The organism is Variovorax sp. GW821-FHT06D12, assembly GCF_059419205.1.
Genome location: NZ_JBWKRI010000011.1, coordinates 55,133 through 168,331 on the forward strand (window position 1 = coordinate 55,133; position 113,199 = coordinate 168,331).

Sequence of the window (113,199 nt, forward strand, 5' to 3'; positions counted from 1 at the left end):
TACACGCAGTAGCTCAAGTACATGGTCTGGCCGGTGTCGTTCTGGCACGCGAAGCCGACCGTGGCGGTGGTGTCCGTCGCCGCCGACGCCGTCACGGTGCCGAAGGCGAAGCTCGGCTGGCTGGCGACCCAGCAGCTCGGGTCGGCATGCGCCGCGCCCATGCCCAGCAGCCACGAGAGCGCCAGCGCCAGTTTCACGAATCTCAACGTCCACATGTCAACCGCTCTTTCTGCAAACCACCGCCCTCGGGACGCCGCCAGTCGAACTGCGCCCGGCACACCGCGCCGTCGGGCGTGCGCACGGCCAGCGTGTTGCGCACGTCCAGCGTGTCCAGGTACACCCAGCCGTCGTAGCCCACCACCGCACCACCGCCGTCCTGGCCGTTCACCTGCACGCGGCTGCCCAGCGGCAACGGCTGGCCCTGCGCGTCCATCAATGCCACGTGGGCGGCCCGCACGGGCGTGATGCCGAAATGCGCCCGTGCGCCCGACCGGCCGGCCGGGGTGATGAGGCTCTCGGCGCGCTCGATGCGCACGTCGGCGGGCAGGTCCATCGGGTCGATCGCCAGCTTGTTGTTCTGGTAGGCGTTCACCGGCACGACCAGCAGCAGCCCGCGCGAGTTGGTCTGCCCCACCGGGCGATTCTCGAGCTTCACGGGCACGCCGGCCACGCCGTCGGTGTCCACCACCGCAAAGGCGTCGTCGATGCGCCGCGCGGCCAGCATCCCGCCGCCCATCAGCACCAGCGCACCGCTGGCGCCCGCATAGGCGTAGCGGCTGGCGCGGCCGCCGCCCATCTCGCTCACGCCGGCCTGCACGCGGCCGTAGGGGCCCAGGTAGTTGATTTCGGCCTGCCCGCCGGTCGTGCCACCGCCCGTGCGCGCGGTGGCGCGCCAGCCCCAGCCACCGTCGCCGAGGGGGGAGTGCTGCGCGCTGACGGTGCCCACGGTGCCCTGGTCGCCGCTGCGCTGCACGCCAGCGCTCACGCTGGTCTGCGCGTCCCACGACCAGCTCAGGCCGACGAAGATGCCGCGGTCGCTGCGCTTGTCCAGGTTCTGGTTCATGCCCACCGAGACCGAGGTCGTGCGCCCGATCGAACGGAACCAGTTCACGCTGGCGTAGCGCGACGCGTTCTGCCCGACCGGGCGCAGGTAGAGGTAGCTGACGCTGACGTTGCCCAGGCCGCCCATGTCGTAGCCCACGCTCGCGCTGGCGCTGCCCTTGGCCGGGGCCGCGCCGTAGGCCGTGGCCACGTCGCGGTAGTCGCCCTGGGTCCGCGAGCCGTTCAGGCCCACCGACAGGCGCTCCTGCCGCCACAGGTAACCCAGGCTGGTCTGCGTGCCGCTGCGGCTGCCGCCGGGGGTGTCGGCGTCGTGCCGGCTGCCTGCGAGCGCCGCCGACAGCGTGCCCGCGGCGCCCAGTTGCCACACGCCCCCGGCGCCGGCCAACGCCAGGCCGCGCGTCACTTCGCCATGCGCTTCCACCGTGAAGCTGTCGCTGAGGCCGCGGCGCCAGGTGCCGGTCAGCACCGGCTGCTTGCCGTAGTCGAAGGAGCGCAGGCCGTAGTTGCGACGCACCACGCCCAGGTCCACCGTCCAGTCGCTCAACCCGGGCGCCAGCAGGCGGCTGCTGTCGAAGAGCGAAAAGCTCAGCGTGGCGGCGCGGCCCAGCGCGTCGGTCACCACCACCTGCGCCGTGCCCGTGCTGTTGATGCGCGGCAGCGCGTTGAGCTGGAAGGGCCCCGCCGGCACCTGGCCGCTGTACTGGCGGATGCCGTCGATGAACAGTTCCACGTCCGAGGGCATCGTGGCCGAACCGATGAAGCTGGGCAGCGGCGCGGTCTGCCGGTAAGGCTGCAGGCCGAAGTCGCGCGACAGCTGGATGCCGCCGATGCGCGTGGCGCGCGACCAGGGCACGGCGCCGGTGAGCGTGTCGCCCACGCGCAGGGTGAGCATCCTGTCGGGGAAAGCCATGCTCCAGGTGCTGTCCATGCGCACGGACTGGTCCTTCCAGCCCTGGGTGTCGTGCGTGCGCTGCATCAGCCAGGTGGTGCTGAGCACGCTGGCGCCACGGAAGGCGCGCAGCTCGCCGAAGGCGCTCAGGCTGGCGCTGCCGCCCCTGCCCTGGGTGCCGTAGAGGTCGTAGTTCAGCAGCAGGCCGGTGGACGTGCTCAGGGGCTGCGCGGTGACTGCCGCCTGCCCCACCGTGGCCGTGGGCAGCTGCAGCATCGCCAGCGGTGCGGTCAGGCTCAGTTGCTGGCGCGCAGCGTCGTAGTCGGCCACCAGCCCGGGCAGGTCGCGCAGGGGCAGCCATTCGGCGCCGTTGTCGGGCAGGGAGAAACTCAGTTCGCGCAGCACCGCGCGGGAGGCCGACAAGGCCCCGGCCTGCAGGCGAAACGGGTGCAGCCCGCGCGCCATGCCGTTGAGGCTGACCTCCAGGTACAGCGTCATGGCCCCCGGCACGGACTGCGCGGCGGGCGCTGCGTGGGCGGGGAGCGTGGTCAGGGCCAGTGCAAACGGAGCCAGCAAGGCCCTCGCAGCGAACCCGGCCCGCTCAGCGCGCCAGCGGCGCGAGGTTGGCGTCCGTCGTTCTGCCATCGATCATGACCTGCCAGCGACCCGCGCCAGCCAGGGCGGCGGGCGACGTCTTCAGCGGCCAGCGCATGGTGGCGCCGGGCAGCACGTAGCCCAGCAAGCCGGTGTAGGCGGCGACGGCGCGGCCGTCCGCGCCGGTGAACACGAGGTCCGCCAGCTGGGCATGCACCCCGCCGCTGTTGCTGACTTCCAGCACGGCCTTGCCGTCCTCGCGCCGCAGGCTCCAGCGCAACTGCGCGGGGGCCGGCTCCGCCCCCGCCGGGGACACGAAGATGGGCAGCGAGTGCCGCATCACGAAGTTCAGGTTGCTCTTCTTGCCGTCCGCCGCAGTGCCCGCCGCCTGGGGCACGGGCAGCTCATCCACCAGCACGCGGTAGGCCTCTTCCGCCGGGCCCGCGGGCGGCGGGCCGTTGCGGATCACGCGCACCAGTTGCCGCCCGTCGGTGGGCAGCTGCAGCATGGGCGGGCTGACGACCAGTCCGTCCGCCGGCTCCATGCGGTCCTGCCCGTCGACCTGTGTCCAGCGGAAGACGCGGATCTGCGCGTCCAGCGGCGCCGTCCCCGTGTTGCTCAGCCAGAGCCCATCGCCCTGCCGGGTCGGCGCCAGGGTCAGGGTGACCGGCGAGACCTGCAGGCCGGCCGCCTGGACCGCACCGCCGCCAAGCAGGCATGCGCCCCACAGTCCGAGGATGGCAAGTGCACGTCTCACGATTCAGCTCTGGCTCGGTGATTCAGCTCTGGCTCAGTACGTGACCGTCACCGTGACGGTGTCGGCGTAGCTGTCCGGGGTGAAGTTGGCGTTGGTGTTCTTGGCGTAGACCGTGTGCGTGATCGCCGCACCGGTGCCCGTGCCGCCGACGACATTGGCGCCGGTGCCGGTGGTGTTGCCCCACACGGTGCTGTTGCCCGCGTTGGAGTACAGCGCGTAGGGCACCTTGTCGGTGTTGGTGGCCGAGTTGGCGACGGACGACATGGCACCCGTGCCGTCGGTGGTGCCGCCGTTGGTGGACGAAGGCAGCAGGCCGACGGTGTAGGGCGTGGTCTTGGAGCAGGTGACCGAGATGGTGTTGTTGCCCGTCTGGTTGGTGGCGGTGGGCTGCACGGTGGTGCCCAGGCTGATGTCGGAGGCGCTGCCGGCGGTCACCGAGCAGCTGCGCACGATGGTCATCTTGACCTGAAAGCTGGCACCGGCGGTGTCAGCCAGGGCCGAACCGGATGCGAAAACGAGGGTGGCGGTGGCCGCCGCGGCGACTGCGAGCTTGAGCATGAAAGCACTCCAAATGTAATCAATAAGACCTGACAGGTCGGTATTTTGTAATCATTTTGCATACGTTTTGACTACAAAGTGGCGCAAGGATGCCCCACAACCGGCTCGTTTGCCCTCGGATTCACGGCGCCTCGGCTCAAGTTTCGTGATCTAGTTCTCGTAACAATTGGAAAACTGTTTGCATTGTTTACATTTCCACCACAGTCAAAGCGCCCCCTGCCTCCGCGAAGTGGAGGCCTTGGTGCGGTCGATAGCGGGTGGGGAAGTGGTCGCAACAAGCGCAGGGCTTGGTGGCGCCCGAGGCTGCCCAGCCTCAGGAAGTCGATGCGGGCCGGCTCAAAGCGTTGCCCGGACCCGCCCGGGCGCAGGCGGCAGGGAGTCGCCCTGCCCCCTCGTCAGCCTCAGGCCTTGGCCAACCGCCGCCGCGCCTTCACCGCCGACGCCAGCCCCTCGAGCACCGGCACCGTCTGCGCAAAGCCGATGCAGGCATCGGTGATCGACACGCCGTGCTTCAGCGGCACGCCGGGCTTCAGGTCCTGGCGGCCTTCCTCGAGATGGCTCTCGATCATGATCCCGGTGATGCGCCGCTCGCCGGCCGCGATCTGCGCGGCCACGTCCTCGGCCACCACGATCTGGCGCTGGTGCTGCTTGCTGCTGTTGCCGTGCGAGACGTCGATCATCACTTGCGGGCGCAGGCCGTTGGCCAGCAGCGCCTCGCAGCTGGACGCGACATCCGCCGCCGAATAGTTGGGCGCCTTGCCGCCGCGCAGGATCACGTGGCAGTCGTCGTTGCCGCGCGTCTCGAAGATCGCGGCCATGCCCATCTTGGTCATGCCCATGAAGGCATGCGGCGCACGCGCCGCGAGGATGGCGTCGGCCGCCACCTTCACGCTGCCGTCGGTGCCGTTCTTGAAACCGACCGGGCAGCTCAGGCCCGAGGCCAGCTGCCGATGGCTCTGGCTCTCGGTGGTGCGCGCGCCGATGGCGCCCCAGGCGATCAGGTCGGCAATGAACTGCGGGCTCAAGAGGTCGAGGAACTCGGTGCCGGTCGGCAGGCCCAGCGTGGTCAGCTCCAGCAGCAGGCGCCGCGCGCGCTCCAGGCCTTCGTTGATGGCAAAGCTGCCGTCCAGGTGCGGGTCGTTGATGTAGCCCTTCCAGCCGACGGTGGTGCGCGGCTTCTCGAAGTAGGCGCGCATCACGATGAGCAGGTCGTCCTGCAGCGAATCGGCCACCTTCTTCAGGCGCTGCGCGTACTCGATGGCCTGGTCGTGGTCGTGGATGGAACACGGGCCGACCACCACGACCAGCCGGTCGTCGCGGCCGTGCAGCACGTCGGCGATGGCCGCGCGGCTGCCTTCGACCAGCGCCAGCGTGTTGTCGCGCACGGGCACGCGCTCCTGCAGCAGCGCGGGGGTCATGAGGGGACGCACGGCGCCGATGCGCACGTCGTCGATGCGGGTGGTGTCGAGGGTGCTGTCGCGGGAGCCGACTTCGGCGTCGTGGCGGGGGTCGTCGAGGCGGGACATGATCGTGGAATGCTGTGATGTCGAGGGGGTTGCTTCGATTGTCCCCCAGCGCGCCCTCCTCCCCGGCTCAGGCCGCCTTCAGGAACACGTCGGGGTCCGTCGCGGCCTGCAACGGCCGCTGGCCTCACAGGACAAAAGCCAGGCGATCACGCCGACGAACGCGACAGCGTCGCCAACTTCTTCCTCGCGCTCTGCAAGAGGCCGACCTTCTCGACGGGCAGCGGCGCCTTCGTATCCCCGGGCTTGATGATCTCGAGCGCCGCGGGTTTCGGCATGAGCGCATCGCGCGGCGTGAGGCCGTTGAACTTCGCGTTCGAGATGACGTGCACCTTCAGGTGACGGTGGATGTTCTTCGAGAGCTTCCGACAGGCGGCCGCCAGGGTGGCTTCGTCGGGCATCGACTGGCCATGCACGACGAGCAGCTCCAGGGTGCCGTCTTCGTCCTCCGCGAGCACGAAGGCGCGCACGACCGAGGCCTTGAACTTGCCGCGCAACATCGCGCGAACCGGCTCGGCCGCGGCAAACGACTTGAGCGCGATGTTGCGCAGTTCGTCGTGGAAGATGAACGCGCGGTCGATCGAGAAGGTCTCGGCCTCCTCGGCCTTCGGCTTTTGCTTCTTCAGGATGCCGCTGCCGACGAGGTGCGCCAAGGTGCGCTCCGCATCGGCCGTGTCGAGCTTCGAGCGATGGGCCAGCTCGCTGGAAGACAAGGGTTGTTGGGGCGCCGCGTAGGCGACCATCAAGAGCTTTTGCACCTCGGGGGCGAAAAGAAAATCTGCTGCACTCATTTCGCGGTTCTCTAGTTCTCTGCTTCTGTGGGGTTCTCTACAAGCGGGTTGCATTATCGAGAGCGCCCCGCTTCCCGTGCGATGCGGCTTTCTCCACGGCGTTTTCGCGGCGGATTCCGTCACCGCGCATGGCGCCGGCCTACAGCGGAGCCCGGCGCTCACCGGTAAGAACGGCTGAACACGACAAGGAGCTTCAGCCATGGACCTGAAACAGACGATCGACAAGATCAAGCAGGTGGATGCGGCGCGCGCCGACTACCCCGGCGAACACCTCGTCGTGCTCGGCGCCGGCGTGCTGCTGTTGCTGGCCGCGGGCCGCAGCCGGTCGTTCCTGATGCGAGTCGTCGCGGGCGCCGCCGGCGGCGCGCTGATCGGCCGGGCGGCGAGCGGCACCGGCGGCATCGCGAAGCTGGCCGGCGTGTTGCAGAACGGAGGCCTGGCATGGCCGCGGCGCTGACCCCGCGGGCCGGCGACCCCCGGCGGTACTGGGCCCCGTGCCTGGGCGTGGCGCTGGTGGCGATGTCGCTCTTCTATGTGACCTTGAAAGACCTGGTGCACGAGAGCGCGGCGCGTGCTGCGCTCCTGACCACGGCAGTCGTTCCGGTCGAGGCCGAGCCCGACAGATCGGCCGCCCGCGAAACGCTCCCGGATGCGGTGACCCGCGCATCCAAGGAACCTGCCACGCTGAAGAACACGCACTTCGAGCCCCCAGTGATCGCTCCCGCAGCCAAGTCCGTGCCTGCCGTCGTCGAGGTGCACAAGTGCGTCACGCCCGAGGGCGATGCGGCCTACTCCGACGGGCCGTGCCCCGAGGGCGCACGCGCGAGCACGCTGCGGTTGCCGCGCGACCTGCACGCCTCGGCGAGTTCCTGAGCTCTTGAACGGCTCACCCCGCCTTCAAGAACACATCGTGGTCCGGCGCAAAGTTGGCGTGCAGCGGCAGCATCGCGCCGCCGAGCGCGCAGGCCTGCGCCCCCGCCCTGCCCCCATGCAGCTGCGGCGCCCACAGGCCTTCCCAGTTGCACTGCGCGAGCGCCGCGCGGGTCTGCACCAGCAGCGCGTCGAGCAGCGCGCGCGACATCGAGCCGTCCATCACCACGTCGGCCAGGTCGAGCACGGCCGTGCTGCTGACGATGGCATGCGCCAGCGCCCGCGACGCGCTGCCGAGCCAGGCCTGCGTGGCCGCGGCGAACGGCGCTTCGAGCGCGCGGTCGTCGTAGGCCGCCGTGGCGTCGAGGCCTTCGGCGCGCAGGCGCTGCTCCAGCTCCCACAGCGACGCCTCGGCCACCACCTGCGTCGACAGGCCTTCGGAGGGCTTCTCGGTGCGCATCGGGATCGACGCGAGCGCGCCCGCATTGCCGTGCGCGCCGGTGTGCAGGTGCGAGTTGATGACCAGCCCGCCGCCCACGAAGGTGTCGACGAAGATGTAAAGAAAGCTCTTGAGGTCGTGCCCGCGCCCGGTCACCAGCTCGGCCACGCAGGCCGCCACGGTGTCGCGGGCGAAGCCCACGGGCACGTCGGTGCGCGCGCGCACCTCGGCCAGCAGGTCCATCTGGTTCCACTCGTCCGACTGCGCCTTCGACAGCCCCAGCGTGCGGTGCCAGCCGCCGAGCTGGAACGGCGCCGCCAGCCCCGCGCCCACGTTGCGCGCGGCCAGCGGCCCGAGCCCGTCGCGCAGCCGGTGGATGTGCTCGGCGATCACGGGCAGCAGCGCCGCGGCGTCCGGAAATTCGTAGCGGATCGCGTGGTGCTCGCGCACCCGCGCCGCGAAATCGATCAGCAGCCACTCGGCGCCGCGCCGCCCGAGCTTGACGCCGATGGCAAAGGCGCCGTCGGGGTTCAGTGCCAGCGGCACCGAGGGCTGGCCGATGCGCCCGCGCACGCGGCTTTGCTTGACGATGAGGCCGTCGTCCTCGAGCCGCGCGGTGATGAGGCCGATGGTCTGCGCGCTCAGGCCCGTGAGCCGCGCGAGATCGGCCTTGGGCAGGCTGGTGTGCACGCGCAGCGCCTGCAGCACCACGCGCTCGTTGAACTGGCGCATGCCCACCTGGTTGGAGCCGCGCGGACGCAGCAGCGCCGAAGGGCGTTCAACGATGTCGATGTCGGTATCAGGCATGCGCCTCCGCAGGCAACTGGTCGGCGGTCATGGCACCGGTCATCACGGCCACGGTGTCGCTCATGCTGATCTTCTTCGGATTGAGCACGGCCGCGCGCCTGCCCAGGCGCGCCACGTGGATGCGGTCGGCCACCTCGAACACGTGCGGCATGTTGTGGCTGATGAGCACCACGGGCAGGCCGCGCTCGCGCACGCGGCGGATCAGCTCGAGCACCATGTTGCCCTCCTTCACGCCGAGCGCGGCGGTGGGCTCGTCCATGATGACCACGTGCCGCGCGAAGGCCGCGCTGCGCGCCACGGCCACGCACTGGCGCTGGCCGCCCGAGAGCGTTTCGACGGCCTGCGTCATCGACTGGATGCCGACCTTCAGGTCGGCCATGCGCGCCGTGCTTTCGAGCAGCATCTTCTTCTTGTCGAGCATGCGCAGCACGTTGCCCAGGAAGCCGGGGCGGCGCAGTTCGCGGCCGAGAAAGAGGTTCTCGTAGATGGTCATCGCGGGCGCGACGGCGAGGTCCTGGTAGACCGTCTCGATGCCGGCGCGGCGTGCATCGAGCGGGTTGCGGAAATGCACCGGCGCGCCGTCGAGCAGGATCTGGCCTTCGTCGGGCACGATGGCGCCCGACAGCGCCTTGATGAGCGACGACTTGCCCGCGCCGTTGTCGCCGATCACCGCGAGGATCTCGCCTTCGCGCAGCTCGAAGTCGACGCCGTCGAGCGCCGTGACCTGGCCGTAGCGCTTCACCAGGCCCTTGGCCTGCATCACGATCTTGGGATTGGCCACGGTGTTCATCAGCGGGCTCCCTTGCGCGAGAGCTGATCGGCCGCCACCGCCAGGATCACGAGCACGCCCGTCACCAGCACCTGGTAGATCGACGACACGCCCATCAGCGTGAGTCCGTTGCGGAACACGCCCACGATGAGCACGCCGATGAGCGAACCCAGCACGATGCCACGCCCGCCGAAGAGGCTGGTGCCGCCGAGCACCACGGCGGTGATGGCGTCGAGGTTTTCGGTCTGGCCCGCGTTCGGGTCGCCCACGCCGGTGCGCGCCACCGACAGCAGCGAGGCGATGCCGTAGAACACGCCCGCCGCCACGTACACCGCGAGCAGCACGCGCTGTGTCGGAATGCCCACCAGCCGCGTGGCCTCGGCGTTGTTGCCGATCGCGTAGACATGCCGGCCGGCCGCCGTCTCGCGCAGCACGAACCACGCGAGCGCATAGAGCGCCAGCATGAGCACCGACCCCCACGCCACCTCGGCGCTGCCGATGGTGAAGGTGGTGCCCAGGCCCGTGAGGCCGGCGGGCAGGTCGGTGATGGTCTGCGAGGACGAGTACAGCTGCGTGATCGCGAACGCGATGTTCAGCGTGCCCAGCGTCACGATGAAGGGCGGCAGCTTGATGCGCGTGACCAGCAGGCCGTTGAGCAGGCCGAACAGCGTCGTCACGCCGATGCCGCACAGGATGGCCACCGGCACCGGCAGGCCGAGCTCGGTGGCGAACTTCGTCATGATGATCCCGCCCAGCGCCATCACCATGCCGCACGACAGGTCGATGCCGGCCGTGAGGATGATCAGCGTCTGGCCGATGGCGATCACGCCCACCACCATCACCTGCTGCAGGATCAGCGACAGGTTGCCGCCCGTGAGAAAACGCTCGGACTGCGTCGCAAAGAAGATGCAGGCGCCGAGCAGGGCCAGCCACGGCCCGAGGGCGCCCCACGGGATGTGGTGCGTCGGAGATTTCGCCATCGGTGTGCCTCCCTATAGACCGGGGCCGTTTACTTCTTGCCCCAGCACAGCTCGGTGCCGGTCTTGGTGTCCTTGCTGTCGACGCCGGCCACGCTCTTGCCGGCGATGAGCGTCACGCCGGTGTCGACGTAGCCCGAGGCCTTCTTGCCGGTCTTGGCGAATTCGACGCCCGCGGCCACGCCCATGGCGGCCATCTTCAGCGGGTACTGCTGCGAGGTCGCGGCGATGATGCCGGCGGCCGTGTCCTTGATGCCCTGGCAGCCGCCGTCGACCGAGACGATCATCACGCCCTTCTCCTTGCCCGCACGCTTGAGCGCGTTGTAGGCACCGGCCGCGGCGGGCTCGTTGATGGTGTAGACCAGGTTCACGTCGGGCGCCTTCTGCAGGCAGTTCTCCATCACGGTCTGCGCCTTGGCCTGGTCGCCGAAGCTGTCGGCCATGCAGACGATCTCGGGCGACTTCGACAGCTCGTTCGACTTGGCGTCGTTGGCCGCCAGCCCGAAGCCCTTCATGAAGCCGTTGTGGCGCTGCGCGCCCACGGGGTGGCCCGGCAGCAGGTCGAGCGCGACGATCTTCGGCGTCTTGCCGGCCATCGCGGCCTTGGCGTATTCGCCGATGAGCACGCCGGCCGTGTAGTTGTTGGTGGCGAAGAGCGCGTCGGTGGCGTCCGGCGGATCGGCCGGGCTGTCCAGCGCGATCACCTGCACGCCCTTGTCGCGCGCTTTCTTGATGGCCGGCACGATGGCCTTGGCGTCGCTGGGCGTGATGAGGATGGTCTTGGCGCCGGCGGCGATCATGTTTTCCATCGCGGTGATCTGACCCGCGTTGTCGCCGTCGGCCTTGCCCGCGCCCGAGAGCAGCTTGGCGCCGAGCTTCTTGGCCTCCTCCTGCGCGCCCTCTTTCATCTTCACGAAGAAGGGGTTGGTCTCGGTCTTGGTGACCAGGCCGATGACGGGCGGGTCGGCGGCCAGGGCCGTGGACGTGGCCGATGCGGCCAGGGCCAGGATGGCCAGGGCGGGAACGAAGCGCGGGCTGATGAACATGAGGTTGTCTCCTTCAGGGGGGCGGGCGCACAGCGCCTGCCGTGCTTGCTATGGAACCGGATGACGACCCGTCAACGAGCGGGAAGGCATTCGGACGAGGGGGACTATCGAGCAGTCGACCGACTAAATCAAGCAACTTGAGTTATCGAAAACCCGAGGCCGGACAGGTTCGTGCGGTCAGAGCTGACTGCGACGGAGGATTCCGTGCAGCGCGTAATTTGTAATTCAAACGGCCTCGTTTCTATTGCCGCTCGCTCAATTCTTTTCTGATTTTGACAATTGTCATGGATGTTGATTTATCGTCATCGAAGATGCAAAGAATCGGCAATTCGCAGAACGAAAAATAAAGTTTTCGCTGGAGCCCCACCACTCGCCAGCCGTTGATGCCAATGGATGCAGTGCTCCTTTTTTCGTTGCGATCCGCCGACCCGCTCGAATGAACAAATAACCCGGAGGGATCGCGGCAGATGTTCGGCCACCTTGTGGAAATACTCAGAAACAGTCCGGAGATCGCATTGTTTCTGGTGCTGTGCATCGGCTACGCGGTGGGCCAGATCCGTTTCGGCCCGATCCAGCTCGGCGGCATCTGCGGCACGCTGATTGCCGCGCTGGTGGTCGGCCAGCTGGGCATCCGGCTCGACGACAGCGTGAAGAACGTGTTCTTCATGCTCTTCATCTTTGCGCTCGGCTACGCGGGCGGTCCGCAGTTCTTCGCCAACCTCGACGCCAAGGGCCTGCGGCTGGGCCTGCTGTGCCTGGTCGAGGTGGTGGTGGTGCTCGCGCTGGTGCTCGGCGCCACCGTGCTGCTGTCGCTCGACCGCGGCACGGCCGCCGGGCTGATGGCGGGCGCGGCCACCGAATCGGCGGTGGTGGGCACGGCGACCGACGCGATCTCGAAGCTATCGCTCCCCGCCGCCGAGATCGCGCAGCTGCAGGCCAACGTGGTCACGGCCTACTCCATCACCTACGTCTTCGGGCTGATCGCCATCGTGGTGGTCACGAGCCAGGTGTTTCCGCTGCTGCTGCGCGTGAACCTGCGCGCCGAAGCCGACAAGCTCTGGAAGACCATGGGCGGCGGCGTCGACGATCCGGACGCCGCCAGCGCCACGCCCGAGATGGTCGGGCGCGTGTTCCGCGTCACCGTGGGACGCGGCCGCTCGGTCGGCGAGCTGACGTCGATCCTCGGGCGGCAGGCCAGCATCGAGCGCGTGGTGCGCGACGGCCAAAGCCTCGCGGTCGAGCCCGACTTGCACCTGCGCGTGGGCGACCAGGTGCTGGCCATCGGCCGGCGCAGCGCGCTCGTCAACGTGGGCGAGCTGCTGGGCCGCGAGTTCGCCGACACCACCGCCTTCGACACCGTGGTCGAGACCACCGAGGTCGTCGCCAACCGCCGCGAATGGTTCGGCCGCGGGCTGCGCATGCTGGAAAACGAGTTGCCGTCCGCCGTGCAGGTGATCGGCGTGGCGCGCGACGGCCACGCCATGCCGCTCGTGAACGACCTCACGCTGCAGCGCGGCGACGTGCTCCAGCTCTACGGCCCGGCGCCCGAGGTGGCGAGCGCCATCGTGCAGGTCGGCGACCGCGTGATCGCCTCCACGCGCAGCAACATCAGCTTCGCCGCCGCGGGCATCTTGCTGGGCGTGTTCATCGGCAGCTTCAGCGCGAAGCTCGGCGGCATTCCGTTTTCGCTCGGCACCGGCGGCGGTGCGCTGCTCACGGGGCTGGCCTTCGGCTGGTACCAGTCGAAGCACCCGCACCGCCTGAGCGTGCCGGCCGACGCGCTGGCGCTCATGAAGGACCTGGGCCTGGCCACCTTCATCGCCTGCGTGGGCCTGGCCTCGGGGCCGCAGGCGCTGGCCCTGGTCCAGAAGTTCGGCGTTGCGCTGCCGCTGGTCGGCATCGCCGTCGCGGTGGTGCCGGCCAGCATCTCGCTGTTTGTCGGCCACCGCCTGCTCAAGCTCGAGGCGCCCGTGCTGCTGGGCGCCATCGCCGGCCAGCAGTGCAGCACGCCCGCGCTCAGCGCGGTGCAGAACGCCGCGGGCAACGCCACGCCGCTGCTGGGCTACACGATCACCTACGCCATCTCGAACGTCGTGCTGCCGCTGATGGGCCCGCTGATCGTGGCCCTGGCCGGCCTGGTGCAGCACGCGAAATAGAACGACCCGATGCCCCACGGCCTTCCCACCCTCTTTTTCTCATTGATGCCCTGAAAGGACTTCCCCTATGGATTGGCTGCACGAACTCTTCAAGAAATCGCCGGAGATGGCGCTGTTTCTCTCGCTGGCCGTCGGCTACTGGATCGGCAAGATCAAGTTCGGCAAGTTCCAGCTCGGCGGCGTCGCCGGCTCGCTGCTGGTGGCGGTGATCGTGAGCCAGGTCGGCGTGCAGATCGACGGCGGCGTGAAGGCCGTGCTGTTCGCGCTGTTCATCTACGCCGTGGGCTTCGAGAGCGGGCCGCAGTTCTTCAGCTCGCTGGGCAAGCAGTCGATCAAGGAGATCATCCTGGCCGCCGTGATGGCGGCCACGGGCCTGGCGACCGTGGTGGTCATGGCCAAATTGTTCGGGCTCGACAAGGGCCTGGCGGCGGGCGTGGCGGCCGGCGGCCTCACGCAGAGCGCCATCATCGGCACGGCGGGCGACGCCATCGGCAAGCTCGGCCTCGCCGCCGCTGAAACGGCGCGGCTGCAGGGCAACGTGGCCATCGGCTATGCCGTGACCTACGTGTTCGGCTCGTTCGGCGCGATCATCGTGTGCGTCAACATCCTGCCCAAGCTCATGGGCCGCAGCATCCGCGACGACGCGATCGCGGCCGAGACCGCGATGCAGGCCGGCGTGAAGGTGCTCGGCCCCGACCAGGAAGAAGCCGCGCCCTCGCTGGTCGGGCGCATCTACCAGCTCACGAGCGACCCGCAGCGCACGGTGGCCGACATCGAGAACGCCAACCCGGCCACCACCATCACCATCGAGCGCGTGAAGCGCGACGGCAAGTTCGTCGAGGTCAGCCCCACGCTCGTGCTGCGCCAGGGCGACTACGTGCTCACCGTGGGCCGGCGCGATGCCGTGGTGGCGAGCGCCCCGCTGCTGGGCAAGGAGGTCGACGCGGTCGACGGCATGGAGCTGACGCTGAACAAGCGCGAGATCGTGCTCACCAACAAGGACTTCGGCGGCAAGACCGTTGACCAGATCCGCCAGGCCACCGCCGGCGGCGTGCGCCACGGCATCTTCGTCGTGCAGCTCAGCCGCATGGGCCAGGTGCTGCCGATGAAGCCCGACACCGTGGTGCAGGTCGGCGACCTGGTGTCGATCTTCGGCGCCGAGCAGGACGTGAAGCGCGTCGCCTCCCTCGTCGGCGACGTGATCGTGCCCAGCGCCAAGACCGACTTCGTGTACCTGGGCGCGGGCCTCGTGGTGGGCCTGCTGGTCGGCCTGCTGAGCGTGAAGATCGGCGCCATCCCGCTGACACTCGGCGCCGGCGGCGGCGCGCTGCTGTCGGGCCTGCTGTTCGGCTGGTACCGCGCGAAGAGGCAGACCTTCGGCGCGCTGCCGCCCAGCGCGGTGCAGCTGCTGAAAGACCTGGGCCTGGCGGGCTTCGTGGTCGTGGTCGGCCTGACGTCGGGCCTGCAGGCCGTGCAGACCATCAAGGAACTGGGCCTGACCATCTTCGGCGTCGGCGTGGTCGTCACGCTCGTGCCGATGATCCTCACGATGCTGTTCGGACGCTACGTGCTGCGCTACGACAACACGGCCGTGTTCGCCGGTGCGCTGAGCGGCTCGCGCAGCGCCAACCCGGCCTTCGGCGAAGTGCTGGGCAAGGCCGAGAACGCCATTCCCACCGTGCCCTTCGCCATCACCTACGCGCTGGCCAACGTGTTCCTCACGCTGCTGGGGCCGCTGATCGTGGCGCTGGTCTGAGCACCGCGCCTTCCCTTTTCTTTCTTCTTTCTTTTTATCAACCAAGGAGTACTCCATGGATTTCGGCGACGTGAAAAAGCTGGGCGGCCTGAGCCCGTTCGAACTGAAGGATGCGCTGATCCAGGTCGCACGACAGAGTGACCGCCTCATGCTCAACGCCGGCCGCGGCAACCCGAACTTCCTGGCCACCACCCCGCGCCATGGCTTCTTCCAGTTCGGACTCTTTGCCATGACCGAGGCCGAGCGTTCGTACATCTACATGGCGGACGTGGGCGGCTTTCCGCAGCGCGAGGGCATCGAGGCGCGCTTCGAGCTCTTTGCCAAGTCGCACGAAGGAGAACCCGGCGTGCGCTTCATCGAGGCCGCCGTGTCCTACGTGCGCGACCAGCTGGGCCTGTCGGCCGGCGACTTCATCTACGAGATGTGCGAGGCCATCCTGGGCTGCAACTACCCGGTGCCCGACCGCATGCTGCGCCTGACCGAGATCGTCGTGGGCCAGTACATCCACAAGGAAATGATCGGCACCCACCCCTTCGTGGGCAAGTTCGACATGTACGCGGTGGAAGGCGGCACCGCCGCCATGACCTACCTGTTCAACAGCCTGCGCGAGAACCACCTGCTGTCGCCCGGCGACACCATCGCGCTGGGCATGCCGATCTTCACGCCCTACATCGAGATCCCGCACCTGAACGACTACCAGCTCATCGAGGCGCTGATCGACGCGCCGCCGGAGAACAACTGGCAGTTCACCAAGAAAGAGCTGCAGAAGCTGCTCGACCCGAAGGTCAAGGCCTTCTTCCTGTGCAACCCGAGCAACCCGCCCTCGGTGAAGATCAGCGACGAGATGCTGGGCTACATCGCCGACATCGTGAAGCAGCGGCCCGATCTCATCATCCTCACGGACGACGTGTACGGCACCTTCGCCGACAACTTCCTGTCGCTGTTCGCGATCTGCCCGCAGAACACCATCCTGGTGTATTCGTTCTCGAAGTACTTCGGCGCCACCGGCTGGCGCATGGGCGTGGTCGCCACGCACGAGGACAACATCCTCGACCGCAAGATCGCCGCCCTGCCCGAGGCCAAGCGCAAGGAGCTCGACGCGCGCTACAGCTCCATCACCACCGAGCCGCGCAAGCTGAAGTTCATCGACCGCCTCGTGGCCGACAGCCGCACCGTGGCGCTGAACCACACGGCCGGCCTGTCGACCCCGGTGCAGGCGCAGATGGTGATGTTCTCGCTGTTCTGTCTGATGGACGAAGGCGAGACCTACAAGAAGTCGATGAAGCACATCGTCTCACGGCGCAAGGAGGCGCTGTACCGCGAGCTCGGCCTGCCGCTGCAGCCCGACCCGAACTCGGTGAGCTACTACCACCTGCTCGACCTGCAGGACATCGCCACGCAGATGCACGGCGAGCGCTTCGGCAAGTGGATTCTCACGAAGCTGCAGCCGAACGAGGCGCTGTTCCGCATCGCCGCCGAAACCAGCATCGTGCTGCTGCCCGGTCGCGGCTTCGGCGGCAAGCACCCCTCGGGGCGCGTGTCGCTGGCCAACCTCAACGAGTACGACTACGCGAACATCGGGCGCTCGCTGCGCAAGATGGCTTCGGAGTACTTTGCGATGTTCGAGAAGGAGGTGGAGGGCGGCAAGGTGGACAACGCGGGAAAGGCGGCCAAGGGCGGCGTCGGCAAGACCACTGTCGTTAAACCCGCAAAACGCGGCAAAAAGTAGCCTCGTTCCGCCCCTTGCGCGGCCCCGAAATGTATGCCTTTGACATACGATCAAAGGCATAAAAGAGGGATCGCAAAGGGGCGAGAAATGATCGTAGGCATTGACCTGGGCACGACCAACAGCCTGGTGGCGGTGTGGCGGGAAGGAAAGTCCGTTCTGATTCCCAACGGACTGGGCGAATACCTGACGCCGTCATGCGTCAGCCTCGACGAGGACGACACCGTGCTCGTCGGCAAGGCCGCCAGGGAACGGCTTCAGACGCATCCGGACCGCACCGCCGCCGTCTTCAAGCGCTACATGGGCAGCAACAAGACGGTGCGCCTGGGCAAGCGCAGCTTCAGGCCCGAAGAGCTTTCGGCACTGGTGCTGCGTTCACTCAAGGCCGATGCCGAGGCCATGCTGGGTGTACCGGTTCATGAAGCCGTCATCACCGTGCCCGCGTACTTTTCGGATGCGCAACGCAAAGCCACCCGTGCGGCGGGCGAACTCGCCGGCCTGAAGGTCGACCGGCTGCTAAACGAGCCCACCGCCGCGGCACTCGCCTACGGCATGCACGACATGGGCGCCGAAACGCGCTTTCTGGTGTTCGACCTCGGCGGTGGCACTTTCGACGTATCGATCCTCGAAATGTTCGAGGGTGTGATGGAGGTGCGTGCGTCGGCCGGCGACAACTTCCTGGGCGGCGAGGACTTCGTCGAATCGCTGATCACCCTGTTCTTCGAACGCAACGCTCTGCCGGCGAGCCTGCGCAACAACGCCCAGTTCATGCAACGACTGGCTGCGCAAACCGAAGCCGCGAAGCAGGCGCTGAGCCTGCACCCGCGCGCCGAGATCGTCGTCGCGCACGAGGCCGTGCGGCATCGGCTCGCGCTCGACGAAGCTCTGCTCGAACAAGCCTGCGCACCACTGCTCAAGCGGCTGCGCGCGCCGGTCGAACGCGCGCTGCGCGACGCCAATCTGCGGGCAGCGGAACTGAACGCAGTCGTTCTCGCGGGCGGTGCCACGCGCATGCCCGTCGTGCGGCGGCTGGCAACCACGATGTTCGGACGCTTCCCCTCCATCGACTTCAACCCCGATGAAGTCGTCGCACTGGGTGCCGCCGTGCAGGCCGGCCTCAAGGCCAAGGATGCGGCGCTGAAGGAAGTGGTGATGACCGACGTCGCGCCCTACTCGCTCGGCGTCGCGGTGAGCCATCGACTGGGCGCCAACACCTCGTCGCACGGGCATTTCGACCCCATCATCGAGCGCAACAGCACGGTGCCGGTCAGCCGCTCGAAGACATACATTCCCGGCTCCGACGCGCAGACCGCCATCGAACTGCAGGTGTACCAGGGAGAGTCACGCATGGTGCGAGACAACGTGCACCTGGGCAATCTCGAGGTACCGCTGCCACCCGGCCCCATTCAGGAATCGGTGGTCGAGGTCCGCTTCACCTACGACGTCAACGGTCTGCTGCAAGTCGAAGCGACGGTGCAGAAAACCCAGCAGACCTTCGGACTCCTGATCGAGGGTAATCCGGGGCTGCTGACTGACACGGAGATCAAGGAGCGACTGCAGGCACTGAGCGAACTCAAGATCCATCCACGTGACCGCATCGAGAACCGCACGCTGCTCGCACGCGGCGAACGGGTCTACCAGCAGCTGCGCGGCGATGTGCGTGAATGGCTGGGCGCCTGCATCACGGAATTCGAACGCGTGCTGGCTACGCAGGACAAGCGGCTCATCGCACCGGCGCATCGCCAATTTCAGGAGCAGCTGGACCACATCGAGCGCGACAGCCATCTGGCGGACTGACCGAAAGCGACGGCACTCATGAACGAAGTACCGGGCTTTCTGCTCGCACTGGGCCTGCGGCCGGATGCCGATGAGCGCGCAATCCGGCGCGCCTACGCCGCCGAACTGAAAAAGATCGACCAAGAGGCCGAGGCAGACGCCTTTCAGCGCTTGCGTGAGACCTATGAAGCGGCCTTGAGCTGGGTGCGCCACAAGCCTCAGGCCGATGCACCTGCCACGCAGGAGCCCCCACCGGCACCCGTCGAATCCACTGCGCAGAACGTGCAGCCTGACCCGCTCGATACGGCGCTCGCAGGGTCGCCCTCCGCTGTCCCCCAGACCGCCTCGCCCCACGAGAGCGCACACGCGGTGGTCGCAGCGTTTGCCGAGCGACTTGCCGAGCACCCGCCACGCTCGATCGACGACGCGGCAACGCTGCTGAATACCTCGCTGGAAGATGACCGCCTGCTCGACATGGACGCCCGCTTCCTGTTTGAGGCCAACGTGGCGCATATCCTGGCCAGCGGCTGGCAGGCGGGGCACGAGCACTTGTTCGAGGCGGCCGCCGAAGCCTTCGAGTGGCGCAAGGATTCCGCCCGACTGCAACGACTGGGCAAGGCTGGCCAGGTGGTGGATGCCGCCATCGTGGAGCAGCACGCCCACGCAGACCTGCCCACCGCGCACCGCGAACTGCAACTGAAGTACCTCGACCTGCTGCGTAAACGGTCGAACCCTGGCGAAGAAGCGGTGACGCTCGGCCTCGATCACGTCTTGCATGCGGCGGGGCTCTTTCCCAACTGGGTACGGCTGACATCCAAGACCGAGAACATCGCAGCCTGGCAGAAGGTCGACGCCAATACGGCAAGTTCGGCCTTCGGACCGAGCCCTCGTCGCACATCGCCTGCGACCGATGCACCGCACACACCGCTGAAGCCATCGCAACTGGTGGCATGGTTTGCGATCTTCTGTGTCGGCTCGATGCTGTTCGTGGTGTTGCAGTCGGCTCTCAAGTGGCAGGGCGAAAAGATGCCGGTTGCAGGGCCGCTCTCCTCGCACGCATCCCAGACGCCACCCCAGCGCGCAGCCTCGCCAGCGACAGTCATCCCGACCTCGCCTACCCCACTCACCTTCACGGCGCCCCCTGGGGCGCCCCGCGCCAGCGTCGCCCAGTCCGATGTGCCCAAGGCCGAATACAGCGTGGCGCCCCGTCCCGTCTATCCTCCGTTGTCGAAGCGATTTGGCGAACAAGGCAAGGTCCTCGTGAAAGTGCTGCCCGACAGCGAAGGCATCGTCCGGGGTATCCGCGTGGCACAGAGCTCGGGCTACGAGCGGCTCGACGCCGCAGCCCTCGATGCTGTCAAGGCCGCCCGGCTCATCATCCCCAAGGACAAAGTCGACAAGACGGGATCCACCTGGTACCTGGCGCCCATCAATTTCGTACTGACCGACGGCGCACAACCCGCCACGCGAAAGGACTGGGGCCAGATGGTGGCAGCAGCGGTCAGGCCCAACATCATTTTTGCGGCCGACGTACGGGGCAATCCAACGGTGGAGTTCACCCTGGACCTGGCGCCGAGCGGAAAGATCCTGAACGCAACCCTGTTGAAATCCAGCGGCGTTCCCGAATGGGACAACGCGGCGTTGCGCGCGATCCGCAAGACCGAGTACATGCCACTGCCCGATCAGGGCGCGATACCCGCCCAGATGGTGCTGGCTCTGCGCCCCAAGAATCCATGATCGACTTGCTTTTCGCTGTCGTGACCTGCGTCGTTCTTCACGTGTCATCGGCGGCATTCCTTGCCGACCAACTGAAGATCCGGGTGCGGGAGGTGTCGATCGGTTTCGGGCCTGTGCTCGCGCGGTTCGGCCGAGTCACGCTCAGGCCGTTTCTCTTCGGCGGCTCCGTGAGGTTCAAGGACTCCGAGGCGGAGTACCTCGATCCCGATGACATGCACGACGCTTTCGATGCCCAGCCACTGACGGCACGGCTTGCGGTCGGCGCCTCAGGCTGCATCGCGCTGGTGCTGGTGGCCGCGGCGACGCTGCGCATGGACGGTCTGCGCGCCTTCGTCAATGGCTTCGCGCAGATCGTCGGCGGCGCACTGTCCCCACTTGGCGAGGCGCAGGAACTGCTGGCACAGATGCATCTTGCGGGCACCACGCTGCCCTTCGTCTCGCTCCTCGGCTTCACAGCCGCCAAGTTCGCAGCGTTGAACCTGCTTCCCTCACCGGCAACCAACGGCGGCTTCCTGATCCGGACAGCCTTCTTGCGTACCCGGCTCTTCGGACTCTGGCCATCGCGAATGACTTCGCTCTGCGTGGTCGCCTACCTCGGGTTGCTGCTTTCATGGCTGTGCGCCCTGCTGGTCTACCTGACCCAGTCAGGTGCCATCGACCTTCACATGCTCAACGGGAAGTAAATGACGCCCATGCAATCGAACATCGAGGTCCTTGTGGCCTATGCCCTCGGCGGCGGCGCCTTCGCCGCCTTTGCCCTGCTGCCATGGATACGGCGTATTCCACTCGACATGCACAGGGTGTGGGCCAGCGAATACCAGAACTATCAGCCCTTCCTGCGCGACACCTCCGAACTCGACATCTCCAAGGCGAGCAAGTTCGCCATCGTCATCGGTGCCGCCTTGCTCTGTCTCGGCCTCGCATTCGTGCGCGGCGCATCGTTGGACACAGCGATGCTGTGCGTGCTGCTGCTCGGATGGATCCTGCTGACGGCGATCAACGTCCGTCACGAGTTGCTTCCAGACCGGATCTTGCTCGCCCTGCTATGGCTGGGGCTGCTCTACCGTGCATCCACAGGACCGGCGTCCGACAACGTGCTCGGGGCGGTGTCGGGGTACCTTGCGCCGTGGCTGGTGACGACGGCAGTGCGCTCGAATACAGGTCGGGACATCGTGAGTCACGGCGACCTCAAGGCCTTCGCTGTCACCGGCGCCTGGTTCGGATGGGCCGCGCTGCCGACGGTGTACGTCGCGTTCGTGGTGGCTTCGTTGCTGACGGCGATCGTGTTCGCACTGCGAGACGCGCATCACAAGAGAGCCGTGCCATCCGGTCCTGCACACATGGCGGCGGCGATGGTGGCAATGCTGGGGTATCGGATCTTCTGACGGCCCGACTCAAGCGGGCTTCGACCGCCCCGACGGCTCGAGTACCACCATCCGCCACGCGCACAGCGTCCCCGCCACCGCCAGCAGCGCCGCCAGCGCGAACATCGTGCGATACCCCAGCTCTTGCGCCACCGCCCCGCCGAGCAGCACGCCCAGCACGCCGCCGAAGCCGTAGCCGATCACCGTGAACAGCGCCTGCCCGCGTCCGCGCAGGTGGCCGGGGAAGCGGCGCGACACCACGGCGATGCAGGCCGTGTGGTGCGCCGCGAAGCTCAGCGCATGCAGCCACTGCGCGATGACCAGCGCCGCGATGAAGCCGCCGAGCCCGGCCGTGAGGCCGAGCCGTGCCACGCCGGCGATGCCGCACACCAGCATCCAGCGCGGCATCGGCAACAGGCCGATGAGCCGGCCCTGCAGAAAGAACCAGACGATCTCGGCCACCACCGACAGCGCCCACAAGAGGCCGATGGTGCTCTTGCCGTAGCCGATCGAATCGAGGTACAGCGAGAAGAACGCGTACACCGAGAAATGCGACATCACCTGGAAGAACAGCGACGCGAAGAACCAGCGCACGGCGGGGATGCGCAGCACGGGGCCGATGGGTTCCTTCACGGCGTCGTGCGCGGCCGGCGGTTCGCGCAGGTCGGGCAGCTTCATGGTCGCGAGCAGCACCACAGCCAGCGTGCCGGCGGCCCAGTACGGGAAGTGCTTCATGCCGAAGCGCTCGAACCACTCGCCCGCGACGAACACGGTGACCAGGAAGCCGGCCGAGCCGCACAGGCGGATGCGCCCGTAGCGGCCCCAGTCGCCCGCGACGATCTGCGCCATGGCCGCTTCGGTGAGCGACATCATCGAGCTGGTGTGCGTGAACATCACGAGCAGCACCAGCGCGAGCCACCAGGCGCCGCCATGCCACCACAGGCCGAAGGAGCTGGCCAACGCCACCGCGGCGCTGAAGCGCAGCAGCTTCACGCGCTGGCCGGTGTGGTCGCTGAGCGCACCCCAGGCATAGGGCGCGAAGACGCGCGTGATCGATTGCACCGAGGCCAGCAGGCTGATCGTGAAGATCGGCAGGCCCAGGTCCTTGAGCCACAACGGCAGGTACGGGTTAAAGAAACCGATGTGCGCGAAATAGCTGGCCGACAGGCCAGCGAACGCCAACAGGTGGCCGCGCCCGGCGGCCACTGGTGGCGGCGTTGACACTACAGGAAAGACGACTGCGGCGACGCAGCTTCGCTCTTCTCGACGGGCGGGTTCACGTCGCCGCACTGCGCGCGGTTGCGCAGCACGTGTTCCATCACCACCAGCGCGAGCATGGCTTCGGCGATGGGCGTGGCGCGGATGCCCACGCAGGGGTCGTGGCGGCCCTTGGTGATGACCTCGACGGGGTTGTTGTTCACATCGATGGACTGGCGCGGGCTGATGATCGAGCTGGTGGGCTTGATCGCGATGCTCACTTCCAGGTCCTGCCCCGAGCTGATGCCACCCAAAATGCCGCCCGCGTTGTTGCTGAGGAAGCCCGTCGGCGTGATCGAGTCGCCGTGCGTGGTGCCGCGCTGCGTGACGCTGTCGAAGCCGGCGCCAATCTCCACGGCCTTCACGGCATTGATGCCCATCATGGCGTAAGCGATCTCGGCGTCGAGCTTGTCGAACAGCGGCTCGCCCAGGCCCACGGGCACGTTGGTGGCGGTGACGCGGATGCGCGCGCCGCACGAATCGCCGGCCTTGCGCAGGCGGTCCATGTAGTCCTCCAGTGCGCTCACGTCGGCGATGGGGGCGAAGAAGGGGTTGTGGGGGACGTGGTCCCAGCTCTCGAAGGGAATGGCGATCTCGCCGATCTGCGTCATGCAGCCGCGGAACACCATCCCGTATTTTTCGGCCAGCCACTTCTTGGCGACCGCGCCGGCCGCGACCATGGGCGCGGTGAGGCGTGCCGAAGAACGCCCGCCGCCGCGCGGATCGCGGATGCCGTATTTCTTCCAGTAGGTGAAGTCGGCGTGGCCGGGGCGGAACTGCTGGGCGATCTGCCCGTAGTCCTTGCTGCGCTGGTCGGTGTTCTGGATCAGCAGCGCAATGGGCGTGCCGGTGGTCTTGCCCTCGTACACGCCGGACAGGATCTGCACCGCGTCGGGCTCGTTGCGCTGGGTGACGTGGCGGCTGGTGCCGGGGCGTCGGCGGTCGAGGTCGCCCTGGATGTCGGCCTCGCTCAGGGCCATGCCCGGGGGGCAGCCGTCGATCACGCAGCCGATGGCCGGGCCGTGCGACTCGCCGAAATTGGTGACCGCGAAGAGAGTTCCGAAGGTGTTGCCGCTCATGGCGGGGATTATCCCCACAAAGCAGCAGCCGACTCAGTCGGTGGTGTTTTCCATGCGCTTGGCGAGCGCGCCGAGCTGCAGCTCGATGCTGAACAGCCGCTCGTTCAGCACCGCCGTCTGCAGCCGGATCGCCTCGACGATGGCCTTGGTCTGCGGGTCGGAGGTGCTGTCGGACAGTTCCGCCAGGTCATGCAGCTTCTTGCGCAGTTCGTTGCTCATGGGGCCTCCGTTCGGTCGTGGGATGCGTCGTGGAAGCCCCAGTATGGAGGCTCGTCAACGCTCCGGCAATGCGGCGCCGCCCGGGGGTACGGCGCCCTCCTGTGCATGCGACGCGCCCACCCCTCGCAGCCGCACCGCCACCAGCACGCCGACGAACAACAGAACCACCGCGCACAGGCCGGCCACCAGCCGCAGGGCGCGCAGCAGCGCCTCGCGCCCGGTGTCGAGCAGCGCGGCGCCGGTGGTACCGGGCAGTTCCCCGGCCAGCGCGACCGCCCCGCCCAGCGTGCTGCGGGCGGCTTCGACCGCCGCCGCACCGGCCAGCCCGGCCGGCACGGCGTCGGCCATGGCCGCCCGGTAGATCGCCGCACCGACGCTGCCGAGGATGGCGATGCCCAGCGCCCCGCCGAACTCGGAGCTGGTCTCCGAGATGGCCGAGGCCACGCCCGCGCGCTCCGGCGGCGCGCTGCCCACGACCAGGTCGGTGGCCAGGGTGAACACCGGCGCCAGGCCGAGCGAGGAAATGACCGCGCTCGTCACCATCCAGGCCAGACCGCCCTGCGCCGGCAGCAGCACCAGCATGCCGAAGCCCAGCGCCGCCACGCCCAGCCCGCCGCCCATCACGTAGGCCGGGCACAGGCGCCGCGTGAGCGCGGGCACGATCATCGAGCCGACGATGAAGGCGCCGGCGCCCGGCATGCTCCACAGGCCCGCCGCCAGCGGCGGCAGGCCGAGCACCAGCTGCAGGTACTGCGCGTTGTACAGAAAGAGCCCGAACATCACGAAGCAGGCCAGCATGTAGGCCCCCAGCGAGACGCTGAAGGCCGGCAACCTGAACAGGCGCAGGTCGATCATCGGGTTGGCCAGCCGCCCCTGCCGGCGCGCGAACAGCCAGCCCAGCAGCGCACCGGCCGCGATGGCCAGCAGCGACACCGCGTCGGGCCCGTGCTCGGCCACCTGCTTGATGCCGTAGATGGCCGCCAGCACCGCGCCCAGCGAGAGCGCCACGCTGGCCAGGTCGAGCGCGCCCGCGTCGGGGTCGCGGTACTCGGGCAGCAGCCAGGGGCCGAGCGCCAGCAGCAGCACCATCACCGGCACGCCGATGAGGAACACCGAGCCCCACGGAAAGAACTGCAACAGCACGCCGCCCAGCACCGGGCCGATGACGGCGCCGGCCGAATAGCTGGAGATCCACACGCCGATGGCCACGGTGCGCTGCGCCGGGTCGAGGAACATGTTGCGGATCAGCGAGAGCGTGGACGGCGCCAGCGTCGCCCCCGCCACGCCCAGCAGCGCGCGCGTGGCGATCAGCATGTTGGCGCTGGTCGAGAACGCCGCGAGCACCGAGGCCACGCCGAACGCCACCGCGCCGATCAGCAGCAGCCGGCGCCGCCCGATGCGGTCGCCCAGCGTGCCCATGGTGACCAGCAGGCCGGCCACGAAGAAGCCGTAGATGTCGACGATCCACAGCAGCTGCGAGGCGGTGGGCTTGAGGTCTTCGCTGATCGACGGGATCGCCAGGTTCAGCACCGTGAGGTCCATCGAATAGAGCATGCAGGGCAGCGCGATGACTGCCAGCCCGGTCCATTCGCGCGCCGTGGCGCGGGCGGGTGCCGCCCGGTCGAGTGCGCCGCTCATGGGCCGGCTCCGCTGTCGCTTGCCGACCAGGCCTTGCGCACCTCGATGCTGCTCAAGCGCGCCGAGGGAATGCCGGCCGCAAGCTGCAGCGCTTCTTCTTCGCTGTCGGCCTCGACCAGGTAGAAGCCGCCCAGCTGCTCGCTGGTTTCGGCGAACGGCCCGTCGGTGACCGAGAGCTTGTCGTTGCGCATGCGCACCGTGACCGCCGTGCCGGCCGGCTGCAAGGCCTCGGCCACGACGAGCTTGCCGAGCGCCTGCAGGTGGGCGTCGTAGTCGATGTGTTCGTTGATGTAGTGGTCCATGTCCTGCGCCGAGAAGTGGCTCGTCTGCGCGTCGGTTCCGAAAATGAGGCAAAGGTATCTCATGCGGCATTCCCCTCGGGGTTTTCGATCATTTCCATGACGTCGATGGGACGCACCTCGATGGCGCCGTAGCGCGCCATCGGAATGCGGCCCGCCAGCTGGATCGCGGCGTTCAGGTCGCGCGCCTCGACCAGGATGAAGCCGCACAGCTGCTCGCGGGCTTCGGCATAGGGGCCGTCGACGTGCGAGCGTTGGCCCTGGCGCACCTGCACCACCTTGGCGGCGCGCACCGGGCTCAGCGCCTCGGCGGCGATGAAGTGGCCGGCGGCTTCGAGCAGGCGGTCGTAGGCCATCGAGTCGGCATTGAGCGCGCGGCGCTCGTCGGGCGGCAGCGCGCGAAGCACCGCTTCGTCGCAGTGAACGAGGCAGAGGTATTTCATGCGGAATCTCCTTGCAAATTTGAGTGAGGACATCACTGGTCGAACGGCGACGGCCGGAATCGACAAGGGGCGTCAAAAATTTTTCGTGTCGGGCAGCGAGGCCAGCTGCCGCTCCAGGAATTGCCGCTCGGGCTGCTGGCGGACCAGCGACAGCGCCTGCAGATAGGCGGCCCGTGCATCGTCGGTGCGGCCGAGGCGCCGGCACAGCTCGGCACGCGCGCCATGCGCCAGGTGGTACTGGGCCAACTCGCCGCGCGCGAGCAGCGCGTCGATCAGCGCCAGCCCGGCCGCCGGCCCGTCGCGCATCGCCACGGCCGCCGCGCGGTTGAGCTCGGCCACGGGCGAGGGGTCGAGCCGCAGCAGCACGTCGTACAGGCCGACGATCTGCGGCCAGTCCGTGGCGGCGGCCTCGGCCGCTTCGGCGTGCACCGCGGCAATGGCGGCCTGCAAGGTGTACGGGCCGAAGCGGCGCGACAGCAGCGCGCGCTCGACCAGCGCCGCGCCCTCCCCGATCTGCCCGCGGTGCCACAGGCTGCGGTCCTGCGCGTCGAGCAGCACGAGCTCGCCCTGCGCCGAGGTGCGCGCGGCGCGGCGCGCGTCGTGCAGCAGCATCAGCGCGAGCAGGCCCAGCGCCTCGGGGTCGGGCAGCAGCTCGGCCACCAGCCGCCCGAGCCGGATCGCTTCGGCCGAGAGGTCGGCGCGCGTCACGCTCTGACCCGACGAAGCCGCGTAGCCTTCGTTGAACACGAGGTACACCACGCGCAGCACGGCATCGAGCCGTTCGGGCAGCTCGGCCAGGCCCGGCACCTGGTATGGAATGCCGGCCTCGCGGATGCGCGCCTTGGCCCGCACGATGCGCTGCGCGATGGTGGGCGCGGGCACGAGAAAGGCGCGCGCGATCTCCTCGGTCGCCAGCCCGCAGACCTCGCGCAGCGTGAGCGCCACCTGGGCGTCGGGCGCGAGCGCGGGATGGCAGCAGGTGAAGACCAGGCGCAGGCGGTCGTCCTCGAGCGCGTCGGCATCGGGGTCGGCCTCGTGCCAGGCGGGCGCGGGGTCGGCCAGCGTGTCGGTGTGGGCGGTGGCGTCGTCCCACGCGGTAAAGCGCGCCTGCCGGCGGATGCCGTCGATCGATTTGAAGCGCCCCGCCGACACCAGCCAGGCGCGCGGGTTGGCCGGCACGCCTTCGCGCGGCCATTGCTCGAGCGCGGCGCGAAAGGCGTCGTGCAGGGCTTCTTCCGCCAGGTCGAAATCGCCCAGCAACCGCACCAGCGTGGCGAAGATACGGCGCGACTCGCTGCGGTAGATCGCGTCGAGCGTGTCGGCGATGGCCGTCGGTTGTGCCGTCACCCGGTGTCGCCGGCGAGCAACCAACTCTCGAGCTTGACGAGCGAGCCGGTCCAGCCATGGTTGTGGCCGTCGCGCGCCGCTTCGTCGAAGAACTGTTGGTGCATGAGCACGAGCTCGCAGCCGCCCGCGTCGGGTTCGAGTTGCACGGTGACGCGCGACTCGCGCTCGGGCGTGCTGCGCCAGGCCCAGCTGAAGACCAGCCGGCGCTCGGGCACGACCTCGAGGTACGTGCCGCTCACGTCGTGCGTCTCGCCGTCGGCCGCCAACATGGTCACGCGAAAGCGCCCGCCCACGCGCAGGTCGACCTCGGCCAGCGGCACGTCGACGATCTCCTCGGGGCCGAACCAGTGCTTCAGCGCTTGCGGGTCGGTCCACGCGCGCCAGACTTTGGCGGGGCTGACGCGGAAGTGCCGCCGGAGCGTGAGCGAGGGGCGATCGGTGCCGGGGCCGGCGGTGGGGCCGGGGGAAGGTTTCGCCATTCGGTGTCCTCCTGGTGGTAGAGAAAGCGCGCCAGGGCATCGAGGCGGCCGGTCCAGAACTTCTCGTAGCGCGAGAGCCACACGGCGGCCTCCTGCATCGGGCCCGGCGACAGCTCGCAGCGCACGACGCGGCCCGCCTTCGTGCGCGAGATGAGGCCGGCGCCTTCGAGCACGCGCAGGTGCTTCATGAAGCCGGTCAGCGACATGCCGTGCGGTTCGGCCAGCTCGGTCACGCTGAGGCCGCCCTCGCCCAGCGCTTCGAGCACGCTGCGGCGGGTCGGGTCGGACAGGGCCGCAAACACGGCGTCCAGGGCATCTGAGTGAACCATGCGGTTGAGTATCTGGAGCGGCCCGCAGGCCGTCAAGCAATGGGCCGTGCGCAGGAACGGTTTATGCATGCTGCATCGCAGCATCATCCCCCGCGAAGGAGCGCCCATGCTGGACCGAACCGCCACCCAGTTCTCCCACGTCAAGCCCGGTGACACCGAGTACGTCTCGGGCGGGTTGCGAGACTTCTTCCTGTACCGCGACCTCGGCATTGCGGCCGCCACCCACGGCAAGGTGATCGCGCACCTGGTCAAGGCCAACATGGCACCGGAAGCGGGCACCGGCTGGCACCGCCACGAGGCGGACTTCCAGATCGTCATCATGCTCAAGGGCTGGGCCCGCTTCATGTACGAGGACAAGGAGACGCGCGTCGAGGCCGGCGACGTGGTGCACCAGCGCCCCGGCATCCGCCACTTTCTCTTCGACTATTCGCCCGACATGGAGTACCTGGAGATCGTCTCGCCGGCCGACTTCAAGAGCATCGACGTCGAGCCGGTCTGCGAGATTCCGCCGCCCACGCCCTGGCCCTGAAACCCACGGCCGGCGCGGCTTTGCGCGCCGATAAACTCCTCGCGTCTCACCAGAAACGACAACAACCGAGGAGAGAGAACTTGCGTATTCATACTGCCCGCCTGACGGCCGGCTTGCTGTTCGCGTGCGCCCTGACGGCCACCCACATCAGCAACGCCGCATCCCCCACCACAGCTTCCACAACCTCTGCTGCGAGTTCGCTCGAAGCCGAGCAGGAAGCCGCCTTCAAGGCCGCCAAGGCCGTGCAGAAAGCCGGCCCCGCCGACATCACGCTGCGCGACCAGGCCCACCTGAAGCTGCCCGCCGGCTACGTCTGGGTGCCGACGCCCGCCGCCGCGCAGCTCATGCGCAGCATGGGCAACCGCACCGACGACACCTTCATCGGCGCGATCTTCCCTGCCGACGACGGCGACTGGATGGCGGTCGTGAAGTTCGTGAAAGAGGGCTACATCAAGGACGACGACGCCAAGGACTGGAACGCCGACGAACTGCTCACGAGCCTGAAGGAAGGCACCGAGGCCGCGAACGAGGAACGCGCCAAGCGCGGCATCCCGGGCATCGAGGTCACGGGCTGGGCGCAGAAGCCGCAGTACGACGCCGCGACGCACCGGCTGGTGTGGTCGGCCCTGTCGAAGAAGAAGGGCAGCGACGGCGGCAACCCCGGCGTCAACTACAACACCTACGCGCTGGGCCGCGAGGGCTACCTGAGCCTGAACCTCATCACCAACGCGAACGACCTCGAGAAGTACAAGCCCGACGCCACCAAGCTGCTCGGCGCGCTGCAGTACGACGACGGCAAGAAGTACGCGGACTTCAATGCGTCCACCGACAAGGTCGCCGCCTACGGCCTGGCCGCGCTGGTGGCGGGCGCGGCCGCGAAGAAGCTGGGCCTGTTCGCGGTCGCCCTCGCCTTCCTGGCCAAATTCGCGAAGGTTGCCGTGGTGGCGGGCGGCGCGGCGCTCTGGGGCCTGACGAAGCTCTTCAAGAAGAAGAGCTGAGCCTGCAACAGCCCGCCGCGCTCAGCGGCCCGAGAAGCGCGGCGCGCGCTTCTCGGTGAAGGCCTTCACGCCTTCGCGCCCATCCGCGCTGCCCGCGCGCTGGCGCAGCAGGCGGTGTTCCATCTCGAAGTGTTCTTCGATCGGGCGCGCGGTGGCACTGCCGCACAGCGCTTTGATGCCCGCGAACGATGCGGTGGCACCGTTCGCCAGCCGCGTCACCAGCGCTTCGGCGGCCGCCGCCAGTTCGGCGTCCGGGTACAGCGCATCGACAGCGCCCGCTGCCAGGCAGCGCGCGCTGTCGATCGCGTCGCTCAGCATGAGCCATTGCTGCGCGCGCACCGGCCCGATGCGCCGCGACAGGAAATACGAACTCCCCGCGTCCGGCGACAGCCCGATGGCCGCGTAGCCGGTGCGCAGCTTCATCGACTCGGTGGCGAGCACGAAGTCGCCGCACAGCGCCAGCCCCACGCCGGCACCGCCGACCGTGCCGTTCACCGCCACCACCAGCGGCGCCGGGTTCTGAACCAGCCGCAGCAGCGCGGGATGCAGCCGGTCGAGGATGGCGTCGACCAGTTCGGGCAGCTTGTCGCCGGCCGCCACGAAGCTGTCGATGTCGCCGCCCGCGCAGAACACACGGCCCTCGCCCGTCAGCAGGATGGCGCGCGGCGCCGCTTCGAGCACCTCGTCGATGGCGCGCGCGAGCGCATGGCTGCTCGCCAGCGAGACCGAGTTGGCGCGCTCGGGCCGCTTCAGCACGATGCGGCCGATGCCGTCCTGCACGCCCCAGGCAATGCCTTCTTCTTCGAATTGCGTGCCGGCCATCTCAGATCCCCGTCAACCCGCCGGTGCACATGAGCGTCTGGCCGCTCACGTAGTCCGACTCGGGCGCGCACAGCAGGTACACCGCACCAGCCGCCTCTTCGGGCGTGCCGCCGCGGCCCAGCGGAATCGACTGTTCCATCATCGCCAGCAGGCCGGGGTTGACGCCGACCTTGATCTCGCGCCCCTCGATGTTCGCGGTGGTGGCCTCGGCCGTGCTGGCCGTGAGCCGCGTCTGGATAAAGCCGAAGGCCACGCAGTTCACCGTGACGTTCATGCGGCCCCACTCCTTGGCCAGCGTCTGTGTCATGCCGACGATGCCGGCCTTGGCGGTCGAATAGTTGGCCTGCCCCGCATTGCCGAAGAGCCCGGCCACCGACGAGATGTTGACCACCTTGCGCACCACGCGCCGGCCCGCTTCGCCCTCGGTTTTCGCCAGCGCACGGATCACGGGCTGCGCCGCGCGCAGGATGCGAAACGGCGCCGTCAGGTGCACGTCGATCATGGCGTACCACTGCTCGTCGGTCATCTTCTGCACCACGCTGTCCCAGGTGTAGCCAGCGTTGTTGACGATGATGTCCAGGCCCTTGAACTCGTTCACCGCCGTGCCGACGAATCGCTCGGCGAAGTCCGGTGCCGACACGCTGCCGACGCAGGCCACGGCCTGCCCGCCCGCGGCGCGAATGGCCTGCACGGTCTCCTCGGCCGGTGCAGCGTCGAGGTCGTTGACGACGACGCGCGCGCCTTCGCTGGCCAGCTTGAGCGCGATCGCGCGGCCGATGCCGCGGCCCGAGCCGGTGATGAGGGCGACCTTGCCTTCGAGTTTGGGTGTCATGTCTCTTCTCTCTTCTTTCATTCGTACGTTCAAGGGGTCAGCGCAGCGCCACGAGCGCCTCGCCCGCGATGCGCGTCTGTCCGTGCTGGTTGGCGCTGAGCACTTCCACGCGCACGCAGCGTTCGCCGCCCAGCTCCAGCTTCTCGACCACGCGGCCGGTGCAGCGCACCGCATGGCCCAAGTGCGTGATGCCCTGGAAGCGCACGTCGAAGCGGCGCAGCTGCGCCTGCGGCACCCACTGCGTGAGCAGCCGGCCGAGCCAGGCCATGCCCAGCATGCCCTGCGCGAACACGTCGGGCATGCCGGCCTTGCGCGCGAAGTCGGTGTCGATGTGGATCGGGTTGTGGTCGCCCGAGGCGCCCGCGAAGAGCGCGAGCGTGGTGCGGTTCACCGGCGGGAGTTGCAGCGCGGGAAGTTCGTCGCCGACCTGGACGGTGTCGTAGCGGAGGGTCATCGCTCGTTCTTTCTTCAGTGGCGGCAGACGATCACCGTGCGCAGCTCGGCCACGAGTTCGTCGCGCTGGTTGGTGGCGCGCGAGGTCTTCACGACGAATTCGAGCGCGCCGTTCTTCTTGTCGTAGATGTCGCTGATGGTGGAGCGCACCGTCACCGTGTCGCCCACGCAGGCGGGGCGGTGGTAGCTGAAGCTCTGCTCACCGTGCAGCAGCTTCGACAACGGAATCTGCAGGTCGGTGAGCAGCTGGTCCGACGCGCCCGAATCCAGCTCGGCGGCGAACAGGAAGGTGGGCGGTGCCGGCAGGTCGGGGTAGCCGGCATCGCGCGCGGCGGCGGCATCGGTGTAGACCGGATCGGTCTCGCCGATGGCCTTGGCGAAGAACTGCAGCCGGCTGCGCTCGATGGGCAGCACCGACGCGGGCAGCTCGTGGCCGATCCATTTCTTGTCGATCATGGGTGGCCCTGCCCTCAGACGCGTTCGTACAGCGTGACCACGCAGGCGCCGCCCAACCCGAGGTTGTGCTGCAGCGCCATCCGCGCGCCTTCGACCTGGCGCTTCTCCGCCGTGCCGCGCAGCTGCTGGACCAGCTCCGTGCATTGCGCGAGCCCCGTCGCGCCGAGCGGGTGGCCCTTCGACAACAGCCCGCCGGACGGATTGGTGACGACCTTGCCGCCGTAGGTGTTGTCGCCATCGACCACGAACTTCTCCGCGCCACCGACCGGACACAGGCCCAGCGCTTCGTAGCTGATGAGTTCGTTGTGCGCAAAGCAGTCGTGCAGCTCGACCACGTCGATGTCCTGCGGGCCGACACCGGCCGCGTCGTAGACCTTCTGCGCGGCCTCCTGCGCCATGCTGAAGCCGACCACCTCGCGCATGTCGCGCGCCTCGAAGGTGATGGCGCGGTCGGTGGTCATGGCCTGGGCCTTGATGCGCACGCTGCGGTCCAGCCCGTGGCGTTCGGCGAAACGCGGCGAGCAGACGATGGCCGCGGCCGCGCCGCAGGTCGGCGGGCAGGCCATGAGCCGCGTCATCACGCCGGGCCACATGACGGGCGCAGCCATCACCTCGTCTTCGGTGACGACGGTGCGAAACAGCGCCACCGGGTTGTTCGACGCATGGCGGCTGGCCTTGGCGCGGATCTTCGCGAAGGTCGACATCTGCGTGCCGTACTGCTGCATGTGCGCCAGGCCCGCGCCACCGAAGTAGCGCAGCGCCAGCGGCACCTGCTCGTTGCCGACCAGCTCGTCGGTGATCGACTCGAAGTGATCGAACGGACTCGGGCGGTCGTTGAACACCGCGCCCAGCGCGCCGGGGCTCATGTGTTCGAAGCCCAGCGCCAGCACGCAGTCGGCCGCGCCGCTGGCCACGGCCTGGCGCGCCAGGAACAGCGCGGTCGAGCCGGTGGAGCAGTTGTTGTTGACGTTGACGACCGGGATGCCGGTCATGCCCACTTCATAGAGCGCGCGCTGGCCGGCGGTGGAGTCGCCGTACACGTAGCCGACGTAAGCCTGCTGCACCAGCTCGTAGCCGATGCCGGCGTCTTTCAAGGCGGCGTTGGTGGCGTGCGCGGCCATCTGCGGGTAGGGCTGGTTCGCGCCCGGCTTGGTGAAGGGGATCATGCCGACACCGACGACGTAGACATCCTGGCTCATGAGAGGCTCCTGAAATGAATGAATGGGAAGGAAGAGAGAGTTCGAAAACCGTCAGGCTACGCTTCGTTGGCGCCCTTGCCAAAACGGTTCGCGCAACCGGGTCTTGAGCACCTTGCCCGCACCCGACAGCGGCAGCGCCTCGACCACCGCCACGCTGCGCGGGCATTTGTAGTTGGCGATCAGCGCCTTGCAATGCGCGATGAGCGCGTCGGCCGCCAACTGCTGGCCCGGCTTGAGCACGAGCACCGCATGCACGGCCTCGCCCCACTCCTCGCTGGGGATGCCAATGACCGCGCAGGCCGCCACGGCCGGGTGCTGGTTGATGGCGTTCTCGACCTCGGCCGAATAGATGTTCTCGCCGCCGCTGATGATCATGTCCTTCAGGCGGTCGACCACGAAGATGTAGCCGTCGTCGTCCATGTACGCGCCGTCGCCCGTGTGCATCCAGCCGCCGCGCACGGCCGCGGCGGTCTGCGCGGGCTGGTTCCAGTAGCCCTGCATCACGTTGGGGCCGCGCACCGCGACCTCGCCCACCGTGCCGCGCGGCACCTCGTTGCCCTCGGCGTCGACGATGCGCACCTCGGTGCAGTAGCTGGCGCGGCCGGCCGAGCGCAGCTTGCCCCGGCGCTGGCCTTCGGCCGTGTGGTTGCGCGCGGGGTTGACGGTGGCCAGCGGCGACAGCTCGGTCATGCCGTAGGCCTGCACGAAGTCCACGCCCGGAAAGGCGGCCATCGCGCGGGTCAGCACCGCCTCCGAGATCGGCGAGGCGCCGTAGGTGATGCACTTCAGGCTGCTGAGGTCGCGCGGCTCGTGCATCGCCGGATGGTCCACCAGCATCTGGATCATGGTGGGCACCAGCAGCGCGTGCGTGACGCGGTCCTGCTCGATGGCGTTCAGCACCGCTTCAGGGCTGAAGGCCGGAATGATCGCGTGCGTGTTGCCCTCCAGCCAGTGCGGCGCGGCCAGGCCCATGTCGGCCAGGTGGAACATCGGCGCGGCGTGCAGGTAGCAGCCCTCGGGCGCGGCCAAGCCTTCAGCATGCAGGGCCAGCCCCGAGCTGCCCATGTTGGTGTGGCTCAGCATCACGCCCTTGGGAAAGCCGGTGGTACCACCGGTGTAGAAGATGCCCGCCAGGTCGTCGTCGCAGCGGCCGGCGTCGGGCACGGGCGAGGCGGCCTCCAGCAGCGCCTCGTAGCCGAGCATGCCGGGCGGCGTCGGGCCGTCGCCGCAGTAGATCACCTCGCGCAGGCTGGTCGCCTGCCCGCGCATCTGCTCGACCACAGGGCGGAAGGTGTCGTCCACCAGCAGCAGCGTGGAGCCCGAGTCGTCCAGCGAGTACAGGATTTCGGCCGCCGACCAGCGGATGTTGCAGGGGTTGAGCACGCCGCCGCCCCAGGGCACGGCCATCTGGTATTCGAGGTAGCGCGCCGAATTGAGCGCCAGCATGGCGACGCGGTCGCCCGCCTGCATGCCGAGCCCCTGCAGGGCGCCCGCCAGGCGCGCGACCCGCTCGGCATAGGCGCGAAAGCTCAGGGTGCGGCCGGCGGCGCGCACGGCGATCCGGTCGGGGTGCTGCTGCACGCTGCGGTGCAGCGACTGGGTCAGGTACATGGCGGTTGTCTCCGTTCGGTTCTTGTGTAGGCGCATGGTAGAAACCGCGCCGTGCCGCGGCGATTGCGCATCGCATCGCCCGCATGGCAGAAAACCTCAATCGACACCCGCGTCGCCACCGGGTCTGATCCGCTCACGCATGCTGCAACCGCCTGTCACCATCCCGATCGTGTTCGTCCAGGGCATGCTCTCGGGCGTGCGCGCGCGCGGCGACGACGCGCCGATCTGCATCGACACCGCGCTGCAGGACGCCGGCATCGCCCCCGCCCTGCTCGACGCGCCGGGCGCGCGCGTCACGGCCGAGCAGTACGTGGCGCTGTTCGCGCTGCTGATGGAGCGGCTGGACGACGAGGCCCTGTGCTTCCTGTCGCGCCGCCTGCGCTGCGGCAGCTTCGCACTCATGACCCGCGCCACGATGGGCGCACCCACGCTCGAGGTGGCGCTGCGGCGCGTGGCCCGCACCTTCAGCCTGCTGCAGGACGACCTCGAGATGGTGCTGCTGCACGAAGGGCCGCTCGCGGGCTTCGGGCTGCGGGTGCAGGGCATGCCGAGCGCGCCGCTGAACTTCCTGCACGAGCTGATGCTGCGCGTGTACTGGCGGCTCTTTGCCTGGCTGCACGGCGGCCGGCTGACGGCGCGTCGCTTCGACTTCGGCTTCGAGCAGCCGCCCTACGCGGCGCGCTACAACAAGGTGTTTCCCGCGCCGCTGCAGTTCGGCCAGCCGCTGTCGGCCGTGTGGTTCGACGCCAGCGCGCTGGCCACGCCGATCCGCCGCGACGCGCGGGCCATGCGCGACTTCCTGGCGGCCGCGCCGGCCCACGTGATCCTGCCGCCGCTGGGCGAGCTGGCCGTGAGCGCGCGCGTGCGCGCCGTGCTGCAACAGCACCGCCCGGCCTGGGCCGACCTGGCCACGGCCGCGCGCAGCCTGCACATGTCGGTGAGCACGCTGCAGCGCCACCTGGCGACCGAGGGCACCTCGTTCCAATCGCTCAAGGACCAGCTGCGGCGCGACGTGGCCATCGTGCGCTTGAACACCAGCACCGTGCCGCTGGCGGCTCTGGCCGAGGAGCTGGGTTTCTCGGACAGCGCGGCATTCCAGCGCGCCTTCAAGACCTGGACCGGTGGGGCGCCGGGGTCGTACCGGCGGCGTCCTGGACCCGACCCCGAGGCCTGAAGCTACCCGCCTACCACTTGACCCGCACGCCGAGCGATCCGTTGACCGAGCTCTTCACCTTGGCATCGCCGCCCGAGGACCACAGCTTGCCGATTTCGCCGTACAGGCTGGTCGCCTGGCTCAGCGCCAGCGTGAAGCCGCCCGCGAGTTCGGTGCTGGTGCCGCCGGTCGGTGCCGCAATGTCGGTCGTGGTCGCTCCGTTCACGAAGCGCGCGATGTCGGTGCCGCTCGAGGTCTTGTAGATGTTGACGCGGCCGTAGGGCTGCAGCACGCCCAGGCCGGTGTCGATCTGGCCCTTGACCCGCACGCCCGCGCGGGCGATCCAGCCGCTGTCGGCTTGGGGTTGCGCGATGGCACCGGCGATGACCGAGTTGCCAAGGTCCATGTGGTGGTGGATCAGCTGCAGCTGCGGCTCGACGCGCCAGCCGCTGCCGCCGATCGCGAAGGACTGACCCACTTCGATCGAGCCCAGCAAGCTGTTCCCCTTGCCGCCCACGCCCGCGCCGAGCATCGGCTCGACCGTGTAGCGGTGGCGGCCCGACTGCACCACGGCGTCGGCATAGAAGCCGCTGTCGGCGGTGTAGGTGCCGTACACGCCGACGTACTGGCTGCGCAGGTCATTGCGGCCCACCGCGAGATGGCGGATGCCGCTGGCAAAGCCGCTCACGCGGGCATCGCCGTCGAGTTGGCCCACGTACAGGCCGGCGCGCCAGTTCGGCGTGGCGAGCAGGTCGGTGCCGGCCTGGAAGCCGGTGAGGCGCCCCTTGCTGGTGGGCGAGACGGTGCCGCCCTGCTGGATGTCGAGGTCGGTAGAGAGCACGCGGGCCCAGGCGCGGCGGTCCGATCCGGTCGGTGTGCCCTTCACATCGTCGTCGCCCACGCGCTTGCGCACGTCGCCCAGCATCGCGAGGTTGCCCTGGCGCAGCTGGCCCGGCAGCGCGGCGTACAGCGCCGCTTCCGGGCGGTAGGTGACGACGGGCAGGCCCACCGGTTGACCCGGCGCGACCGCGTCGGTGGTGGAGCGCAGGTACCAGCTCTCGCCCGCGCCCTTCGCATCGGCGGCATGCAGGCGGTACTCGTAGGCGCCTGCGTCGACGTGGCCGCCGGCCAGCGAGAAGGCGTCCTTCGTGGTCTGCGCGGTGGTGGTCGCGCCGTTCTGTGCAGTGATGACCTCGATGCCGTTGCCACTCGTGAGTGCGCCCAGTCCGCCGAGGTTGCTGATCTGCACCTGGGTCTTGCCGCTGGCGACAGCGCTGGGGCCCTCGAGCACGAGGCGGTCGGAGGGGCCGGTGCCGTTGAGTGCCGTGCTCAGTTTGAGCACGCCGTTGTTGCCAACGTAGGCGCCCTTGACGGTCAGCGTCGTACCTGCGGTCACAGCGGCCAGCGACACGGTGCCGCTGTTCGCCAGCGATGCCACGGTCTGATTGAAGCCCGCCAGGTCGAGCGTGGCACCTGTGGCCACGCTGTGCGCAGAAGCCGCGCTCAGCGTGTTCACCGCGCCGGCCTTCAACGTGCCCTGCGCCACGTTCGTCGCACCGGTGTAGGTGTTGGCGCCCGACAGCGTCAGCGTGCCCGTGCCCTGCTTGGTGATGAATCCACCGCCGCTGGTGGCACCGCTCAGCGTGCCGCTGAACGCACCGGTGTCGATGATCGGGTCGTTGTTGCCCGTCAGCTTGATCGTGTTGGCGATCGTCAGGCCGTCCGCGCTGAAGCCCAACGTGGTGTCGTCGTCCATCGAGAGCGTGCCGGTGCCCAGCGCCTGGTTGTGGCCCACGTTCAGGCGGCCCTGGCGCAGCGCCGTGCCGCCGGTGTGGGTGTTCTCGCCCGACAACGTGAGCGTGCCCGTGCCGACCTTGACGAGCGAGCCACCGACGCCGGAGATCACGCCCGAGATTTCGGTGTCGGTGTTGAGAGCGCCCGTTGTCAACGCCTTGGCGCCAAGCAGCACGCGGCCCGCCCCTTCCAATGCGCCGATGCTCGTACCGGCAGCCGCGAGTCGGGCGATGCGAACCGTGCCGCCCGCCTTGTTCACCACGCGCGCCTGAGCGGCCGTCGCGTCGTGCTGCATGTCCAACGTGCCGCGGTCCTCGTTGACGATCGTCGCCTGCCCGGCCGAGCCCTTGTCCCAGAGGTTGGTCCAGCCGCCGGCGAAGTTGGTGATGTGGGCCTTGCCTGCGGTGGCGTCGAACGAGACCGTGACCTGGCCACCCCGGTTCTCGATGGTGGCGTTGCCCGCTGTCGCGTTGCCGCGGAATTCGATCGAGCCGGTGGCGCCCGCGACGAGCATCGCGTTGCCAGCCGAGGCGTTGTCCTGGAACTGGACGAAGCCGCCGCTGGCCTGCGGAACATTGCCCGCCGTGATCTGCAGGCTTTCCGCCTGCGCACTGCCGCTGAAAAACAAGCCAGCGCCGCCGCTCACCGACACCGGGCCGGTTCCGACCGCGCCGGTGGCGCCCACGTTCAAACTGCCGCCATCGACCTGCGTGCCGCCCTTGTAGCTGTTGGCCGCCGTGAGCAGCAGCTCGCCGCTGCCGATCTTGCGCAGGCTGCCCGCGCCGCTCATCGTGCCCGCGAAGTTGCCGCTGGCCACCTGGTCGAAGGCCACCTGGGCGTCGTTGACGATGGCGCCGCGCAGGCTGGTGGTGTCGCCCTGCAGCGTGCCGGCGCGCACGAGCGTTCCACCGGTGTAGGTGTTGGCGCCCCTGAGGATCAGCGTGCCCAGGTCGTCCTTCGTGAGGCCGCCCGCGCCGGTCAGCACCGACGCGATGGTGGCCTGCATCTGCGCCCCCGACGCCGTGCCGTCGCCGACCTTGATGACGGTGTTGGCGTTGCCCAGCGTCAGCGCGTCGCCGGTGACGACATAGCCGCTGGTGGAGAACTGCGCGCCATCGATGCTGATCGCGCCGCCGGTGTTGTCCACCCGGACCGTGCCGGCCGCGCTGCCGAACAGGGCGAACTGGTTCTGCTGCCAGCCGGTGTTGGTCTTGCCGTTGGCGCCGGTCCAGCTGTCGGACGGGTCGTTGAGGGTGGAGTTGCCGATGCGCCAGGTGCCGGAGCCGCCGCTGATCGTACCGTCGTTGTAGGTGGAAGCATCGCCGCCCGCGCCGTCCCAGAAGCTGAGCGACACGCCCTTGCTGTTGATCAGGTTGATCTCGCCGAGCACGGACGACTGCACGTGCAGGTCGCCGGCCGCCGTGCCCGCGGGCACTGTGCCGATATTCAAGCCGTTGTCGATCAGCGAGCCGGAGTAGCTGATCAGGCGGTACAGGCCGGGCCCGAAGGTGCCGCCGGCCGATTGCGCCACGTTGAGCGTGCCGTCGAGCACGAGGCCGCCGTTGACCTTGACGAGGTCGTTGAGCGGACCGCCGACCGTGCCCGCCTGGCCCAGCTCGTAGCTCAGGAAGGCGCCCGGGTCGAAGCGCAGCATGCCGGTGGTCAGCGTGCCGAGGTTGCTGCCCGGTGCGAGCGTCGCGCCGTTGGCGATGGTGACCTGGCCCGAGATGGTGCCGCCGCCGCTGAGCGTGGCGCCGTTCTTGACCTGCACCGTGCTCGTGCCCGTGGCGCTGCCGGTGGTGTTGTTCACGCGCAGCGTGCCGGCGTTGACCTCGGTCGCGCCGCTGTAGGTGCTGGCGCCCGTCAGTTCCAGCACGCCCACGCCGTTCTTGGACAGGGTGCCGGAGCCGCTGATGACGCCTGCGTAGCTCAGGCTGTCCGCGCGGTCGAAGACCAGGTCGCCGTCGTTGGCGATGTTCCCTGCGATGCTGCCGGTGGTGCCACCCGCGCCGATCTGCAGGATGTTGCCGACCACGACGGTGGTGGTGCCCGTGAAGGTGTTGTCGCCGGTCAGGGTCAGCTTGCGTGCTCCCTTCTGCAGGAGGCTGCCGGTGCCGCTGATGTTGCCGGCGAAGGTGGTGTCGGCACTGCGGTTGAACACCAGCGCGGCGTTGTTGGCAATGTTGCCGACGATGCTCCCGCTGTCGCGGATCTCCAGGGTGCCGGCGTTGAGGGTCGTGCCGCCGGTGTAGGTATTGGCAACCTCAAGGCTCAGCGTGCCCGCGCCCTCCTTGACCAGGGTTCCTCCACCCGTGATTTCCGCGCGCACCGCCAGCGTGGCGGCCTGGGCGTCGAACACGTTGTTGCCAGCACCCAGGCCGATCTTGTAGCCCGCGCCAGGCGTGAGGGTCAGCTGGCTGCCGCTCGCACCACCGCGGTAGGTGACACCGGCAACGGTGACGTTGTCGCCCAAGGCCACGGTGTAGCTGCCAGTGGCATCGCTGCCCGCCGCGAACACGGCGCTCGAGCCGTCGATCCACGCCACGGTCGGGCCAACTCCGCCCGCGTCGACGTTCCAGAAGCGCTGCGCATTCGTACGGCCCCACACGCCCGATGGCGCGCTGCCGCCCGCGCCAGCCGATGTGCCGTCCAGGTCCCAGTAGTAGGTGCCGGCAGCCAAGGTTACCGGCGTCAGGCGCAGGGTCGTGTTGCCATCAGACGGGAGGCCACTCGAGTACCCAGCCACGTACGACGTGTAGCCCCCGAGCGCGCTCGCCAGGCTTCCGCCCCAGGCCACTTGGCCGCCTTGCCCCGCCAGGATGGCGGCCAAGCCCGCGTCATTGAGCGCCACGGTCAGCGCGCTGGAATTCGGCGTCGAAGGCGACACCTCGGCTTGGCCGATGGCGAGGCCGCTTCCCAGTTCGTCGAACCTCGCGAGGTCGACGCCGGGAGAGGAGAGCCCTGGAATGTCGCCCGTGTACCGGTGGAATTGCAGCACCGTGCCTGCGGCCGGTATGCCACCCAGGCTGAAGGCATTGAACTGAAACGCCGCCGTGATCACCTGGTCCGGCGCCAGGGACAGGTTCGGTACGTTGAAGACAAAGTACGACCGGTAATTTCTGCAGGCAGAAGTGCAATCCGAGCCCGTGACGTAGTTGTAGTTCCCCACCACATGAGGATCGACATCGCTCTGCCACCCCCGGTCGGACGTGTTGAGCATGATGTCCGGCACTGCGGCTGCGGCGCCCACCCCGGCCAGCAGTCCCGCCGCCGCCAGCACAACACCGCCCGCGAGCTTGCCGCGTGCGCGCGTGAGTTCGGAAACAGCCACCCAGGCCCCCAACGACGAGTTCCAGAGGCTGCGATGTGCTTTGTTCATGGGGAGAAAAACCTTGAAATGAGAGGCCGGATGCACCAGAAATAGGCAAACCGTCAGGAAACGTTTATTTTTGTAAATAAATTGTTCCAAACCCATCACCAGAACTAGTTATTCATGCGCGACGCCATCCTTGCTGTGTTTTCGGAAACTTCCGTACGTCCAGCAATCCGGCGCGACAATCCGCCGCATGGCTTCCGCACCCGACCTCCCTCCCCTCAACCGCCAGTTCGTCGCCCACTTCGGCGAAATGGGCAGCAAGTGGGGCATCAACCGCACCGTCGGCCAGATCTACGCACTGATCTTCTTGTCGGAGCGCGCGCTCAATGCCGACGAGATCGCCGAGATGCTGGAGTTCTCACGCTCCAATGTGAGCATGGGCCTGAAGGAGCTGCAGGCCTGGCGCCTCGTGCACCTGCGCCACCACGCGGGCGACCGGCGCGAATACTTCGAGGCGCCGAAGGACGTGTGGGAAATCTTCCGCGTGCTGGCCGAAGAGCGCCGCCGCCGCGAGATCGAGCCCACGCTCTCGATGCTGCGCAACGCGCTGCTCGAATCGCCCACGAGCGACGCCGAGCGCCACGCGCAGGCCCGCATGCGCGAGATGCACGACCTGATCGACCGGCTGATGAAGTGGTTCGACGACGTGCAGCGGCTGGCGCCCGAGACTGCGATGCAGCTCATGGGCATGGGCGCGACGGTGACGAAGGTGCTGACGCTCAAGGACCGCCTCACGGGCGGTGCGTCGAAGAAGAGCAAAGGCCCCGCGGGCGAAACCTGAGTCGCGCCGCGAGGCAGAGGGAACGGACGGGGCGCTACGCCCTCACAGCCGTTCCTGCCCCTGCGGGGCTTCCGGCGTGCCGAGCTTTTCCTTGCGGATGGCCTCGTCGTCCATCAGCTCGTACCACATGGCGTTGAGCACGGCGAAGGCGGCGGCCAGCGGCAGGCCGAGGATCCAGGCGAAGTACCACATGTCTTTTTCCTTCCCGTTTCAGTAGGCGTGTCCGCTCTCGTCGCGGATGGCTTGTTCGTCGACCTTGCCCCACAGCACGTGGTAGACCCAGGTGGTGTAGGCCACGATGATCGGGATGAAGATCGCGGTGACCACCAGCATGATGAACAGCGTCAGGTGGCTCGACGACGAATCCCACACCGTGAGGCTGGCGCGCGGGTCGATCGACGAGGGCAGGATGAACGGGAACATCGAGGCGCCCACGCTCAGGATGATGCCGGCGATGCCCAGCGCCGCGGCCAGCAACGCGAATCCCGGCCGGCGCAGCACCAGCCCGAGCAGTGCGCCCAGCGTGCCGACGAAGCCCGCCGCCGGCGCGGCGATGGTCCAGGGGTGCGCCGCGTAGTTGCCCATCCAGGCACCGGCATGCAGCTCGACGGTCTTGAGCATCGGGTTCGACGGGCCCACCGCGTCGACCACGCTGCTGATGCGAAAGCCCCCGATGCCCATGGCCAGCCACACGCCGGCCAGCGCGTAGGACACGAGCGTGAGCACCGCCGCGACCATGCCGTAGCTGCGCGCGCGCTCGGCCACCGGGCCGGCGGTCTTGAGCAGCAGCCAGGCCGCGCCGTGCATCACCAGCATCGCCACCGACACCAGCCCGCAGAGGATGGCGAAGGGGTTCAGCAGGCCGAAGAAGCTGCCGTCGTAGAAGATGTGCATGTCGGCGCCGAAGCGGAACGGCACGCCCTGCAGCACGTTGCCCACGGCCACGCCGCAGATCAGCGCGGGCACGAAGCCGCTGAAGAACAGCACGCCGTCCCAGCGCGCGCGCCACTGCGGCGACTCGCGCTTGCTGCGGAACTTGAAGGCCACCGGCCGCAAAATCAGCGCCGACAAGATCACGAACATCGCCAGGTAGAAGCCCGAGAACGACACCGCGTACAGCTGCGGCCAGGCCGCGAAGACGGCGCCGCCGCCCAGGATGAGCCACACCTGGTTGCCCTCCCACACCGGGCCCACGCTGTTGATGACCACGCGCCGCTCGATGTCGTTGCGCGCGGTAAAAGGCAGCAGCATGCCGGCGCCCAGGTCGAAGCCGTCGGTCACCGCGAAGCCGACCAGCAGCACGCCGATCAGCAGCCACCAGATGAAGCGCAGGGTGTCGTAGTCGAGGAGTGTGTGGAGGATCATGCGGCGCTCCCGGTCGAGGCAGAAGAGGAAGACGTGGCGGCACGCGCCGGCGGAATGTGCGAGCGCGCATCGCCCTCGGTGGGCGCATGCTCGACCTCGGGCCCCTTGCGGATGGCCTTGAGCATCAGCTTCATCTCGATGATGAGCAGCGTGGTGTAGATCGCGATGAAGCCCGCGAGCGTGATCAGCAAGGTCGTCACGCCCAGGTTCGACACGGCCACCGCGGTCGGCAGCACGCCCTCGATCACCCAGGGCTGGCGACCGAACTCCGCCACCAGCCAGCCGGATTCGATGGCGATCCACGGCAGCGGAATCGCCCACACCGCGACCTTCAGCAGCCAGCGGTGGCGGTCGAGCGCGCGGCGCGCCGACAGCACGAAGAAGGTGCCGGTCAGCAGGATCAGCAGCATGCCGATGCCCACCATCACGCGGAACAGCCAGAACAGCGGCGCCACCTGCGGCACGGTGTCCCATGCGGCCTTGGCGATCTGCTCGTCGGTCGCCTGGCGCGGGTCGTCCACGTAGCGCTTGAGCAGCAGCGCGTAGCCCATGTTGATGCCGTTGTCCTCGAAGTCGCCGCGCACGCCCTGCGTGACCTTGTCGGCGCCGCCGGCCTCGCGGATCTTCTGCAGCGCATCGTAGGCCTTCAGGCCCTCGCGGATGCGGGCTTCGGCGCGCTTCACGAGCTCGTCGATGCCGGGCATCACGGTGTTGAGCGAGCGCGTTCCGATGAGGCCCATCACCGCCGGGATGTGGATCGCGTAGTGCGTCTCGCGCGCCTTCTGGTCGGGGAAGCCGATCACGGTGAAGGCGGCGGGCGCGGGCTGCGTCTCCCACATGCCTTCGATGGCGGCCAGCTTCATCTTCTGGTGTTCGCCCGAGAGGTAGCCGCTCTCGTCGCCGAGCACCGCCACCGACAGCGCGGCGGCCAGGCCGAACGATGCGGCCACGGTCATCGAGCGCTTGGCCAGTTCGATGTGGCGGCCCTTGAGCAGGTACCACGCCGACACGCCGAGCACGAACACCGCGGCGCACACATAGCCGGCCGACACGGTGTGCACGAACTTGGCCTGCGCCACGGGGTTGGTCAGCACGGCGGCGAAGTCGGTCACTTCCATGCGCATGGTCGCGGGGTTGAAGGCCGCGCCCACGGGGTTCTGCATCCAGCCGTTGGCGATGAGGATCCACAGCGCAGAGAAGTTGGAGCCGATGGCCACGGCCCAGGTGGCCGTGAGGTGGCCCACCTTGGAGAGCTTGTCCCAGCCGAAGAAGAACAGGCCCACGAAGGTCGCTTCCATGAAGAAGGCCATGAGCCCTTCGATGGCCAGCGGCGCGCCGAAGATGTCGCCGACGTAGTGGCTGTAGTAGCTCCAGTTCATGCCGAACTGGAACTCCATCACGATGCCGGTGGCCACGCCCATCGCGAAGTTGATGCCGAACAGCACGCCCCAGAACTTGGTCATGTCGCGCCAGATGACGCGCCCGGTCATCACGTAGACCGTCTCCATGATGGCCAGGATGATCGACAGTCCGAGCGTGAGCGGCACGAACAGGAAGTGGTACAGCGCCGTCACGGCGAACTGCAGGCGCGAGAGCGCGACGATGTCAAGGTCCATGGGGGCTTCCTTTATGTGTTCTGTTCGTTCGTTGCTCGGTCGATCAACTCATCAATCGGGGCGCAGGCTGCGCAATGCGGCTTCGAAGGCATCGGTGCCACGGCGCAGGTCGGCGACGATGCGGCCCTGGGCCATGCACACGAGGCGGTCGGCCAGTGCGGCTTCGCGGCGCAGGTGCGTGGCGATCAGCAGCGTGCGCGGGCCGGCCTGCTGCGCCAGGCGCTGCAGCACGTCGTGCGCGGTGGCGGCGTCCAGCGCCTCGGTCGGTTCGTCGAGCAACCACAGCGGCACCGGGCGCAGCAGCAGCCGCGCGAGCGCGAGCCGGCGCGACTGCCCGCCCGAAAGGCCGAGGCCGCCTTCGCCCAGGCGCGTGTCGAGGCCGGTGGCCACCGCGCGCACGTCGGCATCGAGGCCGGCGGCGTGCAGCACGGCCCACAGGCGCTCGTCGCTGGCTTGGGGATCAGCAAGGCGAAGGTTGTCGCGCAGGCTGTCCTGGAAGAGTTCGGTGCGCTGGGTCAGCAGGCAGGCCGGTTGCGCCTGCACCTGGCCGGCGCGCGGCGTGAGGTCGCCGGCGATCACGGAAAGCAGCGTGGACTTGCCCGCGCCGCTGGCGCCGACCAGCGCGACGCGCTCGCCGGCGTTCAGGTGCAGCGACACGCCGCTGAGCACTTCGACAAGGCTGCCGGGGTGCATGACGGTGAGCTGATCGACCTGCACGGCCGCCGTCTGCGCGGTGCGAGCGGGGCGTGCGCCCTCTTCCACAGACGGGTCCAGCCGCGGTGCCAGCCGGCGCACAGCGAGCCAGGTGCGTCCCGCATCGAGCGCGCCGCGCCGCAGCGCCGCGAACGGTTCTGTGGCTGTGAGTGCGATCAACAGTGCGAGCGCCGCGCCGGGGGCGCCGATGACGCCTTCGCTCACCAATGCGCCCACGGCCAGCAGCACGCCGACCAGCGTCAGCGTGCCCGCGCTGCCATAGGCGAAACCGGCCGCGGCTTCGAGCTTGTTCAGCGCGAGGTCGGCCTGCGCGAGGTGCGCGTCGGCATTCATGAGCGCGGCGCGCTGGGCGTCGAGCCGGCCGGCCATCGCGAGATCGGCCTGGCCTGCGACCAGGTCGACGGCCCGCGCGCGCAGTGCCTCCACGGCATGCGCGCGCTGCCGCGCCGGCTGCCGCGCACGCCGCGCGATGAGGAACGCCAGCCCCCAGCCGATGGCGCAGAGCCAGAGCGCGATCGCCACGCCCATCCCCACATGCATGAAGCCGAGCACGATGCCCGCCAGCAGCGCCGCGCCGAGCGCCGCAGCAGCAGGCACGAACAGGCGCAGGTAAAGCGACTCGAGCGCGTCGATGTCGGACGTGAGGCGGAACAGCAGCCGCGCCGGCCGCATCAGCAGGTCGCGCGCGGCCTCGGGGCGGGCCCAGCCGCGGAACAGCCGCACGCGCAGCTCGGCCAGCACGGCGAAGGTGGCGTCGTGCGTGACCAGCCGCTCGCCGTAGCGCGACCCCGTGCGCCCGAGCGCCAGCAGCCGGATGCCGGCCGAGGGCATGAAGACATCGAAGGTGAAGGCCGTGGCCGCATGCAGGCCCGCGAGCGCGGTCGCGGTGATGAACCAGCCCGACAGGCCCAGCAGCGCCATGCCCGCGAGCACGGTGACGGCCGCGAGCAGGCAGCCCAGCAGCAAGGCGCGCGGCTGGGTCGCGAGGAAGGGACGCAGCACGAGGCGCAGGTCGCGCCAGCGAGGGGAGCGGGTCGCGTGGTTGCTCATGCGGCCTGCTCCACCAGCGGTTCTGGGCCGAGGCTCACGGTGCGGTCCATGCGCGCGGCCAGCACCGGGTCGTGGGTCGAGACGATCAAGGTCCGGCCGCGGGCGAGCGCCACCAGGGCGTCGGCCACGCGCGCGGCGGTGACGGTGTCCAGGTGGGCCGTGGGCTCATCGGCCAGGATCAGGTCGGCATGCGGATGCACCGCGACGCGCGCCAGCGCCAGCCGCACGGCCTCGCCGCCCGACAGGCCGCTGCCGCCCTCGCCCAGCGCGGTGCCGGGATGGGCCTGCGCCACGTCGTCGAGCGCCGCAAAACGCATCGCCTCGGCCACCTCGGGCGCGCCGATGTCGGCACGGCCCAGTGCCACGTTGGCTTCGACCGATCCGGCGAAGACGTGGGGCTTCTGTCCCATCCACGCCGTGCGCTGGCGCAATGCGGCGGCTGTGTGTTCGGTCAGCGGCACGCCGCCGATGGCGATCTCGCCGCGCGTGGCCGGCATCAGCCCGGCCAGCAGCGAGAGCAGCGCGGTCTTGCCCGATCCGCTCGGGCCGGCCAACGCAACATGCTCGCCGGCGCCGATGCGCAATTCATAGCCATCGAAGAGCGGCGTCGACTCGCCGGGCCAGGAGAAATGCAGCCCGTGGACCGTCACCGCAGGCGCGGCCCCTGCCCCGGCGGCACCGGTCGCTGCGCGCGTGACCGCGACGCCCGCGCCGGGCAACGGCAGCGCGCCGCCTTGCAGGTCGTCGAGCGCCTGCAGCGCCGCCTCGCCCGCCGCACGGTCGTGCCAGACCGCCGACAACTCGCGCAGCGGCTCGAAGAAGGCCGGCGCCAGCAACAGCACGAACAGGCCTTCGCCCAGGCTGAGCTGCTGGCCCCAGGCGCCGAAGCCGAGCGAGCCCAGCAGGTGGAAACCGATGTAGACCGCGACCAGCGCCACGCCCAGCGCGGAGAACAACTCCAGCACAGCGGACGACAGGAACGCGATGCGCAGCACCGCCATCGTGCGCTGGCGCAGCGACTGGGCGGAGGCGCCGAGCCGGTCGGCCGTGGCATCGACCGCGTCGAGCGCGCGCAGCGTGGCCAGGCCGCGCAGGCGGTCGAGCAGGAAGGCGTTCATGCCGCCCATCTCGACCATCTGCGCCTCGCTGGCCGCCTTGGCGCGCCAGCCGACGATGGCCATGAAGATCGGGATCAGCGGCGCCGCCACCAGCAGGACCAGCGCCGCGGCCCACGAGAACCAGGCCACGGCCGCGAGCAGGAAGAGCGGCACCACCGTCGCACGCCAGCGCGCGGGCTGGTAGCGCACGAGGTACGGCACCAGCGCCTCGGCCTGTTCGGCGAGCACGCTGGCCGCAAGGCCGGAGGGCGCGCGTTCGCGGTCGAGCGGCGAACCGGCCGCCAATGCGGACGCGGTCTGCGCACGCAAGGCCGTCAACTGCGCCCTCGCGCGCCCGAAGGTGCGGCGCACGCCCCAGGCTTCGCCGCCCGCGCGCAGCAGGCCGAGCAAGAGGATGCCCGCCGCCGGCCACAGCACGGCCGCCATGCCTTCACCGCTGGCCAAGCCCTGCACCGCCATCGCCAGCAGCGCCGCCTGCGGCAGCCACGCGAGCGCCGCGACGCCTTGCACCACGCTGCCGATGTCGGGCGACGTGAAAGCCTTCAACGGCGATCGTGGCGGCGATGGTTCTGTCATTCCTTGAGTTTGTGTATTTTCAGTATTTACTGAAAGATTCACAATCATACACAACAGGGGCAGTTCGCGCAGACTGCCCGCTCTGAAGCCCGAAGGCAACAGATTTGCAAAGGAATGGGAAGAAAAAGGGCCGCACCCCGGCGGGTGCGGCGCGCTTCAGTACGACACGATGAGGCCGCTGACGAGCAATGCGGCAAAAAGTGTGCAGACGCTGCGCAGCGACGCCGGCCGGGCTTCGACCCCGCGGTACAGCAGCACCGCCGCGCCCACCGACAGGCCGAAGGTCGCGACCATGCCCAGCAGGTCGACCCACGGCCCGTGCGGCCCCAGGCCCGCCACCAGCGCGTTCACGGCGAGCAGCACCGGGAAATGGATCAGGAACAGCGAGTACGAAATGCGCCCCAGCTGCTGCAGCGGCACGGCCGCCGCGGGCCAGTGCGCGGGCGACAGCCACTGCCGGCGCTGCGCCACCGCGATCAGCAGCGCGGTCACCAGCGCGATGGCGATGCGGCTGCGCCAGTCGATGGCAAGCGCGCCCGCCCCCACCAGCGCCAGCAGCGCGACGGCGCTGCACCAGGTGCTGGTGCGCGTGGCGCGGCCGACCCAGAAGGCCAGCATGCCGAGCCCGTAGGCGCCGAAGAAATAGAACGCCGTTTCGTCCAGCCGCGCCTGCCGGTTGAACAGCGCGAGCGACGCCACGGCCACGATGAACACCAGCGCCACCGGCGCCCAGCGCGCGGCCGAAGTGGGTTGTCGCAGCACGGCGGGCAGCCCGACCAGTGCGAGCGCCAGCGCGAAGAGCTGGAAGTCGATCGCCACATACCAGACACCGGTCGACAGCGACTCATAGTTCAGCAGGTCCTGCAGCAGCAGCCCGTGCGCCAGCAGCTGACCGAGGCTCGGCTCTGCCGGCACCACCTCTTCACCCAGCCATGGCCGCGCCACTTCGGCCACCAGTACGCAGACCGTGAGTGCCGCAAGGTACGGCATGACCAGCCGGCCATAGCGCTGGAAGATCCGCGAGAGCGGCCGGTCCACGCGCAGCACGCCGTCGGGCGCCAGGCTCGCCGTGGCCAGAAAGCCGGCGATCACGAGAAAGACCTGCACCGCGAGCCGGCCGTCGTTCGCCAGCCAGCCGAAGAAATCGGGCGCCAGCACCTGCGCGCCGGCCGGCATCGGGCCGTAGCGCGCCAGGTGATGCCCGACGATCAGCGCACAGGCCAGGCCCTTGACCACGTCGAGCAGCGGCATGCGCCCCTGCCGCGCAGGCACGGCCCCGCCGCCACCGCTCGCAGCGGAGGTCGATGCCGGTGCGTGCGAACCGTTCAAAGTGCCAATCGCTGTCGTGCTTCCTGGTATTCGCGCTTGAGCTTCTCGATGAAGGCGCCCGCGCTCGCCACTTCGGTGATCGCGCCGATGCCCTGGCCCGAGCCCCAGATGTCTTTCCAGGCCTTGGCCTTGCTGCCTTCGCCGCCGCCGAAGTTCATGGTGGTCACGTCGCCTTCGGGCAGGTTGGCCGGGTCCATGCCGGCCTTGACGATGCTGGGTGCCAGGTAGTTGCCGTGCACGCCGGTGAACAGGCTCGAATAGACGATGTCGTCCGAGTTGCCGTCCACGATGGCCTGCTTGTACTCCTCGCTCGCACGCGCCTCTTCGGTCGCGATGAAGGCGGTGCCGATGTAGGCGAAGTCGGCGCCCATGGCCTGCGCCGCGAGCACCGCGCCGCCGGAGGCGATGGAGCCCGACAGCGCGATCGGGCCGTCGAACCACTGGCGGATTTCCTGCACCAGTGCGAACGGACTCTTCACGCCCGCATGGCCGCCGGCACCGGCCGCCACGGCGATGATGCCGTCGGCGCCCTTCTCGATCGCCTTCTGCGCGAACTTGTTGTTGATGATGTCGTGCAAGGTCACGCCGCCGTAGCTGTGCACCGCGTCGTTCACGTCGGTGCGCGCGCCCAGCGAGGTGATCACGATCGGCACCTTGTACTTCACGACCATCTCCATGTCGTGCTCCAGGCGGTCGTTGCTCTTGTGCACGATCTGGTTGATGGCGAAGGGCGCGGCCGGCTTGTCCGGGTTGGCCTTGTTGTAGGCCGCCAGCTCCTCGGTGATCTCGATCAGCCACTCTTCGAGCTGGGCGGCCGGGCGGGCGTTGAGCGCCGGCATCGAGCCGACCACGCCGGCCTTGCATTGCGCGATCACGAGCTTGGGGTTGCTGATGATGAACAGCGGCGAGCCGATGATCGGCAGCGGGAGGTTCGCGAGAACAGAAGGCAGCTTGGACATGTCGTCTCCGGGAAGGGGTTCGGTTTTATAAGAGCAAGGGGCCGCTGCCGCCCGTCAGATCGGCGACAGCGGCAGGTGCGTCAGAACGCTTCGAGCGCCAGCGCCGTGACGCTCTCGGCGCCTTCGACGATGCTGTCGCGGATGCCCGCCACCTTGTTCAGGATGTGCTCGGCGTAGAAGCGCGCGGTGGCGATCTTGGCCTGCATGAAGGCGACGTCCACGTTGTGCGAGGCCTGGTCCTGCGCCACGATCAGCGAGCGCGCGAGCTGCCAGCCGGCCACGAGGTTGCCCGCGAGCATCAGGTACGGCACGCTGCCCGAGAACACGGCGTTGGGCGAGGCCTTGGTCTGGCCGGCCACGAAATCGACCACGTCGATGAAGGCCAGGCGCGCGGCGGTCAGACGCTTGAGGACGGCTGCGGCCGCAGCGCTGTCGCTCTTGGCCAGCTCGGCCTCGGTCTTCTCGATCTGCGCGGCGATCGCCTTGGCGGTCTGGCCGCCGTCGCGTGCGGTCTTGCGGCCCACGAGGTCATTGGCCTGGATCGCGGTGGTGCCTTCGTAGATCGTGAGGATCTTCGCGTCGCGGTAGTACTGCGCTGCACCCGTCTCTTCGATGAAGCCCATGCCGCCGTGCACCTGCACGCCCAGCGAGGTCACTTCGAGGCTCATCTCGGTGCTGTAGCCCTTCACGAGCGGCACCATGAATTCGTAGAAGGCCTGGTTCTGCTTGCGCGCATCGGCATCGGGATGGTGGTGCGCGGCGTCGTAGGCGGCGGCGGCCACCGAGGCCATCGCGCGGCAGCCTTCGGTGTAGGCGCGCATCGTCATCAGCATGCGCTTCACATCCGGGTGGTGAATGATGGGCGCGCTGGCGTTGATGGAGCCATCGACCGGGCGGCTCTGCACGCGGTCCTTGGCGTAGGCGACGGCGTGCTGGTAGGCACGCTCGGCGATCGCAATGCCCTGCATGCCCACGGCGTAGCGGGCCGAGTTCATCATGATGAACATGTACTCGAGGCCGCGGTTTTCCTGGCCCACGAGGTAGCCGATGGCGCCGCCGTGGTCGCCGTACTGCAGCACGGCGGTCGGCGAGGCCTTGATGCCCATCTTGTGCTCGATGCTCACGCAGTGCACGTCGTTGCGCGCACCGAGCGAACCGTCGGCGTTGACCATGAACTTCGGCACCACGAACAGGCTGATGCCCTTCACGCCCTCGGGCGCGCCGCTCACGCGGGCCAGCACGAGGTGCACGATGTTCTCGGCCATGTCGTGCTCACCGTAGGTGATGAAGATCTTGGTGCCGAACACCTTGTAGGTGCCGTCGGGCTGCGGCTCGGCGCGGCTGCGCACCATGGCCAGGTCGCTGCCGGCCTGCGGCTCGGTGAGGTTCATCGTGCCGGTCCACTGGCCGCTCACGAGCTTCTCGAGGTACACGGCCTTGAGCTCGTCGGAGCCGGCGGTGAGCAGCGCCTCGATGGCACCATCGCTCAGGAGCGGACACAGCGCGAAGCTCATGTTGGCCGAGTTGAGCATTTCGCCGCAGGCAGCGCCGATGGTCTTGGGCAGGCCCTGGCCGCCGAAGTCCGCCGGATGCTGCAGGCCCTGCCAGCCGCCCGACACGTACTGCGCGAAGGCGTCCTTGAAGCCTTTGCTGGTGGTGACTTCGCCGTCCTTGAACGACGAGGGGTTGCGGTCGCCTTCGACGTTCAGCGGCGCCACCACGTCCTGGTTGAAGCGCGCGCACTCTTCGAGCACGGCCTGTGCGGTTTCGAGGCCGGCGTCTTCGAAGCCGGGCAGCTTGGCGATCTCGCCGATGTTGGCCAAGTGTTCGATGTCGAACAGCATGTCCTTGAGGGGGGCGGTGTAGCTCATGTCTTCTCTCCAGGGGCCGCGGTGGGGGGCGGCAGATGTAAAAAAGGCATCGCGAACGATGCCTTCTGGCTCAATGCGTTGAAGCGATCAGAGCGCCTTCACGAGTTCCGGCACGGCCGTGAACAGGTCGGCCACGAGGCCGTAGTCGGCCACCGAGAAGATCGGGGCCTCTTCGTCCTTGTTGATCGCGACGATGACCTTCGAGTCCTTCATGCCGGCCAAGTGCTGGATCGCGCCCGAGATGCCCGCGGCGATGTACAGCTGCGGCGCGACGATCTTGCCCGTCTGGCCCACTTGCCAGTCGTTGGGGGCGTAGCCCGCGTCCACAGCGGCACGGCTGGCGCCCAGGCCTGCGTTGAGCTTGTCGGCCAGCGGGGCCATCACTTCGGTGAACTTCTCGGCGCTGCCCAGGGCGCGGCCACCCGAGACGATGATCTTGGCGGCGGTGAGTTCGGGGCGTTCGCTCTTCGTGACTTCACGGCCGACGAATGCGCTCTTGCCGCTGTCTGCGACGCCTTCAGCGGTTTCGATCGCTGCGCTGCCACCGGTGGCGGCTGCGGCATCGAAGCCGGTCGTGCGCACGGTGATCACCTTGGTGGCGTCGGTGCTCTGCACGGTGGCGATGGCGTTGCCGGCGTAGATCGGACGCTCGAACGTATCCGGGCTGTCGACCTTCGTGATGTCGCTGATCTGCGCCACGTCGAGCTTGGCAGCCACGCGCGGTGCGACGTTCTTGCCGTTGGCGGTCGAGGGGAACAGGATGTGGCTGTAGTTGCCGGCGATCGCCAGCACTTGGGCTGCGACGTTCTCGGCGAGGTTTTCAGCGAGGCTGGCGCTATCGGCAGCGATCACCTTGGACACGCCGGCGATCTGCGCGGCGGCCTTGGCGGCTTCGGCGGCGTTGGCACCGGCCACGAGGATGTGGACGTCGCCACCGCAAGCCAGGGCGGCGGTCACGGTGTTGAGGGTGGCCGGCTTGATGCTGGCGTGGTCGTGTTCGGCAATAACAAGTGCGGTCATGTTCAGATCACCTTCGCTTCGTTCTTCAGTTTGTCCACCAGCGTTGCAACGTCGGGCACCTTGATGCCGGCGCCACGCTTCGGCGGTTCGCTGACCTTGAGAGTCTTCAGGCGGGGCTTGACGTCCACGCCCAGGTCTTCGGGCTTGAAGGTGTCCAGCTGCTTCTTCTTAGCCTTCATGATGTTGGGCAAGGTGACGTAGCGCGGCTCGTTCAGGCGCAGGTCGGTCGTGATGACCGCGGGCAGCGTGAGCGTGAGCGTTTCCATGCCGCCGTCGACTTCGCGTGCGACGGTGACCTTGTCAGCTGCGAGGTCGACCTTCGAGGCGAAGGTGGCTTGGGGCAGGTCGGCCAAGGCAGCCAGCATCTGGCCGGTCTGGTTGGCGTCGTCGTCGATGGCTTGCTTGCCGAGGATGATCAGCTGGGGCTGTTCCTTGTCGACCAGCGCCTTGAGCAGCTTGGCAACCGCGAGAGGTTGCAGCTCTTCAGCGGTCTCGACCAGGATGCCGCGATCGGCACCGATGGCCATCGCGGTGCGCAGGGTTTCCTGGCACTTGGCATCGCCGCACGAGACGGCGATGACTTCGGTCACGATGCCCTTTTCCTTCAGCCGAACCGCTTCTTCGACAGCGATCTCGTCGAAGGGGTTCATGCTCATCTTGACGTTGGCAATGTCCACCCCGGTGCCGTCGCTCTTGACGCGCACCTTCACGTTGTAATCGACGACCCGTTTGACAGGCACAAGAACCTTCATTGACTTGACTCCATTGGATTGCAAAAAGGGGGGCTTCGAGAGCAGCCTGCCATTTTAGGACGCCGGCCTTGGCTGCCTCTCCATTCTTCTTGTCGGCCTCGAGGGCTGAAAAAAAGAACGATCGTGCTTTTCCGTGATTATAAAACAGCGGGAGGCGCTGCGGCCATTCCCGCCGGCAAAGATTCCACTCGCAACACCCGCTGCGGATAGGGAATGTCAATGCGGGCGGCGCGCAGTCCTTCGAGGATGGCGATGTTGATGGCCGAGCGCACGTTGTCCTTGCCCTTGTCAGGGTCGGCGACCCAGAAGTTCAGGCTGAACTCCAGGCCGTCGGGCGCGAAGGTGACGAGGTAGGCGATGGGCGCCGGGTCGGTCATGACGCGCGGCTGGGCCTTGGCGGCGTCGCACAGGATGCCCTGCACCTGCGCCACGTCGCTCTCGTAGCCGACCACGATGTTGGTCGTGATGTTGAACTTGCGGTCGGCCAGCGACAGGTTTTCGACCCGGCCGGTGATCAGCGATTCGTTCGGCACGATGGCCTCGCGCCCGTTGCCCGCGCGGATGAGCGTGTAGCGCGTCTTGATGTCGGTGATGCGGCCTTCGAAGGTGTCGACCTTCACGTTGTCGCCGATGCGGATCGAGCGCTCCAGCAGGATCACGAAACCGCTCACGTAGTTGGCCGCCAGCTTCTGCAGGCCGAAGCCCAGGCCCACGCCGAGCGCGCCGCCCAGCACCGACAGCGCCGTGAGGTCGACCCCCACCGCAGACAGCGCGAACAAGAGGCCGATCAACAGCAGGAAGGCACGCACCGCGTTCGACGCCACCTTGCGCATCGACAGGTCGCTCACGGCCTCGCGCAGGATGCGTTTTTCGATGGTGCTGGAGATCCACAGCGCGATCATCAGCACCAGCCCCGCCGACAACGCGCCCTGGATGATGGTCTGCAGGCTCACGCGGGTCTTGCCGAAGGCCAGCGTGATGTCGTCCAGTTCGGCCAGCACCGGCGGCAGCAGCCCGACGATCCACAGCACGGCGGCGATCCAGGCCAGCCAGGAAATGGTGCGCTCGATCAGCCGCACCAGGCTGGAGGTCGGGAACACGGCCCGCAGCACCCGCGCGAACAGCCGGATGACCGCCAGCGACAGGAACACCGGCACGGCGATGCGCAGCACCAGCACCACGGGCAGCACATCGAGCGCCACGCGGCGCGCGATGCCGGTGAGCACCAGCGCGAGCAGCGGGAACAGCAGGCCGTCGAAGGTGCGTTCGCCGAACCAGATCGAATCCTTGGGCTGGTCGCGCCCGAACCATTTGCATACCGCCCATGCCACGCCCACGCAGGCCACGAGCACGGCGAGTTCGATGCCCAGGCCGTGCGCATCGACCTGTCGCAGGCGCTGGAGGAAGTCGTCGAAATTGAAATTCATCGGTGAAAGAAGCAGGGCGCCCCGCGGGCGCCAACCGGGTTACAGGTCCGCCAGCACGCGGATGTGCGCTTCCACGCTGCGCGCCAGGGCATCGAGGTGGTAGCCGCCCTCAAGCAGCGAGACGATGCGCCCGCGCGCATGGCGCTTGGCGACATCGCGCACGCGGCCGGTGATCCAGGCGAAGTCGTTTTCGTTCAGGCCGAGCTGGCCCAGCTCGTCCTCGCGGTGGGCGTCGAAGCCGGCGCTGATGAAGACCATCTGCGGCTTGAAGGCTTCGAGCCGGGGCATCCAGATCGCCTCGACCAGCTCGCGCACATCCATGCCCTTGGTATAGGCCGGGATCGGCAGGTTCAGCATGTTCGAGGCCGGGTGCTCGGTGCCGCTGTACGGATAGAACGGGTGCTGGAAGAACCCGACCATCAGCACGCGCGGGTCGTTCGACAAAATGTTCTCGGTGCCGTTGCCGTGGTGCACGTCGAAATCGACGATGGCCACGCGGTCCAGGCCGTGCACCTCGAGCGCGTGCCGCGCGGCGATGGCCACGTTGTTGAAGAAGCAGAAGCCCATGGCCTGCTCCCGGCAGGCATGGTGGCCCGGCGGGCGCACGGGGCAGAAGGCGTTCTCGATCTCGCCGGCCATCACGGCGTCGGTGGCCGCCACGGCAGCGCCCGCGGCGCGGCGCGCGGCCAGCAGGGTGAAGCGGGTGAGCACGGTGTCGGGGTCGACCTGCGCATGGTCGGGGCCGCCGGCGGGCGCGTCGGCCACGAGGCGCTGCTGCAGTTCCTCGAGGTGTTCGACATGCGCGTGGCTGTGGGCCCGGGTGATCTGTTCCAGCGTGGCCAGGGGCACCTCGCCCCGCGCCAGCGCGTCGCCGACGCCGGTCAAAAGCAGCCGGTCTTCGATGGCATCCAGCCGCTCGGGGCATTCGGGATGCCCGTTGCCCATGTCGTGCTTCCAGAAGTCGCGATGCGTGAAGTAGCCTGTCTTGCCCATCTCTCGCCGTGTCTCGTGTCGTCGCGTCTAGACCTCACGCAGCATGGGGCCGCAAGGTCTTACGGTATCGTTTGCATATGGATACAAATATGGACGTTGCTGCGAAGCTAGCCACTTTGCTGAGTCAGCTTAACACGGTGATTGTTGGCAAAGAGGCCCAGGTGCGCGACTGCGTGGCCTGTCTGCTGGCGGGCGGGCACCTGCTGATCGAGGACGTGCCGGGGGTCGGCAAGACCACCCTGGCCCATGCGCTCTCGCACACTTTCGGCCTGCAGTTCTCGCGCGTGCAGTTCACGGCCGACCTGATGCCGGGCGACCTGTCGGGCGTCGCAATCTACGACCGGGGCCAGCAGGCCTTCGTGTTCCACCCCGGGCCGATCTTCGCGCAGGTGCTGCTGGCCGACGAGATCAACCGCGCCAGCCCCAAGACCCAGAGCGCGCTGCTCGAGGCGATGGAAGAAAAGCAGGTCACGGTCGAGGGCGAGACCCGCCCCCTGCCCTCGCCCTTCTTCGTGATCGCCACGCAGAACCCGCAGGACCAGCTCGGCACCTTCGCGCTGCCCGAATCGCAGCTCGACCGCTTCCTGATGCGCATCTCGCTGGGCTACCCCGACCGCGCGGCCGAGCGCCAGCTGCTGGCCGGCGCCGACCGCCGCGAGATGCTCGCCGGCCTGCCCGCCCTGCTGACCGCCGGCGAACTCACCGCCCTGCAGCAGCGGGTGCAGCAGGTGCATGCGGCCGAGCCGCTGCTGAACTACCTGCAGGACCTGATCGCCGCGACCCGCTCGGGCCGCTGGTTTTTGCAGGGCCTGTCGCCGCGCGCGGGCATCGCCGTGCTGCGCGCCGCCAAGGCGCAGGCGCTCCTGGCCAACCGGAACTACGTGGCGCCCGACGACGTGCAGGCCGTGCTGCCGCAGACCATCGCGCACCGCCTCACGCCCGTGGGCGACGCGGGCCGCGGCGCGGTCGAGCAAGTCCGCGCCATGATTGCCGCGGTGCCCTTGCCGTGAACCCTGTCGGCGTCCTGCGCTCGCGCATCGACGGCTGGTTCCTCTCGCGCCGGGCCCCGTCGGACACGCTCGAGCTCACCCAGCGCAACGTCTACATCGTGCCCACGCGCGCCGGCTGGACGCTGGCGGCCACGCTGCTGGTGCTGCTGGTGGCGTCGATCAACTACCAGCTCAACCTGGGCTACCTGCTGACCTTCCTGCTGGCCGGCAGCGTCGCCGTGGGCATGCATGTGTGCCACGCCACGCTGCGCGGGCTGGCGCTGCGCATGGTGCCGCCCGAGGCGCAGTTCGCGGGCGCCGCGGCGGTGCTGCGCGTGGTGCTGCACAACGAACGGCGCAGCGTGCGCTACGGCATCGGCATGGCCGTGCGCGGCAGCGGCCAGTGGGCCTGGACCGACGTGCCCGCCGAAGGCACGGCCACGGTGGAGATCGCCTTCCAGCCCGAGCGGCGCGGCCTGCACCCGGTGCCGCCGCTGACCGCCGAGACGCGCTTTCCGCTCGGCACCTTCCGCGTCTGGACGGTCTGGCGCCCGGCCGCCCAGCTGCTCGTGTACCCGACGCCCGAAGCCCATCCGCCGCCGCTGCCGGCGGGCGAGCCGCTCTCGGGGCCCGCCGCCGCGTCGGCCGCGGTGCGGGCGCAGAACGCCGGCGAATACGACGGCGTGCGCGCCTACCGGCGCGGCGATCCGCTCAAGCTCGTGGTCTGGAAGAAGGCCGCCCGCGCGCAGGCCAACGGCTCCGAAGACCTGGTGAGCCGCGACACGCAGCACACGCAGCGCGAAGAGCTCTGGCTCGACGCGCACGCCGCCGCGCTGCCTGACATCGAGGCCCGCCTGTCGCGCCTGTGCGCCTGGGTGCTGATGGCCGACCGGCTGGGCGTGGACTACGGCGTGCGCGTCGCCGGCCGCACGGTGAAACCGTCGCAGGGCGAAGCGCACCGGCGCGCCTGCCTCGAAGCGCTGGCGCTGTGCGCATGAACGAGGTCGCCGCATGAACCGGGTTGTACGCGAACTCACCGCGCTGCCGAGGGACGCACGGGACACGCTGTTCCTGCTCTGCGTCATCGGCCTCATCCTGCTGCCGCAGGTGAACGAGCTGCCGTGGTGGTGCTCGGCCATCACCGCCATGGTGCTGTTGTGGCGCGCCTCGCTGGCGGTACAGGCGCGCCCGCTGCCCAGCAAGTGGTGGCGCATCGCGCTGCTGGCGCTGGCGCTGGCCGGCACCTACGCCACCCACCGCACGCTGCTGGGCCGCGACGCGGGCGTCACGCTGGTCGTGTGCCTGCTGGCGCTCAAGACGCTGGAGCTGCGCGCGCGGCGCGACGCCTTCGTGGTCTTCTTCCTGGGCTTCTTCGCGATGCTCACGAACTTCTTCTATTCGCAGTCGCTGCTCACCGCCTTCACCATGCTGCTGGCGCTGCTGGGCCTGCTCACTGCACTGGTCAACGCCCACATGCCGGTGGGCCGGCCGCCGTTGATGCAGGCCGCGCGCATGGCCGGCTGGATGGCACTGGCGGGCGCGCCGGTGATGCTCGCGCTGTTCCTGCTGTTCCCGCGCTTCGCGCCGCTGTGGGGCACGCCCGGCGACGCCATGGCCGGGCGCACCGGCCTGTCGAACACGATGCGGGTCGGCACCATCGCCGAGCTGGCGCTCGACGGGAGCATCGCCGCGCGCATCAAGTTCGACGACAACCGCGCGCCGCCGCAGAGCCAGCTGTACTTCCGCGGCCCCGTGCTGGCGCAGTTCGACGGCCGCGAATGGACGGCGCTGCCGACCTGGGCGCGCAGCGGGCAGTCGGTGTCGAACCTGCGCACGCGCGGCGAGCCGGTGCGCTACGAGGTCACGCTCGAGGCCAGCCAGCGCCCGTGGCTGCTCACGCTCGACGCCGCGCCGCGCGCGCCCGAGGTGCCCGGCTACGAGGTCACCGGCACGCCCGACCTGCAGTGGTTCGTGAACCGGCCGATCACCGACCTCGTGCGCTACCGCGCCGAGAGCCACCCGCAGTTCCAGAGCGGCCCGATCGTGCGCACGGGCGGCCGGCTCCAGCCCTACCTGGCGCTGCCGCCCGGCAGCAACCCGCGCACCGCCGCGCTTGCCGCCCAGATGCGCGCCGACCCCACGCTGGCCGGCGCCGATGCACAGGCCTTCGTGCAGGCCGCGCTGCAACGTCTGCGCACCGGCGGCTACACCTACACGCTGGAGCCCGGCGTGTACGGCAACGAGACCGCCGACGAGTTCTGGTTCGACCGCAAGGAAGGCTTCTGCGAGCACATCGCCTCGGCCTTCGTGGTGCTGATGCGCAACCTGCAGATTCCGGCGCGCATCGTCACCGGCTACCAGGGCGGCGAACTCAACAACGTCGACAACTACTGGGTGGTGCGCCAGAGCGACGCGCACGCCTGGGCCGAGGTCTGGCAAGAGGGCGCGGGCTGGGTGCGCGTCGACCCGACCGGCTCGGTCGCGCCGGGCCGCATCGGGCAGTTCCAACGCCTCACGCCGCAGCCCGGCTTGTTCGCCGGCGCCATCGGCGTCATGAGCCCGACGCTGGTGCAGAACCTGCGCGCCGCCTGGGAGGCCGTGAACAACGGCTGGAACCAGTGGGTGCTCAACTACACGCAGAGCCGCCAGCTCGACCTGCTCAAGACCCTGGGCTTCAACGCCCCGAGCCTGGAAGACCTGGGCTACGTGCTGCTGTACCTGCTGGTGGCCGCGAGCCTGGCCGGCGCCGGCTGGACGCTGTGGGAGCGCAGCCGGCACGACCCGTGGCTGCGCCTGCTGGGCCGGGCCCGCGCGCGCCTGGCCAAGGCCGGCCTGCCGCTGCCCGAGACAGCGCCGCCGCGCCAGATGGCCCAGGCCGCCGACGCCCGCTTCGGGCCCGCCGCGCAGGCCGTGCGCGACTGGCTGCTGAAGCTCGAAGCCCAGCGCTACGCGCCCGCCGCATCCGGCCCATCGGCCTCGCTCGCCGCGCTGCGCGCCGAGTTCCGCCGGCTGCCCTGGCCGCCCACGCCGCCGCGCGCCTGACGCGCGGCTGCAACCACATGTGTCGCCCGAAAGTGCGCATGCGCACGGGCGGCACAATCGTGCCCATGTCACACGCCTTCCCCACGCCCTTGCGCGCCGCAGTGGCCGCCACCGCCCTCCTCGCCGCCTGCGTCGCCTGGCCCACGGGCGCCCTGGCCCAGAAGCCCCAGGCCAATGGCCGCCCCGCCATCACGCCGGTGCGCGGCAGCACCCCGTACGCCACGCGCGACGACGCCATGGCGTTCGCCGACGACGTCGCCCAGCGCCGCAACCTTGACCGCGACTGGGTGCGCGCCACCATCGGCGCCGCGCGCTTCCTGCCCAACGTGCCGCGCCTGATGCTGCCGGGGCCCGTCGGCACCGTGAAGAACTGGCAGACCTACCGCAGCCGCTTCATCGACCCGGTGCGCATCGCGGCCGGCGTGCGCTTCTGGCGCGCCAATGCCGAGACGCTCGCGCGCGCCGAGGCCACCTACGGCGTGCCACCGGAAATCATCGTCGGCATCGTCGGCGTCGAGACCATCTACGGCCGCAACATGGGCAACTTCCGCGTGATCGACGCGCTGGCCACGCTGTCCTTCGACTTCCCGCAGGGCCACCCGCGCGCGGCCGAGCGCGTCGCCTTCTTCCGCGGCGAGCTCGAAAGCTTCCTGAGCACCGAAAGCCGCACCGCCGACGACCCGCTCACGCCCGTGGGCAGCTACGCCGGCGCCATGGGCATGCCGCAGTTCATGCCCAGCAGCATCGCCAAGTACGCGGTCGACTTCGACGGCGACGGCCGCATCGACCTCGTGAACAACCCGGTCGACGTGATCGGCTCGGTCGCGAGCTACTTCAAGGGTTTCGGCTGGACCCCGGGCATGCCGTCGATCTACCCGGTGCACTTCGAGGAAGCGCGCCTGAAGAAGGCGCTGCTGCTGGCGCCCGACATCCTGCCGACCTTCAGCGCCGACAGCTTCGTGGCCGCGGGCGCCGTGCCCGAGGGCGAAGGCCTGAAGCACAAGGGCCTGCTGGCGCTCATCGAGCTGCAAAACGGCCTCGACGCGCCGCCGACCTACGTCGCCGGCACGCGCAACTTCTACGTGATCACGCGCTACAACTGGAGCAGCTACTACGCGATGTCGGTGCTCGACCTCGGCCAGGAGGTCAAGGCCGCGATGGAGCAGTGACCGCAATGACACCGCAGGCACTGCACGCGAACTGGACCGCCGCCTGGCAGGCGCTGGGCGTGGCCGCGCCCGACGACGCATTGCGGCTCGAACTGCAACGCCGCTACGGCGAGCCGCAGCGCCATTACCACACGATGCAGCACCTGGGCGAATGCCTCGCGTGGTTCGACGGGGAACAGGCGCTCGCCGAACGCCCCGGCGAAGTCGCGCTGGCGCTGTGGTTCCACGATGCGATCTACGATGTGCATGCGCATGACAACGAAGCGCGCAGCGCCGATTGGGCGCGGCAGGCGATGCAGGCCGCCGGTGCGAGCGATGCGTCGGCCGAGCGCGTCCACGCGCTCGTCATGGCCACGCGCCACGACGCCGTGCCGGAGGGCCGCGACGCGGAGCTGCTGATCGACATCGACCTGTCGATCCTCGGCGCCGAGCGTGCGCGCTTCGACGAATACGAGCGCCAGGTGCACGCGGAATACGGTTTCGTTCCCGAGGAGATTCGCCTGCCGCGCCGGCGCGCGATCCTCCAGCGCTTTCTAGCTCGCCCGGCGATCTACGCCACGCCGCGCCTGCACGCACTGCTCGAAGCACGGGCGCGCGAGAACCTTCAGCGCTCGATTTCCAGCTGAGCCGTCGGCACCAGCCTCCACCATTCGGAGCGCGGCGGCACGTCGCCGAACGTCTCCTCCACCACGCCGAACAGCAGCCCGTCGCGCCCCGCGCCCAGCTGCGACAACGCCAGCGGCCGCGCGAGATCGCGGCACAGCATGAAGCTCGCGTCGCCCTGCCAGTCGAGGCTGCGGCCGACCTCGGCCAGCATCAGTGCGGGCTGGCCCTGCATGAAGGTGAAGGGCATCGGCAAGCCCGCGTCGAGCTGCGCCAGCCCCGCGCGCGTGGCCTCCCACGCGCCGCGCCGGCTGGTCACGCGCAGGCGCGCGCCCGCCGGCAGCGCGGCTTCGCCGGCCGCGTCGAGGCAGCGCAGCGCGCCGTACATCGCCAGCTCGGTCCACAGGCCGACGCGGCGCGGCCGGCGGCCCAGGCGGGTCGCGAGCGCGTCGCGCCAGTCGTCGGGCGGCGGATGCGCCACGACGTGCGCGACAGTGCGCCAAGTCGGTGTGGTCATGCGGCGTTGCAATCCTTGAGCACCAGCGACGCATGCCCGCCGCCGAAGCCCACCACGTTGAGCAGGATGTGGCGCAGCCGCGCCGGCGGCCCGTCGCTCAGCGCGATGCCCAGCGTCTCGTCCAACGCGTAGCCGACCGACGGCCAGGCGCCGCCTTCGATGCAGCCGACCAGCAAGGCCAGCTCCGCCGCCCCGGCCGCGCCGAGCGTGTGGCCGATCGCCGACTTGAGCGACACCAGCGGCGGCAGCGGCGCGAACACCTCCCGCAGCGCCTCGACCTCGATCGCGTCGTTGACCGGGCTGCCGGCGGCCTGCACCTTGACCAGGTCGATGTCCGCGGGCTGCAGGCCGCTGCGCGCCAGCGTGTCGCGGCACATCGCGCGCACCGCGCTCGCCTCGGTGCCCGAGGGGTTGCGGCCGTCGACCACGTTGGCGCCGCCCAGCAGCGCCCAGCGCGCGGGTTGCGATCCGAGCCGCAGCGCCGCCACCGCTTCGCCGAGCACCAGCCCCTGGCGCCCCGCGCCAAAGGGCCGCGCGCTGTCGGGCGCCAGCAGCTGCATCGCGCCGAAGCCGGCCACGGTGAAGCGGTTGTCGAGTTCGGCGCCGATCACCAAGGCTTCGCGCGCCTCGCCCGCGCGCACCATGTCGGCCGCCGCCAGCATCGCGTTGAGCGCCGAGGTGCAGGCGGTCGAGACGGTGAAGACCGGGCCCTGCCAGTCGAGCGCAGCGGCGGCGATGTCGGCAAAGTCCTGCAGGTCGCCGCTGAGCCGTGCGTCGTGCTGCGCGTGCTCCATGGCCCCGATGTCGAGCGACGACGAGGCCACGAACAACGGCCCCTGCCGGTCCAGCCCGTCGCCGGTCTGCGCGACCACGCGGCGCACCGTGTGCTGCACGCGCTGTGCCCAATCACCGGGCGGCACGGGCAGCGTGTAGACCGGCCACTGCAGGCCCTCGGCCACCGTCACCGGCGTGGGCGGCACGCCGCCGCGCCGCAGCGCTGCCAGCGCGGACGGCAGATCGTCGCCGAGCACGCAGGCCAGGCCCATGCCGGCCAGGTACACCGGACTCATCCCTTGCCCGCTTGCACCAGGTGTTCCGCCAGGTGCGCGATCGAGGTCATGGCGCGGCGCGTGTCCTTGCTGTCGGGCATGCGCAAGCCGAAGTGCTGCTGGATCGCCATCGACACCTGCAGCGCGTCGAGCGAATCGAGGTCCAGCCGCGCCTCGGGGCCGAACAGCGGCTCGTCGTCGCCGAGGCCGCCGGGCGGCGCGTCTTTTTCGACAGCCTCGAGCACGAGGGCCTTGAGGCGGGCGATGAGTTCAGGAGAAGAAACGGTGCTCGTCACGGTGCGCGCCTGCGAAACAGAAAGACAGCCACGAAGAACATGAGGGCCGCGAACGCCACCAGCCGGCCGACCTGCGGCAGTACCTCGGCCACGCCGCCGCCGCGCAGCAGCACGGTGAGCAGCGCTTCGAGCCCCCAGTTCATGGGAGAGATTTCGACCATGCGCTGCATGAAGCCCGGCATGACGAACTTGGGCACCATGATGCCGCCCGCCGCCGCCATCAGCACATTCACCATCGGCCCGAGCGTGGCGGCCTGCGCATGGCTCTTGACGAGGCAGGCCACCGCCAGCGACAGGCTCACCGCCGCCAGGCTCACGGCCGCGAGCGACAGCAGCAGGCCGCCCCAGTGGATGCCCGCGAGCGAGAGCGCGTCGCCGCCGATCAACGGCATGAACCAGATGCCCGCCGCCAGCATCAGCAGCGCCTGCAGCGCGTTCACGCCGAGGTAGGGCAAGGCCTTGGAAGCCAGCAGCATGGAACGCGACACGCCCAGGCTCTGCAGCCGGCCGAGCGCGCCCGAGCCGCGCTCCTGCACGAACAGGCTGGACAGCGAGGCCACCACGAAGAACATGCCGAACACCAGCCAGGCCGGCACGTTCTGCTGCACCGACGTGGGCCGCGGGCCGGCGGTGGCAAAGCGCTCGGCCTGCACCATCGCCTGGATGGACGCGTCGGGCGCGGGGCTGGCCGTGCCGGGCACCGCCAGCGCGAGCCGCGCCTTGAGTTCGCCCGAGGCCCCGATGAGCTCGGCGCGCAGCGCGTTGAACAGGTTGGCGTCGATGCCGGGCTCGGCCAGCAAGCGGATGTGGGCGCGCGTGGAGAGCGCGGCCGATTCCAGTTCGTCCGACAGCCCGGGCTCCAGCACGATCACGTACTTGAGCGTGCCGCTGCGCAGGCGCGCCTGCCAGTCGGCGCCCAGCGGCTGCGGCGCGCCGTGGCTGCGCTGCCAGATCTGCAGCAGCCATCTGGCGGGCGTGCCGCTGTCGCGCGCATCGACCGCGTAGCTCAGCTCGGCCAGCGGCGGGCGGTAGATGTCCTTCAGCGTGAGCGACATCAGCACGATGAACACCATCGGCATCACGAACAGCACGGCCAGCCCGTGCATGTCGCGCACGAGGGCCAGCAGTTCTTTCTTGATGAGCGCTAGGAGCATGGCGTTCGGTCAGTCGCGCAGCGAACGGTGTGTGAGCGCCATGAAGAGCTGCTCGAGGTCATGCCGGCCGAACTCGGCCTGGCGCACCTCGATGCCTTCGGCTTCGAGCGCGGCCAGCACGGGGCCGGGGCCGGTGCCTGGGTTCAGGTGGATGCGCCAGTGCGCCGCGCCCTGCTCCACCGTGCCGAAGCGCGACAGCCTCTGTGCGTCGAGCCCGTCGGCGGCCAGGGTCAGCAGCATGGCGCTTTGCGACAGCAGCGCGTCGAGCGGGCCTTCGCGCAGCACGTGGCCCTGGTCGAGGATGGCCACGCGGTCGGCGATGGCCTCGATCTCTTCCATGTAGTGCGAGGCGTAGATCACCGCCGCACCGGCCTGCGCCAGGCTCTTGATCGCATCGAGGATGAAGGCGCGCGACTGCGGATCGACGCCCACCGTCGGCTCGTCGAACAGCATCAGCTCGGGTTCGGGCAGCAAGGCGATTGCGAGGTTGAGGCGGCGCTTCAGGCCGCCCGAGAGCCGCTCGGCGCGCACGCCCGCGAACTGTTCGAGCTGCGCGAACTGCGTGCAGGTGTCGATGCGCGCCTTCTTGCGCGCACCCGAAAGTTTGCCGGCCGCGGCGAAGCAGGCCAGGTTCTCGGCCACGGTGAGCATCGGGTAGAAGGCCTGGTCCTGCGGCGCGACGGCGATGCGCGTGGGCGCCTTGGCGCGCACCTGCTGCAGCGGCTGGCCGTCGATGCGGATGTCGCCCGACTGCACCGCGAGCGCGCCCGACAGGTGCGAGATCAGCGTGGTCTTGCCGGCGCCGTTCGGGCCGAGCAGGCCCAGCACGCAACCGCGCGGTACGGCGAGCGACACGTCGGCCAGCGCGGCCTTGTCAGCGTGCGGGTAGCGGTAGCCGAGCTGGTGCAGCTCCAACATCAGGCAACAGCGGCCTTGAGGTCGCGGAAGAAGGTTTCCTCTTGCTGCGCTTGCTCGCGCAGCTTGCCCGCGAGCGCGACGGGATCGACCGGCTCGCGGCCCTTGACCATGCGCGCTGCCTTGAGCGCGAACGCGCGCCAGCCGTCGCCGATGGCGATCAGGCGTTCGGACATCTGCGTGAGCTGCGGCTTGTCGAGCAGCTGCGCGGCCTCCTGCAGGAAGCCCGCGTAGATGAAGCGAAAGCCCGCCCCGCCCGTGCCGATCTCTTCCTGCATGCGCACCAGGTGGCCGATGAAGTCGACGCTGCGCGGATCGCTGGGCGACAGCTTCTGCATGCGCTTGGCCAGCGTGCGCATGCCGCGCACGCCGACGATGGGAATGGGCGCGAGCATGTTGCGCACGGTCTTGCGGATGGCCTGGGTCACCGAGGCGGCGTCGACCGCCTTGCGCTCGATGGCCTGCGGGTAGTACATGAGGCCCTTGGGCGCCAGCACGCCCTTGGCGAAGCGGGCGCGCGACAGGTCTTCGCTCGCGCAGCGCACGGGCTCCTCGAAGACCGGGTCGCTGATCAGGTAGTCGTCGCCGTCCTTGCCGTAGACCAGCAGGTTGTGCGCGTTGAAGTGAAAGCGCATGTTCGGAGGAAAGTACGGCAGCCAGTAGACCGAGGTCTGCAGGCCCACGAGCTGGCCGTCGGCCAGCAGCGCGTCCAGCCGCTGCTGCCCTGCTTGCGGGCTGCGGAAGGTCTCGAAGCGAAAGCGCGCGGCCATCGGCGCCAGCAAGCCCTTGATGATGGCCTTGGGCGGCATGCGGTACGAGATGAGCGGCAGGCCCGACAGCTTGATGAACGGCAGGTAGGCGAACGACAGCGCCGACGACAACCCCAGCGCCATCGCCTCGCTCATCGGCGCGCCGTGGTGGCGCATGAGGCTGGAGATGACGCCGCTTTCGCAGTGCGCCGCCTGTTGGTGTTGGAAGTTCACGGCAGGCCTTGCAGGGTGGAAACGGGCAGCCCCAGCGCCTGGCCGTAGCGGGCGAGCTGGGCCGGCGACAGCGCGGCGAAATGGCGCGGCTGCAGGTGGCGGCGCACGCGCCACTGCCAGAAGCCGCTGGTCTGCGAGAGCAGCGCCACGTCCATGCGGCGCTCGTACATCCAGTACTCGAGCGGCGAGGCCAGCCCGGCCTTCACGCGCGCCTTGGCCTCCTGCGCCTGCTCGATGAGCACATCGACCGCGTGGCTGGTGACGATCTCTTCCGCCTCCCAGCCCTTCGAGGTGGTGGTGACGACGCGGCCTTGCGCGTCGCGGGCGTACATCAGCTTGGAATGGCCGGCGAGGGTCGCGTTGCCCTCTTGGGGCACGGCATCGAGGTCCATGGCTACACCGCCTCCAGGTAGATGAAGCCGCTGGAGAAGCGGCCGCTTTCCGGGACAAACATCAGGAGCTTCTGGCCCGGCTTGATACGCCCCGAGCGGAACAGCTCGTCGAGCATGATGTACGGCGAGGCCGAGCCCGTGTTGCCCTTGGTCGCGAGGTTGCTGAACCAGCGCTCGCGCGGAATCGGCAGGCCCAGCGCGGCGAGGCTCGCGGCCACGGGTTCGACGAAATAGTGCGACGACAGGTGCGGCAGGAACCAGTCGATGTCGTCGGTCTTGAGTCCGCGGCGTTCGATGATGGCGGCCAGCGGCTCGGCCAGCGTGGCGCGCACGATGTTGTCGTTGAGCAGGCGCACGTCCTGCTTGACGGCGAAGGTCGAGTCGCGCTGCCAGTCGGCCGGCGAGGTGCGGGCCCAGCCGTCGAGGCCGCCCTGCTCGTTCTTGTCGGCGCCGGCGTACATGCACACCGGCAGCTCGTGCGCCGCCGACGACAGCTCGATCCACTCGACGCGCAGCGACAGCGGCCCGCGCGGCTCGCGCTCCAGCAGCACCGCGCCGGCGCCGTCGGACAGCATCCAGCGCAGGAAGTCTTTTTCGAAGGCGATCTCGGGGCGCGCTTCGAGCGCCTCGAGCTTGTGCTCGAGCTCGGCCTCGAAGTTGATGCCGCGCATCACGGCCGAGGCCAGCTCGGAGCCCGTGGCGACCGCGCGCCGCGCGTCGCCCGCGCGCACCGACAGCCACGCATGCTTGAGCGCCGCCGCGCCGGCCAGGCAGATGCCGGCGCAGGCCACCACCTCGAGCCGAGGCCAGCCCAGTTCGCCGTGCACCATCACCGCGTGGTTGGGCATGAGCTGGTCGGGCAGCGAGGTGCCGGTGGCCAGGCAGTCGACTTGGCCGATGTCGTCGCCCAGCGCGCGAATGGCCGCGGCGGTGAGCTGTGCGTTGGTCATGGCCAGCTGGCCGGTGGCGCGGTCGATGGCGTAATGGCGCGACTGGATGCCGTTGCTGCGCAGGATGAGGCGTCGCGCACGCGACACCTTGCCGCCGATGCGGCCCAACACTTCTTCGATGTCTTCGTTGCTGACCGGAGAAAAAGGCAGGAAGGCAGCGGTGCGGGTCAGGAAAACATCAGTCGTCATAGAGAGGGAGCCGGTCCGTGGCAGAGCCCGACGGGCGCTCGAATTGAGCCGTCATTTTAGTCAGCCACCCTCGGAACAACGGCCGCAGCAGGGCCTGCAGCGTCAGGCTCACCGGCACGACGGTGACGATCAGTGCCAGCAGAAACAGCACGTACAGCAAGAGCAGCGGCTTGCGCACCGCCGCGCCCGGCCCGCCGGCCGCCATGATCAGCTTGCCCCACAGGTAGAAGCTGCGCGTGCCGGCCTTCTCGCTGATGAGCAGCCGCGCCTGGGCGCGCACTGCGCCCAGCCCGGCCAGCAAGGGCGCATCGCCTTGCTCGCGGCCTTCATGCAATGCGTCGCGCAGGGCCCGGCCGAAGCGGCCGCAGCCGCGAATCTGTTCCTCGCTCAGGCCCGCGTCGGGCATGCCCCAGAAGCCGCGCTTGCGGCCCCAGATGAGCCAGGCCGGCGTGGTGAAGAAGGTGGCGAGCGTGGGACCGGGGTCGGTCAGCACCACGTTGTCGATCAGGCGCGCGCCGGTGGCGGCGAGCAGGCCCTTGAGCTTTTCATGGGCCAGCAGCCACATGTTGCGGCAGGCAATGACCGTGACCACGGGTTTTCCCTTGAGCAGCCGCGCCGCCACGGGGTGCTGCAGGAAGGCCACGACCGGCTGCGCAGGCGCCAGGAACCAGACCTGGTACGGCAGGATGACGAGGTCGAAGTCTTCGTCGCCCGTGAGCGTCAGCGGCGCCAGCGGGCCCGGCTTCAGGTGGGCCGACTCGGGGAACGCGTCGAAGAAGGTCAGGAAGGGCCAGGGAAAGGGAAAGCGCTGCAGCGGCCGCAGCGTTTCCACGCGCAATTCGATGCCCGGGTCGGCGCGCAGCGGCGCGGCGATCTGCCCGGCCACGCGGTCGAGTTGCCCGGTCTGCGAGTACTGGATCAGCAGGACGCGTTTGACACGCGCGCTCGGGGTGGCAGGAGGGCTGGCGGTGGGGCTGGAAGAACTTGGATTCACTGGCGGGCCGTGGCGGGGGCCGTCGAATGTAAGCGAACCTTTTCAAAGGTGCATCTGCCATAGGTCATGGCGTCGCGTGAATCCGACGAACCAGGGCGCCAGAAAGCGAAAAAGGGCCGCACCTCGCGGCGCGGCCCTTGTTTGCAATTGCGGCTGGCGACGCGCCGATCAGCGCACCTTGCCGGCCTTCCAGGCGCTCAGCAGCTTGTTGTAGTCGATGGTCTCGCCCTTGGGCTTCTCGTTGGCCAGCTTCTTCCACGGGGCGTGCTGGTCGCTGAGCCACTTGTTCGGGTCGCCCTTGGCGTTGAGCTTGGGCGCGCAGTGGGCCATGCCGGCGCGTTGCAGGCGACCCATCACGTTGTCCATCTCGTCGGCCAGGTTGTCCATGGCCTTCTGCGGGGTCTTCTCGCCCGTGACGGCCTCGGCCACGTTCTTCCACCACAGCTGCGCCAGCTTGGGGTAGTCGGGCACGTTGGTGCCGGTGGGCGTCCATGCCACGCGGGCCGGGCTGCGGTAGAACTCGACCAGGCCGCCCAGCTTGGGCGCCATGTCGGTCATGGCCTTGCTCTGGATGTCCGATTCGCGGATCGGGGTCAGGCCCACGATGGTCTTCTTGAGCGAGACGCTCTTGGAGGTCACGAACTGGGCGTAGAGCCAGGCGGCGGCCGTCTTGTTGGCGTCATGGCCGTTGAAGAACGACCACGAACCCACGTCCTGGTAGCCGTTCTGCATGCCCTGCTTCCAGTACGGGCCGTTCGGGCCGGGCGCCATGCGCCACTTGGGCGTGCCGTCCTCGTTCACCACGGGCAGGCCCTTCTTGGTCATGTCGGCCGTGAAGGCCGTGTACCAGAAGATCTGCTGGGCGATCTGGCCCTGCGCGGGCACCGGGCCGGCTTCGCCGAAGGTCATGCCCATGGCTTCCTTGGGCGCGTACTTCTTCATCCAGTCGATGTACTTGGTGAGCGCGTACACGGCGGCCGGCGAGTTGGTCGCACCGCCGCGCGACACGGCCGCGCCCACGGGCGTGCACTTGTCGTCGGCCACGCGGATGCCCCATTCGTCGATCGGCATGCCGTTGGGGGTGCCGATGTCGGCGGTGCCGGCCATCGAGAGCCACGCATCGGTGAAGCGCCAGCCCAGCGACGGGTCCTTCTTGCCGTAGTCCATGTGGCCGTAGATCGGCTTGCCGTCGATGGTCTTCACGTCGACGCTGAAGAACTCGGCGATGTCTTCGTAGGCGCTCCAGTTCAGCGGCACGCCCAGGTCGTAGCCGTACTTGGCCTTGAACTTGTCCTTCAGGTCCTTGCGATCGAACAGGTCGGCGCGGAACCAGTACAGGTTGGCGAACTGCTGGTCGGGCAGCTGGTAGAGCTTGCCGTCGGGCGCGGTGGTGAACTTGGTACCGATGAAGTCCTTGAGGTCGAGCCCGGGGTTGGTGTACTCCTTGCCCGCACCGGCCATGTAGTCGGTGAGGTTCATCATCTTGCCGTAGCGGTAGTGCGTGCCGATCAGGTCGGAGTCGGAAATCCAGCCGTCGTAGATCGACTTGCCCGACTGCATCGAGGTCTGCAGCTTCTCGACCACGTCGCCTTCCTGGATCAGGTCGTGCTTGACCTTGATGCCGGTGATTTCCTCGAAGGCCTTGGCCAGCGTCTTCGATTCGTATTCATGCGTGGTGATGGTCTCCGACACCACCGAGATTTCCTTGACGCCCTTGGCCTGCAGCTTCTTGGCCGCGTCGATGAACCACTTCATCTCGGCCGCCTGCTGGTCCTTGCTCAGGGTCGACGGCTGGAACTCGCTGTCGATCCATTTCTTGGCTTCGGGCTCTGCGGCCCATGCGCCGTGCGCGGCGACCATCGCCGCCGCCATTGCCAATGCCGTGTAGCGCATCTTCATGAATGTGTCTCCTCGGTTGTGCTTCCCCGGTTTTTTCATCGCGGCTCCGGGGAGGCGGAGAGCCGGACGCGTTGACGAAATCGGTGGGCTAGCCTTTGCGCATCACGAGCGCGAGCACGAACATCGACAGCACGAAGCCGATCCAGATCGAGGGCTCGGCCTCCAGGCTCAGCCACTCCTGCACCTTGCCGGCCAGGCCGACGAAGATCAGGTTGACGTAGGCCGCGGACAAGAGGCCGATGAAGAGCCGGTCGCCGCGCGTGGTGGCAATGGGCAGCCAGCCGCGGCGCATCGTGGTGGGCGACTTGAATTCCCACACCGTCATGCCGACCAGCATGAGCGCGATACAGCTGAAGAAAACGGCCACCGGGGTGGTCCAGACCATCCAGTCGAACATCTTTCGACCTCCTTAAACGCGGCCCATCGCGAAACCCTTCGCGATGTAGTGACGCACAAACCAGATCACGATCGCGCCGGGCACGATGGTGAGCACGCCGGCCGCGGCCAGCGTCGCCCAGTCCATGCCCGAGGCGCTCACCGTGCGCGTCATCGTCGCCACGATGGGCTTGGCGTTCACGCTGGTGAGCGTGCGCGCCAGCAGCAGCTCGACCCAGCTGAACATGAAGCAGAAGAACGCCGCCACGCCCACGCCGGCCTTGATGAGCGGCAGGAAGATGGTGAGGAAGAAGCGCGGGAACGAGTAGCCGTCGATGTACGCCGTCTCGTCGATCTCGCGCGGAATGCCGCTCATGAAGCCTTCCAGAATCCACACCGCCAGCGGCACGTTGAACAGCAGGTGCGCCAGCGCCACGCCCAGGTGCGTGTCCATGAGGCCGACGGTGCTGTACAGCTGGAAGAACGGCAGCAGGAACACCGCGGGCGGCGTCATGCGGTTGGTCAGCAGCCAGAAGAACACGTGCTTGTCGCCCAGGAACGAATAGCGCGAGAACGCGTAGGCCGCCGGCAGCGCCACGGTGAGCGAGATCACCGTGTTGATCGCCACGTAGATCAGGCTGTTGATGTAGCCCGAGTACCACGACTCGTCGGTGAAGATGCGCGCGTAGTTGGCCCAGGTGAGCTGCTGCGGGAAGAACGAGAAGCTCGACAAAATCTCCTCGTTCGTCTTGAAGCTCATGTTGACCATCCAGTAGATGGGCAGCAGCGCGAACAGGATGTACAGCAGCAAGAAGATGCTGCGCTTGTGGAATCGCTTTTCGTTCATTGTTCTTTCTCCACCTCTTGCGTGCCCACGCGCTGCATCCAGTTGTAGAGCACAAAGCAGAACAGCAGGATGATCAGGAAATAGATCAGAGAGAACGCAGCCGCCGGCCCGAGGTCGAACTGCCCCACGGCCTTCTGCGTGAGGTACTGGCTCAGGAAGGTGGTCGCGTTGCCCGGCCCGCCGCCCGTCAGCACGAAGGGCTCGGTGTAGATCATGAAGCTGTCCATGAAGCGCAGCAGCACCGCGATCATCAGCACGCCGCGCATCTTGGGCAGCTGGATGTAGCGGAACACCGCGAACTTGCTGGCGCCGTCGATGCGCGCCGCCTGGTAGTAGGCGTCGGGAATCGAGCGCAGACCGGCGTAGCAGAGCAAGGCGACCAGCGGCGTCCAGTGCCACACGTCCATCACCAGCACCGTGAGCCACGCGTCGGTCGCGCTGCCGGTGTAGTTGTATTCGATGCCCATGACCTGCAGCGCGTGGCCCAGAAGGCCGATGTCGGCGCGGCCGTAGATCTGCCAGATGGTGCCCACCACGTTCCATGGAATGAGCAGCGACAGCGCCACCACCACCAGCACCGCCGACGACTTCCAGCCCGTGGCCGGCATCGACAGCGCCAGCGCGATGCCCAGCGGAATCTCCACCAGCAGCACCGACAGCGAGAAGCCCAGCTGGCGCCACAGCGCCTGGTGCAGCTCGTCGTCGCGCATCACGGCGGCGAACCATTCGGTGCCGACGAACACGCGCCGGTCGGGCGAGATGATGTCCTGCACCGAGTAGTTGACCACCGTCATCAACGGCACGATGGCCGAGAAGGCCACGCAGATCAGCACCGGCAGCACCAGCCACCATGCCTTCTGGTTGATCGGCTTGTTGGTGGGGTTCATGCGACCAGTTCCTCGTCCTTGTAATAGCAGGTGTGGGTGTCGAGCACCCGCAGCCACACCGTGTCGCCCACCGAGGGCGGCTGTTCGTCCGAATGCATGCGCACCTTGACCACGCCGCCGTCGACCTCGGCGCTGAGCATTGCGTGCGTGCCGACGTCCTGCACCTGCTTCACCACCGCCGGCACGGCGCCGGCCGCACCCGCATTCGACAGGCGCAGGTACTCGGGCCGGATGCCGATCTTGAGCGCGCCGGGCGGCAGCTCGCGCGTGGGCACCAGCGGCGTGCCCGCCACTTCGAGTGCGCCGTTGGCGCTGTGGGCCGACAGGAAGTTCATGCCCGGCGAGCCGATGAAATGGCCGACGAAGGTGTGGGCCGGCCGCTCGAACAGCGCCTCGGCGCTGCCCACCTGCACGGCCTTGCCGCGCGTCATGACCACCACCTCTTCGGCGAAGGTGAGCGCCTCGACCTGGTCGTGCGTCACGTAGATCAGCGTGAGCTTGAGCTCGCGGTGGATCTGCTTGAGCTTGCGGCGCAGCTGCCACTTCAGGTGCGGGTCGATCACGGTGAGCGGTTCGTCGAACAGCACCGCCGACACGTCGCTGCGCACCAGGCCACGGCCCAGCGAGATCTTCTGCTTGGCATCGGCCGCCAGGCCCGCGGCGCGCTGGTTGAGCTGGCCGCTCATGTCGAGCATTTCGGCGATCTCGCCGACGCGCTTCTTGATCTGGTCTTCGGGCACCTTGCGGTTGCGCAGTGGAAACGCGAGGTTCTCGGCCACGGTCATGGTGTCGTAGATCACCGGGAACTGGAACACCTGCGCGATGTTGCGCTCCTGCGGCGTGGCGCGCGTCATGTCGCGGCCATCGAAGCTCACGCTGCCCTGCGAAGGCACGAGCAGGCCCGAAATGATGTTGAGCATGGTCGTCTTGCCGCAGCCCGAGGGGCCGAGCAAGGCATACGCGCCGCCGTCGCGAAAGCTCATCTTGAGCGGGAGCAGCGCGTAGTCGCTGTCCTGCGTGGGGTTGGCGCGGTAGGCGTGGGCCAGGTCGAGATCGATGCGTGCCATCTCAGTTTCCTTTGCGCCATGCCGGCGCGAGCGCCAGCTTTTCGCTGGCATCGAACACATAGGCTTGTGATGCGCTGAAGTACAGCGTGATCGAAGCGCCCAGCTCGAAGCGGTGCACGCCGGTGAGCTGCGCCACCAGTTCGCCCACCGCCGTGTCGACGTGCACGAAGGTGTCGGAGCCCGAAATCTCGGCCAGCTCCACCTTGCCGGGCAAGGCGATGTCGCCCTCCCCCGCGTTCACGTTCAAGGCACTCGCGCGCAGGCCGACCGTGACCGTGCCCGACACGCTGTCAGGCAGGGCCAGCGTCAGCGCGGGCCCGCCCGCGAGCTGCACGCGGCCGGCCGCGGCCGTGCCCGCCAGCAGGTTCATCGGCGGATCGCTGAAGGCGCGCGCCACGCGCAGCGACTGCGGCGCATGGAACACTTCGGCGGTCGGGCCGTACTGCAGCAGCTCGCCGGCGTCCATCACGGCCGTGTAGCCGCCCAGCAGCAGCGCTTCGCCGGGTTCGGTGGTGGCGTAGATGACGGTCGAGTCGCCGGTGGCGAAGAGCTGCGTGAGTTCTTCGCGCAGGCCTTCGCGCAGCTTGTAGTCGAGGTTGACCAGCGGCTCGTCGAGCAGCATGAGCGGTGCGTTCTTGGCGAGCGCGCGCGCCAGCGCCACGCGCTGCTGCTGGCCGCCCGACAGCTCCTGCGGATAGCGGTCGAGGAACATGCCGATGTGCAGCTTGTCGGCCAGCGCCTTCACCCGCGCGTCGATGTTCGACTCGCCGCGCAGCTTCAGCGGCGAGGCGATGTTGTCGGCCACCTTGAGCGAGGGGTAGTTGATGAACTGCTGGTAGACCATCGCGACGTTGCGCTCGCGCACCGGCGTGCCGGTGACGTCCTTGCCGTCCACCAGCACACGCCCGGTGCTGGGCGTGTCGAGCCCGGCCATGAGGCGCATCAGGCTGGTCTTGCCGGCCTGCGTGGCGCCAAGCAGCACGGTCACCGCGCCGCTTTTCGGCGCAATGCTCTGCTCGTAGAGCCAGGTTTGCGCGCCGACCTTCTTGGTGACGCGCTCCAGAGTCAGCTGCATCAGCTCACCTCCACTTCCACGGTGTCGTTGTTGTTCTTTGCGTTGGCCTGCAGCCAGATCGCCACCTGCTCGCGCTCGGCGGGCGTGTAGTGCAGGCCGAGCTTGGTGCGGCGCCAGAGCACGTCGTCCGAGCTCACGGCCCATTCGCGCGCCTGCAAGAAGCGCAGCTCGCGCTCGTACAGGCCGGGCGCCACCTCGGCGCCCATGTCGGCCAGCGACTGCGCCTCGCCGACCAGTTCGGCCACGCGTGCGCCGTAGCCGCGCGCCAGCCGCAGCGCGACCTGGGCGTCGAGCCAGGGGTACTTCGCCTGCACGGCGGCCACGAAGCAGGCGAAGTCGTCGTCGGGGCGCTTGGGCGCGCCGATCCAGGCCGACAGGTCGCCGCCGGCCAGGAAGGCACCGTCGGTCCAGGCCGGGCGCTGGGCGTTCGACTGGCCGAGCATCTTGCCGACCTCGTCGGCCGCGTCCTCGGCCAGCTTGCGGAAGGTGGTGATCTTGCCGCCCCACACCGACAGCAGCGGCGCGGCGGTGGTGTTCGACTCGAGCAGGTAGTCGCGCGTGACGGCCGAGGGGTCGCCCGAGGCGTCGTCCAGCAGCGGGCGCACGCCCGAGTAGGTCCAGACCACGTCGGCCGGCACGATGGCCTTGTCGAAGTAGCGGCTGGCCTGGGTGCACAGGTAGTCGATCTCTTCCTGCGCGATGCGCGCGGCGCCGGGATCGTCGCCGCTGATCTCGATGTCGGTGGTGCCGATCAGCGTGAACGCGCCCTGGTAAGGGATGGCGAAGATGATCCGCTTGTCGGGGTTCTGGAAGATGTAGGCGTGGTCGTGGTCGAACAGGCGCGGCACGATGATGTGGCTGCCCTTCACGAGCCGCAGGCTCTTGGTGGCCAGCGCCTCGCCGCGCGCCGACTGGGCCACGCCGCGCAGGAAGGATTCGGCCCAGGGGCCGGCCGCGTTCACCACGGCGCGCGCGCGCACGGTGCGGTGCGCGCCATCGGGGCCTTCGAGCGTCGCGACCCAGCCGTCGGCGCCGCGCTGCGCATGGATGCAGCGCGTGCGCGTGAGCACTTCGGCGCCCTTCGAGCGCGCGTCGATGGCGTTGAGCACCACCAGCCGCGCATCGTCGACCCAGCCGTCGGAGTACACGAAGCCGCGCTTGTACTGCGCCTTGAGCGGCGCGCCGGCCGGATGCTGGCGCAGGTCGATGCCGCGCGACGGCGGCAGCACCTCGCGCTTGGCGAGGTGGTCGTACATGAACAGGCCGATGCGGATCATCCAGGCCGGGCGCATCGAGGGGTCGTGCGGCATCACGAAGCGCAGCGGCCACATGATGTGCGGCGCGCTCTTGAGCAGCACCTCGCGCTCCTGCAGCGCCTTGCGCACCAGCGAGAACTCGTAGTACTCGAGGTAGCGCAGCCCGCCGTGGATCAGCTTGGTGGAAGAAGACGACGTGTGCGAGGCCAGGTCGTCCTTCTCGCACAGGACCACGCGCCAGCCCCGGCCGGCGAGGTCGCGCGCAATGCCGCAGCCGTTGATGCCACCGCCGACGATCAGCACATCGCAATCGGTGGCGGGTTCGGCCGCTGGAGAGGAGAAATCGGTCACAGGCTGGAGGTCCGTAGGTTCGTGACTTTTGTCAGCAAAGGCCGAGATTGTATTTTCGCGTTTTTTCATTTGGATTCCTTTTGGCGCGATTTTCCTCCGAGTTTTCCCTTACTCGGCTTCGTTTTCTTTCGTTTTAAAGTGACGCGGCCTGTACCCTCGACCCCAGTCTTTCCGCTTTCCACGACGCCTCTGTGAACTCCAACCCGCGCCAGATCAACCTCCTCGACACCGTGCGCGCGCGCGGTTCGGTCACCGTCGAACAGCTCGCCGACATGCTGGGCGTCACGCTGCAGACCGTGCGGCGCGACGTGCAGCGGCTGGCCGACGCGGGCTTGCTCACGCGTTTCCACGGCGGCGTGCGCGTGCCCAGCTCGACCACCGAGAACATCGGCTACCAGCAGCGCGAAACGCTCAATGCCGACGGAAAAGCGCGCATTGCGCGCCGCGTGGCCGAGCTGGTGCCCAACGACTGTTCGCTGATCCTGAACATCGGCACCACCACCGAGGCCATCGCCAAGGCGCTGATGCGCCACACGGGCCTGCGCGTGATCACCAACAACCTGAACGTGGCGACCATCCTGAGTGGCAACACGGCCTGCGAGGTGATCGTGGCCGGCGGCTCGGTGCGCCCGCGCGACCGCGCCGTCGTGGGCGAGGCCACCATCGACTTCATCCGCCAGTTCAAGGTCGACATCGCGCTCATCGGCGTGTCGAGCATCGAGGCCGACGGCTCGCTGCGCGACTTCGACCTGCGCGAGGTGAAGGTCGCGCAGACCATCATTGCCCAGGCGCGCGAGGTGTGGCTGGCGGCCGACGCGAGCAAGTTCAACCGGCCGGCCATGATCCAGCTGGGCACGCTCTCGCAGATCGACCGCCTGTTCACCGACGCCGCGCCGCCGCCGCCCTTCCCCGACCTGCTGCATGCCGCGCAGGTGCGCCTCGAGATCGCGCGCGACAACTGAACCCCATCAGACTCATCGAATGACCACCTACCTGCTTGCCCTGGACCAGGGCACCTCCAGCTCGCGCAGCATCGTGTTCGACCGCGAAGGCCGCATCGTCGCCATCGCGCAAAAGGAACTCACGCAGATCTACCCGCAGCCGGGCTGGGTCGAGCACGACCCGATGGAAATCTGGCGCAGCCAGCTGGCGACCGCGCGCGAGGTGCTGACCAAGGCGAAGCTGCAGCCCGCCGACATCCACGCCGTCGGCATCACCAACCAGCGCGAGACCACCGTGCTGTGGAACCGCGCCACCGGCCAGCCGGTGCACCACGCCATCGTCTGGCAGGACCGCCGCGCCGAGCCGCTGTGCGCGCAGCTGCGCGAACAGGGCCTGAGCGACACCATCCGCGAGAAAACCGGCCTGGTGATCGACGCGTATTTCTCGGGCACCAAGCTGCGCTGGCTGCTCGACAACGTGCCCGGCGCGCGTGCCCAGGCCGAGCGCGGCGAACTCGCCTTCGGCACGGTCGACAGCTGGCTCATGTGGCAGCTCACCGGCGGCAAGGTGCACGTGACCGACGTGAGCAACGCCTCGCGCACGATGCTCTTCAACGTGCACACGAACGACTGGGACGCCGACCTGCTGAAGGCGCTGGACATCCCCGCCGCGCTGATGCCGAAGGTGCAGCCCTCGAGCTCGCACTTCGCCGACACCGACGCCGCGCTGCTCGGCCACGCGCTGCCCATCGGCGGCGTGGCCGGCGACCAGCAGAGCGCCCTCTTCGGTCAGGCCTGCTTCGAGGCCGGCATGGCCAAGAACACCTACGGCACCGGCTGCTTTTTGCTGATGCACACGGGCGGCGCGTTCCAGCCCTCGCACAACGGCCTGCTGGTGACCAGCGCCGCGCAGGCCGACGCCACCCCGCAGTACGCGATGGAAGGCAGCGTGTTCGTCGGCGGCGCCGTGGTGCAGTGGCTGCGCGACGGCCTCAAGGCCATCAAGGGCAGCGCCGAGGTGCAGTCGCTCGCCGAGAGCGTGCCCGACGCGGGCGGCGTGATGATGGTGCCGGCCTTCACCGGCCTGGGCGCGCCCTACTGGGACGCGGACGCGCGCGGCACGATCACCGGCCTCACGCGCGGGACCACGGTCGCGCACATCGCGCGCGCCGCGCTGGAAAGCATCGCCTATCAAAGTGCCGCGCTGCTGCAGGCCATGAGCCGCGACGCGGTCGCCGCGGGCGGCAAGCCCGTGGCCGAGCTGCGCGTGGACGGCGGCGCGAGCGTGAACGATCTGCTGATGCAGTTCCAGGCCGACCTGCTGGGCATTCCGGTGGTGCGGCCCGAGGTGGTCGAGACCACCGCGCTGGGCGCGGCCTACCTCGCGGGGCTGTCGACCGGCGTCTACACCGACGCGCGCCAGCTCTCGAAGCTGTGGAAGGTGGAGCGCCGCTTCATGCCGACCATGGGCCGCGCACAGGCCGAGGAATCGATGGCGCGCTGGGAGCGCGCCGTGCGCCAGGCGACCGCGACCTGAGCGGGCGCGGGCTTACCAGCCCCAGAGGGAGCGCTTCAGCACCCAGCCGGTGGCGCCGCCTTCGTGGCGCACCTTCACCCAGTCGCCGCGGCGCTCGAGGGTGCGCAGCACGTCGCCGTACACGGCCTTCTTCACCACCGGGCTGCGCGCGCCGGGTGCGCGGCGCAGTTGCGCGGTCTTCGCCTTCACGACGTGGTGCGGCGTCTTGCTCGTCATCGAACGGAAGACCCAGGCCTTGTCGTTCTCGAAATCGGTGACGCGCAGCCAGTCGCCCTTGCGGCCGATCACGCGCAGCGGATAACCCCGGCTCACGGTCCAGTGCGCCTCGGCGCGCTGGCTGGGGGCGGTGCGCATGTTCAGGGTCTTGACCGCGACACTGACCATCTGCGGCTGCGCGGCAAAGGCGGACGGCAGCACCATCCACGAGAAGAAGAATGCGAGCAGGAGCGCGGGCAGTCGGCGGCTGAATCGGGCCATGGGGCGAGGGTTCCTTTCGAGAAGACACAAGAGGTCCGGCAAATGCCGGTCGAAGCCCCCTCTGGGACGCTGAGCGCCGATAAGTTCCGCGGGGATATCCCTGAGGCGTGACCCAAAGACCCCGCGAGGGTCGGGACACTGGACGCGTTGCCGCAGGGTGCGGGGCAGAATTCGCCCGCCTTTCGACTCCCCCACGCCGCGTTTGACACACCCTCACATCGACGCCCCGCGTCCCACCGCCAGCGCCCTGCTGGCTTGCGGCGTGGTCGGCGCGACGCTGCTGGCGCTGATCGCCCTGGGCCACGACGGCCGCCGCATCGCCCAGCTCGCGGTGCTCGCCGCGCCGCCCGTGCTCTGGCTGCTGTGGCCGCTGCACAGCGCGCGCCTGCGGCGCTGGCGCACGGCGCTGGTGTGGCTCTGGGTCATGGGCTTCGGCCTGGACGCCGTGGTCCGCGCCTACCTGCTCGACACCTATCAGGCCGCGCCCGACAGCGCCATGGTGCTGGGCGCCGCGGCCAACACCAACGCACGCGAAAGCACCGAGTACCTGCGCATGCACTGGCGCTCCGCCGTCGTGTGGTCGGCCGCGCTCGTGGCGGCGGGCCTGCTGGCGGGCCTGTTCGCGCGACGCGGTGCCACGGCGCCACGTGCGCGGCGGCCGTTCTGGGCGCGCTCGCTCATGCTGCTCATCCTGCTCGCCGCTTGCGTCGCCTACGTGAGCAAGCCCTGGCGCCGGCTGCACCCGGTCGTCTTCTGGACCCAGTGGTCGCAGTCGCTGCACGACCAGCGCGCCGCCTGGGCCGACCAGGAAAAAACCCGCGATGCGCAGATGGCCCAGGCCCGGCAGATCGCACCGGTGATCACGCGCGAGGGGCCGTCCACCGTCGTGCTGGTGATCACCGACAGTATCAACCGCGACAACATGGGGCTGTACGGCTACGGCCGCCCGACCACGCCGCGCCTGCAGGCGCACAAGGCGCAGGAAGGCGACCGCATGGCCGTGCTGCGCAACGCGTGGTCGGTCGACGCGAGCACCCTGCCCGCGCTGCGCAACATGTTCCATTTCGGCCAGCCCGCGAATGGAAACAACGGGAACGGCGACAGCCCGCCCCACCTGCTGGCCCTGGCGCGCGCCGCCGGCTACAAGGTCTGGTGGATCAGCAACCACGACGACCTCGCCATCGAGCAGCAGCACGCGCGCTACGCCGACGTCGTCGACATGGTGAACCGCACGCCGGGCCGTGCCAGCGCCTCGCTCGACGGCGAGATCCTCGACTGCGTGCAGGAAGCCTTTGCCGACACCAGCACCGAGCGCAAGCTCATCGTGGTCCACCTGATGGGCGCGCACCCGCACTACAGCCTGCGCTTTCCCGAGAACGCCAATCCCTTCGACGACAGCGTCGACGCGGTCGAGAACGGCCTCGTGAAGGACGGCCGCTCGGCTTGGGTGCGCCACTTCCGCCAGGAGTACGACGCGGCCTTGCTGTACCACGACTTCGTGGTGTCGGAACTGCTGCAGCAGACCCGCAGCACCGGCAAGCCGGACGACTACCGCGCCTGGATGTACCTGTCGGACCACGGCCAGGAAGTCGGCCACGGCAGCGACCGCGCAGGCCACAGCCCCGCGACCGCCTCGGGTTACCGCATCCCCGCCGTCGTCTGGCGCAACCGCGAGCCACTGCCCACCGGCGCCGCCACGCAGCAGCCCTTTCGCGCGGACTGGGCCGGCTGGAGCCTGATGGACCTGCTGGGCATCCGCTGGAGCGGGCAGAAGGCCGAGCGCAATGTGCTGGGCGACAGCTACCGGTGGCAGGCGCCGGAGATTCCGGTGGTGGTGGAGTCGTTCTCGAAGTAGCGGGAGGTCAGCGATCGGCCACCGGCCGCACGGCGTGGGTGGCCTCGGCCGCCTCGTTCTGGCCGATCCACGCATTGCTGAAGTCCACGGCATAGAAGTGCTGCGCGGCCTCGCTGCCCGAGCCCGACCAGAACTTGCGCAGCGGCGTATCGGGAAAGCGTGCGCTGTCGATGGTGGGAACGGAGGTTTCGCGGGCGCACCACCGGGGCACGGTGACGGGCTCCCGTTCGGGGCTCAATTCGAGCGTGAAGGTCTCGTCGACCAGGCCATGGTCACAACGCCGCAGCGCCGCCAGCTCCACGATGGTCGGCAGCCGCCATTGCGAGATGCCTTCGTGGCCCTTGGTGTTGAGCGCCTGCACGCGTTCCTGCGCGTCCATCAGGCTCAAGGCTTCGGCCTCGCCGACGCAACGCCCACCCTGCCAGGTCTGCCCCAGCGCGCAGCGGAGCCAACGCAATCCGGTGGCGGCGTCGAGGACGACGGCCGTCGATGCCTGGGGCGCGGCTTGTTCTTTCGGTGAGGCGGCCTGGTCGCAGCCGGCAAGCAACACGACAGCCGCCAAGGCGGCGGCCTTCCACTTGCCATCACGGGCAAGCATTGATTTCTTCATGAGAACTCCCTGCGGTCAGCAACTTGGATCGAGATCGAACTCGAATGCTACCGCCGGGGGTGCGAGGTCCCGGGGCCGGCCTGGGCCCGCAGGACGTCGATTCAATGCACCGTCAGTGCGCCGGCACCAGGAAGTCCTGGCTGATCCGCCCGCCCAGCTCGTTCACCCGGTCGAGGAACTGCGTGAGGTAGGCGTGCAGGCCCGTCGCCAGGATCTCGTCGACGCGCGCGTACTGCAGGTCGGCCAGCAGCTTGCCGGCGCGGCGTTGCGTTTCGGCGCTCTGCTCGTTCTGCACCTTCGCGAGGTTGTTGACCACCTCGACCAGGCTGGCGTGCAGCGAGCGCGGCATGTCGGCGCGAAGAATGAGCAGCTCGGCCACGCGCTCGGGCTTGATCACATCGCGGTACACCTTGCGGTACACCTCGAAGGCCGAGACGCTGCGCAGGATGGCGCTCCAGTGATAGAAGTCGTACTCCTGGTCTTCCTCGGTGGCGGCGCCGAAGAATTCGCTGTTGAGCGCGTGGAACTTCACATCGACCAGGCGCGCCGTGTTGTCGGCACGCTCCAAAAAGGTGCCAAGGCGCGAGAAGTAGAACGCCTCATCCTGGAGCATGGTGCCCAGCGTGACGCCGCGCGACAGGTGCGAGCGGAACTTGACCCACTCGAAGAACTGCCCCGGGTCGCGCTCGAAGTCGCCGGCGCGCAGCATGCGGTTCACTTCGAGCCAGGTGGTGTTCTGCGTTTCCCAGGCCTCGGTGGTGAGCGCGCCGCGCACGGCACGCGCGTTCTCGCGCGCGGCCTTCAGGCAGGAGACGATCGACGACGGATTGCTCTCGTCCTTGACCATGAACTCCATGACTTCGTTGGGCGTGATCTGGTCGTACTTCTTGCTGTACCAGGGCAGCAATTCACTGATCGAGAGCACGCCCTGCCAGCCGTACTTGGCAACCTCGGCCGACTGCGGCAGCAACGAGGTCTGGTAGTTGACGTCGAGCATGCGCGCCGTGTTCTCGGCACGCTCGGTGTAGCGCGACATCCAGTAGAGGTGGTCTGCGGTGCGGGACAGCATCGTGGGTGCTCCTACTGCGATTGGCTTTGCGACTGCGTGGCCGCCTTCGGCTTGGCCGTGCGGTCCGCTTCGAGAATCCAGGTGTCCTTGGTGCCGCCGCCTTGCGACGAGTTGACCACCAGCGACCCTTCCTTGAGCGCCACGCGCGTGAGGCCGCCGGGCACCATCTGCACCTCGCTGCCCGAGAGCACGAAGGGACGCAGGTCGATGTGGCGCGGCGCGATGCCGGCGTCGACGAAGGTCGGCGAGGTCGACAGGCTCAGCGTGGGCTGGGCGATGTAGCCGTCGGGCTTGGCGATGACGGCCTTCTTGAAGTCCTCGATCTCGGCCTGCGTGGCGGCCGGGCCGATGAGCATGCCGTAGCCGCCGGCGCCGTGCACCTCCTTGACGACCAGGTCCTTCATGTTGTCGAGCGTGTACTGCAGCTCGTCTTTATTCCGGCACATGTAGGTCGGCACGTTCTTCAGGATCGGCTTCTCGCCGAGGTAGAACTCGACCATCTTCGGCACGTAGGGGTAGATCGACTTGTCGTCGGCCACGCCGGTGCCCACGGCATTGCAGATGACGACGTTGCCCTGGCGGTAGGCGCGCATGAGGCCCGCGCAGCCGAGGGTGGAGGTCGGGCGGAACACCTCGGGGTCGAGGAAGTCGTCGTCGACGCGGCGGTAGATCACGTCGACCCGCACCGGGCCGCGCGTGGTGCGCATGTAGACGAAGTCGTCCTTGACGAACAGGTCTTGTCCCTCGACCAGCTCCACGCCCATCTGCTGGGCCAGGAAGGCGTGCTCGAAGTAGGCGCTGTTGTACATGCCGGGCGTGAGCACCACCACCGTAGGCTCGGCCGTGGCCGGCGGCGCGCTCGCGCGCAGCGTTTCGAGCAGCAGGTCGGGGTAGTGGGCGACCGGCGCGATGCGGTTCTGGTTGAAGAGCTCAGGGAAGAGCCGCATCATCATCTTGCGGTTCTCGAGCATGTAGCTCACGCCGCTGGGCACGCGCAGGTTGTCTTCGAGCACGTAGTACTCGCCGTTGCCCTGGGCATCGGGGGCGCGCACGATGTCGATGCCCGAGATGTTCGAGTAGACGTTGTGCGGCACGTTCACGCCCATCATCTCGGGGCGGAACTGGGCGTTGTTCAGGATCTGCTCGGCCGGGATGATGCCGGCCTTGATGATTTCCTGGTCGTGGTACACGTCGTACAGGAAGCGGTTGAGCGCCGTGACGCGTTGCACCAGCCCCTTTTCCATGCTCTCCCACTCGTGGGAGGGAATGATCCGGGGCAGCAGGTCGAACGGGATCAGCCGCTCGGTGCCGGAGCCGTCCTCGTCCTTGGCGCCGTACACCGCGAAGGTGATGCCGACCCGGCGGAAAATCATTTCCGCCTCTTCACGCCGCGATCGCATCACCTCACCGGGTTGCTTCGCAAGCCATTGGTCGTAGCGCTTGTAGTGCTGTCGGATTGCAGCGCCCGCATAGGGGAGCTGCTCATACATCTCGTCGAATTTGTGCATGGAACGACCAATCTCCTTGAGCCATAGCTTAGCAAGTTCGAGGCCAGTAGAAGCCCTAGGTTTGGGCCCGATGCGAGGGCATTTCGCGTTTCGGACCTTCATGGCATGCGGTGGCGCCAGTAGCGCGGATCATTCGCGCGTTCACACTTCAGCTCGGCCGGCGCCGGGCTCGCCCAGTGGGCGGCGCCGCAGCGCGGGCTGTCGACCACCTGCACGCCGCGTTCGACGTAGCGCGCCACCACCTCGGGCGCGGGGTGGCCGAAGCGGCTGCGGTAGCCGGCCTGCGCGAGCGCGATGCGCGGGCGCACGGCATCCAGAAAAAGCTCGCTCGACGAGGTCTTGCTGCCATGGTGCGGCACCAGCAGCACGTCGGCCGCAAGCCCGGGCGTTCGCGACACCAGCGCGGCCTCCTGCAGCCGTTCGATATCGCCCGCCAATAGAACCGTGGCACGGCCGTTGCCGATGCGCAGCACGCACGACACGGCATTGGGCCGCGTGAAGCCGAGGTAGTCGCTGTCGAAGGGAAACAGTACCTCGAAATCCACCCCGTCCCAGGTCCAGCGCTGCCCGGCCTCGCAGCGGCGCGCGGGGCGCAGCGCCTGCAGCGGATGCCCGGCCTCGATGGAACTCAGCAGCGCCGCCTGCGGCTGCATGGCAAGCACCGCGGGCGCGCCGCCGGTGTGGTCGATGTCGCGATGGCTCAGCAGGAGCATGTCGAGCCGTTCGCCGCGTGCGCGCAGCAGCGGCACGAGCACGCGGTGGCCCGCGTCGCTGTCGAGCCCGTAGCGCGGGCCGGCGTCGTACAGCAGGCTGTGCGTGGCGGTGCGTACGAGCACCGCGTTGCCCTGCCCGATGTCGGCGGCGAGCAGGTCGAACTCGCCCACGGCGGGCCGCGCTGGCTGCCACAAAAGCACTGGCAGCAGCAGCGGCAGGCCGAGCGCGCGCATGGACCACGGCAGGCGCATCGCCAGCAGCACGCCGCCTGCCACGCCACCCGCAGCCAGCCACGCGGGTGGTGCGGCCATCGACAGCGTGGCGAACGGCAGGCCGGCGAGCGCCTGCAGCAACAGCGCGAACAGCTTCACGGCGCCAGCCGCCACGTCCCACAGCGGCGGCACCGCCACACCGAGCATCGCCAGCGGCGTGATCACCAGCGTCACCCACGGGATCGCGAGCGCGTTGGCCACCAGCCCGACCACCGACACCTGCTGGAACAGCAGCAGGCTCAGCGGCGTGAGCGCCAGCGTGATCGTCCATTGCTCACGAAAGAAGCGGCCCAGGCGCGTGAGCGCGCCCACCCGCCCCTCGCCCGGCACGGCCGTGGCGGAGGCGAACAGCACCGCCACCGCCACGAAGCTGAGCCAGAAGCCGGCCTGCAGCAGCGCCCATGGATCGGCGGCCACCACGACCGCCGCCGTCAGCAGCCAGACGTGCGGCCACGGCCAGCGCCGACCGGTCAGCCGCAGCAGCGCCACGGCCACGAGCATCCAGACCGTGCGCTGCGAGGGCACGCCCCAGCCGCTGAAGAGCGCATAGAGCGCGGCCAGCAGCACCCCGCCGGCGAGTGCGGCCTGTTGCGCGGGCAGCCGCAGCATGAGCCGGCTGCTGCGCCGCCAGAACGCGCCCACCACATGCGCCGCGAACCACGCGAACAAAGTGATGTGCAGGCCCGAGATCGACATCAGGTGGGCGACGCCGGTGGCGCGGAACACGTCCCAGTCGGCACGGTCGATGGCGCCCTGGTCGCCGGTGACGAGCGCGGCGATCACGCCGGCCTGACGCCGGTCGTCCACGCGCGCGAAGACGGCATCGCGCACGGCTTCGCGCGCCCGCTCGATCGGGTGCCGCCATGTGGTGCCCAGCAGGCGCGGCGCGGGGTCGCGCGCCCCGGCCCGCACATGGCCCTGCGCATGCACGCCCTGCTCCCACGCCCACAGTTCGCTGTCGAAGCCATGCGGATTGAGGTTGCCGTGCGGCGCGCGCAGGCGCACGGTCAGTTGCCAGCGCTGGCCGGCATGCACCTCGCCCACGGTGCGTGCGACGGATGCGCGACGTTCGGCGGGCTGCTCCCACATCCCGCTGTATTCGCCGTACCAGGCGAGTGCGATGCGTGACGGCACCGTCGGTGGCGCCTCATCGGAGGCATCGGCCCACTGCGCCATCTCCACGTCGAAACGGAAGCGCGTTCCGATCTCGCCGGGCTGCGGCATCTGCGAGACCACGCCCGTGAGCCGCAGGTCGCGCCCTTCCAGTTGCGGGTCCAGCGCCCCGCTCGCATAGGCCGTCGCGCGCCATCCAGCGAGCCCCGCACCGGCCATCGCGCCGCAGGTCAGCGACAGCACGAGCACCGCCCACCGAGGCCCACGCCACCGCCACAACAGCCATCCGCCGCCGAGCCCCACGAGCGGCAACGCGACGTAAACACCCGCCGCCCACAACAGCGGCTGGCGCAGTTGCACCGCCGCGCCGAGCAGCGTGCCGCCCAGCGCAACGAAGGCCCCCGACCCACCCGCGACAGCGCCGGACACACGCCGCGACTGCCCTCCCCACACCCCGGAATCCATGATGCAAACCCTCCCCCAACCCACGCTCGATGGCGCGTTAATTGCTTGGCAACTGGGCTAGTATGCGTCTCACCAGAGACATCTTTTCGATGCAACCTCGCTGCACTGCACGCCCCTACGCATGTCCATCCACGCCGCACTCCACCACGTCACCCACTACACATACGACCGCCTGGTGCAGTTGGGCCCGCAAGTCGTGCGACTGCGCCCCGCGCCCCATTGCCGCAGCAATGTGATCTCGTACTCGCTGCGGGTCGAGCCGGCCGAGCACTTCGTCAACTGGATGCAGGACCCGTTCGCCAACTACCAGGCGCGGCTCGTGTTCCCCGAGAAGACGCGCGAGTTCAAGGTCACGGTCGACCTCGTGGTCGAGATGGCGGTCTACAACCCCTTCGACTTCTTTCTCGAGCCGCAGGCCGAGAACTTCCCCTTCAAGTACACGGCCTCGCAGGCCGAGGAGCTGGCGCCCTACCTCGTCACCGAAAAGCCCACGCCGCTGCTGCAGGCCTACCTCGACAGGATCGAGCGCAAGGAACAGCGCACCATCGACTTCCTGGTCGGCATCAACCAGCAGGTGCAGAAGGACGTCAGCTACCTCATCCGCATGGAGCCCGGCGTGCAGACGCCGGAAGAAACGCTCAGCAACGGCAGCGGCTCCTGCCGCGACTCGGGCTGGCTGCTGGTGCAGTTGCTGCGCCACTGCGGCCTGGCCGCGCGCTTCGTGTCGGGCTACCTGATCCAGCTCACGCCCGACGTGAAGGCGCTCGACGGCCCCAGCGGCACCACGGTCGACTTCACCGACCTGCACGCCTGGTGCGAGGTGTTCCTGCCGGGCGCCGGCTGGATCGGCCTGGATGCCACCTCGGGCCTGCTGGCCGGCGAAGGCCACATCCCGCTGGCCTGCACGCCCACGCCGTCGAGCGCCGCGCCCATCGAAGGCGGCGTCGACGAGTCCGAGGTCGAGTTCAGCCACGAGATGAAGGTCACGCGCATCTACGAATCGCCGCGCGTCACCAAGCCCTACACCGAAGAACAATGGGCCGAGGTGCTCGCGCTCGGCGACGCGGTCGATGCGCGCCTCGTGGCCGGCGACGTGCGCCTCACGATGGGCGGCGAGCCCACCTACGTGGCCACCAGCGACCGCGACGCGCCCGAATGGAACACCGACGCGCTCGGCCCCACCAAGCGCGGCTACGCCACCGAGCTCGTGCACAAGCTGCGCGCCGAGTACGGCCAGGGCGGCTTCCTGCATTTCGGCCAGGGCAAGTGGTACCCGGGCGAACAACTGCCGCGCTGGGCGCTGTCGATCTTCTGGCGCGCCGACGGCCAGACGCTGTGGCACGACCCCGAGCTGTTCGCCGACGAGCGCTTTCCCACGCACTACACGAGCGAGGACGCGCGCCGCTTCACCACCGTGCTGGCGCACAAGCTGGGCCTCACCGAGCGCTACATCCAGGCCGGCTACGAGGACACCTACTACTACCTGTGGCGCGAACGCCGCCTGCCGGTGAACGTCGACCCCTTCGACTCCAAGCTGGACGACGAACTCGAACGCGTGCGCCTGCGCCGCGTGTTCACGCAGAAGCTCGACGCGGTGATCGGCTACATGCTGCCCATCGAGCCCGGCAACGCCAACAGCGACACGCCCGCGCTCGCCGGCCCCGGCTGGAAGACCGGCCCCTGGTTCCTGCGCGACGACCGCCTGTTCCTGATCCCGGGCGATTCGCCCATGGGCTACCGCCTGCCGCTCGACTCGCAGCCGTGGGCCAGCAAGGGCGACTACCCCTACCTCATCGAGCGCGACCCGACCGCGCCGCGCGCCGCGTTGCCCACCGCGTCCGACTACCGCGCGCGCTATGCCACCGCCACCCCGGTGGCCGGCGCCGACCTGGGCGAGGTGCCCTACACCTTCGGCACGCCGCCCGTGATGGCCGCGTCGCTGCGCATGCAGAGCCCCGGCGATGCGGCGAAGGGCGATGCAGCTGCTTCTGCCGATGCCGCCACGCCCGCCACGCGCCAGCCGCTGCGCGGCGAATCGGCCCACTGGGTCACGCGCACCGCGCTGTGCGTCGAGGTGCGCGACCCGCGCCGCGCCAACGGCCCGGCGGCCGAGAAGAAAGGCAGCGCCTCGGGTGTGCTCTACGTCTTCATGCCGCCGCTGGCGCGCCTGGAGGACTACCTCGATCTCGTCGCCGCCGTCGAAGCCACCGCGCAGCAGCTGGGCGTGCGCATCGTGATGGAAGGCTATCCGCCGCCGCGCGATCCGCGCCTGAAGATGCTGGCCGTGACGCCCGACCCGGGCGTGATCGAAGTCAACATCCACCCGGCCCACAACTGGAAGGAACTCGTCGACCACACCGAGTTCCTCTACAACGCCGCGTTCGAGACGCGCCTGTCGGCCGAGAAGTTCATGACCGACGGCCGCCACACCGGCACCGGCGGCGGCAACCACTTCGTGATGGGCGGCGCCACGCCGGCGGACAGCCCGTTCCTGCGCCGGCCCGAGCTGCTGGCCAGCCTGCTGCTGTACTGGCACAACCACCCCTCGCTGAGCTACCTGTTCTCGGGCATGTTCATCGGCCCGACCAGCCAGGCGCCGCGCGTGGACGAAGCGCGCAACGACCAGGTCTACGAACTCGAGATCGCGCTGAAGGAGATCGCCAAGAACCGCGAGATCTACGGACAGAACATGCCTGCGTGGCTGGTCGACCGCACGCTGCGCAACATCCTGATCGACGTGTCGGGCAACACGCACCGCAGCGAGTTCTGCATCGACAAGCTCTACTCGCCCGATTCCAGCACCGGCCGCCTCGGCCTGCTGGAACTGCGCGCCTTCGAGATGCCGCCGCATGCGCGCATGAGCATCGCGCAGCAGCTGCTGATCCGCGCGCTGGTCGCCCGCTTCTGGGACGCGCCCTACCAGGCGCCCGTCACACGCTGGGGCACCGAGCTGCACGACCGCTTCCTGCTGCCGACCTTCGTCAAGATGGACTTCGACGACGTCATCAGCGAGATGCGCCAGGCCGGCTTTGCGTTCGATGCCGACTGGTTCGCGCCGCACTTCGAGTTCCGCTTCCCGCTCGTGGGCCAGATGCAGTCGATGGGTGTGGAGCTGTCGCTGCGCAACGCGCTCGAACCGTGGCACGTGATGGGCGAAGAAGGCTCGGCCGGCGGCACGGTGCGCTATGTCGATTCGTCGCTGGAGCGCATCGAGGTGCGCGTGACCGGCCTGAACGAAAGCCGCCACGTCGTCACCGTCAACGGCAAGGTGCTGCCGCTGCAGCCCACGGGCGTCACCGGCGAATTCGTCGCGGGCGTGCGCTACAAGGCGTGGAACCCGCCCTCGGCGCTGCACCCGAGCATCCCGGCCCACGCACCGCTGACCTTCGACCTCGTCGACACCTGGATGAAGCGCTCGCTGGGCGGCTGCCAGTACTTCGTCGCCCACCCGGGCGGTCGCAACTACGACACCTTCCCGGTCAACGCCTACGAGGCCGAGAGCCGTCGCCACTCGCGCTTCACGCGCACCGGCCACACGCCGGGCCTGCTGCGCACCCCGCCGGCCACCATCGAGCTGCCGGGCAGCCGGGAGTTTCCGTTCACGCTGGACCTGCGGCGCTGAGGATCGAGGTGGGCTCTGTTCGTGCGGGGCGCTTATTGCTTGCCGCACGCCTTCGGGGTCCAGTGGCCGTTGTTTGAGGTCACCGTCCGTGACCTCAAAACCGCCCACTCCTCGGGCGGGCGCTGCGCATGAAATCGGCCAGGAAGCGTTCGGCATTTCGCCGGATCGCTTCGCTTGGCGGGCCCCGGTGACGGTGATGTGACAATCTCCCCCCTGTGGAACCCCTGAACGAATCCCTGTTCGACGCCCAGGCCCCGGAGCATCCGGCGGCGCTGGCGTCTTCGCTCGCGCCGGCGGCCCTGCCTGGGCATTTCGACGAATTGCGAGGACAGGCGACGCCTGCGGCGCCCTCGCGGCCGGTGTCGGGCGGGGCCCCGGCGCCCGCCGCGGCCCCGCTGCTGTACGACGCCGCCGAGGAGCGACCGACCCCGTCGCAATCGCAGTCCCAGTCACAGTCGTCCTCGCAATCGCAGGCACAGGAACCTTCACCTTCCGGCGACCAGCCCCCGCTCACCCCCGCCTGGAACGCCTTCTTCGAACAGCTCGGCCCCGGCGGCATCAACGACCTGCCGCGGCGCGCGGTCAGCCTCGAGCGGCAGATCCGCGACAACGGCGTCACCTACAACGTGTACGCCGACGCCAACGGCCCGCAGCGGCCGTGGTCGCTCGACCTGTTTCCGCTGATCGTCTCGCCCGAGAGCTGGGCCCAGATCGAGGCCGGCGTGCAGCAGCGCGTGCGCGTGCTCGACCGCGTGATGGCCGATGCTTACGGACCGCAACAGCTGCTGGCCGAAGGCCTGCTGCCGCCGGCGCTGGTGCGCGGCCACCCCGGCTACCTGCGCGCGCTGCACGGCGTGAAGCCGGCAGGCGACACCTGGCTGCACATCGCCGCCTTCGACCTCGCACGCGGCCCCGACGGCAACTGGTGGGTGGTCTCGCAGCGCACGCAGGCGCCTTCGGGCCTGGGCTACCTGCTGGAGAACCGCCTCGCGATCACGCGGCAGTTTCCACAGGCCTTCGAGGCGCTGCAGGTGCAGCGGCTCGCCGCCACCTACAGCGCCATGATGGAAGGCCTGCAGCGCATGTGCCCCTCGGGCTCGCCGCCGCACATCGCACTGCTCACGCCGGGCCCGTACAACGAAACCTACTTCGAGCACGCCTACCTGGCGCGCTACCTCGGCCTGACGCTGGTCGAGGGCAGCGACCTCACGGTGCGCGACCAGCGCCTGTACCTCAAGACCCTGCAGGGCCTGCGCCCGGTGCACGGCCTCATCAAGCGGCTCGACGACCAGTTCCTCGACCCGCTGGAGCTGCGCCCCGACTCCACGCTCGGCGTGCCCGGCCTGCTGCAGGCGATCCGCGCGGGCAACCTGCTGGTGGCCAACATGCCGGGCTCGGCCTTCCTTGAATCGCCGGCGCTGCTGGGCTTCCTGCCGGGGCTGGCGCTGCGGCTCATCGGCGAGAAGCTCAAGCTGCCGGCGCTGCCGACCTGGTGGTGCGGCGAACGCGCCTCGCTCGAGGCCGTGCTGCCGCAGCTGGGCGAGAGTGCCATCAAGCCGACCTACCCCGGCTTCCAGGGGCGCTCCAGTTTCGACGCCGTGTTCGGGAGCCAACTCAGCCGCCGTGAAATCGACGAATGGGCCGGCCGCATCGTGCGCGAGGGCGACGTCCACACGGTGCAGGGCTACCTGCCGCTGTCGCAGATGCCGACCTGGGCCAGCGACCTCGGCCCCGGCCACATCGCACCGCGCGCGCTGATGCTGCGCGTGTTCGCGGTGAGCGACGGCCCGCAGTCGTGGCGCGTGCTGCCCGGCGGGCTGGCGCGCCTGGCAGGCCCCGACGCACAGATCGCCTCGATGCAGCGCGGCGGCAGCAGTGCCGACGTCTGGGTGCAGACGCACGGCGAGGTCGACCGCACCACGCTGCTGCAGCCGCACGCCACGCCGGCCTCGCTGGCGCGGCACCGCGCACCGGTCACCAGCCGCGCGGCCGAGAACATGTTCTGGCTCGGCCGCTACACCGAGCGCGCCGAAAACGCGGTGCGCCTGGCGCGGCTCACACTCAACCTGCTGGGCAGCGAAGACCAGTCCTCGCGCCCGCTGCTCGAATGGCTGCACCGCATGGCGGTGCGCAACGCACTCGTGCCGGCCGAGGCGCCGAGCGCGCCGCAGTCGCGCCGCGTGTTCGAGCGCGCGCTCATCGCCGAGCTGGGCGACGTCGACCACGGCGGCAGCGTCGGCTACAGCCTGCGCAGCATCCGGCAGGCCGCGGCGGCCGTGCGCGAGCGGCTCTCGCAGGACAACTGGAACCAGATCGTGCGCGCCGAAAGCGACTTTTTGCGGCGCGCGGCCGAGCAGGCCGGCGAAGGCAGCTTTGCCGCCAGCGCCGCCCTGCGCGCGCTCGAATCCGCGAGCACCGCGCTGGCCGCCATGACCGGCGCGCAGACCGACCGCATGACGCGCGACGACGCATGGCGGCTGCTGTCGATCGGCCGCCACATCGAGCGGCTGGGCTTCCTCTCGAGCGCGCTCGAGGCCGGCTTCGCCAACGGCGCCGTGCACGAGGTGAGCGGCTTCGAAGCCATGGTGGCGCTGTTCGACAGCACCATCACCTTCCATGCCCGCTACCAGCAGCGCCGCGACGTCGCCACGCTGGTCGACCTGCTGGTGCTCGACGCCGAGAACCCGCGTTCGCTGGCCTGGGTCACGCAGACCCTGCGCGGTCGCATCGCGCGGCTCGCGGGCAGCGCGCCGGGCAAGCTCACGGCCCTGTCGTACGAGTTGCCCGACCCCGCCACCTGGACGCTGGAACACCTGTGCGCGGCCGGCCCCGGCGCCGACTACCCCGCGCTGGTCGAACTGCTCGCCACCTGCGAGACGGCGGCGTACCACGTGTCAGACGCCATCGGCACGCGCTACTTCACGCTCACCTCGGAATCGCTGCGCTCCGTGGGCGCCTGATTCCACAGATACACACAACGATATTTCGAAGGAGGCATTTCCATGTCCGGCATCGCCCTCAACCGCCGTCTCACACTGACCGCCGCCAGCCTCCTGGTCGGCCTCGCGCTCGCCGGCTGCGGCAAGCAGGAACCTGCCGCGCCCGCGGCCGCTTCGGCACCGCCGCCCGCCGCCGCACCGCGCGTGCTGGTCGTCGGCACCGACGCCGCCTACACGCCCTTCGAATCGCAGAACGAAAAGGGCGAGGTCGTGGGCTTCGACATCGACGTGGTGAAGGCCATCGCGCAGAAGGCCGGCATCGAGGTGAAGTTCGTCAACACGCCGTGGGAAGGCATCTTCAACACGCTCGAGCTGGGCGACCGCGACCTGCTGGTGTCGGCCATCACGATCACGCCCGAGCGCCGCCAGACGATGGACTTCTCGCAGCCCTACTTCGAGGCCCGCCAGCTCATCGCGGTGAAGAGCGACTCGGCGGTCGCGAAATTCGACGACATCAAGAAGCTCAAGGTTGGCGTGCAGAACGGCACCACCGGCGACGAGGTGGTGGGCAAGCTGCTGGGCAAGTCGAGCACCGACATCAAGCGCTTCGAGTCGACGCCGCTGGCGCTCAAGGAACTCGAAGCCGGCGGCGTGCAGGCCGTGGTGGCCGACAACGGCGTGGTCGCCCATTACCTGGCGAACAACCCGGGCGGTGGTTTCAAGACCGTGAGCGACGCCGGCTTCTCGACCGAGCAGTACGGCATCGCCGTGAAGAAGGGCAACGCCGAGCTGCTGGCGAAGATCGACAAGGGCCTGGCCGACATCAAGGCCGACGGCACCTACGCCAAGATCTACGCCTCGCACTTCGGCGCCGAGTCCAAGTAGGCAACGGGCCGGCGCGATGCTGCTGCACGTCACCCACGAAACGCGCTACGCGTACGCGCCGGCGGTCGAGACGGCGCAGCACCTGGCGCACCTGCGCCCGCTGGCCACCGCCTCGCAGGAGCTCGTGAGCCACCAGCTCACGATCGACCCCGCGCCCGCGCAACGCAACGAGGTGCCCGACCTGTACGGCAACACGCGCGCCTTCTTCGCGCTCGAGTCCACGCACGACCACCTCATCGTCACGGCCGAAAGCGTCGTGAAAACCTCAGAGCCCGTGCTCTCGCCCGCCGTGGCGCGCGAGCTGCCCTGGGAGACCGTGCGCGAGCGCTTCCGCTTTCGCAAGGACGCGCCCTTCGACCCCGCTTCGGAGTTCGTGTTTCCCTCGCCGTACGTGCCGCGCCACGACGACTTCGTGGCCTACGCGCGCGCCAGCTTCGTGCCCGAGCGCCCCACCTTCGACGTGGCGATGGACCTCACCGAGCGCATGTACCGCGACTTCGCCTACGACGCCGACAGCACCGAGATCAACACCCCCGCCGTCGAGGCCCTGGCGCAGCGCAAGGGCGTGTGCCAGGACTTCGCCCACATCCTCATCGCGTGCTTTCGCGCCATGGGCCTGCCGGCGCGCTACGTGAGCGGCTACCTGCTCACGCAGCCGCCGCCGGGCCAGCCGCGCCTGGTGGGCGCCGACGCCTCGCATGCGTGGGTGTCGGTGTATCTGCCCGGCGAGGGCGAAGGCCCCGAGAGCGTGGGTGACTGGGCCGACTTCGACCCCACCAACGGCCGCCAGCCCGGCGAGGACTACGTCACGCTCGCCATCGGGCGCGACTACTCCGACGTCTCGCCGATGCGCGGCGTGCTGCATGGCGGCGCACGCCACACGCTGCATGTCGGCGTGACCGTGCAACCCGTGGGGGAAGTGGTGCAGCTGCCGGCGTCGGCGACGCAAACACAGACACAATCACCCCCGTCATCGTCATCATCATCCCCAGATCAGGAGTCTCCATGAGCGTTTACGACAAGCTTTCCAGCCTCGGCATTTCCCTGCCCCCGGTGTCCGCCCCCGCCGCCGCCTACGTGCCCTTCGTGCAGACCGGCAACCTCGTGTTCCTGTCGGGCCACATCGCCAAGAAGGACGGCAAGGTCTGGGTCGGCCAGCTCGGCGCCAACATCGGCACCGACGAAGGCAAGCAGGCCGCACGCGCCATCGCCATCGACCTGCTCGGCACGCTGCACGCGGCCGTGGGCGACCTCAACAAGGTCAAGCGCATCGTCAAGGTGATGAGCCTCGTGAACTCGGTCGGCACCTTCACCGAACAGCACCTGGTGACCAACGGCGCCAGCGAATTCTTCGCCGAAGTGTTCGGCCCCGAAAAGGGCGCGCATGCACGCAGCGCCTTCGGCGTGGCGCAGATCCCGATGGGTGCTTGCGTCGAGATCGAGCTGATCGCGGAGATCGGCTGATCTTCTTCAGGGCGGCTCAGCCTCAATGAATGAGCCGCCCGCCATTTCCGATCATTGAAAGCGTCACGGGGTGCGGACGCACACCCGGATCGTCGCCACTCGACACCGGAATCCCCTCGATCTCACGCCGCAGCATCAGCTTCATGGCGTCCTGCATCGAGCGGCGTGGTGAAGCGGCCAGCGCCGAGCGCGCCGCCTCCACCGTCACCATCGCCACCACGTACCCTTCCAGCGAAAAGTAGCTGAACTCGTCGCGGCCCATGTGGCTGCGCATGTCCTGCTGGTAGCGCTGCACCAGCGGCGAGGTCGCCAGCCGCGGGTTGGGCATGACCTGCGAGATCACCGTACCGCGCGCCGCCGGCCCCACGCTCTTGGCGAGCACCTCGCCGTTGACGATCGAGAGCATGTACGGCGTCGGCCTCGCAACACCGCTCTCCGCCGCCAGCCCCGACAGCAGCTTCACCCCGCACGGCGTCACGCACAGCGCGAACAGCGCGTCGGGCTTCGCCGCACGCACGCTGGCGGCCAGCGCGGCGCCGTCCATCTGCGCCAGCGCCACGCCCTGCTGCCCCACGAGTTCGATGCCCGCGCCGCGCAGCGCGATCTCGAGCGCGGCAAAAGCGTCGCGTCCCAGCCCGTCGTCCTGCCAGACCGCGAAGACGCGCCGCTGCCGCACCGACACCGCCTGCGCGACCAGCTGGCGCACCTCGTCGGCGTAGCTTGCGCGCAGGTGGTAGATGAGCGCGCGCTGCGCGCCGTGCAGCGCCGACGCGCCGGTCATCGCGCCGATCAGCGGCGTGCCCGCCTCGCGCATCGTCGGGTAGGCCGCGTCGATGTGCGAGGTGCCGGCCGACAGGCCCAGCGCGTCGACCTTGTCCTGCACCACGAGCTGGCGGATGTTCTGCGTGTGGCGCTCCACCGAGTAGCCGTCGTCCAGCGCGCGCCACACCAGCTTGTGGCGCCCGAGCAGGCCGTCGCGCTGCACGCGCGCCAGGTAGGCGTCGATGCCGTCCTTCACGTTGCGCCCGGCCTCGCCGAGCGGCCCGCTCAGCGGCAGCGACTGCCCCACCACGATCTCGTCGGCGCGGCCCGGCAGGCCCAGGCACAGGAGGAGCAGAGGCGCAAGCCAGCGGTAGACCATCGTCGTGTCGTCCTTGCCGGCGTCGCCGGCCGTGGGGCAGCCTGAAGCAGGCGGGCCCCGATCTTGGCGGCGCACCGCATGCGGCGGCCATCGGACATTTCCGGCCGGCGCTACGGGGAACCCTGCTGCTCGCAAACCCTCGGGCGCGGCCGTGCGGCGCGGCCCGCGACCTATCATGCAGCGCGCCACCGCCCGCCCCCCATGACAGCACCCGCCCGCGAGAGCCTGCAGGACATGCCCTTCGACACCATCGTCGAACAGGCGGTGGCGGGCATCTACGTGATCCAGGACGACCGCTTCGTCTACTGCAACGCGACCTGGGCCGCCATCGTGGGCTACACCGCAGAGGAAATGACCGGCATGTCGCTGGCCGAGATCGTGCCGCCCGACTTCGTGGAAGTCGTGCGCTCGCGCATCCGCATCCGGCTGGCGGGCAATCCGCCGAGCATGCACTTCATCACGCGCGGCCTGCACCGCGACGGGCGCGTGCGCTTCGTCGAAGTCCATGGCTCGCGCATCGAGCACCGGGGCCGCCCGGCCGTGATGGGCGTGGGCGTGGACGTGACCGACCGCGTGCGCAACGAGGAAGAGCGCCAGCGCTCGCGCGAGCAGCTGCAGGCCCTGGCGGCCTACACCGCCAACAAGCTCGAGGAGCAGCGGCTGGCGCTGTCGCGCGACGTGCACGATGTGCTCGGTGGCATGCTGACCTCGATCAAGATGGACGCCACGCGCATCCAGCGCCGCGCCGACAACCCCGAGGTGCAGGCGCTCACGCAGGGCCTGATCGCGCTCACGCAGCAGACCATCGACACGGTCAAGCAGATCTCGGAGGCGCTGCGCCCCAGCGCGCTCGACCACCTCGACCTGTCGGTGGCGCTGGCCCACGAGCTGCAGGCCTTCACGCGCCGCTCGGGCGTGCTGCATTCGCTGGACACCGACGCGCCCGCGCTGCGGCTCGCGCCCAAGCAGGCCACCGCGGTCTACCGCATCTTCCAGGAAGGCCTGACGAACGTCCTGCGCCACGCGAAGGCACAGCGCGTGGACGTGCGGCTGCGCGTGGACGGCGAGCGCCTGCGGCTCGCGCTGCACGACGACGGCTGCGGCTTCGACCCCGACGCGCCCGAGGGCAGCGCGCTGGGCCTTCTGAGCATGCGCGAGCGCGCGCGCGAGATCGGCGGCGAGCTGCACATCCACGCGGCGCCCGGCGCGGGCACGCGGCTGGCGCTGAGCGTGCCGCTGCTGCAGCAGGAAAGCGGCCCCACATGATCGACATCCTGATGGTCGACGACCACACGATCTTCCGCTCGGGCCTGCAGCGGCTGCTGCTCGACGAGACCGACCTGCGCACCACGGCCGAAGCCGGCAACGGCGCCGAGGCGCTTGAGCTGGTGCGCCAGCGCCGCTTTGACGTGGTGCTGCTGGACATCAACATGGAAGGCCGCAACGGCCTGGAGGTGCTGGCCTCGATCCGCGCGCTGCAGCCCGCGCTGCCGGTGCTCATGCTGTCGATGTACGCCGAGGAGCAGTACGCGCTGGTCGCCATCCAGGCCGGCGCGCGCGGCTACATCGCGAAAGACGCGGAGCCGGCCGAGCTGGTGCGCGCGATCCGCTGCGTGGCGGCCGGCGGCCAGTACCTCAGCGCGCGCGCCGCCTCGCAGGTCAGCGGCCAACTCGAAGGCCGCGACGACCGCCCCGCGCACCAGCGGCTCACGGTGCGCGAACACCAGATCATGCTCATGATGCTCAAGGGCCTGTCGCTCACCGCCATCGGCGACGAGATGCTCATCAGCGTGAAGACCGTGAGCACGCACCGCAGCAACATCCTCGACAAGCTGGGCGTGGCCAGCACGGCGGAGCTGGTGCTCTATGCCGTGCGCCACGGGATCATCCAGTAGCTCGATCGCTTCAGAAACTCAGCGTGTGCCGTTGCGCAGTGGATCGACCGAATCGGGCAGCGCGTTGAAGTCGATCTGCTGGAACAGGAACTCGCGCTGCTGCGGCGACAGCAGCGAATAGCGCGGCCAGAAGAACAGGTAGTCGTCGGCCGACATGCGCGGCTGGTTGTCGAAGACCATGCGCTTGCTGCACAGCAGGCACACGAAGTTGGTCCAGTTGTTCCAGGTCGTCTGGCCGTCGAACATGCGGCTCGGTGCGCCGTAGCGGGCAAAGCTCGCCGCGTGGCCGATGAACTTGTCCGACAGCGCCTTGCGGCTGCTGGCGTTCGCGGAGCTCCAGGCAAAGCGCATGAAGTTCGGCTCGTCGGTCACGAAGTTGCCGAACAGCGCCGCCACGTCGATGCCGTGGAACGCGCCGAAGGTGTCTTTCCAGGGCTGCGGCGTGTCGTCCCAGTTGTAGTTGTAGCGGTAGATGTCGCCGTTCTGCAGGCGCAGCACGCGGATCACGTTGTCGATCACGTTGTCCAGCGCGTAGCTGATCACTTCGTGCGTCTGCGTATAGATCGGCCGGAACTCGGGCTTGATCAGCTGGTTGAAGGTGACGCTACCGGGCGCTGCGTAGTTGGTCAGGTTCCACAGCTCCTGCTGCGAGGGCTGGCCCATGCCGAACAGGAAGGCGAAGTACGAGCCCTCGTCGTGCGTGGAGCCGATCATCAGCGGCATCTTGTTGTAGTTGCCCGCGAGCAGCCCGGGCAGCCCGCTCGCGCGGATCACGGTGCCGTCGGTGAAGTGGCCGGGCACCACGGGGCTGGGCGTGAACTTCATGATCTGCGCCGCGCTGGCACCGCGCAGCAAGGCGGCGATGTCGGCGGCGCTCATGGTCACGCGCTGCGCCGCGGCCTGCAGCGTGGTCGAGGCGCGGCCGGTGTCGACCAGCAGGTTGTCGATCAGCGAGTCGGCCGCCAGCGTGCCCACCACCGGCGGGTAGGCATTGGGCACGCCCGACATGCACAGCGCGCGGTGGAACTTGCCGTCGGCCAGCGGCGACTGCAGCAGGCCCCAGGTGTTGATGCAGCCGGCCGACTGGCCCGCCACCGTCACCTGCCCCGGGTTGCCACCGAAGGCGCGCGCGTTGGCCTTCACCCAGTCGAGCGCGCGCACGAGGTCCAGCGTGGTGAAGTTGCCCGAGTCGTCCAGCGCGTTGCCGGTCTTCATGGCCGGGTGGTTCAGCCAGCCCAGCATGCCCATGCGGTACTGCACGGTGACCACCACCATGTTGGCCTTCTGCGCCAGGTAGGCGCCGTCGTAGGCCGGCTCGCGCGCCGAGCCCTTGGTGTTGCTGCCGCCGTGGATCCAGAAGAACACCGGCAGGTTCTCGGCGCTGGAGTTCGGTCGCCACACGTTCAGGTACAGGCAGTCTTCGGTGCCCACCGGCTGGCCGAAGGTGGCCGGGTCGGGCTCGCCGAAGGGGTTGCCGACCTGCGCGCACATGCCGGCCAGCGTGGTCGCGGCACGCGCGCCGCTCCACGGTTGCGGCGGCTGCGGGGCGCGCCAGCGCAGGTTGCCGACGGGCGGCTGCGCGAAGGGAATGCCCAGGAAGGCGTGCGTGTTGTTGGCCGCGACCTTGCCGTAGATCTGGCCGGCGTCCAGCATGCGCGTGAGGCTCTGGTTGTAGGCGGCCAGCGTGGGCGCCGCGAGCATTGCGAGCGTCCACAGGACCGTGGTGCGAAGCAGCAGGCGAACGAGGCCTGCGAGAGAACGGGAGCGGTGCATGGTGGTTGTCTCCTCGAGGTGGATGCGGCGGGCTCTGACGGCCTCGGTCATGCATCGATTCTCGTGAGCACCCTGCCCCGCCCGCCTCGGTGTCATCGCAGGGGGGCGGCAAGAATCCTCCGATTGACATCCGGCCCGCAAAGGGCCATGCAACGCTTGGCGGCTGCTACTTGCGCTTCCAGCTCGCCACGGTGATGTACACGCCGGTTTCCTTCGCGTCGCGCAGGCGCACGCTGTAGCGGCCCGCGCCGTCGGTGCCGTTGAAGACGACCTCGCGGCCCTCCTCGTCCAGCGTCGCGCCCTTGGCGAGTTCACGGTAGGCGTCGACCAGCTTGGCGATCGGCTCGTAGCTGCGCAGCGTGACCTCGGCGTCGGGCAACCGCGCCTCGGGGCGCTGGGCGCTCTGGTAGGCCGTGCGCATCGGCAGGCCGGCCAGCCCCTTGGGCAGCACGATCTTGCCGGCGCTGGCGGTGCTGTTCACCTCGGCCGTCTGCACCAGCAGCGGATGCAGCGACGCCGGGAAGCCCGGCGGCAGCTGCTCGGCGCGCCAGCCCGGCACGCCCGGCTGGCCGGTGATGTATTCGACGCTGGCGATCTTCTGCGCGGCGGCCACGTCCGCCGGATCGTCGCTGTCGGCCATGGCCGCGAGGAACGACGGCAGCTGCTTGCTCCAGGCCACCAGCGGCGCGGCGTCGGCCTGGCTGGCACCGGCACGCTGGAAGACCGACAGCACGGTCTGCGGCAAGGGGTTGCACACCTTGGGGTCGTCGCGCTTGGCGGCCGCGCGGCAGTGGCCGTTGACCAGCCCCACCGCCTGCACGCGGCCGTCGGCGTCGATCAGCATCGCCGCGCGCTCTTCGCCGTGGCCGCCGCCGCTGACCGACGCGATGACCTGGCGGCCGTCGGGCCACACGGTGCGCGTGACGTCGAACTTCGAGCGCATACCTTCGAGCAGCTGCTGCGCGATCAGCGTGTCGGGCTCGGTGTAGCTGCCGCGCGCGTAGCCGACCAGGCCGATCACGGCGCTGCGGATGCGCGTCTGCTCGCTGAGGCGCAGCGTGGGCGGCGGCAGTTCCGTCGTGACGGGCGCCGCAGCGTCTTGTGCGTGGGCCGTGAGCGCGCAGGCGAACACCAGCGACGCGAGCGCCGCCGGAATCAAGGTCTTCTTCATTCGGAAATTTCCACTTCGATGTTCGTGATCGCGGGCATGTCGCGCGGGACCGTCGTGCTGACGGAGAAGCTCAGGCCGTTGCGGCTGCCGGCGATGAAGCCGTCGCTGGACTCGACGTCCTTCAGCGGCGGCGACAGCTGCTTGTAGAACGCCAGCACCTGCTGCGGCGTGTCGACGGTCTGCAGGCGCAGCACGCGCTTGGCCTTGGCGTCGCTCAGCGCGTCCTGCGCGGTGCCGTAGATCAATGCCTTGGGGTACAGCGGCACCTGCGCGGAGAAGGCCTTGTTGGGCCGCACGATGGGCCGCGCCGTGGTGTGCGCGGCGTCCATCGTGAGGTACTCGGTCGTGGCGATCTTCTCGCCCACGCCCTCACCGCCCTGCATGCGGTCGGGAACCTGCTGGCTCCATGCGACCAGCGGTTGCGCCTTGGCGCGGTCGAGGCCGGGACGCAAGAAGATCGAGAGCACGGCATGCTGGTCGTCGAGGCAACCGCTCGACGACGAGTCCTTGCCGCAGCTGCGATGCACCAGTGCGGCGGCCAGCACGTCACCGCTGCGGTCGTCGACCAGCACGGCCGCGCGCTCGCCGCCGTCGTAGGGTCGGCGATACGACGAAAGCAGTCGTTGGCCGTCAGGCAGCGCCTGCTGCTTGCGGTCGGGGCGCGAGGCCAGGCCCGAGATCAGCTGCTCGGCCAGCAGGCCTTCGGGCCAGTAGTACGAGCCCGACGCCATGCCCGCGAAGCGCGTCACGGCAAGGTCGAGTGCGGGGGCCTGGGATGTTTCCGGGGCGCGCTCGTGATGCGGCACGAGGACCAGCTGGGGTGTCGCGGTTTGTGCGACGGCGCCGAGGGAAGAGAGAAGAAGAAAAGCGAGGAAAGCGGAACGCGGTCGAAGGTGAGGCATGCAAGAAAGAAAACGAACGATGCGGCTTGCCCGACGTTGGCGGACAAGTGTGTCGTTTCATTCTAGAAGGCGTTCATTGCCAAAACGCCTCGCCTCTCATCGCCGCGACGAACGTCTCACGGCGTGACCGCGAGCTTCGAACACAGCAGCCGCATCGCCGCACCGATCGGCGCGATCACCGGCACCTCGAAGCGCGGTGCGAGCGCGAGCGCGGCCTGTCCGAGCGGACCGCCGCCGATGATCACGGCCTGCGCGCCGTCGTCGTCGATGCAGCGCTGCACGGCCTGCGCCAACGCCTCTTCGAGCGCCTTCGCATCGGCCGCGAGCGCACGCGGATCGCCCTGCGTGAGTCGGATGCCACTGAACTGCGCGCGCAAGCCGAGCGCGGCGGCGCGCGCTTCGATCGGCGCCACCAGGTCGGGCGTGACGGTGGCGATGCCGAAGCGCCGCCCGCCCTCGCCCGCCGCGAGCATGGAGGCTTCGGCGATGCCGACCACGGACACGCCGGCCTCGCGCCGCAGCAGCGCCACGCCGGGGTCGCCGAAGGCGCTGACGATCACGCCGTCCCAGCCCTCGCCCGCCGCTGCGCGCCACACCTTCAACACCTCGTGCGCGGCCGCGTTCAGCTCGTCTTCGTTGACGATCATCGGCGGGCCCTGCACCGCCGTGCGGCCGGTCACGCGGCAACCGGCGGGCGCTTCGGCGGACGCGATGCCGACCATCATCTCGGTGGTGGCGACGGAGGCGTTGGGGTTGATGAGCAGGATGTCGGGCATGCGGAAAAGCGCTTTCTTTGGAGATCGTTCGGTGCGCGGTTCAGTTCGAGCGGGCCAGCGTCGCGCCCGGTGCGCGGTCTTCGGCCTCGGCCTCACCGGGCAGCGGCAACGCATCGGGCGACTGGCCGTAGGTCTCGGGCACGCACTGCACGCTGGCCACGAACACCGCGTACATCGCGGCGGCCAGGCCGAACACGCCGACCAGCCCGAAGCTGTCGAAGAGGCGACCCGCCACCAGCGGCATCAGCGCGCCTGCCGCCGTGCCCGTGGCCAGGATGAAGGCCGTGCCGAAGGCGCGCACGCGCGTCGGGTACAGCTCGGGCGCGAAGATCCAGATGGTCGTGTTGAGCAGCAGCACGAAGAACTGGAACACCGCGCCCGCAATGAGGATCACGACGATGCTCTTGGCCACGAAGCCGATGGTCAGCGCCGCGAGGCAGGCGCACACGGCGCCGGCCGTCAGCACGCGCTTGCGCGGAAAGTGAAAGCCCAGCAGCGAGGCCGCGATGGCGCCCAGCAGGCTGCCGCCCTGCATCACCATCGTGAACAGCAGGCTCTTGGACATGCTGTAGCCCAGCGTCACGAGGATGGTCGGCATCAGCGTGAGCACCGAGATCTGCGCGCCGTAGGTCATCCAGATCGTGATGCACAGCGGCACCGTGCGCCGCGCCAGCGCGCCGCGGAAAATTTCGGTCACGCGCACCTTCGGCCGGGCGGCCTGCGCCAGCGTGCCGTCGTCGGTGATGTAGGGGTGCGGCGCCGCCGGCTTGCCCGACAGCCGCCCCGAGGCGAGGCGCGACAGCACCGCGTTGGTTTCCTTCACACGGCCCTGCGACAGCAGGAAGCGCGGCGTCTCGGGGATGTAGCGGCGGTAGAAGGCGCCCAGCAGCGCAGGCACCATGAGGCAGGCGAACAGCCAGCGCCAGGCGTTGTCGCCCGGGAACATCCAGAACACCAGCAGACCGAAGCCCGGTGCGAGGAAATTGCCGAGCCCGCCCGCGCCCACGTTCACCATGCCCACGGCCGTGCCGCGGAACTTGGTCGAGCAGAACTCGGCCAGCATGGTGACGGCAATGGCGATCTCGCCGCCCAGCCCGAAGCCCACCACGGCGCGGCCCAGCGCCATCACCGTGAAGTTGGGTGCCATCGCGCAGATGCCCGCGCCGAGCGTGAACAGCAGCAGGTCGATCGACAGCATCACGCGCCGGCCGTAGCGGTCGGCAATGAAGCCCGAAATGATCCGTCCGATGGCCGCGCAGGCGAAGGTGACGGTGTTCAGGAAGCCGATGTCGGAGGCGCTCAGCCCCCACTGCTCGCGCAGCATCGGACCGACGATGCCGACCGCGTTCTGCTCGAAGGCATCGAACAGGCAGCCGATGAGGATCAGGAAAATGATCGTGTGGTGCGAGCGCGTGACGCCGATGGTGTCGAGCGCGCGATCGAGCTCCGCGACTCGGGGCGAGTCGGTCCCGGAGGAGAGTGCAGGTCCAGCCATGGAAAAACCCCTTGAGAAGGAATGAAGTGCTTGCTTGCGCGGTGCAGCCCGGTGTCGCGGATCGCATCGTAGGCGGCATCGCGCCTGAATGGCATATGGATTTCACCTACTTCAAATAGTTGAAATTCAAATTTCATTCAGTTGCGAGCGTTTGCAAGCTTCATGCCGGGTGGTTTTCAGGCCTGGAAGACGGGTTCTCCGGGGCTGGGCTGGCAAGTGGCGCCCGAGCGCACCTGCAGCGTGCGCTGGCGCACCGCAGGCGTGCGCCGCTGTCTAGGAACTCGCGGCGCCCGCCAGCGCCAGCAGTTCGTCGACCTCCCAATGATCGTCCGCGTGCCCGCCGTACTTGACGGCGACCACGGTGCCCCGAGCGTCGATGAGCACGTCGGCCGGCAAACCCGTGATGCCGTTCTCCGCCTTCCTGTAGAAGCGGCCCGTCGCGAGCACCCAGCGCAGGCCGCTCCAGAAGACGCGTGGATGCAGGAACGCCAGCCGCGAGGTTTCCACGCCGAAGCGCCGGTAGTGCGCCTTGGCGGGATCGGCCACGCAGTCGAACGGCAGCTGCGCCTGGTACTTGCGCATCTCCTGCGCGGACGAGTGAAAGAGCACGACCTCGCGGATGCCCGCCGCCGCCAGCTCGCCCTGCCTTCGGGCGAAGGCCAGCAGATGGAAGTTGCAGACCGGGCAGCCCGCGAAGCGGCGAAACTGCAGGTGGACCCAGCGCGAACCGGCGTCCGGCAGCTGCAAGGGCTTTCCGTGGATCGTTTCCAGGGCCGTGGCGGGCACCACATCGCCGGGCGAGAACTTCATTGATGATCCTTCAGGAAGGGTTGCGAAGACGCCGGGCCGGGTGGCGAGAAAGCGTTTTCCGTTTTTTAAGTACACTGTACGTTTATTACTTTACAACCTCTTCGAGAACGGAGTCAAGCGTGGGACGTCCCGCCAAATTCACCCGTGAACAGCTCCAGCAGGCCGCGCTGGCGCTGGTCGATGCGGACGGCCTCTCCGGCCTGACCATGCGCGCGCTCGCGAGCCGGCTGGAAACCGGCGCGATGACGCTCTACAACTACGTCTCGCAGCGCGAGGAGCTGGAGATGCTGGTGGTCGAGGCGGTGCTGGGCAAGGTGCGCTGGGAGACCGACGACCGCCTGCCCTGGCATGAAGCGCTGGAGGACATCGCGGTCGCGCTGTGGCGCGTGATCCGCGACCATCCCCATGTGATTCCGCTGATCCTCACGAAGCGCAGCCGCTCGCCCGCGGTGTTCGAAGTGACCGAAGCCCTGCTGCGCACGCTGGCCCAGAGCGGGCGCAGCGGCGCCCGCCTGCTCGTGGGTTTTCGCGCGGTGTCGGCGCTCATCATGGGCGCCGCGCAGGCGGAACTTGCCGGGCCGCTCACGCTGCAGGCCGACGAATCGCCCGACGACACCATCGCGCGCTTCCAGGCGCTGCCGCCGGACCGGTTCCCGCACCTGATCGAGATCGCGACCGCCGCCACGGCCAGCGATGCGGAGACCGAGTTCCGGGCGAGCCTGTCGTTGCTGATCGATGGCCTGCGCGCAGACGCTGCGCCGCAGGCCTGACGCCGCTCAGGCCAGGGCCAGCGCCTCGACCTCGTCCAGCGCACGCGAGGCTCCGCCCAGGCGCGTCGCCAGGTGCTGCGCGCGCTTGAGGTACAGGTGCGCGTCGTGCTCCCAGGTGAAGCCCATGCCGCCATGCACCTGGATGGCCGTGCGCGTGGCCTGCTGCGCGCCTTCGATGGCCGTGAACTCGGCGGCGGCGCAGGCAAAACGCCAGTCAGGCAGGCCGCCGTCGAGCGCGGCGGCGGCGTAGCGCACGGTCAGGCGCGCGTTGTCCACGCCCATCCACGCGTTGGCGAGCTGGTGCTTGATGGCCTGGTAGCTGCCGATGGACTTGCCGAACTGCACGCGCTCGCGGGCATAGGCGCTGGCGAGGTCGAGTGCGGCCTGCGCGACGCCGACGAGTTCCGCCGACAGCGCGACGCGATGCGCGGCGCGCACGCGGGCACGCGCTTCGGGCACGATGGGCAGCGTCTCCCACGCGAGCGATGGCGCAGGAGCCGCCGGCGCTTGCCGCAACGTGGGATCGAGCGCGTCGGACACAGCGCCCTCGGGCATCGGCCGCAGCGCGACGCGCAAAGGCACCGCATCGTCATGCCAGCCCTGCACAACTATGAGATCGGAAGCCTGCGCCGCATGGTCAATCCAGCCATCACCGTCCGCGATGCAATGGAAGGCACGCTCGCCCGCCATCGCCGTGCGCACCCAGTCGCGCAGCGACTCGGGCGGTGCCTCACCACACGCCTGCAGCCACAGCGGCAACAGCACGGCGCTGCCGGCCAGCGGCAGGTTCAGCAGTTGCTGGCCTGCGGCCTCGGCCACGATGCAGGCCTCGCTCATGCCGAGCCCCAGGCCGTCGTGCGCTTCGGGCACCAGCAGCGCCATCCAGCCCATTCCGGCCATGTCGGCCCACAGCGACTGCTGCGTGGCATCGGTCCAGGGCAAGGCGCGCCGTGCGCGCGCGAGCGGATGGTGGTCGGCGAAGAAGCGGTGGGCCGACGCGTGCAGCATCTGCTGCTCGTCGTTCAATGCGAAGTCCATGGCGGTCGTCGTGTCGTCGTCTTCAATCAGTTCTTGGGCAGGCCCAGCATCTGCTCGGCCAGGATGTTGCGCTGCACTTCGGAGGTGCCCGCCAGGATGGTTTCGGCGCGCGTCCACAGGTAGTCGCGCACCCAGGCCGCGGCCTGCGGGTCGGCGCCCGTGGGCTCGGGGCCGGCCAGCGCGCGCTCCCCCAGCACCTCCATGGCCGTGGCGAGCAGCTTCTGGTGCGACTCGCTCCAGTGCAGCTTGGTCGACGAACCTTCGGGGCCCGGCGGCCCGCCGCGCATCGCGTGCGTGAGCGCGCGGTACGACTTGAGCTTGAGCACGTGGCTGTCGACCGCCAGCCGCGCGAGGTCGCGCCGCAGGTGCGGGCAGTCGAGCGCCGGGCGTCCGCCCCTTTGCACGCCGGCCGCCAGCCGCGTGAGCGCGCCCAGCTCCTGCGTGAAGCGCACCTGGCGCGGAATGAAGTAGGTGCCGCGCTCGAAGCTCGCGGCGGCCATCGCCAGGCGCCAGCCGCCGTTCTCCTCACCCACCAGCGCGTCGAGCGGCACCTTCACGTCCTCGAAGAAGACCTCGTTGAAGTCCGACTCGCCCGTGATCTGGCGGATGGGTTCCACGCGCACGCCGGGGCTCTTCATGTCGACCAGCAGGAAGCTGATGCCCTTGTGGCGCGCAGCAGCGGCGTCGGTGCGCGCGAGCACGAAGCAGTGGTCAGCAATGTGTGCGAACGAGGTCCACACCTTGTGGCCGTTGAGCACGTAGTGGTCGCCGCGCCGCTCGGCGCGCGTGGACAGCGCCGCAAGGTCGGAGCCCGCGCCGGGCTCGGAGTAGCCCTGACACCAGATCTCGCGGTTGCTCAGGATGCCGGGCAGGTAGCGGGCCTTCTGCGCCTCGCTCGCGAAGTGGATCAGCGTGGGCGCCAGGATGCCGTGGCCGATGATGTTCACGCCCAGCGGCGCACCAATGCGGGCCTGCTCCTCGTGGAAGATGGCCTGCCGCGTGAGCGGCCAGGCCTTGCCGCCGTGGGCCTCGGGCCAGCCCAGGCCCGACCAGCCGGCCTGGCACACGTGGTCTTCCCAGGCGCGGCGCCATGTCAGCTCGTTGGCGTCGGGCACGCCGCCGGGCCAGGCCGCGACGAAGCGCGGATAGTGCGTCTCGAACCAGTCGCGCAACGTGAGGCGGAAGGCTTCGTCTTCCGCCGAGTAACCCACTTGCATGCTTGTCTGCTTTCTCGTTCTTGCTGATGGATCGCGCAGGTCAGTCGGCCTTTGCGCCCGAGTCTTTGATGACCTTGGCCCATTTCACGATGTCCTTGCGCAGGAAGGCGGCGAACTCCTCGGGCTTGTTGCCGATGATGTCCAGGCCCAGGCTGCGGAACTTGTCCTTCACCTCGGGTTCCTTGAGCACTTCCTGCAGTTCGTCGTGCAGCTTGTTCACGACCGCCGGGGGCGTCTTCGCCGGCGCGACCACGCCCAGCCACGGCATCGCTTCGTAGCCGGGCAGGCCCGACTCGGCGACGGTGGGCGTGTCGGGCAGCGACTGCGAGCGCTGCGCCGTGGTCACGGCCAAGAGGCGCACCTTGCCGTCCTTGATGAAGGGGCCCGAGGACGCGTACGCGTCGAACATCACCTGCAGCTGGCCGCCGATCATGTCGGTGAGCGCGGGCGCGCTGCCCTTGTAGGGGATGTGCTGCATCTTCACGCCGGCCACGCTGTTGAAGAGCTCGGCCTCCAGGTGCGTGGACGTGCCCGCGCCCACCGAGCCGTAGTTCGCCTTGTTGGGGTTGGCCTTGAGCCAGCTCACCAGCTCGCCCACGTTCTTCGCCGGAATGCTCGGATGCACCACCAGCACGTGCACCACCGAAGCCACCTGCGAGACCGGTGCGAAGTCTTTCACCGGGTCGTAGTTGACCTTGCTGTACAGGCTGGGCGCGATGCCCAGCGACGAGGCCGCGAGCAGCAGCGTGTGGCCGTCGGGCGCGGCCTTGGCCACGTACTCCGAGGCGATCATGGTGCCGGCGCCGGGCTTGTTCTCCACCAGCACGGGCTGGCCCAGGCGCTTGTGCAGCCGCTCGGCCAGCAGGCGCGACATGATGTCGGCCGCGCCGCCCGGTGAGAACGGCACGACGAGCGTGACGGGCTTGGTCGGGTAGGTCTGCGCCGCGGCAGTGCCGCCCGCCAGAGCGGCGGCGGCCAGGGCCACGCAGGCCAGTGCTTTCTTGAACATGGGATGTCTCCTGTCTCTGTCGATGGTTGTGGTTGTGTCTACGAAGCCAGGACCAGCGCGTCGAGCGCGCGCACGCCCTGGCCCTGTTCCTTCACGAGCAGCGGGTTGACCTCGACCTCGTCTGCCTGTTCCTGCAGCGCCAGCACGGCGCGTGAAAACCCGGCGATGGCGCGGCACGCGGCCTCGACGTCGCCCAGCGGCCGGCCGCGGTAGCCCGTGAGCAGCGGAAAGGCCTTGAGCTCGCCGAGCATGTCGCGCGCCATGGCCTCATCGACCGGCAGCACGCGGTGGCTCACGTCCTTGTACAGCTCGGTGAGCACGCCGCCCAGGCCCACGGTCAACGTCATGCCGAACACCGGATCGCGCGTGGCGCCGAGGATGAGTTCGGCCTGCCCTGCTTCCATCTTCTGCAGCAGCGCGCCGTCGATCTGCGCCGTGGGCGCGTAGGCGCGCGCCGAGGCCATCACTTCGTCGAAGGCCTTGCGCACCTCCTGCGCATTGCCCAGGCGCAGGCGCACGCCGCCGGCTTCGGTCTTGTGCGCGATGTCGGCGCTGAGCACCTTGAGCACGACCGGAAAGCCCAGCCGCCCGGCCACGGTCGCGGCTTCGTCGGCCGTGCGCGCGATGGCCTCGTCGACCGGCTGCACGCCGAACTCCGCCAGGTAGCGCTTGGTGGTGTGCTCGTCGGCGCGGCCTGCCAGCGTGGCGCGCGCGGGTGCGGGCTGGCTGCGCACCTGCAGCCACGGGTTGTGCTTGCGCCGCTCCTGCCACAGCAGGAAGGGCGACAGCGCCGACACGGCCACGCCGATGTCCTCGAACACCGGCACGCCGCCCGCGCGCAGCTGCTCGCGCGTCTTGGCCGCACCGGTGTCGATGGCAACGATCAGGCGCGGGTGCTTCTCGGCCACGGCGCACAGGTCGTCGGCCATGCGGTCGAGCATGTAGCCCGGCGCGTAGACCACGATGGCGTCGATGGCGTCGGACACCGCCAGCGCTTCCATCGCGGTGCGCACGAAGCCGGGGTCGTTCACCACGTTGCCCGTCACGTCGACCGGGTTGGAGACCATGCCGTAGTCGGGAATGCCGGCGCGCAGCTGGTCCTGCAGCGGCTGCGGCAGCGTGGGCACGTCGAGCCCCTGGCCGATGAACTTGTCCGCCAGGATCGCGCCCAGCGCGCCCGAGATGGTGATGATCGCCACGCGCTTGCCCGCGCTGCGCTGCCGGTAGCCGGCCAGGTGCGCGAGCTGCGCC

The 113,199-nt window shown here is 69.0% G+C and carries 98 protein-coding genes and 1 pseudogene (2 of these 99 only partly in view); 29 read left to right on the forward strand and 70 right to left on the reverse strand.

Going from position 1 to position 113,199, the window contains the following annotated elements:
* The 6 genes from AC07SQ_RS28325 to AC07SQ_RS28350 form a co-directional block, all read right to left on the reverse strand.
* A protein-coding gene (locus tag AC07SQ_RS28325) for a Csu type fimbrial protein (protein ID WP_369647528.1) crosses the window boundary here: on the reverse strand, positions 1-215 show its 5' end (the start). The gene continues 760 nt to the left of window position 1, outside the view; 215 of the gene's 975 nt are visible here — the first part of the coding sequence; the start codon lies at positions 213-215; the stop codon falls past the left edge of the window.
* Positions 203-2,527 carry a fimbria/pilus outer membrane usher protein gene (locus tag AC07SQ_RS28330; protein WP_495272991.1) on the reverse strand — a complete coding sequence of 775 codons (2,325 nt, stop codon included), beginning with the start codon at positions 2,525-2,527 and terminating at the stop codon, positions 203-205. The genes AC07SQ_RS28325 and AC07SQ_RS28330 overlap by 13 nt, the downstream gene beginning before the upstream one ends.
* A 25-nt stretch (positions 2,528-2,552) precedes the next feature.
* Entirely contained in the window at positions 2,553-3,302 is a 750-nt protein-coding gene (locus AC07SQ_RS28335) for a fimbrial biogenesis chaperone (protein ID WP_495272990.1), read from the reverse strand.
* A 33-nt stretch (positions 3,303-3,335) separates the two neighbouring features.
* Positions 3,336-3,860 (reverse strand): Csu type fimbrial protein, encoded by a 525-nt coding sequence (locus AC07SQ_RS28340; protein ID WP_447743342.1) that lies wholly within the window; start codon positions 3,858-3,860, stop codon positions 3,336-3,338.
* A 401-nt stretch (positions 3,861-4,261) separates the two neighbouring features.
* A complete protein-coding gene (locus tag AC07SQ_RS28345; protein WP_159277427.1) occupies positions 4,262-5,386 on the reverse strand; it encodes a 3-deoxy-7-phosphoheptulonate synthase in 1,125 nt (374 codons plus the stop codon).
* 146 nt (positions 5,387-5,532) lie between these two features.
* Positions 5,533-6,174: a hypothetical protein gene (locus AC07SQ_RS28350; RefSeq protein WP_495272989.1), complete on the reverse strand. Its 642-nt coding sequence runs from the start codon at positions 6,172-6,174 to the stop codon at positions 5,533-5,535.
* 199 nt (positions 6,175-6,373) lie between these two features.
* Here AC07SQ_RS28350 and AC07SQ_RS28355 point away from each other — a divergent pair, with 199 nt between their 5' ends.
* Positions 6,374-6,631 (forward strand): hypothetical protein, encoded by a 258-nt coding sequence (locus tag AC07SQ_RS28355; protein WP_062475704.1) that lies wholly within the window; start codon positions 6,374-6,376, stop codon positions 6,629-6,631.
* Positions 6,616-7,047, forward strand: coding sequence for a hypothetical protein (locus AC07SQ_RS28360; protein WP_495272988.1), 432 nt, complete (start codon positions 6,616-6,618; stop codon positions 7,045-7,047). Before AC07SQ_RS28355 ends, AC07SQ_RS28360 begins: the two co-directional genes overlap by 16 nt.
* Before the next feature lie 13 nt (positions 7,048-7,060).
* Here the strand turns inward: AC07SQ_RS28360 and AC07SQ_RS28365 are convergent, their stop codons facing one another.
* From AC07SQ_RS28365 to AC07SQ_RS28380, 4 genes are read right to left on the reverse strand one after another with little or no spacing between them, the layout of a single operon-like run.
* Positions 7,061-8,290 (reverse strand): ROK family transcriptional regulator, encoded by a 1,230-nt coding sequence (locus AC07SQ_RS28365; RefSeq protein WP_495272987.1) that lies wholly within the window; start codon positions 8,288-8,290, stop codon positions 7,061-7,063.
* Positions 8,283-9,080: an ATP-binding cassette domain-containing protein gene (locus tag AC07SQ_RS28370; RefSeq protein WP_095744828.1), complete on the reverse strand. Its 798-nt coding sequence runs from the start codon at positions 9,078-9,080 to the stop codon at positions 8,283-8,285. Before AC07SQ_RS28370 ends, AC07SQ_RS28365 begins: the two co-directional genes overlap by 8 nt.
* Positions 9,080-10,039 carry an ABC transporter permease gene (locus AC07SQ_RS28375; protein ID WP_369632305.1) on the reverse strand — a complete coding sequence of 320 codons (960 nt, stop codon included), beginning with the start codon at positions 10,037-10,039 and terminating at the stop codon, positions 9,080-9,082. Before AC07SQ_RS28375 ends, AC07SQ_RS28370 begins: the two co-directional genes overlap by 1 nt.
* Before the next feature lie 29 nt (positions 10,040-10,068).
* Positions 10,069-11,082 carry a sugar ABC transporter substrate-binding protein gene (locus AC07SQ_RS28380; RefSeq protein ID WP_495272986.1) on the reverse strand — a complete coding sequence of 338 codons (1,014 nt, stop codon included), beginning with the start codon at positions 11,080-11,082 and terminating at the stop codon, positions 10,069-10,071.
* Positions 11,083-11,549: 467 nt separating this feature from the next.
* On the opposite strand from AC07SQ_RS28380, the gene aspT (AC07SQ_RS28385) reads away from it, so the two are divergent.
* The 7 genes from aspT (AC07SQ_RS28385) (at position 11,550) to AC07SQ_RS28415 (ending at position 21,618) form a co-directional block, all read left to right on the forward strand.
* On the forward strand, positions 11,550-13,238 hold the full coding sequence (aspT, locus tag AC07SQ_RS28385; protein WP_495272985.1) for an aspartate-alanine antiporter: 1,689 nt from the start codon (positions 11,550-11,552) through the stop codon (positions 13,236-13,238).
* A 67-nt stretch (positions 13,239-13,305) separates the two neighbouring features.
* Positions 13,306-14,994, forward strand: coding sequence for an aspartate-alanine antiporter (aspT, locus tag AC07SQ_RS28390; RefSeq protein WP_495272984.1), 1,689 nt, complete (start codon positions 13,306-13,308; stop codon positions 14,992-14,994).
* A gap of 55 nt (positions 14,995-15,049) precedes the next feature.
* Positions 15,050-16,723 (forward strand): bifunctional aspartate transaminase/aspartate 4-decarboxylase, encoded by a 1,674-nt coding sequence (locus tag AC07SQ_RS28395; protein WP_495272983.1) that lies wholly within the window; start codon positions 15,050-15,052, stop codon positions 16,721-16,723.
* An 87-nt stretch (positions 16,724-16,810) separates the two neighbouring features.
* On the forward strand, positions 16,811-18,517 hold the full coding sequence (locus tag AC07SQ_RS28400) for an Hsp70 family protein (RefSeq protein WP_495272982.1): 1,707 nt from the start codon (positions 16,811-16,813) through the stop codon (positions 18,515-18,517).
* A gap of 18 nt (positions 18,518-18,535) precedes the next feature.
* The gene (locus AC07SQ_RS28405; protein WP_495272981.1) at positions 18,536-20,233 is read left to right on the forward strand and encodes a TonB family protein; all 1,698 of its coding nucleotides are present in this window, start codon (positions 18,536-18,538) and stop codon (positions 20,231-20,233) included.
* Positions 20,230-20,916: a site-2 protease family protein gene (locus tag AC07SQ_RS28410; RefSeq protein ID WP_492741631.1), complete on the forward strand. Its 687-nt coding sequence runs from the start codon at positions 20,230-20,232 to the stop codon at positions 20,914-20,916. The genes AC07SQ_RS28405 and AC07SQ_RS28410 overlap by 4 nt, the downstream gene beginning before the upstream one ends.
* A 9-nt stretch (positions 20,917-20,925) precedes the next feature.
* On the forward strand, positions 20,926-21,618 hold the full coding sequence (locus AC07SQ_RS28415) for a prepilin peptidase (protein ID WP_495272980.1): 693 nt from the start codon (positions 20,926-20,928) through the stop codon (positions 21,616-21,618).
* 9 nt (positions 21,619-21,627) lie between these two features.
* Here the strand turns inward: AC07SQ_RS28415 and AC07SQ_RS28420 are convergent, their stop codons facing one another.
* The 9 genes and pseudogenes from AC07SQ_RS28420 to AC07SQ_RS28460 form a co-directional block, all read right to left on the reverse strand.
* Positions 21,628-22,821, reverse strand: a complete 1,194-nt coding sequence (locus tag AC07SQ_RS28420) for an MFS transporter (RefSeq protein WP_095947387.1) — start codon at positions 22,819-22,821, stop codon at positions 21,628-21,630.
* A complete protein-coding gene (aroC, locus tag AC07SQ_RS28425; protein WP_495272979.1) occupies positions 22,821-23,933 on the reverse strand; it encodes a chorismate synthase in 1,113 nt (370 codons plus the stop codon). The genes AC07SQ_RS28420 and aroC overlap by 1 nt, the downstream gene beginning before the upstream one ends.
* A 33-nt stretch (positions 23,934-23,966) precedes the next feature.
* Positions 23,967-24,152: a hypothetical protein gene (locus AC07SQ_RS28430; RefSeq protein WP_062475744.1), complete on the reverse strand. Its 186-nt coding sequence runs from the start codon at positions 24,150-24,152 to the stop codon at positions 23,967-23,969.
* Positions 24,153-24,206: 54 nt separating this feature from the next.
* Positions 24,207-25,790, reverse strand: a complete 1,584-nt coding sequence (locus AC07SQ_RS28435; protein ID WP_495272978.1) for an MFS transporter — start codon at positions 25,788-25,790, stop codon at positions 24,207-24,209.
* A complete protein-coding gene (locus AC07SQ_RS28440; protein WP_159272310.1) occupies positions 25,787-26,155 on the reverse strand; it encodes a YciI family protein in 369 nt (122 codons plus the stop codon). Before AC07SQ_RS28440 ends, AC07SQ_RS28435 begins: the two co-directional genes overlap by 4 nt.
* Positions 26,152-26,532: a YciI family protein gene (locus tag AC07SQ_RS28445; RefSeq protein ID WP_139703818.1), complete on the reverse strand. Its 381-nt coding sequence runs from the start codon at positions 26,530-26,532 to the stop codon at positions 26,152-26,154. Before AC07SQ_RS28445 ends, AC07SQ_RS28440 begins: the two co-directional genes overlap by 4 nt.
* A gap of 72 nt (positions 26,533-26,604) precedes the next feature.
* Positions 26,605-27,879 carry an RNA polymerase sigma factor gene (locus AC07SQ_RS28450; protein WP_495272977.1) on the reverse strand — a complete coding sequence of 425 codons (1,275 nt, stop codon included), beginning with the start codon at positions 27,877-27,879 and terminating at the stop codon, positions 26,605-26,607.
* Positions 27,876-28,358 carry an SRPBCC family protein gene (locus AC07SQ_RS28455; RefSeq protein WP_369632295.1) on the reverse strand — a complete coding sequence of 161 codons (483 nt, stop codon included), beginning with the start codon at positions 28,356-28,358 and terminating at the stop codon, positions 27,876-27,878. The genes AC07SQ_RS28450 and AC07SQ_RS28455 overlap by 4 nt, the downstream gene beginning before the upstream one ends.
* 149 nt (positions 28,359-28,507) lie before the next feature.
* Positions 28,508-28,897: pseudogene (locus tag AC07SQ_RS28460) on the reverse strand (ArsR/SmtB family transcription factor); the annotation flags it as partial.
* Between AC07SQ_RS28460 and AC07SQ_RS28465 the strand changes: the two are divergent.
* Together AC07SQ_RS28465 and AC07SQ_RS28470 are read left to right on the forward strand one after the other, a co-directional pair.
* Positions 28,794-29,216 (forward strand): cupin domain-containing protein, encoded by a 423-nt coding sequence (locus AC07SQ_RS28465; protein ID WP_062475795.1) that lies wholly within the window; start codon positions 28,794-28,796, stop codon positions 29,214-29,216. The pseudogene AC07SQ_RS28460 and the gene AC07SQ_RS28465 sit on opposite strands and share 104 nt — an antisense overlap.
* 80 nt (positions 29,217-29,296) lie before the next feature.
* Positions 29,297-30,214 carry a DUF2167 domain-containing protein gene (locus AC07SQ_RS28470; protein ID WP_095744820.1) on the forward strand — a complete coding sequence of 306 codons (918 nt, stop codon included), beginning with the start codon at positions 29,297-29,299 and terminating at the stop codon, positions 30,212-30,214.
* 21 nt (positions 30,215-30,235) lie between these two features.
* On the opposite strand, the gene AC07SQ_RS28475 is transcribed toward AC07SQ_RS28470, so the two are convergent.
* From AC07SQ_RS28475 to AC07SQ_RS28500, 6 genes are read right to left on the reverse strand one after another with little or no spacing between them, the layout of a single operon-like run.
* The gene (locus AC07SQ_RS28475; RefSeq protein ID WP_495272976.1) at positions 30,236-31,036 is read right to left on the reverse strand and encodes an enoyl-CoA hydratase/isomerase family protein; all 801 of its coding nucleotides are present in this window, start codon (positions 31,034-31,036) and stop codon (positions 30,236-30,238) included.
* Position 31,037: 1 nt separating this feature from the next.
* A complete protein-coding gene (locus AC07SQ_RS28480; protein WP_070059439.1) occupies positions 31,038-31,868 on the reverse strand; it encodes an SDR family NAD(P)-dependent oxidoreductase in 831 nt (276 codons plus the stop codon).
* 37 nt (positions 31,869-31,905) lie between these two features.
* Positions 31,906-32,322, reverse strand: coding sequence for a MaoC family dehydratase (locus AC07SQ_RS28485; protein ID WP_095744817.1), 417 nt, complete (start codon positions 32,320-32,322; stop codon positions 31,906-31,908).
* A 14-nt stretch (positions 32,323-32,336) separates the two neighbouring features.
* Complete coding sequence (locus tag AC07SQ_RS28490) at positions 32,337-32,777, reverse strand: MaoC family dehydratase N-terminal domain-containing protein (RefSeq protein ID WP_070059441.1); 441 nt, start codon at positions 32,775-32,777, stop codon at positions 32,337-32,339.
* Positions 32,778-32,791: 14 nt separating this feature from the next.
* Positions 32,792-33,976: a lipid-transfer protein gene (locus AC07SQ_RS28495; protein ID WP_095947377.1), complete on the reverse strand. Its 1,185-nt coding sequence runs from the start codon at positions 33,974-33,976 to the stop codon at positions 32,792-32,794.
* A gap of 51 nt (positions 33,977-34,027) precedes the next feature.
* Positions 34,028-35,587, reverse strand: a complete 1,560-nt coding sequence (locus tag AC07SQ_RS28500) for a long-chain-fatty-acid--CoA ligase (RefSeq protein WP_495272975.1) — start codon at positions 35,585-35,587, stop codon at positions 34,028-34,030.
* A 139-nt stretch (positions 35,588-35,726) separates the two neighbouring features.
* On the opposite strand from AC07SQ_RS28500, the gene AC07SQ_RS28505 reads away from it, so the two are divergent.
* Positions 35,727-36,761 carry an AraC family transcriptional regulator gene (locus AC07SQ_RS28505; protein ID WP_495272974.1) on the forward strand — a complete coding sequence of 345 codons (1,035 nt, stop codon included), beginning with the start codon at positions 35,727-35,729 and terminating at the stop codon, positions 36,759-36,761.
* 10 nt (positions 36,762-36,771) lie between these two features.
* Here the strand turns inward: AC07SQ_RS28505 and AC07SQ_RS28510 are convergent, their stop codons facing one another.
* Positions 36,772-41,913 carry an autotransporter outer membrane beta-barrel domain-containing protein gene (locus AC07SQ_RS28510; protein WP_495272973.1) on the reverse strand — a complete coding sequence of 1,714 codons (5,142 nt, stop codon included), beginning with the start codon at positions 41,911-41,913 and terminating at the stop codon, positions 36,772-36,774.
* Positions 41,914-42,100: 187 nt separating this feature from the next.
* On the opposite strand from AC07SQ_RS28510, the gene AC07SQ_RS28515 reads away from it, so the two are divergent.
* Complete coding sequence (locus AC07SQ_RS28515; protein WP_139703802.1) at positions 42,101-42,691, forward strand: GbsR/MarR family transcriptional regulator; 591 nt, start codon at positions 42,101-42,103, stop codon at positions 42,689-42,691.
* A 42-nt stretch (positions 42,692-42,733) separates the two neighbouring features.
* Here the strand turns inward: AC07SQ_RS28515 and cydX are convergent, their stop codons facing one another.
* The 12 genes from cydX to AC07SQ_RS28575 all read right to left on the reverse strand — a co-directional run bounded on the left by cydX (position 42,734) and on the right by AC07SQ_RS28575 (position 57,481).
* Positions 42,734-42,883 carry a cytochrome bd-I oxidase subunit CydX gene (gene cydX, locus AC07SQ_RS28520; protein WP_095744810.1) on the reverse strand — a complete coding sequence of 50 codons (150 nt, stop codon included), beginning with the start codon at positions 42,881-42,883 and terminating at the stop codon, positions 42,734-42,736.
* An 18-nt stretch (positions 42,884-42,901) separates the two neighbouring features.
* Positions 42,902-44,056: a cytochrome d ubiquinol oxidase subunit II gene (gene cydB, locus AC07SQ_RS28525; RefSeq protein ID WP_495272972.1), complete on the reverse strand. Its 1,155-nt coding sequence runs from the start codon at positions 44,054-44,056 to the stop codon at positions 42,902-42,904.
* The gene (locus tag AC07SQ_RS28530; protein ID WP_095947372.1) at positions 44,053-45,672 is read right to left on the reverse strand and encodes a cytochrome ubiquinol oxidase subunit I; all 1,620 of its coding nucleotides are present in this window, start codon (positions 45,670-45,672) and stop codon (positions 44,053-44,055) included. Before AC07SQ_RS28530 ends, cydB begins: the two co-directional genes overlap by 4 nt.
* Before the next feature lie 51 nt (positions 45,673-45,723).
* The gene (cydC, locus tag AC07SQ_RS28535; protein ID WP_495272971.1) at positions 45,724-47,436 is read right to left on the reverse strand and encodes a thiol reductant ABC exporter subunit CydC; all 1,713 of its coding nucleotides are present in this window, start codon (positions 47,434-47,436) and stop codon (positions 45,724-45,726) included.
* Positions 47,433-49,130, reverse strand: coding sequence for a thiol reductant ABC exporter subunit CydD (gene cydD, locus AC07SQ_RS28540; protein WP_495272970.1), 1,698 nt, complete (start codon positions 49,128-49,130; stop codon positions 47,433-47,435). Before cydD ends, cydC begins: the two co-directional genes overlap by 4 nt.
* A 156-nt stretch (positions 49,131-49,286) precedes the next feature.
* Positions 49,287-50,381, reverse strand: a complete 1,095-nt coding sequence (locus AC07SQ_RS28545) for an acyltransferase family protein (RefSeq protein WP_062482677.1) — start codon at positions 50,379-50,381, stop codon at positions 49,287-49,289.
* Positions 50,382-50,455: 74 nt separating this feature from the next.
* Positions 50,456-51,418: an NAD(P)H-dependent flavin oxidoreductase gene (locus tag AC07SQ_RS28550; RefSeq protein ID WP_062482679.1), complete on the reverse strand. Its 963-nt coding sequence runs from the start codon at positions 51,416-51,418 to the stop codon at positions 50,456-50,458.
* A gap of 80 nt (positions 51,419-51,498) precedes the next feature.
* On the reverse strand, positions 51,499-53,289 hold the full coding sequence (locus AC07SQ_RS28555; RefSeq protein WP_495272969.1) for an acyl-CoA dehydrogenase: 1,791 nt from the start codon (positions 53,287-53,289) through the stop codon (positions 51,499-51,501).
* 87 nt (positions 53,290-53,376) lie between these two features.
* Positions 53,377-54,309 carry an electron transfer flavoprotein subunit alpha/FixB family protein gene (locus tag AC07SQ_RS28560; protein WP_495272968.1) on the reverse strand — a complete coding sequence of 311 codons (933 nt, stop codon included), beginning with the start codon at positions 54,307-54,309 and terminating at the stop codon, positions 53,377-53,379.
* 2 nt (positions 54,310-54,311) lie between these two features.
* Positions 54,312-55,061, reverse strand: coding sequence for an electron transfer flavoprotein subunit beta/FixA family protein (locus tag AC07SQ_RS28565; RefSeq protein WP_070060185.1), 750 nt, complete (start codon positions 55,059-55,061; stop codon positions 54,312-54,314).
* A gap of 137 nt (positions 55,062-55,198) precedes the next feature.
* The gene (locus AC07SQ_RS28570; RefSeq protein ID WP_495272967.1) at positions 55,199-56,488 is read right to left on the reverse strand and encodes a mechanosensitive ion channel family protein; all 1,290 of its coding nucleotides are present in this window, start codon (positions 56,486-56,488) and stop codon (positions 55,199-55,201) included.
* 39 nt (positions 56,489-56,527) lie between these two features.
* Positions 56,528-57,481, reverse strand: a complete 954-nt coding sequence (locus AC07SQ_RS28575; RefSeq protein WP_062482261.1) for a histone deacetylase family protein — start codon at positions 57,479-57,481, stop codon at positions 56,528-56,530.
* 89 nt (positions 57,482-57,570) lie between these two features.
* On the opposite strand from AC07SQ_RS28575, the gene AC07SQ_RS28580 reads away from it, so the two are divergent.
* The 5 genes from AC07SQ_RS28580 to AC07SQ_RS28600 all read left to right on the forward strand — a co-directional run bounded on the left by AC07SQ_RS28580 (position 57,571) and on the right by AC07SQ_RS28600 (position 63,307).
* On the forward strand, positions 57,571-58,491 hold the full coding sequence (locus tag AC07SQ_RS28580; RefSeq protein WP_495272966.1) for an AAA family ATPase: 921 nt from the start codon (positions 57,571-57,573) through the stop codon (positions 58,489-58,491).
* Positions 58,488-59,468 (forward strand): DUF58 domain-containing protein, encoded by a 981-nt coding sequence (locus tag AC07SQ_RS28585; RefSeq protein ID WP_307694092.1) that lies wholly within the window; start codon positions 58,488-58,490, stop codon positions 59,466-59,468. Before AC07SQ_RS28580 ends, AC07SQ_RS28585 begins: the two co-directional genes overlap by 4 nt.
* 13 nt (positions 59,469-59,481) lie before the next feature.
* Positions 59,482-61,512: a transglutaminase TgpA family protein gene (locus tag AC07SQ_RS28590; RefSeq protein WP_495272965.1), complete on the forward strand. Its 2,031-nt coding sequence runs from the start codon at positions 59,482-59,484 to the stop codon at positions 61,510-61,512.
* Positions 61,513-61,577: 65 nt separating this feature from the next.
* Positions 61,578-62,681, forward strand: a complete 1,104-nt coding sequence (gene mltB, locus AC07SQ_RS28595; protein ID WP_495272964.1) for a lytic murein transglycosylase B — start codon at positions 61,578-61,580, stop codon at positions 62,679-62,681.
* Between the two features lie 5 nt (positions 62,682-62,686).
* Complete coding sequence (locus AC07SQ_RS28600) at positions 62,687-63,307, forward strand: HD domain-containing protein (protein ID WP_495272963.1); 621 nt, start codon at positions 62,687-62,689, stop codon at positions 63,305-63,307.
* Here the strand turns inward: AC07SQ_RS28600 and AC07SQ_RS28605 are convergent.
* The 16 genes from AC07SQ_RS28605 to glpD form a co-directional block, all read right to left on the reverse strand.
* Positions 63,286-63,801: a hypothetical protein gene (locus AC07SQ_RS28605; RefSeq protein WP_495272962.1), complete on the reverse strand. Its 516-nt coding sequence runs from the start codon at positions 63,799-63,801 to the stop codon at positions 63,286-63,288. The genes AC07SQ_RS28600 and AC07SQ_RS28605 overlap by 22 nt on opposite strands.
* Complete coding sequence (locus tag AC07SQ_RS28610; RefSeq protein ID WP_495272961.1) at positions 63,798-64,871, reverse strand: beta-ketoacyl synthase N-terminal-like domain-containing protein; 1,074 nt, start codon at positions 64,869-64,871, stop codon at positions 63,798-63,800. Before AC07SQ_RS28610 ends, AC07SQ_RS28605 begins: the two co-directional genes overlap by 4 nt.
* The gene (locus AC07SQ_RS28615; RefSeq protein ID WP_495272960.1) at positions 64,868-65,146 is read right to left on the reverse strand and encodes an acyl carrier protein; all 279 of its coding nucleotides are present in this window, start codon (positions 65,144-65,146) and stop codon (positions 64,868-64,870) included. The genes AC07SQ_RS28610 and AC07SQ_RS28615 overlap by 4 nt, the downstream gene beginning before the upstream one ends.
* Positions 65,143-66,300 carry an ABC transporter permease gene (locus AC07SQ_RS28620; RefSeq protein WP_159272350.1) on the reverse strand — a complete coding sequence of 386 codons (1,158 nt, stop codon included), beginning with the start codon at positions 66,298-66,300 and terminating at the stop codon, positions 65,143-65,145. The genes AC07SQ_RS28615 and AC07SQ_RS28620 overlap by 4 nt, the downstream gene beginning before the upstream one ends.
* Before the next feature lie 9 nt (positions 66,301-66,309).
* The gene (locus AC07SQ_RS28625) at positions 66,310-67,218 is read right to left on the reverse strand and encodes an ABC transporter ATP-binding protein (protein WP_495272959.1); all 909 of its coding nucleotides are present in this window, start codon (positions 67,216-67,218) and stop codon (positions 66,310-66,312) included.
* Positions 67,218-68,198: a BtrH-related acyltransferase DarH gene (gene darH / locus AC07SQ_RS28630; RefSeq protein ID WP_062476720.1), complete on the reverse strand. Its 981-nt coding sequence runs from the start codon at positions 68,196-68,198 to the stop codon at positions 67,218-67,220. Before darH ends, AC07SQ_RS28625 begins: the two co-directional genes overlap by 1 nt.
* Entirely contained in the window at positions 68,195-68,590 is a 396-nt protein-coding gene (locus AC07SQ_RS28635; RefSeq protein WP_095947356.1) for a DarG family dialkylresorcinol biosynthesis protein, read from the reverse strand. Before AC07SQ_RS28635 ends, darH begins: the two co-directional genes overlap by 4 nt.
* Positions 68,591-68,592: 2 nt before the next feature.
* Positions 68,593-69,729 carry a beta-ketoacyl-ACP synthase III gene (locus AC07SQ_RS28640; protein WP_095744797.1) on the reverse strand — a complete coding sequence of 379 codons (1,137 nt, stop codon included), beginning with the start codon at positions 69,727-69,729 and terminating at the stop codon, positions 68,593-68,595.
* The gene (locus AC07SQ_RS28645; protein WP_235926656.1) at positions 69,719-70,723 is read right to left on the reverse strand and encodes a dialkylrecorsinol condensing enzyme; all 1,005 of its coding nucleotides are present in this window, start codon (positions 70,721-70,723) and stop codon (positions 69,719-69,721) included. The genes AC07SQ_RS28640 and AC07SQ_RS28645 overlap by 11 nt, the downstream gene beginning before the upstream one ends.
* Positions 70,724-70,891: 168 nt before the next feature.
* Entirely contained in the window at positions 70,892-72,622 is a 1,731-nt protein-coding gene (locus tag AC07SQ_RS28650; protein ID WP_070059465.1) for an ABC transporter substrate-binding protein, read from the reverse strand.
* An 88-nt stretch (positions 72,623-72,710) separates the two neighbouring features.
* Complete coding sequence (locus tag AC07SQ_RS28655; protein ID WP_062476731.1) at positions 72,711-73,019, reverse strand: DUF2160 domain-containing protein; 309 nt, start codon at positions 73,017-73,019, stop codon at positions 72,711-72,713.
* 12 nt (positions 73,020-73,031) lie between these two features.
* Positions 73,032-73,844: a carbohydrate ABC transporter permease gene (locus AC07SQ_RS28660; protein WP_062476734.1), complete on the reverse strand. Its 813-nt coding sequence runs from the start codon at positions 73,842-73,844 to the stop codon at positions 73,032-73,034.
* On the reverse strand, positions 73,841-74,731 hold the full coding sequence (locus AC07SQ_RS28665; RefSeq protein WP_062476737.1) for a carbohydrate ABC transporter permease: 891 nt from the start codon (positions 74,729-74,731) through the stop codon (positions 73,841-73,843). Before AC07SQ_RS28665 ends, AC07SQ_RS28660 begins: the two co-directional genes overlap by 4 nt.
* Complete coding sequence (locus AC07SQ_RS28670; RefSeq protein ID WP_062476739.1) at positions 74,728-75,798, reverse strand: ABC transporter ATP-binding protein; 1,071 nt, start codon at positions 75,796-75,798, stop codon at positions 74,728-74,730. The genes AC07SQ_RS28665 and AC07SQ_RS28670 overlap by 4 nt, the downstream gene beginning before the upstream one ends.
* Before the next feature lies 1 nt (position 75,799).
* Positions 75,800-76,873, reverse strand: coding sequence for an ABC transporter ATP-binding protein (locus tag AC07SQ_RS28675; protein ID WP_495272958.1), 1,074 nt, complete (start codon positions 76,871-76,873; stop codon positions 75,800-75,802).
* Positions 76,873-78,549: a glycerol-3-phosphate dehydrogenase gene (glpD, locus tag AC07SQ_RS28680; protein ID WP_495272957.1), complete on the reverse strand. Its 1,677-nt coding sequence runs from the start codon at positions 78,547-78,549 to the stop codon at positions 76,873-76,875. Before glpD ends, AC07SQ_RS28675 begins: the two co-directional genes overlap by 1 nt.
* A gap of 122 nt (positions 78,550-78,671) precedes the next feature.
* On the opposite strand from glpD, the gene AC07SQ_RS28685 reads away from it, so the two are divergent.
* On the forward strand, positions 78,672-79,442 hold the full coding sequence (locus tag AC07SQ_RS28685) for a DeoR/GlpR family DNA-binding transcription regulator (RefSeq protein ID WP_062476748.1): 771 nt from the start codon (positions 78,672-78,674) through the stop codon (positions 79,440-79,442).
* 19 nt (positions 79,443-79,461) lie between these two features.
* Positions 79,462-80,958, forward strand: a complete 1,497-nt coding sequence (glpK, locus tag AC07SQ_RS28690; RefSeq protein ID WP_495272956.1) for a glycerol kinase GlpK — start codon at positions 79,462-79,464, stop codon at positions 80,956-80,958.
* 12 nt (positions 80,959-80,970) lie between these two features.
* On the opposite strand, the gene AC07SQ_RS28695 is transcribed toward glpK, so the two are convergent.
* On the reverse strand, positions 80,971-81,435 hold the full coding sequence (locus tag AC07SQ_RS28695; RefSeq protein ID WP_095744792.1) for an SH3 domain-containing protein: 465 nt from the start codon (positions 81,433-81,435) through the stop codon (positions 80,971-80,973).
* A gap of 202 nt (positions 81,436-81,637) precedes the next feature.
* Here AC07SQ_RS28695 and AC07SQ_RS28700 point away from each other — a divergent pair, with 202 nt between their 5' ends.
* Positions 81,638-83,290 (forward strand): sulfatase-like hydrolase/transferase, encoded by a 1,653-nt coding sequence (locus AC07SQ_RS28700; protein WP_495272955.1) that lies wholly within the window; start codon positions 81,638-81,640, stop codon positions 83,288-83,290.
* 7 nt (positions 83,291-83,297) lie between these two features.
* On the opposite strand, the gene AC07SQ_RS28705 is transcribed toward AC07SQ_RS28700, so the two are convergent.
* The 4 genes from AC07SQ_RS28705 to AC07SQ_RS28720 form a co-directional block, all read right to left on the reverse strand.
* Positions 83,298-83,888, reverse strand: a complete 591-nt coding sequence (locus AC07SQ_RS28705) for an Lcl C-terminal domain-containing protein (RefSeq protein WP_495272954.1) — start codon at positions 83,886-83,888, stop codon at positions 83,298-83,300.
* Between the two features lie 124 nt (positions 83,889-84,012).
* Positions 84,013-84,969: an alpha-E domain-containing protein gene (locus AC07SQ_RS28710; protein WP_062476763.1), complete on the reverse strand. Its 957-nt coding sequence runs from the start codon at positions 84,967-84,969 to the stop codon at positions 84,013-84,015.
* Positions 84,970-84,980: 11 nt separating this feature from the next.
* Positions 84,981-86,477 (reverse strand): circularly permuted type 2 ATP-grasp protein, encoded by a 1,497-nt coding sequence (locus AC07SQ_RS28715; RefSeq protein WP_062476766.1) that lies wholly within the window; start codon positions 86,475-86,477, stop codon positions 84,981-84,983.
* Between the two features lie 98 nt (positions 86,478-86,575).
* Entirely contained in the window at positions 86,576-89,041 is a 2,466-nt protein-coding gene (locus tag AC07SQ_RS28720) for a DNA internalization-related competence protein ComEC/Rec2 (RefSeq protein ID WP_495272953.1), read from the reverse strand.
* A 121-nt stretch (positions 89,042-89,162) separates the two neighbouring features.
* Here AC07SQ_RS28720 and AC07SQ_RS28725 point away from each other — a divergent pair, with 121 nt between their 5' ends.
* The 5 genes from AC07SQ_RS28725 to AC07SQ_RS28745 all read left to right on the forward strand — a co-directional run bounded on the left by AC07SQ_RS28725 (position 89,163) and on the right by AC07SQ_RS28745 (position 97,951).
* Complete coding sequence (locus AC07SQ_RS28725; RefSeq protein WP_495272952.1) at positions 89,163-92,663, forward strand: transglutaminase family protein; 3,501 nt, start codon at positions 89,163-89,165, stop codon at positions 92,661-92,663.
* 215 nt (positions 92,664-92,878) lie between these two features.
* Positions 92,879-95,623 (forward strand): circularly permuted type 2 ATP-grasp protein, encoded by a 2,745-nt coding sequence (locus AC07SQ_RS28730; protein ID WP_495272951.1) that lies wholly within the window; start codon positions 92,879-92,881, stop codon positions 95,621-95,623.
* Positions 95,624-95,665: 42 nt separating this feature from the next.
* On the forward strand, positions 95,666-96,487 hold the full coding sequence (locus AC07SQ_RS28735) for a basic amino acid ABC transporter substrate-binding protein (protein WP_495272950.1): 822 nt from the start codon (positions 95,666-95,668) through the stop codon (positions 96,485-96,487).
* Positions 96,488-96,503: 16 nt separating this feature from the next.
* Positions 96,504-97,496 carry a transglutaminase family protein gene (locus AC07SQ_RS28740; protein ID WP_495272949.1) on the forward strand — a complete coding sequence of 331 codons (993 nt, stop codon included), beginning with the start codon at positions 96,504-96,506 and terminating at the stop codon, positions 97,494-97,496.
* Positions 97,493-97,951 (forward strand): RidA family protein, encoded by a 459-nt coding sequence (locus AC07SQ_RS28745; protein ID WP_062476784.1) that lies wholly within the window; start codon positions 97,493-97,495, stop codon positions 97,949-97,951. Before AC07SQ_RS28740 ends, AC07SQ_RS28745 begins: the two co-directional genes overlap by 4 nt.
* Positions 97,952-97,973: 22 nt before the next feature.
* Here the strand turns inward: AC07SQ_RS28745 and AC07SQ_RS28750 are convergent, their stop codons facing one another.
* On the reverse strand, positions 97,974-99,092 hold the full coding sequence (locus tag AC07SQ_RS28750) for an ABC transporter substrate-binding protein (protein ID WP_495272948.1): 1,119 nt from the start codon (positions 99,090-99,092) through the stop codon (positions 97,974-97,976).
* Positions 99,093-99,293: 201 nt separating this feature from the next.
* Between AC07SQ_RS28750 and AC07SQ_RS28755 the strand changes: the two genes are divergently transcribed.
* Complete coding sequence (locus tag AC07SQ_RS28755; protein ID WP_307583852.1) at positions 99,294-100,358, forward strand: sensor histidine kinase; 1,065 nt, start codon at positions 99,294-99,296, stop codon at positions 100,356-100,358.
* Positions 100,355-100,987, forward strand: coding sequence for a response regulator (locus AC07SQ_RS28760; RefSeq protein ID WP_062476788.1), 633 nt, complete (start codon positions 100,355-100,357; stop codon positions 100,985-100,987). Before AC07SQ_RS28755 ends, AC07SQ_RS28760 begins: the two co-directional genes overlap by 4 nt.
* 18 nt (positions 100,988-101,005) lie before the next feature.
* Here AC07SQ_RS28760 and AC07SQ_RS28765 read toward each other — a convergent pair whose 3' ends face one another.
* The 6 genes from AC07SQ_RS28765 to AC07SQ_RS28790 all read right to left on the reverse strand — a co-directional run bounded on the left by AC07SQ_RS28765 (position 101,006) and on the right by AC07SQ_RS28790 (position 107,914).
* The gene (locus AC07SQ_RS28765; RefSeq protein ID WP_495272947.1) at positions 101,006-102,760 is read right to left on the reverse strand and encodes a carboxylesterase/lipase family protein; all 1,755 of its coding nucleotides are present in this window, start codon (positions 102,758-102,760) and stop codon (positions 101,006-101,008) included.
* Between the two features lie 166 nt (positions 102,761-102,926).
* A complete protein-coding gene (locus AC07SQ_RS28770; RefSeq protein ID WP_487849166.1) occupies positions 102,927-103,931 on the reverse strand; it encodes a hypothetical protein in 1,005 nt (334 codons plus the stop codon).
* Entirely contained in the window at positions 103,928-104,680 is a 753-nt protein-coding gene (locus AC07SQ_RS28775) for a hypothetical protein (protein WP_495272946.1), read from the reverse strand. Before AC07SQ_RS28775 ends, AC07SQ_RS28770 begins: the two co-directional genes overlap by 4 nt.
* Positions 104,681-104,949: 269 nt before the next feature.
* The gene (locus tag AC07SQ_RS28780) at positions 104,950-105,609 is read right to left on the reverse strand and encodes an aspartate/glutamate racemase family protein (RefSeq protein WP_495272945.1); all 660 of its coding nucleotides are present in this window, start codon (positions 105,607-105,609) and stop codon (positions 104,950-104,952) included.
* Between the two features lie 40 nt (positions 105,610-105,649).
* The gene (locus tag AC07SQ_RS28785) at positions 105,650-107,104 is read right to left on the reverse strand and encodes an MFS transporter (RefSeq protein ID WP_495272944.1); all 1,455 of its coding nucleotides are present in this window, start codon (positions 107,102-107,104) and stop codon (positions 105,650-105,652) included.
* A 273-nt stretch (positions 107,105-107,377) separates the two neighbouring features.
* Complete coding sequence (locus AC07SQ_RS28790) at positions 107,378-107,914, reverse strand: peroxiredoxin-like family protein (protein WP_495272943.1); 537 nt, start codon at positions 107,912-107,914, stop codon at positions 107,378-107,380.
* A gap of 119 nt (positions 107,915-108,033) precedes the next feature.
* Between AC07SQ_RS28790 and AC07SQ_RS28795 the strand changes: the two genes are divergently transcribed.
* Positions 108,034-108,684, forward strand: a complete 651-nt coding sequence (locus tag AC07SQ_RS28795; RefSeq protein WP_495272942.1) for a TetR/AcrR family transcriptional regulator — start codon at positions 108,034-108,036, stop codon at positions 108,682-108,684.
* A 6-nt stretch (positions 108,685-108,690) separates the two neighbouring features.
* Here the strand turns inward: AC07SQ_RS28795 and AC07SQ_RS28800 are convergent, their stop codons facing one another.
* The 4 genes in view from AC07SQ_RS28800 to AC07SQ_RS28815 are tightly spaced (at most 40 nt apart) and all read right to left on the reverse strand, a layout consistent with a single transcriptional unit that may run on beyond the window.
* A complete protein-coding gene (locus tag AC07SQ_RS28800; RefSeq protein WP_495272941.1) occupies positions 108,691-109,722 on the reverse strand; it encodes an acyl-CoA dehydrogenase family protein in 1,032 nt (343 codons plus the stop codon).
* Positions 109,723-109,748: 26 nt separating this feature from the next.
* Positions 109,749-110,939 (reverse strand): acyl-CoA dehydrogenase family protein, encoded by a 1,191-nt coding sequence (locus AC07SQ_RS28805; RefSeq protein ID WP_495272940.1) that lies wholly within the window; start codon positions 110,937-110,939, stop codon positions 109,749-109,751.
* A 40-nt stretch (positions 110,940-110,979) separates the two neighbouring features.
* Positions 110,980-111,948, reverse strand: a complete 969-nt coding sequence (locus tag AC07SQ_RS28810) for a tripartite tricarboxylate transporter substrate binding protein (protein ID WP_495272939.1) — start codon at positions 111,946-111,948, stop codon at positions 110,980-110,982.
* Between the two features lie 38 nt (positions 111,949-111,986).
* Positions 111,987-113,199 carry the 3' portion of an acetate--CoA ligase family protein gene (locus AC07SQ_RS28815; protein ID WP_495272938.1) on the reverse strand. It continues 875 nt past the right edge of the window, so only the last 1,213 of its 2,088 coding nucleotides appear in the window; its start codon lies beyond the right edge, outside the window — the gene reads right to left on this strand; its stop codon occupies positions 111,987-111,989.

Coding starts and splice junctions, on each gene's coding strand:
- AC07SQ_RS28340 (WP_447743342.1), bottom strand. CDS start 3,860: ATGCTCAAGCTCGCAGTCGCCGCGGCGGCCACCGCCACCCTCGTTTTC.
- AC07SQ_RS28345 (WP_159277427.1), bottom strand. CDS start 5,386: ATGTCCCGCCTCGACGACCCCCGCCACGACGCCGAAGTCGGCTCCCGC.
- AC07SQ_RS28350 (WP_495272989.1), bottom strand. CDS start 6,174: ATGAGTGCAGCAGATTTTCTTTTCGCCCCCGAGGTGCAAAAGCTCTTG.
- AC07SQ_RS28355 (WP_062475704.1), top strand. CDS start 6,374: ATGGACCTGAAACAGACGATCGACAAGATCAAGCAGGTGGATGCGGCG.
- AC07SQ_RS28360 (WP_495272988.1), top strand. CDS start 6,616: ATGGCCGCGGCGCTGACCCCGCGGGCCGGCGACCCCCGGCGGTACTGG.
- AC07SQ_RS28365 (WP_495272987.1), bottom strand. CDS start 8,290: ATGCCTGATACCGACATCGACATCGTTGAACGCCCTTCGGCGCTGCTG.
- AC07SQ_RS28370 (WP_095744828.1), bottom strand. CDS start 9,080: ATGAACACCGTGGCCAATCCCAAGATCGTGATGCAGGCCAAGGGCCTG.
- AC07SQ_RS28375 (WP_369632305.1), bottom strand. CDS start 10,039: ATGGCGAAATCTCCGACGCACCACATCCCGTGGGGCGCCCTCGGGCCG.
- AC07SQ_RS28380 (WP_495272986.1), bottom strand. CDS start 11,082: ATGTTCATCAGCCCGCGCTTCGTTCCCGCCCTGGCCATCCTGGCCCTG.
- aspT (WP_495272985.1), top strand. CDS start 11,550: ATGTTCGGCCACCTTGTGGAAATACTCAGAAACAGTCCGGAGATCGCA.
- aspT (WP_495272984.1), top strand. CDS start 13,306: ATGGATTGGCTGCACGAACTCTTCAAGAAATCGCCGGAGATGGCGCTG.
- AC07SQ_RS28395 (WP_495272983.1), top strand. CDS start 15,050: ATGGATTTCGGCGACGTGAAAAAGCTGGGCGGCCTGAGCCCGTTCGAA.
- AC07SQ_RS28400 (WP_495272982.1), top strand. CDS start 16,811: ATGATCGTAGGCATTGACCTGGGCACGACCAACAGCCTGGTGGCGGTG.
- AC07SQ_RS28405 (WP_495272981.1), top strand. CDS start 18,536: ATGAACGAAGTACCGGGCTTTCTGCTCGCACTGGGCCTGCGGCCGGAT.
- AC07SQ_RS28410 (WP_492741631.1), top strand. CDS start 20,230: ATGATCGACTTGCTTTTCGCTGTCGTGACCTGCGTCGTTCTTCACGTG.
- AC07SQ_RS28415 (WP_495272980.1), top strand. CDS start 20,926: ATGCAATCGAACATCGAGGTCCTTGTGGCCTATGCCCTCGGCGGCGGC.
- aroC (WP_495272979.1), bottom strand. CDS start 23,933: ATGAGCGGCAACACCTTCGGAACTCTCTTCGCGGTCACCAATTTCGGC.
- AC07SQ_RS28430 (WP_062475744.1), bottom strand. CDS start 24,152: ATGAGCAACGAACTGCGCAAGAAGCTGCATGACCTGGCGGAACTGTCC.
- AC07SQ_RS28435 (WP_495272978.1), bottom strand. CDS start 25,790: ATGAGCGGCGCACTCGACCGGGCGGCACCCGCCCGCGCCACGGCGCGC.
- AC07SQ_RS28440 (WP_159272310.1), bottom strand. CDS start 26,155: ATGAGATACCTTTGCCTCATTTTCGGAACCGACGCGCAGACGAGCCAC.
- AC07SQ_RS28445 (WP_139703818.1), bottom strand. CDS start 26,532: ATGAAATACCTCTGCCTCGTTCACTGCGACGAAGCGGTGCTTCGCGCG.
- AC07SQ_RS28455 (WP_369632295.1), bottom strand. CDS start 28,358: ATGGCGAAACCTTCCCCCGGCCCCACCGCCGGCCCCGGCACCGATCGC.
- AC07SQ_RS28465 (WP_062475795.1), top strand. CDS start 28,794: ATGCTGGACCGAACCGCCACCCAGTTCTCCCACGTCAAGCCCGGTGAC.
- AC07SQ_RS28475 (WP_495272976.1), bottom strand. CDS start 31,036: ATGGCCGGCACGCAATTCGAAGAAGAAGGCATTGCCTGGGGCGTGCAG.
- AC07SQ_RS28480 (WP_070059439.1), bottom strand. CDS start 31,868: ATGACACCCAAACTCGAAGGCAAGGTCGCCCTCATCACCGGCTCGGGC.
- AC07SQ_RS28485 (WP_095744817.1), bottom strand. CDS start 32,322: ATGACCCTCCGCTACGACACCGTCCAGGTCGGCGACGAACTTCCCGCG.
- AC07SQ_RS28490 (WP_070059441.1), bottom strand. CDS start 32,777: ATGATCGACAAGAAATGGATCGGCCACGAGCTGCCCGCGTCGGTGCTG.
- AC07SQ_RS28495 (WP_095947377.1), bottom strand. CDS start 33,976: ATGAGCCAGGATGTCTACGTCGTCGGTGTCGGCATGATCCCCTTCACC.
- AC07SQ_RS28500 (WP_495272975.1), bottom strand. CDS start 35,587: ATGTACCTGACCCAGTCGCTGCACCGCAGCGTGCAGCAGCACCCCGAC.
- AC07SQ_RS28505 (WP_495272974.1), top strand. CDS start 35,727: ATGCTGCAACCGCCTGTCACCATCCCGATCGTGTTCGTCCAGGGCATG.
- AC07SQ_RS28510 (WP_495272973.1), bottom strand. CDS start 41,913: ATGAACAAAGCACATCGCAGCCTCTGGAACTCGTCGTTGGGGGCCTGG.
- AC07SQ_RS28515 (WP_139703802.1), top strand. CDS start 42,101: ATGGCTTCCGCACCCGACCTCCCTCCCCTCAACCGCCAGTTCGTCGCC.
- cydX (WP_095744810.1), bottom strand. CDS start 42,883: ATGTGGTACTTCGCCTGGATCCTCGGCCTGCCGCTGGCCGCCGCCTTC.
- cydB (WP_495272972.1), bottom strand. CDS start 44,056: ATGATCCTCCACACACTCCTCGACTACGACACCCTGCGCTTCATCTGG.
- AC07SQ_RS28530 (WP_095947372.1), bottom strand. CDS start 45,672: ATGGACCTTGACATCGTCGCGCTCTCGCGCCTGCAGTTCGCCGTGACG.
- cydC (WP_495272971.1), bottom strand. CDS start 47,436: ATGAGCAACCACGCGACCCGCTCCCCTCGCTGGCGCGACCTGCGCCTC.
- cydD (WP_495272970.1), bottom strand. CDS start 49,130: ATGACAGAACCATCGCCGCCACGATCGCCGTTGAAGGCTTTCACGTCG.
- AC07SQ_RS28545 (WP_062482677.1), bottom strand. CDS start 50,381: ATGCCGCTGCTCGACGTGGTCAAGGGCCTGGCCTGTGCGCTGATCGTC.
- AC07SQ_RS28550 (WP_062482679.1), bottom strand. CDS start 51,418: ATGTCCAAGCTGCCTTCTGTTCTCGCGAACCTCCCGCTGCCGATCATC.
- AC07SQ_RS28555 (WP_495272969.1), bottom strand. CDS start 53,289: ATGAGCTACACCGCCCCCCTCAAGGACATGCTGTTCGACATCGAACAC.
- AC07SQ_RS28560 (WP_495272968.1), bottom strand. CDS start 54,309: ATGACCGCACTTGTTATTGCCGAACACGACCACGCCAGCATCAAGCCG.
- AC07SQ_RS28565 (WP_070060185.1), bottom strand. CDS start 55,061: ATGAAGGTTCTTGTGCCTGTCAAACGGGTCGTCGATTACAACGTGAAG.
- AC07SQ_RS28570 (WP_495272967.1), bottom strand. CDS start 56,488: ATGAATTTCAATTTCGACGACTTCCTCCAGCGCCTGCGACAGGTCGAT.
- AC07SQ_RS28575 (WP_062482261.1), bottom strand. CDS start 57,481: ATGGGCAAGACAGGCTACTTCACGCATCGCGACTTCTGGAAGCACGAC.
- AC07SQ_RS28580 (WP_495272966.1), top strand. CDS start 57,571: ATGGACGTTGCTGCGAAGCTAGCCACTTTGCTGAGTCAGCTTAACACG.
- AC07SQ_RS28590 (WP_495272965.1), top strand. CDS start 59,482: ATGAACCGGGTTGTACGCGAACTCACCGCGCTGCCGAGGGACGCACGG.
- mltB (WP_495272964.1), top strand. CDS start 61,578: ATGTCACACGCCTTCCCCACGCCCTTGCGCGCCGCAGTGGCCGCCACC.
- AC07SQ_RS28600 (WP_495272963.1), top strand. CDS start 62,687: ATGACACCGCAGGCACTGCACGCGAACTGGACCGCCGCCTGGCAGGCG.
- AC07SQ_RS28605 (WP_495272962.1), bottom strand. CDS start 63,801: ATGACCACACCGACTTGGCGCACTGTCGCGCACGTCGTGGCGCATCCG.
- AC07SQ_RS28610 (WP_495272961.1), bottom strand. CDS start 64,871: ATGAGTCCGGTGTACCTGGCCGGCATGGGCCTGGCCTGCGTGCTCGGC.
- AC07SQ_RS28620 (WP_159272350.1), bottom strand. CDS start 66,300: ATGCTCCTAGCGCTCATCAAGAAAGAACTGCTGGCCCTCGTGCGCGAC.
- AC07SQ_RS28625 (WP_495272959.1), bottom strand. CDS start 67,218: ATGTTGGAGCTGCACCAGCTCGGCTACCGCTACCCGCACGCTGACAAG.
- AC07SQ_RS28635 (WP_095947356.1), bottom strand. CDS start 68,590: ATGGACCTCGATGCCGTGCCCCAAGAGGGCAACGCGACCCTCGCCGGC.
- AC07SQ_RS28640 (WP_095744797.1), bottom strand. CDS start 69,729: ATGACGACTGATGTTTTCCTGACCCGCACCGCTGCCTTCCTGCCTTTT.
- AC07SQ_RS28650 (WP_070059465.1), bottom strand. CDS start 72,622: ATGAAGATGCGCTACACGGCATTGGCAATGGCGGCGGCGATGGTCGCC.
- AC07SQ_RS28655 (WP_062476731.1), bottom strand. CDS start 73,019: ATGTTCGACTGGATGGTCTGGACCACCCCGGTGGCCGTTTTCTTCAGC.
- AC07SQ_RS28660 (WP_062476734.1), bottom strand. CDS start 73,844: ATGAACGAAAAGCGATTCCACAAGCGCAGCATCTTCTTGCTGCTGTAC.
- AC07SQ_RS28665 (WP_062476737.1), bottom strand. CDS start 74,731: ATGAACCCCACCAACAAGCCGATCAACCAGAAGGCATGGTGGCTGGTG.
- AC07SQ_RS28670 (WP_062476739.1), bottom strand. CDS start 75,798: ATGGCACGCATCGATCTCGACCTGGCCCACGCCTACCGCGCCAACCCC.
- AC07SQ_RS28675 (WP_495272958.1), bottom strand. CDS start 76,873: ATGCAGCTGACTCTGGAGCGCGTCACCAAGAAGGTCGGCGCGCAAACC.
- glpD (WP_495272957.1), bottom strand. CDS start 78,549: ATGAAAAAACGCGAAAATACAATCTCGGCCTTTGCTGACAAAAGTCAC.
- glpK (WP_495272956.1), top strand. CDS start 79,462: ATGACCACCTACCTGCTTGCCCTGGACCAGGGCACCTCCAGCTCGCGC.
- AC07SQ_RS28695 (WP_095744792.1), bottom strand. CDS start 81,435: ATGGCCCGATTCAGCCGCCGACTGCCCGCGCTCCTGCTCGCATTCTTC.
- AC07SQ_RS28705 (WP_495272954.1), bottom strand. CDS start 83,888: ATGCTTGCCCGTGATGGCAAGTGGAAGGCCGCCGCCTTGGCGGCTGTC.
- AC07SQ_RS28710 (WP_062476763.1), bottom strand. CDS start 84,969: ATGCTGTCCCGCACCGCAGACCACCTCTACTGGATGTCGCGCTACACC.
- AC07SQ_RS28715 (WP_062476766.1), bottom strand. CDS start 86,477: ATGCACAAATTCGACGAGATGTATGAGCAGCTCCCCTATGCGGGCGCT.
- AC07SQ_RS28720 (WP_495272953.1), bottom strand. CDS start 89,041: ATGGATTCCGGGGTGTGGGGAGGGCAGTCGCGGCGTGTGTCCGGCGCT.
- AC07SQ_RS28725 (WP_495272952.1), top strand. CDS start 89,163: ATGTCCATCCACGCCGCACTCCACCACGTCACCCACTACACATACGAC.
- AC07SQ_RS28735 (WP_495272950.1), top strand. CDS start 95,666: ATGTCCGGCATCGCCCTCAACCGCCGTCTCACACTGACCGCCGCCAGC.
- AC07SQ_RS28740 (WP_495272949.1), top strand. CDS start 96,504: ATGCTGCTGCACGTCACCCACGAAACGCGCTACGCGTACGCGCCGGCG.
- AC07SQ_RS28745 (WP_062476784.1), top strand. CDS start 97,493: ATGAGCGTTTACGACAAGCTTTCCAGCCTCGGCATTTCCCTGCCCCCG.
- AC07SQ_RS28750 (WP_495272948.1), bottom strand. CDS start 99,092: ATGGTCTACCGCTGGCTTGCGCCTCTGCTCCTCCTGTGCCTGGGCCTG.
- AC07SQ_RS28755 (WP_307583852.1), top strand. CDS start 99,294: ATGACAGCACCCGCCCGCGAGAGCCTGCAGGACATGCCCTTCGACACC.
- AC07SQ_RS28760 (WP_062476788.1), top strand. CDS start 100,355: ATGATCGACATCCTGATGGTCGACGACCACACGATCTTCCGCTCGGGC.
- AC07SQ_RS28765 (WP_495272947.1), bottom strand. CDS start 102,760: ATGCACCGCTCCCGTTCTCTCGCAGGCCTCGTTCGCCTGCTGCTTCGC.
- AC07SQ_RS28770 (WP_487849166.1), bottom strand. CDS start 103,931: ATGAAGAAGACCTTGATTCCGGCGGCGCTCGCGTCGCTGGTGTTCGCC.
- AC07SQ_RS28780 (WP_495272945.1), bottom strand. CDS start 105,609: ATGCCCGACATCCTGCTCATCAACCCCAACGCCTCCGTCGCCACCACC.
- AC07SQ_RS28785 (WP_495272944.1), bottom strand. CDS start 107,104: ATGGCTGGACCTGCACTCTCCTCCGGGACCGACTCGCCCCGAGTCGCG.
- AC07SQ_RS28790 (WP_495272943.1), bottom strand. CDS start 107,914: ATGAAGTTCTCGCCCGGCGATGTGGTGCCCGCCACGGCCCTGGAAACG.
- AC07SQ_RS28800 (WP_495272941.1), bottom strand. CDS start 109,722: ATGGACTTCGCATTGAACGACGAGCAGCAGATGCTGCACGCGTCGGCC.
- AC07SQ_RS28805 (WP_495272940.1), bottom strand. CDS start 110,939: ATGCAAGTGGGTTACTCGGCGGAAGACGAAGCCTTCCGCCTCACGTTG.
- AC07SQ_RS28810 (WP_495272939.1), bottom strand. CDS start 111,948: ATGTTCAAGAAAGCACTGGCCTGCGTGGCCCTGGCCGCCGCCGCTCTG.